93 protein-coding genes, 3 tRNA genes and 1 pseudogene (2 of these 97 cut by a window edge) are annotated in these 115343 nt (G+C 70.3%); 53 read left to right on the top strand and 44 right to left on the bottom strand.

Features of this window, described 5'->3' with window-relative positions; translation table 11 throughout:
- Both acnD and FHP08_RS06480 read right to left on the bottom strand, forming a co-directional pair.
- On the bottom strand, positions 1–2372 hold the 5' portion of the coding sequence (gene acnD, locus FHP08_RS06485; protein ID WP_222707826.1) for a Fe/S-dependent 2-methylisocitrate dehydratase AcnD. It extends 223 nt beyond the left edge of the window; the window shows 2372 of its 2595 coding nt (coding positions 1–2372); it begins with the start codon at positions 2370–2372; its stop codon lies off the left edge, out of view.
- A gap of 70 nt (positions 2373–2442) precedes the next feature.
- Entirely contained in the window at positions 2443–3078 is a 636-nt protein-coding gene (locus FHP08_RS06480; protein ID WP_147703498.1) for an arylesterase, read from the bottom strand.
- Positions 3079–3142: 64 nt separating this feature from the next.
- On the opposite strand from FHP08_RS06480, the pseudogene FHP08_RS06475 reads away from it, so the two are divergent.
- Positions 3143–3817: pseudogene (locus FHP08_RS06475) on the top strand (ABC transporter ATP-binding protein); the annotation flags it as partial.
- A 10-nt stretch (positions 3818–3827) separates the two neighbouring features.
- On the opposite strand, the gene pgi reads toward FHP08_RS06475, so the two are convergent.
- Together pgi and FHP08_RS06465 are read right to left on the bottom strand one after the other, a co-directional pair.
- Positions 3828–5648, bottom strand: a complete 1821-nt coding sequence (gene pgi / locus FHP08_RS06470; RefSeq protein WP_225879051.1) for a glucose-6-phosphate isomerase — start codon at positions 5646–5648, stop codon at positions 3828–3830.
- A 13-nt stretch (positions 5649–5661) separates the two neighbouring features.
- Positions 5662–7197 (bottom strand): NAD(P)H-hydrate dehydratase, encoded by a 1536-nt coding sequence (locus FHP08_RS06465; RefSeq protein ID WP_147703495.1) that lies wholly within the window; start codon positions 7195–7197, stop codon positions 5662–5664.
- Between the two features lie 256 nt (positions 7198–7453).
- On the opposite strand from FHP08_RS06465, the gene FHP08_RS06460 reads away from it, so the two are divergent.
- The 3 genes from FHP08_RS06460 (at position 7454) to FHP08_RS06450 (ending at position 12312) form a co-directional block, all read left to right on the top strand.
- Complete coding sequence (locus FHP08_RS06460; protein WP_225879050.1) at positions 7454–7999, top strand: winged helix DNA-binding protein; 546 nt, start codon at positions 7454–7456, stop codon at positions 7997–7999.
- Between the two features lie 84 nt (positions 8000–8083).
- A complete protein-coding gene (locus FHP08_RS06455) occupies positions 8084–11803 on the top strand; it encodes a hydantoinase B/oxoprolinase family protein (RefSeq protein ID WP_147703494.1) in 3720 nt (1239 codons plus the stop codon).
- An 89-nt stretch (positions 11804–11892) separates the two neighbouring features.
- Positions 11893–12312, top strand: coding sequence for a VOC family protein (locus FHP08_RS06450; protein ID WP_147703493.1), 420 nt, complete (start codon positions 11893–11895; stop codon positions 12310–12312).
- A gap of 63 nt (positions 12313–12375) precedes the next feature.
- Here the strand turns inward: FHP08_RS06450 and FHP08_RS06445 are convergent, their stop codons facing one another.
- The 6 genes from FHP08_RS06445 to FHP08_RS06420 all read right to left on the bottom strand — a co-directional run bounded on the left by FHP08_RS06445 (position 12376) and on the right by FHP08_RS06420 (position 21411).
- Positions 12376–14667, bottom strand: a complete 2292-nt coding sequence (locus tag FHP08_RS06445) for a sensor domain-containing phosphodiesterase (RefSeq protein WP_147703492.1) — start codon at positions 14665–14667, stop codon at positions 12376–12378.
- Between the two features lie 175 nt (positions 14668–14842).
- The gene (gene acnA / locus FHP08_RS06440) at positions 14843–17545 is read right to left on the bottom strand and encodes an aconitate hydratase AcnA (protein WP_147703491.1); all 2703 of its coding nucleotides are present in this window, start codon (positions 17543–17545) and stop codon (positions 14843–14845) included.
- A gap of 34 nt (positions 17546–17579) precedes the next feature.
- Entirely contained in the window at positions 17580–18176 is a 597-nt protein-coding gene (locus FHP08_RS06435) for a DUF3617 domain-containing protein (protein WP_147703490.1), read from the bottom strand.
- Between the two features lie 43 nt (positions 18177–18219).
- Positions 18220–19377, bottom strand: coding sequence for a bifunctional 2-methylcitrate synthase/citrate synthase (gene prpC, locus FHP08_RS06430; protein ID WP_147703489.1), 1158 nt, complete (start codon positions 19375–19377; stop codon positions 18220–18222).
- 73 nt (positions 19378–19450) lie between these two features.
- Positions 19451–20332 (bottom strand): methylisocitrate lyase, encoded by an 882-nt coding sequence (gene prpB, locus FHP08_RS06425; RefSeq protein ID WP_147703488.1) that lies wholly within the window; start codon positions 20330–20332, stop codon positions 19451–19453.
- Between the two features lie 95 nt (positions 20333–20427).
- The gene (locus FHP08_RS06420; protein WP_147703487.1) at positions 20428–21411 is read right to left on the bottom strand and encodes a malate dehydrogenase; all 984 of its coding nucleotides are present in this window, start codon (positions 21409–21411) and stop codon (positions 20428–20430) included.
- Positions 21412–21622: 211 nt separating this feature from the next.
- On the opposite strand from FHP08_RS06420, the gene FHP08_RS06415 reads away from it, so the two are divergent.
- The 7 genes from FHP08_RS06415 (at position 21623) to gltA (ending at position 27589) form a co-directional block, all read left to right on the top strand.
- Entirely contained in the window at positions 21623–22465 is an 843-nt protein-coding gene (locus tag FHP08_RS06415; protein WP_147703486.1) for a GntR family transcriptional regulator, read from the top strand.
- Positions 22466–22577: 112 nt separating this feature from the next.
- Complete coding sequence (gene sdhC / locus FHP08_RS06410) at positions 22578–23003, top strand: succinate dehydrogenase, cytochrome b556 subunit (protein ID WP_147703485.1); 426 nt, start codon at positions 22578–22580, stop codon at positions 23001–23003.
- Positions 23004–23006: 3 nt separating this feature from the next.
- The gene (sdhD, locus tag FHP08_RS06405) at positions 23007–23357 is read left to right on the top strand and encodes a succinate dehydrogenase, hydrophobic membrane anchor protein (protein WP_147703484.1); all 351 of its coding nucleotides are present in this window, start codon (positions 23007–23009) and stop codon (positions 23355–23357) included.
- A gap of 1 nt (position 23358) precedes the next feature.
- Positions 23359–25149, top strand: a complete 1791-nt coding sequence (gene sdhA / locus FHP08_RS06400) for a succinate dehydrogenase flavoprotein subunit (RefSeq protein WP_147703483.1) — start codon at positions 23359–23361, stop codon at positions 25147–25149.
- 55 nt (positions 25150–25204) lie between these two features.
- The gene (locus tag FHP08_RS06395) at positions 25205–25966 is read left to right on the top strand and encodes a succinate dehydrogenase iron-sulfur subunit (protein ID WP_147703482.1); all 762 of its coding nucleotides are present in this window, start codon (positions 25205–25207) and stop codon (positions 25964–25966) included.
- A complete protein-coding gene (locus FHP08_RS06390) occupies positions 25963–26232 on the top strand; it encodes a succinate dehydrogenase assembly factor 2 (protein ID WP_147703797.1) in 270 nt (89 codons plus the stop codon). Before FHP08_RS06395 ends, FHP08_RS06390 begins: the two co-directional genes overlap by 4 nt.
- Before the next feature lie 49 nt (positions 26233–26281).
- A complete protein-coding gene (gene gltA, locus FHP08_RS06385) occupies positions 26282–27589 on the top strand; it encodes a citrate synthase (RefSeq protein WP_147703481.1) in 1308 nt (435 codons plus the stop codon).
- An 84-nt stretch (positions 27590–27673) separates the two neighbouring features.
- Here gltA and FHP08_RS06380 read toward each other — a convergent pair whose 3' ends face one another.
- From FHP08_RS06380 to FHP08_RS06365, 4 genes are all read right to left on the bottom strand, one after another.
- Complete coding sequence (locus FHP08_RS06380) at positions 27674–28000, bottom strand: NIPSNAP family protein (RefSeq protein ID WP_147703480.1); 327 nt, start codon at positions 27998–28000, stop codon at positions 27674–27676.
- A gap of 71 nt (positions 28001–28071) precedes the next feature.
- On the bottom strand, positions 28072–29127 hold the full coding sequence (locus FHP08_RS06375) for a 2-oxoacid:ferredoxin oxidoreductase subunit beta (protein WP_147703479.1): 1056 nt from the start codon (positions 29125–29127) through the stop codon (positions 28072–28074).
- Between the two features lie 2 nt (positions 29128–29129).
- Positions 29130–30971 (bottom strand): 2-oxoacid:acceptor oxidoreductase subunit alpha, encoded by a 1842-nt coding sequence (locus FHP08_RS06370; RefSeq protein WP_147703478.1) that lies wholly within the window; start codon positions 30969–30971, stop codon positions 29130–29132.
- On the bottom strand, positions 30971–32791 hold the full coding sequence (locus FHP08_RS06365) for an FAD-dependent oxidoreductase (protein ID WP_147703477.1): 1821 nt from the start codon (positions 32789–32791) through the stop codon (positions 30971–30973). Before FHP08_RS06365 ends, FHP08_RS06370 begins: the two co-directional genes overlap by 1 nt.
- Before the next feature lie 234 nt (positions 32792–33025).
- On the opposite strand from FHP08_RS06365, the gene FHP08_RS06360 reads away from it, so the two are divergent.
- The 6 genes from FHP08_RS06360 (at position 33026) to zapE (ending at position 41360) form a co-directional block, all read left to right on the top strand.
- Positions 33026–33418 (top strand): PA2779 family protein, encoded by a 393-nt coding sequence (locus tag FHP08_RS06360; protein ID WP_147703476.1) that lies wholly within the window; start codon positions 33026–33028, stop codon positions 33416–33418.
- On the top strand, positions 33415–34377 hold the full coding sequence (locus FHP08_RS06355; RefSeq protein ID WP_147703475.1) for a PA2778 family cysteine peptidase: 963 nt from the start codon (positions 33415–33417) through the stop codon (positions 34375–34377). The genes FHP08_RS06360 and FHP08_RS06355 overlap by 4 nt, the downstream gene beginning before the upstream one ends.
- 236 nt (positions 34378–34613) lie before the next feature.
- Positions 34614–37472 carry a 2-oxoglutarate dehydrogenase E1 component gene (locus tag FHP08_RS06350; protein ID WP_147703796.1) on the top strand — a complete coding sequence of 953 codons (2859 nt, stop codon included), beginning with the start codon at positions 34614–34616 and terminating at the stop codon, positions 37470–37472.
- A gap of 58 nt (positions 37473–37530) precedes the next feature.
- Positions 37531–38802, top strand: a complete 1272-nt coding sequence (gene odhB / locus FHP08_RS06345; RefSeq protein WP_147703474.1) for a 2-oxoglutarate dehydrogenase complex dihydrolipoyllysine-residue succinyltransferase — start codon at positions 37531–37533, stop codon at positions 38800–38802.
- Positions 38803–38814: 12 nt separating this feature from the next.
- Complete coding sequence (lpdA, locus tag FHP08_RS06340) at positions 38815–40251, top strand: dihydrolipoyl dehydrogenase (protein ID WP_147703473.1); 1437 nt, start codon at positions 38815–38817, stop codon at positions 40249–40251.
- Between the two features lie 2 nt (positions 40252–40253).
- Entirely contained in the window at positions 40254–41360 is a 1107-nt protein-coding gene (gene zapE / locus FHP08_RS06335; protein WP_147703472.1) for a cell division protein ZapE, read from the top strand.
- On the opposite strand, the gene FHP08_RS06330 is transcribed toward zapE, so the two are convergent.
- Entirely contained in the window at positions 41343–42146 is an 804-nt protein-coding gene (locus FHP08_RS06330) for a PP2C family protein-serine/threonine phosphatase (protein ID WP_147703471.1), read from the bottom strand. The two genes, zapE and FHP08_RS06330, sit on opposite strands and share 18 nt — an antisense overlap.
- A gap of 23 nt (positions 42147–42169) precedes the next feature.
- On the opposite strand from FHP08_RS06330, the gene FHP08_RS06325 reads away from it, so the two are divergent.
- Both FHP08_RS06325 and FHP08_RS06320 read left to right on the top strand, forming a co-directional pair.
- Positions 42170–42379, top strand: coding sequence for a YdcH family protein (locus FHP08_RS06325; protein WP_147703470.1), 210 nt, complete (start codon positions 42170–42172; stop codon positions 42377–42379).
- 61 nt (positions 42380–42440) lie between these two features.
- Positions 42441–44459 (top strand): ATP-dependent DNA helicase, encoded by a 2019-nt coding sequence (locus FHP08_RS06320; protein WP_147703469.1) that lies wholly within the window; start codon positions 42441–42443, stop codon positions 44457–44459.
- A gap of 35 nt (positions 44460–44494) precedes the next feature.
- On the opposite strand, the gene FHP08_RS06315 is transcribed toward FHP08_RS06320, so the two are convergent.
- Positions 44495–45301, bottom strand: a complete 807-nt coding sequence (locus FHP08_RS06315; protein WP_147703468.1) for an outer membrane protein assembly factor BamD — start codon at positions 45299–45301, stop codon at positions 44495–44497.
- Between FHP08_RS06315 and FHP08_RS06310 the strand changes: the two genes are divergently transcribed.
- The 8 genes from FHP08_RS06310 to FHP08_RS06270 all read left to right on the top strand — a co-directional run bounded on the left by FHP08_RS06310 (position 45300) and on the right by FHP08_RS06270 (position 54401).
- The gene (locus FHP08_RS06310) at positions 45300–46391 is read left to right on the top strand and encodes an RluA family pseudouridine synthase (protein ID WP_147703467.1); all 1092 of its coding nucleotides are present in this window, start codon (positions 45300–45302) and stop codon (positions 46389–46391) included. The genes FHP08_RS06315 and FHP08_RS06310 overlap by 2 nt on opposite strands.
- Before the next feature lie 2 nt (positions 46392–46393).
- Positions 46394–47200, top strand: a complete 807-nt coding sequence (gene pgeF, locus FHP08_RS06305; protein ID WP_147703466.1) for a peptidoglycan editing factor PgeF — start codon at positions 46394–46396, stop codon at positions 47198–47200.
- A gap of 343 nt (positions 47201–47543) precedes the next feature.
- A complete protein-coding gene (phaC, locus tag FHP08_RS06295; RefSeq protein ID WP_147703465.1) occupies positions 47544–49304 on the top strand; it encodes a class I poly(R)-hydroxyalkanoic acid synthase in 1761 nt (586 codons plus the stop codon).
- A 91-nt stretch (positions 49305–49395) separates the two neighbouring features.
- The gene (gene phbB / locus FHP08_RS06290; RefSeq protein WP_147703464.1) at positions 49396–50133 is read left to right on the top strand and encodes an acetoacetyl-CoA reductase; all 738 of its coding nucleotides are present in this window, start codon (positions 49396–49398) and stop codon (positions 50131–50133) included.
- Between the two features lie 4 nt (positions 50134–50137).
- Positions 50138–50695: a polyhydroxyalkanoate synthesis repressor PhaR gene (phaR, locus tag FHP08_RS06285; RefSeq protein ID WP_147703463.1), complete on the top strand. Its 558-nt coding sequence runs from the start codon at positions 50138–50140 to the stop codon at positions 50693–50695.
- 93 nt (positions 50696–50788) lie between these two features.
- Positions 50789–52183: a 30S ribosomal protein S12 methylthiotransferase RimO gene (gene rimO / locus FHP08_RS06280; protein ID WP_147703462.1), complete on the top strand. Its 1395-nt coding sequence runs from the start codon at positions 50789–50791 to the stop codon at positions 52181–52183.
- A 146-nt stretch (positions 52184–52329) separates the two neighbouring features.
- Entirely contained in the window at positions 52330–52932 is a 603-nt protein-coding gene (locus FHP08_RS06275; RefSeq protein ID WP_222707825.1) for a lectin-like protein, read from the top strand.
- A gap of 197 nt (positions 52933–53129) precedes the next feature.
- Positions 53130–54401: an O-acetylhomoserine aminocarboxypropyltransferase/cysteine synthase family protein gene (locus FHP08_RS06270; RefSeq protein ID WP_147703460.1), complete on the top strand. Its 1272-nt coding sequence runs from the start codon at positions 53130–53132 to the stop codon at positions 54399–54401.
- 290 nt (positions 54402–54691) lie between these two features.
- On the opposite strand, the gene FHP08_RS06265 is transcribed toward FHP08_RS06270, so the two are convergent.
- Genes FHP08_RS06265 through mfd form a run of 4 tightly spaced genes read right to left on the bottom strand, consistent with a single transcriptional unit; the run spans position 54692 to position 60666 of the window.
- Positions 54692–55891, bottom strand: a complete 1200-nt coding sequence (locus FHP08_RS06265; protein WP_187272186.1) for a YbfB/YjiJ family MFS transporter — start codon at positions 55889–55891, stop codon at positions 54692–54694.
- A 25-nt stretch (positions 55892–55916) separates the two neighbouring features.
- A complete protein-coding gene (locus FHP08_RS06260; RefSeq protein ID WP_147703458.1) occupies positions 55917–56294 on the bottom strand; it encodes an MAPEG family protein in 378 nt (125 codons plus the stop codon).
- A 4-nt stretch (positions 56295–56298) separates the two neighbouring features.
- Positions 56299–57144, bottom strand: coding sequence for a phosphoserine phosphatase SerB (gene serB, locus FHP08_RS06255; protein ID WP_147703457.1), 846 nt, complete (start codon positions 57142–57144; stop codon positions 56299–56301).
- A gap of 39 nt (positions 57145–57183) precedes the next feature.
- Positions 57184–60666 carry a transcription-repair coupling factor gene (mfd, locus tag FHP08_RS06250; protein ID WP_407703997.1) on the bottom strand — a complete coding sequence of 1161 codons (3483 nt, stop codon included), beginning with the start codon at positions 60664–60666 and terminating at the stop codon, positions 57184–57186.
- Between the two features lie 211 nt (positions 60667–60877).
- On the opposite strand from mfd, the gene FHP08_RS06245 reads away from it, so the two are divergent.
- The 6 genes from FHP08_RS06245 to FHP08_RS06220 all read left to right on the top strand — a co-directional run bounded on the left by FHP08_RS06245 (position 60878) and on the right by FHP08_RS06220 (position 65744).
- The gene (locus tag FHP08_RS06245) at positions 60878–61681 is read left to right on the top strand and encodes a 2-C-methyl-D-erythritol 4-phosphate cytidylyltransferase (RefSeq protein WP_147703456.1); all 804 of its coding nucleotides are present in this window, start codon (positions 60878–60880) and stop codon (positions 61679–61681) included.
- Positions 61678–62208, top strand: coding sequence for a 2-C-methyl-D-erythritol 2,4-cyclodiphosphate synthase (gene ispF / locus FHP08_RS06240; protein ID WP_147703455.1), 531 nt, complete (start codon positions 61678–61680; stop codon positions 62206–62208). The genes FHP08_RS06245 and ispF overlap by 4 nt, the downstream gene beginning before the upstream one ends.
- 34 nt (positions 62209–62242) lie before the next feature.
- Entirely contained in the window at positions 62243–63328 is a 1086-nt protein-coding gene (locus FHP08_RS06235) for a hypothetical protein (protein WP_147703454.1), read from the top strand.
- Positions 63329–63390: 62 nt separating this feature from the next.
- Positions 63391–64761 (top strand): TrpB-like pyridoxal phosphate-dependent enzyme, encoded by a 1371-nt coding sequence (locus FHP08_RS06230; RefSeq protein ID WP_147703453.1) that lies wholly within the window; start codon positions 63391–63393, stop codon positions 64759–64761.
- Positions 64761–65042 carry a GNAT family N-acetyltransferase gene (locus FHP08_RS06225; protein ID WP_147703452.1) on the top strand — a complete coding sequence of 94 codons (282 nt, stop codon included), beginning with the start codon at positions 64761–64763 and terminating at the stop codon, positions 65040–65042. Before FHP08_RS06230 ends, FHP08_RS06225 begins: the two co-directional genes overlap by 1 nt.
- Before the next feature lie 18 nt (positions 65043–65060).
- A complete protein-coding gene (locus tag FHP08_RS06220) occupies positions 65061–65744 on the top strand; it encodes a lipoate--protein ligase family protein (RefSeq protein ID WP_147703451.1) in 684 nt (227 codons plus the stop codon).
- A 37-nt stretch (positions 65745–65781) separates the two neighbouring features.
- Here the strand turns inward: FHP08_RS06220 and FHP08_RS06215 are convergent, their stop codons facing one another.
- From FHP08_RS06215 to ompR, 5 genes are all read right to left on the bottom strand, one after another.
- Positions 65782–66366, bottom strand: a complete 585-nt coding sequence (locus FHP08_RS06215) for a DUF3501 family protein (protein WP_147703450.1) — start codon at positions 66364–66366, stop codon at positions 65782–65784.
- 106 nt (positions 66367–66472) lie between these two features.
- Complete coding sequence (locus FHP08_RS06210) at positions 66473–67831, bottom strand: heterodisulfide reductase-related iron-sulfur binding cluster (protein WP_147703449.1); 1359 nt, start codon at positions 67829–67831, stop codon at positions 66473–66475.
- A 172-nt stretch (positions 67832–68003) separates the two neighbouring features.
- On the bottom strand, positions 68004–68423 hold the full coding sequence (locus FHP08_RS06205; protein WP_147703448.1) for a rubrerythrin family protein: 420 nt from the start codon (positions 68421–68423) through the stop codon (positions 68004–68006).
- Positions 68424–68557: 134 nt separating this feature from the next.
- Positions 68558–69913, bottom strand: coding sequence for an ATP-binding protein (locus FHP08_RS06200; protein ID WP_147703447.1), 1356 nt, complete (start codon positions 69911–69913; stop codon positions 68558–68560).
- 11 nt (positions 69914–69924) lie between these two features.
- A complete protein-coding gene (gene ompR / locus FHP08_RS06195) occupies positions 69925–70653 on the bottom strand; it encodes an osmolarity response regulator transcription factor OmpR (RefSeq protein ID WP_147703446.1) in 729 nt (242 codons plus the stop codon).
- 133 nt (positions 70654–70786) lie between these two features.
- Between ompR and FHP08_RS06190 the strand changes: the two genes are divergently transcribed.
- From FHP08_RS06190 to FHP08_RS06175, 4 genes are read left to right on the top strand one after another with little or no spacing between them, the layout of a single operon-like run.
- On the top strand, positions 70787–71146 hold the full coding sequence (locus FHP08_RS06190; RefSeq protein WP_147703445.1) for a hypothetical protein: 360 nt from the start codon (positions 70787–70789) through the stop codon (positions 71144–71146).
- 36 nt (positions 71147–71182) lie between these two features.
- Entirely contained in the window at positions 71183–72034 is an 852-nt protein-coding gene (gene tsaB, locus FHP08_RS06185) for a tRNA (adenosine(37)-N6)-threonylcarbamoyltransferase complex dimerization subunit type 1 TsaB (RefSeq protein WP_147703444.1), read from the top strand.
- Positions 72031–72642 (top strand): ribosomal protein S18-alanine N-acetyltransferase, encoded by a 612-nt coding sequence (rimI, locus tag FHP08_RS06180; protein WP_225879048.1) that lies wholly within the window; start codon positions 72031–72033, stop codon positions 72640–72642. The genes tsaB and rimI overlap by 4 nt, the downstream gene beginning before the upstream one ends.
- Entirely contained in the window at positions 72639–73388 is a 750-nt protein-coding gene (locus FHP08_RS06175) for a uracil-DNA glycosylase (protein WP_147703443.1), read from the top strand. Before rimI ends, FHP08_RS06175 begins: the two co-directional genes overlap by 4 nt.
- On the opposite strand, the gene lplT is transcribed toward FHP08_RS06175, so the two are convergent.
- Entirely contained in the window at positions 73366–74628 is a 1263-nt protein-coding gene (gene lplT, locus FHP08_RS06170) for a lysophospholipid transporter LplT (RefSeq protein WP_147703442.1), read from the bottom strand. The genes FHP08_RS06175 and lplT overlap by 23 nt on opposite strands.
- An 84-nt stretch (positions 74629–74712) precedes the next feature.
- On the opposite strand from lplT, the gene alr reads away from it, so the two are divergent.
- Positions 74713–75795, top strand: a complete 1083-nt coding sequence (alr, locus tag FHP08_RS06165) for an alanine racemase (protein WP_147703441.1) — start codon at positions 74713–74715, stop codon at positions 75793–75795.
- A gap of 3 nt (positions 75796–75798) precedes the next feature.
- On the top strand, positions 75799–77160 hold the full coding sequence (gene radA, locus FHP08_RS06160; protein ID WP_147703440.1) for a DNA repair protein RadA: 1362 nt from the start codon (positions 75799–75801) through the stop codon (positions 77158–77160).
- Positions 77161–77191: 31 nt separating this feature from the next.
- On the opposite strand, the gene FHP08_RS06155 is transcribed toward radA, so the two are convergent.
- From FHP08_RS06155 to hpnC, 4 genes are all read right to left on the bottom strand, one after another.
- Positions 77192–78829, bottom strand: a complete 1638-nt coding sequence (locus tag FHP08_RS06155) for a Na/Pi cotransporter family protein (protein WP_225879047.1) — start codon at positions 78827–78829, stop codon at positions 77192–77194.
- Positions 78830–78913: 84 nt separating this feature from the next.
- On the bottom strand, positions 78914–80377 hold the full coding sequence (hpnE, locus tag FHP08_RS06150) for a hydroxysqualene dehydroxylase HpnE (RefSeq protein ID WP_187272185.1): 1464 nt from the start codon (positions 80375–80377) through the stop codon (positions 78914–78916).
- Entirely contained in the window at positions 80374–81222 is an 849-nt protein-coding gene (gene hpnD, locus FHP08_RS18410; protein ID WP_187272184.1) for a presqualene diphosphate synthase HpnD, read from the bottom strand. The genes hpnE and hpnD overlap by 4 nt, the downstream gene beginning before the upstream one ends.
- Entirely contained in the window at positions 81219–82073 is an 855-nt protein-coding gene (gene hpnC, locus FHP08_RS06145) for a squalene synthase HpnC (RefSeq protein ID WP_147703438.1), read from the bottom strand. The genes hpnD and hpnC overlap by 4 nt, the downstream gene beginning before the upstream one ends.
- Before the next feature lie 226 nt (positions 82074–82299).
- Here hpnC and FHP08_RS06140 point away from each other — a divergent pair, with 226 nt between their 5' ends.
- The 11 genes from FHP08_RS06140 (at position 82300) to FHP08_RS06090 (ending at position 96027) form a co-directional block, all read left to right on the top strand.
- Positions 82300–83370 carry an efflux RND transporter periplasmic adaptor subunit gene (locus FHP08_RS06140; protein ID WP_187272183.1) on the top strand — a complete coding sequence of 357 codons (1071 nt, stop codon included), beginning with the start codon at positions 82300–82302 and terminating at the stop codon, positions 83368–83370.
- Complete coding sequence (locus FHP08_RS06135; protein ID WP_147703436.1) at positions 83367–86429, top strand: efflux RND transporter permease subunit; 3063 nt, start codon at positions 83367–83369, stop codon at positions 86427–86429. The genes FHP08_RS06140 and FHP08_RS06135 overlap by 4 nt, the downstream gene beginning before the upstream one ends.
- Positions 86430–87106: 677 nt before the next feature.
- Positions 87107–87191, top strand: a tRNA-Leu gene (locus tag FHP08_RS06130).
- Positions 87192–87248: 57 nt separating this feature from the next.
- Positions 87249–88559 carry a trigger factor gene (tig, locus tag FHP08_RS06125; protein WP_147703435.1) on the top strand — a complete coding sequence of 437 codons (1311 nt, stop codon included), beginning with the start codon at positions 87249–87251 and terminating at the stop codon, positions 88557–88559.
- 47 nt (positions 88560–88606) lie between these two features.
- A complete protein-coding gene (gene clpP / locus FHP08_RS06120; protein ID WP_407703986.1) occupies positions 88607–89269 on the top strand; it encodes an ATP-dependent Clp endopeptidase proteolytic subunit ClpP in 663 nt (220 codons plus the stop codon).
- 20 nt (positions 89270–89289) lie between these two features.
- Positions 89290–90555 (top strand): ATP-dependent Clp protease ATP-binding subunit ClpX, encoded by a 1266-nt coding sequence (clpX, locus tag FHP08_RS06115; protein ID WP_147703434.1) that lies wholly within the window; start codon positions 89290–89292, stop codon positions 90553–90555.
- A gap of 271 nt (positions 90556–90826) precedes the next feature.
- Positions 90827–93247 carry an endopeptidase La gene (gene lon, locus FHP08_RS06110; protein WP_147703433.1) on the top strand — a complete coding sequence of 807 codons (2421 nt, stop codon included), beginning with the start codon at positions 90827–90829 and terminating at the stop codon, positions 93245–93247.
- Positions 93248–93446: 199 nt separating this feature from the next.
- Positions 93447–93719, top strand: a complete 273-nt coding sequence (locus FHP08_RS06105; RefSeq protein WP_147703432.1) for an HU family DNA-binding protein — start codon at positions 93447–93449, stop codon at positions 93717–93719.
- Between the two features lie 114 nt (positions 93720–93833).
- Positions 93834–93909: transfer RNA gene (locus tag FHP08_RS06100), tRNA-Val, on the top strand.
- Between the two features lie 21 nt (positions 93910–93930).
- Positions 93931–94007: transfer RNA gene (locus tag FHP08_RS06095), tRNA-Asp, on the top strand.
- Between the two features lie 97 nt (positions 94008–94104).
- Positions 94105–96027 carry a SurA N-terminal domain-containing protein gene (locus FHP08_RS06090; protein ID WP_147703431.1) on the top strand — a complete coding sequence of 641 codons (1923 nt, stop codon included), beginning with the start codon at positions 94105–94107 and terminating at the stop codon, positions 96025–96027.
- A 21-nt stretch (positions 96028–96048) separates the two neighbouring features.
- Here FHP08_RS06090 and mnmH read toward each other — a convergent pair whose 3' ends face one another.
- Entirely contained in the window at positions 96049–97197 is a 1149-nt protein-coding gene (gene mnmH, locus FHP08_RS06085) for a tRNA 2-selenouridine(34) synthase MnmH (protein ID WP_147703430.1), read from the bottom strand.
- Between the two features lie 89 nt (positions 97198–97286).
- On the opposite strand from mnmH, the gene FHP08_RS06080 reads away from it, so the two are divergent.
- Complete coding sequence (locus FHP08_RS06080) at positions 97287–97763, top strand: DUF1178 family protein (protein ID WP_147703429.1); 477 nt, start codon at positions 97287–97289, stop codon at positions 97761–97763.
- 58 nt (positions 97764–97821) lie between these two features.
- On the opposite strand, the gene FHP08_RS06075 is transcribed toward FHP08_RS06080, so the two are convergent.
- From FHP08_RS06075 to FHP08_RS06055, 5 genes are all read right to left on the bottom strand, one after another.
- The gene (locus tag FHP08_RS06075; protein ID WP_147703428.1) at positions 97822–98517 is read right to left on the bottom strand and encodes a glutathione S-transferase N-terminal domain-containing protein; all 696 of its coding nucleotides are present in this window, start codon (positions 98515–98517) and stop codon (positions 97822–97824) included.
- A gap of 269 nt (positions 98518–98786) precedes the next feature.
- The gene (locus tag FHP08_RS06070; protein ID WP_147703427.1) at positions 98787–100052 is read right to left on the bottom strand and encodes an acyl-CoA dehydrogenase family protein; all 1266 of its coding nucleotides are present in this window, start codon (positions 100050–100052) and stop codon (positions 98787–98789) included.
- Positions 100053–100129: 77 nt separating this feature from the next.
- A complete protein-coding gene (locus FHP08_RS06065) occupies positions 100130–101242 on the bottom strand; it encodes a phosphotransferase family protein (protein ID WP_147703426.1) in 1113 nt (370 codons plus the stop codon).
- A 43-nt stretch (positions 101243–101285) separates the two neighbouring features.
- Positions 101286–102080 (bottom strand): oxepin-CoA hydrolase, alternative type, encoded by a 795-nt coding sequence (locus FHP08_RS06060; RefSeq protein ID WP_147703425.1) that lies wholly within the window; start codon positions 102078–102080, stop codon positions 101286–101288.
- A 3-nt stretch (positions 102081–102083) separates the two neighbouring features.
- Positions 102084–103628, bottom strand: coding sequence for a 3-hydroxyacyl-CoA dehydrogenase (locus tag FHP08_RS06055; protein WP_147703424.1), 1545 nt, complete (start codon positions 103626–103628; stop codon positions 102084–102086).
- Between the two features lie 94 nt (positions 103629–103722).
- Here FHP08_RS06055 and FHP08_RS06050 point away from each other — a divergent pair, with 94 nt between their 5' ends.
- Complete coding sequence (locus tag FHP08_RS06050) at positions 103723–104379, top strand: glutathione S-transferase family protein (protein WP_147703423.1); 657 nt, start codon at positions 103723–103725, stop codon at positions 104377–104379.
- An 11-nt stretch (positions 104380–104390) separates the two neighbouring features.
- Here the strand turns inward: FHP08_RS06050 and FHP08_RS06045 are convergent, their stop codons facing one another.
- The 8 genes from FHP08_RS06045 to queF all read right to left on the bottom strand — a co-directional run bounded on the left by FHP08_RS06045 (position 104391) and on the right by queF (position 112708).
- On the bottom strand, positions 104391–106343 hold the full coding sequence (locus FHP08_RS06045; protein ID WP_147703422.1) for an ABC-F family ATP-binding cassette domain-containing protein: 1953 nt from the start codon (positions 106341–106343) through the stop codon (positions 104391–104393).
- On the bottom strand, positions 106340–107356 hold the full coding sequence (gene prmB / locus FHP08_RS06040; RefSeq protein WP_147703421.1) for a 50S ribosomal protein L3 N(5)-glutamine methyltransferase: 1017 nt from the start codon (positions 107354–107356) through the stop codon (positions 106340–106342). The genes FHP08_RS06045 and prmB overlap by 4 nt, the downstream gene beginning before the upstream one ends.
- Positions 107353–108489, bottom strand: a complete 1137-nt coding sequence (dapE, locus tag FHP08_RS06035; RefSeq protein WP_147703420.1) for a succinyl-diaminopimelate desuccinylase — start codon at positions 108487–108489, stop codon at positions 107353–107355. The genes prmB and dapE overlap by 4 nt, the downstream gene beginning before the upstream one ends.
- 24 nt (positions 108490–108513) lie before the next feature.
- Positions 108514–108888 carry an ArsC family reductase gene (locus FHP08_RS06030; RefSeq protein ID WP_147703419.1) on the bottom strand — a complete coding sequence of 125 codons (375 nt, stop codon included), beginning with the start codon at positions 108886–108888 and terminating at the stop codon, positions 108514–108516.
- A 10-nt stretch (positions 108889–108898) separates the two neighbouring features.
- The gene (locus FHP08_RS06025; protein ID WP_147703418.1) at positions 108899–110110 is read right to left on the bottom strand and encodes a PilT/PilU family type 4a pilus ATPase; all 1212 of its coding nucleotides are present in this window, start codon (positions 110108–110110) and stop codon (positions 108899–108901) included.
- Between the two features lie 56 nt (positions 110111–110166).
- Positions 110167–110988 carry a 2,3,4,5-tetrahydropyridine-2,6-dicarboxylate N-succinyltransferase gene (dapD, locus tag FHP08_RS06020; RefSeq protein WP_147703417.1) on the bottom strand — a complete coding sequence of 274 codons (822 nt, stop codon included), beginning with the start codon at positions 110986–110988 and terminating at the stop codon, positions 110167–110169.
- 36 nt (positions 110989–111024) lie between these two features.
- A complete protein-coding gene (gene dapC, locus FHP08_RS06015; RefSeq protein WP_147703416.1) occupies positions 111025–112215 on the bottom strand; it encodes a succinyldiaminopimelate transaminase in 1191 nt (396 codons plus the stop codon).
- Between the two features lie 73 nt (positions 112216–112288).
- The gene (queF, locus tag FHP08_RS06010; protein ID WP_147703415.1) at positions 112289–112708 is read right to left on the bottom strand and encodes a preQ(1) synthase; all 420 of its coding nucleotides are present in this window, start codon (positions 112706–112708) and stop codon (positions 112289–112291) included.
- A 206-nt stretch (positions 112709–112914) separates the two neighbouring features.
- Here queF and smc point away from each other — a divergent pair, with 206 nt between their 5' ends.
- Positions 112915–115343: the 5' portion of a chromosome segregation protein SMC gene (gene smc, locus FHP08_RS06005; RefSeq protein WP_147703414.1), read on the top strand. The gene runs 1096 nt beyond the window's last position; the window shows 2429 of its 3525 coding nt (coding positions 1–2429); it begins with the start codon at positions 112915–112917; its stop codon lies beyond the right edge, outside the window.

The raw sequence follows: 115343 nt of genomic DNA, 5'->3' as shown, positions 1-115343 counted from the left end.
CGGGTAGTACCCGGCTGGAACTCCAGCGGCAGCACGCCCATGCCGATCAGGTTGGTGCGGTGGATGCGCTCGAAGCCCTCGGCCACGATCGCCTCGACGCCGGCCAGCCGGACGCCCTTGGCCGCCCAGTCGCGCGAGGAGCCCTGGCCGTAGTCGGCGCCGGCCACGATGATCAGCGGCTGTCGCCGGTTCATGTAGGTCTCGATCGCCTCCCACATCCGCATGACCTGGCCCTCGGGCTCGACCCGGGCGAGCGATCCCTGCTCGATCTTGCCGTTCACCACAGCCATCTCGTTGATCAGCTTGGGGTTGGCGAAGGTGGCGCGTTGCGCGGTGAGATGGTCGCCGCGGTGGGTCGCGTAGGAATTGAAGTCTTCCTCGGGCAGGCCCATCTTCGCCAGGTACTCGCCGGCGGCGCTGTCGAGCATGATCGCGTTCGACGGCGACAGGTGGTCGGTGGTGATGTTGTCGCCCAGCACCGCCAGCGGCCGCATGCCCTTCAGCGTGCGCTCGCCGGCCAGCGCGCCTTCCCAGTACGGCGGCCGGCGGATGTAGGTGCTCTGCGGACGCCAGTCGTAGAGAGGGCTGACCTTCTCTCCGCTGTCCTTCTTCAGCGCGAACATCGGCGTGTAGACATTGCGGAACTGCTCGGGCTTCACGGAGGCCCGGACCACCGCGTCGATCTCCTCGTCGCTCGGCCAGAGATCCGTCAGGCGGATCTCCTTGCCGCCGACGACCGCGAGCACGTCCTTCTCGATGTCGAAACGGACCGTGCCGGCGATCGCGTAGGCGACCACCAGCGGCGGCGAGGCAAGGAAGGCCTGCTTGGCATAGGGATGGATGCGGCCGTCGAAGTTGCGATTGCCCGACAGCACCGCCACCGCGTACAGGTCGCGGTCGACGATCTCCTGCTGGATCTTCGGGTCGAGCGCGCCCGACATGCCATTGCAGGTGGTGCAGGCGAAGGCCACGATGCCGAAGCCGAGCCGCTCCAGGTCGTCGGTCAGGCCGGCTTCCTTCAGGTACTCGGCCACCACGCGCGAGCCGGGGGCCAGCGAGGTCTTGACCCACGGCTTGCGGGCCAGGCCGAGCCTGACTGCGTTGCGCGCCAGCAGGCCGGCGGCGATCACGTTGCGCGGATTGCTGGTGTTGGTGCAGCTGGTGATCGCGGCGATGATGACCGCGCCGTCGGGCATCTGGCCAGGGACTTCCTCCCACTTGCCGGCGATGCCCTTGGCGGCCAGGTCGGCCGTGGCTACCCGCGCGTGCGGATTCGACGGGCCGGCCATGTTGCGCACCACGCTGGACAGGTCGAAATGCAGCGTGCGCTCGTATTCGGCATTCGCCAGCGCGTCCGCCCACAATCCGGTGTGCTTCGCGTAGCGCTCGACCAGCTTCACCTGTCCGTCGTCGCGGCCCGTGAGCTTCAGGTAGTCGATCGTCTGGCGATCGATGAAGAACATCGCCGCGGTCGCGCCATACTCCGGCGCCATGTTCGAGATGGTCGCGCGGTCGCCCAGCGTGAGCGCCGCCGCGCCTTCGCCGCGGAACTCCAGGTAGGCGCCGACCACCTTCTGCTTGCGCAGGAACTCGGTCAGCGCCAGCACCACGTCGGTGGCGGTGATGCCGGGGCCCGGCTTGCCGGTGAGCTCCACGCCGACGATGTCGGGCAGGCGCATCCACGACGCGCGGCCCAGCATGACGTTCTCGGCCTCGAGGCCGCCGACGCCGATCGCGATCACGCCCAGCGCGTCGACATGCGGCGTGTGGCTGTCGGTGCCCACGCAGGTGTCGGGGAAGGCCACGCCGTCGAGCACCTGGATCACCGGCGACATCTTCTCCAGGTTGATCTGGTGCATGATGCCGTTGCCCGGCGGGATCACGTCGACGTTCTCGAAGGCCTTCTTCGTCCAGTCGATGAAGTGGAAGCGATCCTCGTTGCGGCGGTCCTCGATCGCGCGGTTCTTCGCGAAGGCATCGGGGTCGTAGCCGCCGCATTCCACCGCCAGCGAGTGATCGACGATCAGCTGGACCGGCACCACCGGGTTCACCTGCGCCGGGTCGCCGCCCTGGTCGGCGATGGCGTCGCGCAGGCCGGCGAGATCCACCAGCGCGGTCTGGCCGAGGATGTCGTGGCAGACCACGCGGGCGGGGAACCATGGAAAGTCCAGTTCACGCCTGCGCTCGATCAGCTGTCTCAGCGAATCGGTCAGCGCGGCCGGATCGCAGCGGCGGACCAGGTTCTCGGCCAGCACACGCGAGGTGTAGGGGAGCTTCTCCCAGGCGCCGGGCTGGATGGCGTCGACTGCCGTGCGGGCGTCGAAGTAATCGAGGTCGGTGCCGGGCAGGCGGGTGCGGTAGGCGGTATTCATCATGCCGTCGATTTTACTCCGGCGGGCCCGCGCCTCTACCGAAGCGGGTGCCGGAAGTCCTCCCCGAGGGTCAGCCCTTGCCGATCAGCTTGCGCAGTGCCGGCCAGACGTTCTCGAGCATCCGTGGCTGGGCCTGGGCGTTCGGGTGGATCCGGTCGGACTGGAACAGCGACATGTCCTCGGCCACGCCGTCAAGGAAGAAGGGCACCAGCGGCGCCTGGTGGGCCTTCGCGACATCCTGGAACACCTGCGCGAACGCGTCGGTGTAGGCCTTGCCGTAGTTCGGCGGCACCTGCATGCCGAGCAACAGCACCTTGGCGCCGGCCTCGCGCGACGCGCCCACGATCCGGTCCAGGTTGCCGCGCGTGGCGTTCAGGTCGAGGCCGCGCAGCGCGTCGTTGCCGCCCAGTTCGACCACGACCGCCGCAGGGCGGTGCCGGTCGAGCAGGCCTGCGATGCGCGTGGCGCCGCCCGAGGTGGTCTCGCCGCTGATGCTGGCGTTGACCACGGTCCAGCCCGGGTGCCGCTCGGCGAGTCGCTGCTCGAGCAGCGCCACCCAGCCCGCGCCGCGGGCCAGGCCATATTCGGCCGACAGGCTGTCGCCGAGCACCAGCAGCGTGCGGGCGGCAGCGGCTGCGGCCTGGGGTCCGCTCGCGGCGCCGTCGCGGCCGGTCGTCGCGAGCGCCGGCGCGGCGATCGTCGCCATCGTAAGTAAACTGGCGGCTGCGCTGACCCACCGCCTTCGTGCCTGATCAAGGACCTTGTCGTTCATGCCTGCTGCAATCGTCGTCGAACACCTGACCCGCCGCGTGCGCGATGCCGACGGCTGGCTCACGATTCTCGACGACCTGAGTTTCGAGGTCGAGGCCGGCGCCACCGTCGCGATCGTCGGCGCCTCGGGCTCGGGCAAGTCTACGCTGCTCGGTCTGCTGGCCGGGCTGGACCTTGCGACCAGCGGCAGCGTGACCGTCTTTGGCGAGAAGATCCTGGCGCTCGACGAAGATGCCCGCGCGGCCTGGCGGGCCCGCAACCTGGGCTTCGTGTTCCAGTCCTTCCAGCTGCTGCCGCAGATGACCGCACTGGAGAACGTGATGTTGCCGCTGGAGCTGGCCGGCGACCGGCACGCGGGCGACCGCGCGCGCGAGCTCCTGGAGCGCGTGGGCCTGGGTGACCGGCTGGGGCACTACCCGCGCACCTTGTCGGGCGGCGAGCAGCAGCGGGTGGCGATCGCCCGCGCCTTCGCGCCGCGGCCGCGGCTGCTCTTCGCGGATGAACCCACCGGCAGCCTCGATGCGGCCACCGGGGAGCGGGTCATCGAGCTGCTGTTCGAGCTCAACCGCGAGGCCGGGGCCACGCTGGTGCTGGTGACCCACGACGCGCAGCTGGCCGATCGCTGCTCGATGCGGCTCATGCTGGCCGGCGGGCAATTGCACGGCGCGCATCGCCAGGCGCCGGTCAGCCCTGGCGGCGTCGCGCGCGAATCGCCCGGATCCGGGCGAGCAGCGCCAGTGAAGGCGGGCTGAGCGCCGCCACGCCGGACGCGCCCTCCGACGCGGCGTCGGGCGCGCCATCGTCAGCCAGCAGCGGCTCGATCCGGGCCGCCAGGGTCTTGCCCAGTTCCACGCCCCACTGGTCGAAGGAATCGATCCGCCAGAGCCATCCCAGGGTCACGGTCTTGTGCTCGTAGAGTGCCAGCAGGGCGCCCAGGCTGGCCGGCGTCAGCGCGTCGAGCAGGATCGTGTTCGACGGGCGGTTGCCGGGGCATTCGCGATGCGGGCCCAGCGGGTCGCCGGGCGCCGGCTCGCGGCCGCGCATCAGCGCTTCCGCCTGGGCGATCGCGTTGGCCAGCAGGGTGGCGGCCCGGGACGGGGCGCCCGAATCGGCGAGCGGCGCGCCGCCCTCGGGCCGCTCGCTTGCCGCCTTGCCGAGTCCGGCGTCCGGCACCGGCACGACGAAGTCGATCGGGTGGATCCGCGTGCCCTGGTGCAGCGCCTGGAAGAAGGAATGCTGTGCGCCGGTGCCGGGTTCGCCCCAGCAGGCCGGCGCGGTGTCGTAGGCCACGGGATTGCCGTGCCGGTCGACCCGCTTGCCGTTGCTCTCCATCTGCAGCTGCTGCAGCCAGGCGGGCAGGCGGGCGAGCGCATCGCTGTACGGGGCGATGACCTCGGTGCAGCCCGGGTGGACCAGCCCGTTCCACAGCGAGACCAGCGCCAGGAGGATCGGTGCGTTGCGGGCCGGCGGCGCGTCGGCGAAATGGCGATCCATCGCGTGCGCCCCCGCCAGCAACGCATCGAAGGCCCCGGAGCCGATCTGCAGCATGACCGGCAGGCCGATCGCGGACCACAGCGAATAGCGCCCGCCCACCCAGTCGCCGAAGGGGAAGATCGTGTCGTCGGACAATCCGAATGCACGGGCGCCCGCCACGTTGGCCGTCACGCCCACGAAGTGCCTGTGCAATCCGTCCTCGGGCACGCCGCCGGCCAGCAGCCATTCGCGCACCGCCAGCGCGTTCATCGCGGTTTCCTGGGTGCGCCAGCTCTTGGAGGCCACGATCGCGAGCGTGGACGCCGGATCGAGCTCGCGCGCCAGGCGCTGCCAGGCGTCGGGGTCCACGTTGGACAGGAAGTGCGTCCGCAGCCGCGGGTGGCCCAGGCTGGCCAGTGCGCCGCAGGCCAGTTCAGGCCCCAGGTGCGAGCCCCCGATGCCGACGTTGACGATGTCGGTGATCGGGCGGCCGGTGGCGCCGCGCCAGGCGCCGTCGCGCACTGCCTCGGCAAAGGCGCGCATCCGGTCCAGCGTGTTCCGGACGACGGCGCGGATGTCCTCGTCCCCGACCTTCAGCGGGGCGGTCAGCGGATCCGGTCGCGGCTGCGTGCCCGCATCGACGGCCGGTCCCGCGACATCCCGATGCCGGCCGTGAGGGCAGCGCAGCGCCACGTGCAGCGCGGGCCGGCCTTCGGTGCCGTTGATCGCGTGTCCGGCGAACATCGCGTCGCGCCAGGCGGGCACGCCGGCCGCATCGACCAGCGCCAGCAGCGCGTCGAGGCCGCTCTCGGGCAGCCGGTTGCGGCTCAGGTCCAGCCACAGTCCGGCCGCTTCGACGCAGAACCGGTCGAGCCGTTCCGGCTCGGAATCGAACAGCCCGTCGATCCGCAGCGCGCGACAGGCCGCGGCCTGCCTCTCGACCGCAGTCCACGCCGCCTGCCAGGCGCCGTCGGGATCCGGCGATCTTGGCTGCCCGGGATTGCCTGGCTCGGTTTCTTGCCGACGCTTCAAGGTTCGCTCACTCTCACTCGTTGCGGGCGAAGTGTAGCGACGCGAGCGCGCCGCGCGCCAGTTCGGGCAGCTCCGCGGCCGACAGTCCCGCTGCGTGCCCGCAGTGCGCAGCCCAGCGGTCGGCCGCATGGCCGTGCGCCCAGCAGCCGAGCAGCGCGGCTTCCCAGGCGGACAAGCCCTGCGCGCGCAGGCCCCCGATCAGCCCGGCCAGCACGTCGCCGGTGCCGGCCGTGGCCAGTGCCGGCCCGCCGCTGTCCACGATCGCCCAGTAACCGTCCGGATGCGCAACCACCGTGCCGGCCCCCTTGAGCACCACCACCGCGCGCCTCGTTTCGGCGATCGTGCAAGCGGCGCCGATCCGGTCCGCCTGGATCTCGCCGACTTCGCTGCCTGACAGCCGCGCCGCCTCGAGCGGGTGCGGGGTCAGCACCGGTAGCGTGCCGTGGCCCGCCGGCGAGCACAGGGCGAGCAGGTTCAGCGCGTCGGCGTCGAGCACCATGGGCAGGCCGCTGTCGAGGATTCGCGCCAGCAGGGCCTCGGCGCGCGAATCGGCACCCAGCCCGCAACCTGCGACGATCGTGGCGCGACGCTCGAAGGGAGCGTTCACGCTGCGGGTCATCAGTTGCGGCTGGCCCGGGTCGAAGACCGGTCCGTCGGGCGAGGCGATCCATATCTTGCCGGCGCCGCTGCACTGGGCCGCGCGCCCGGCGAGCAGGGCCGCGCCGGCCATTCCGGCCGCGCCGCCGATGACCAGAACCGACCCGAAGCTTCCCTTGCTGCTGTCGCGCGGGCGGCCCGGCAGCAGCGTCGCGGCGTCGGCCCGCGTGAACAGGATGCCGTCGCTGCGCGCGCCGGTCACGCCGAGCGGTTCGATCCTGAGTTCGCCGACGTGATCGAGCGCAGCGCCGGTGCGCAGTCCGGGCTTGTCGGCAATCATGGTGACGGTCAGGGTCGCGCGGACGGCCGCGGCCCCGGGACCGCCCACGATTGCGCCGGTGTCGGCGTCGATGCCGCTCGGGACGTCGACCGCCACCAGGGGCGGGCGCAGTTCGTCGACCAGGCGGCAGAAGGCCTCGGCGAGTCCGGACAGCGGTCGGGCCAGGCCGATGCCGAACAGACCGTCGAGCACCAGGGGGGCAGGGGCCGGGGGGGCGGGGTCCAGGAGCTCGCGCAGCCCGGCCAGCGACTCGATGCGCGCCGGGGTCATGCCGCTCCGGCGGGCCTGCTCGCGCACCCGGGCCGCGTCGGCCGGGGAATTCGAGCCGGCGCAAGCCTCGGCGAGCTCGAAGGCGCGTGCGTCGAAGCCGCGTTCGCGCAGCATCATGGCGGCAAGCAGCGCGTCGCCACCGTTGTTGCCGGGGCCGCAGAAGGCGCGCACCGGTGTGCCTGCCGGCAGGCTCCGGGCGAGCCGCTCGGCCGCATCGGCGACGGCGGCCGCAGCGCGGTCCATCAGCGCGCCGGGGCCGGTGACGGCGAGCGCCGCATGCTCGAGCGCCCGGACGGACGCGGTTCGAAGCAGCGGATGCGGGGGACGGTGATCTCGGCGCATGCGAAGGGCTCGAGGAGCGGGGGCGTAGTGATGGAGCGCGAAGCGGCGTCATGTGCGCGGCCATGGGCAGGCCCATGGACACGCCAAGCATAGACCAAGGGCCGGCTTCAACGCGGCCTGCACCGGCAGAGCTTGTGTTTTGTTCTTTATGACTATAAATTATCCATAAATCGTATTTGAAGCCCATGGGCCCGCTGCCGGCGGTCCCGCCGCAGCCCGCTCTCATCAGGGGCCCCGAGCTCCGGAGACCCAGCCCGTGCCCGCGAGAAATCCCGTTTCCGACACGCCGATCCTGTCTTCCGCGCACCTTGCCGATGGCGACTGGGCGGGCCTGTCCGAGATGGAGTTCGGCCTGATCGTGGCGCGCCACGCCTTCGACCGCTGGATCGTCCGCTGCATGGCGGCGGCGGGTGTTCCCGACCTGGCGGTCACCGACGTCCTGGTGCTGCACCACGTGCATCACCGCGGTCGGCCCAAGAAGCTCGCCGACATCTGCTTCACGCTCAACTACGAGGACGCCCACGTGGTGTCCTACGCGCTGCGCAAGCTGGCCGGCCTGGCCCTGGTGCGCAGCGAGAAGGTCGGCAAGGAAGCCTTCTGGTCCACGACGAAGGCCGGGCGCGATACCGTTGAGCGCTACCGCAAGGTGCGCGACCGTTGCCTGCTCGGCGGCGCCGCGGACGGTCTCGGCGCGCCGGCCGATCCGGCCTCCGCCCGGGCGAACCTCACCGAGCTGGCCGGGACGCTCAGGGCGCTGTCGGGCCTGTACGACCAGGCAGCCCGGGCGGCCGCCTCGCTCTGAGCGCCCGCCTCGCCCGCCTTTCGATTCGCCTCCCTTTCGACCCGCCCGCATTCCACCGTTCCACCCGTTTCAGGAATCGACACGATGACGACCGCATCCACCGACGCACGCTGGCAGTTCTGGATCGACCGCGGCGGCACGTTCACCGACATCGTGGCGCGCCGCCCCGACGGCTCGCTGCAGACCGCCAAGCTGCTGTCGGAGAACCCCGAGCTCTACGCCGACGCGGCGGTCGAGGGCATCCGCCGCCTGCTGGGCCTGAAGGCGGGCGAGCCGGTCTCGCCTGCCCAGGTCGAGGCGGTGAAGATGGGCACCACGGTGGCCACGAACGCGCTGCTCGAGCGCAAGGGCGAGCCCTTGCTCCTGGTGGTCACGCGTGGCTTCCGCGATGCCTTGCGCATCGCCTTCCAGAACCGGCCCAAGCTCTTCGAGCGCCACATCGTGCTGCCCGAGCTGCTGTATCGCGACGTGCTCGAGGTGGACGAGCGCATGTCCGCGAGCGGAGACGTGGTGGTGCCGCTCGACGAGGCGGCTGCCCGCGAGTCCTTGCGCCAGGCGCATGCCTCCGGCCTGCGCGCGATCGCGATCGTGCTGATGCACGGCTATCGCTTCAGCGAGCACGAGCGCCGGCTCGCCAGGATCGCGCGCGAGATCGGGTTCACCCAGGTGTCGGTCTCGCACGAGGTCTCGCCGCTGATCCGCTTCGTGCCGCGCGGCGACACCACGGTGGTCGACGCCTATCTGTCGCCGGTGCTGCGCCGCTACGTCGAGCAGGTGGCGGGGGCGATGGAGGGGGTCAAGCTCCAGTTCATGCAGTCCAACGGCGGCCTGACCGACGCGCGAACCTTCCAGGGCAAGGACTCGATCCTGTCCGGTCCGGCCGGCGGCATCGTCGGCATGGCGCGGGTCAGCAGCGCGGCCGGCTTCGACCGGATCATCGGGTTCGACATGGGCGGCACTTCGACCGACGTGTCGCACTACGCCGGCGAGTTCGAGCGCGAGCTCGACACGCAGGTGGCCGGCGTGCGAATGCGCGCGCCGATGATGAGCATCCACACGGTGGCCGCCGGCGGCGGTTCGATCCTGTTCTTCGACGGCGCCCGGATGCGGGTCGGCCCCGACTCGGCGGGCGCCAACCCCGGTCCGGCCTGTTACCGGCGCGGCGGTCCGCTCACCGTGACCGATGCGAACGTGATGCTCGGCAAGATCCAGCCCTCGTTCTTTCCGGCAGTGTTCGGCCCGAACGGCGACCAGCCGCTCGATGCCGACGTCGTCCGCGAGAAGTTCACCGCGCTGGCTGCCGAGATCGCGTCGGCCACCGGCCGGAAGATGAGCCCCGAGGAGGTCGCCCAGGGCTTCATCGACATCGCGGTCGCCAACATGGCCAATGCGATCAAGAAGATCTCGGTGCAGCGCGGCTACGACGTCACGAAGTACACGTTGACCACCTTCGGCGGCGCAGGCGGCCAGCATGCCTGCCTGGTGGCCGACGCGCTGGCGATGCCCACCGTCCTGGCGCATCCGCTGGCCGGCGTGCTGTCGGCTTACGGCATGGGCCTGGCCGAGCAGGTGGCGATGCGCGAGCGTTCGGTCGAGAAAGTGCTCGATGCGGCGGGCCATGCCGAGGCCGCGACGGTGCTCGACGAGCTCGAGGCCGCCGCGCGCGGGGAGTTGCTCGCGCAGGGCGAGCCGGCCGCGCAGCTGCGCGCGGTGCGCCGGGCGATGGTCCGCTACCAGGGCACCGACACGGCGCTGGCCGTGCCCTGGGGCACGATCGCCGAGTTGCGCGAGGCCTTCGAGCGCGGCTACCGGCAGCGCTTCGCCTTCCTGCTGCCCGGTCGCGCGCTGATCGTCGAATCGGCGGTCGCCGAGGTGCTGGGCGCTTCGCCCGAGGATGCGCTCGACGCGGCCGCGGGCGCGGTCGCCGGGGGGGAGGCCGGCACGGCGGGCGCCCGGTCGGGCGCATCCGGCAAGGGCGCGGCACCCGCGCCGGAAGCCTCCGTGCGGATGTTCTCCGGCGGCGCCTGGCACGACACGCCGATGTACCGGCGCGAGGCGATTCCCGCCGGCGCCCGGGTCGACGGCCCCGCCATCGTCGTCGAGGCGACGGCCACGACCATCGTCGAGCCGGGCTGGCGCGCAGAGATGAGCGCGCGCGGCGACCTGGTGCTCGCGCGCCACCAGCCGCGACCGAAGCGCGTCGCCGTCGGCACCGATGCCGATCCGGTGATGCTCGAGATCTTCAACAACCTGTTCATGTCGATCGCCGAGCAGATGGGCTATCGGCTGCAGAACACCGCGCACTCGGTCAACATCAAGGAGCGGCTCGACTTCTCCTGCGCGGTCTTCGACGCGCACGGCAACCTGGTGGCCAACGCGCCGCACATGCCGGTGCACCTGGGGTCGATGGGCGCGAGCGTGCAGGCGGTGATTCGCGAGCACGTCGGGCAAGACGGCGCCGCGCCGCCCAAGGCGCCGCTCCAGCCTGGCGATGTCTACGTGCTCAACGATCCCTACGCCGGCGGCACGCACCTGCCGGACGTGACCGTGATCACGCCGGTCTTCGACGAGGCGGGCGAGAAGATCCTCTTTTACGTCGGCTCGCGCGGCCACCATGCCGACATCGGCGGTATCACGCCGGGCTCGATGCCGCCCGACAGCCGCACCATCGACGAGGAGGGCGTGCTCCTGACCGACTTCCACCTGGTGGCGGGCGGCGAGTTCCGCGAGCGGGCGCTGCGCGACGCGCTGTCGTCGGCGAAGCACCCGGCCCGCAACCCCGACCAGAACATCGCCGACCTGCGCGCGCAGATCGCGGCGAACGAGAAGGGCCGGGAGGAACTGCTGAAGATGGTGCGCCACTTCGGGCTCGACGTGGTCATGGCCTACATGAGCCATGTGCAGGACAACGCCGAGGAGTCGGTGCGCCGCGTCATCGGCGCGCTGAAGGACGGCGCCTTCGAGTTGCCGCTCGACAACGGCGCCGTCATCCGCGCGAAGATCACCGTGGATCACGCGAGCCGCAGCGCCACCATCGACTTCAGCGGAACCTCGGCCCAGTTGCCGAACAACTTCAACGCGCCGCTCGCCGTGACAATGGCCGCGGTGCTCTACGTGTTCCGCACGCTGGTCGACGACGAGATCCCGATGAACGCCGGCTGCCTGAAGCCGATCACCGTCATCGTTCCCGAAGGCACGATGCTCAATCCGCGCCACCCGGCGGCGGTGGTGGCCGGCAACGTCGAGACCTCGATGTGCATCACCAACTGCCTGTACGGCGCGCTGGGCGTGATGGCCTCGGGCACGCCGACGATGAACAACTTCACCTTCGGCAACGCGCGCTACCAGTACTACGAGACCATCTCCGGCGGCTCGGGCGCCGGCGGGGTGTTCGATGCGCGGGGCGGGCTGGTGGGCGGCTTCGACGGCACGGCGGTCGTGCAGACCCACATGACGAACTCGCGCCTGACCGACCCCGAGGTGCTCGAGTCGCGCTTCCCGGTGCGGCTGGAGAGTTACGAGATCCGCAAGGGTTCCGGCGGCGCGGGGCGCTGGCGCGGCGGCGACGGCGGCGTGCGCCGGGTCCGCTTCCTGGAGCCGATGACCGCGTCGATCCTGTCCAATGGCCGCATCCATCCGGCCTTCGGCGCGGCAGGCGGCCAGGCCGGCGCGCCGGGGCGCAACTGCGTGGTGAGGGCCGATGGCCGGGTCGAGGCGCTCGGGCACGCCGACAAGGCGGAGCTGGCGGCGGGCGACATGTTCGTGATCGAGACGCCGGGCGGCGGTGGTTTCGGGCAAGGCTGAATCCCGGCGGCGCCGCTCTGCGATAATCCCGGCTCTCGCCGGGTCTGCCCCGGTTCCGATCTTCTCCGGTCTCCTCGAACCCGCTTGCCATGGCCGTTCATCCTTTCCATCTCGCCTTTCCCGTCCACGATCTCGCCGCCGCCCGCGCCTTCTACGGCGGGCTGCTCGGCTGCCCCGAGGGCCGCAGTTCCGAGGACTGGATCGACTTCGACCTGTACGGCCATCAGGTCGTCGCTCACCTCGCGCCCGACGAGGCCCGGCAGGCGGCGACCAACGCGGTCGACGGCGACCAGGTGCCGGTGCGTCACTTCGGCGTCGTGCTGTCGATGGAGGACTGGCAGGCGCTTGCCGACCGCCTGAAGGCGGCCGGCGTTTCGTTCGTGATCGAGCCGCACGTCCGCTTCAAGGGCCAGGTCGGCGAGCAGGCCACGATGTTCTTCCTCGATCCCTCGGGCAACGCGCTCGAGTTCAAGGCCTTCCGCGACATCGCGTCGCTGTTCGCGAAGTGAACCCCCGGCGTCCTGACGGGCGCCGGTTACGATCGACGGCCGAGGCGCCCGGCCGCGGGCGGCTCAGGACGTGGCCCGGAGATCCCTGGGCGCCTTGAACGGCGACTGGGACGAGGCGGTGCGGAAGAGCTCGGCGAGCGGACAGGCGCTGCCGATCAGGTTGCCCTGCAGGTGGCCGATGCCGAGCTCGGTGACGCGGTCGAGCACCTCGCGGCTGTGGACATGCTCGGCCACCGTCCGCACGTTGAGGCGCTGCGCGACCCGTACCGTCGAGAGGACGATCTCCTCGTCGATCGGGCTGGTGGTCAGGTTGCGGATGAAGGAACCGTCGATCTTCAGGTAGTCCAGCGGGAAGCGCTTCAGGTACTCGAAGGTGGCCAGCCCGGTGCCGAAGTCGTCGAGCGCGATGCCGAAGCCCTCGGCCTTGAGGTCGTCGACCAGGCGCGACGCGGCCGCCGGATTGCGGATGGCCTCGCTCTCGGTGATCTCGAACACGATCAGCTCGGCGGGAATGCCGTGCAGCGCGCGCTGCTCGCGGATGAAGCCCGCGATCGTGCCGTCGCTCATCGTGAGGCCCGACAGGTTGATCGAGCACTTCCAGGTGCGCGCGAGCGCCTCGGGGTGCGCAGCCAGCCACGAGAACACCGCGCGGATCACGCCACGATCCATGGCTGGCGTCATCTGCGCCTGGCCCACCAGGGTCAGGAACTCGGGCGGCCTGATCAGGCTGCCGTCGCGGTCCAGCAATCTGAGCAGCACCTCGTAGGAGAGCTTGTCGGGCGGCGCTTCGGGGTCGATCATCGGCTGGGCGTGCAGCGCGAAGCGCTGGTCGCGGATCGCCTCGCGGATCTGCTCGATCCGGGCCTGGTGGGAGCGCCGGGCATCGATCATGGTCTGCGAGAGCGGCTCCACGAAGAGCTGCGGGTCGCGAACGCTCGCCGCGATCGCCAGCGCGTCGGACAGCGAGACGATGCAGTCCTCGCTGTCGATCTGCGCGTTGCGGTCGACCAGCAGGCCGCCGACGCACATCTGCAGGCGCACGCTTCCGTGCTCGGTCCGGAACAGCTGGCCGTTGAACTGGGAATAGATCTCGCGCGCCACGCTCCGCACGCGGGCCACCGAGTCGGCCTCGACCAGCAGCGCGAATCGCCCGGCCGACAGCCGGGCGGCCGCGCGCAACCCCGGCTGCCGCCGAAGCATCGCGGCGAGGTCCTGCTCGAGCTGCATGGCCTGCAGCGCGCCGCAGAGGTCGTTCAGCGTGTCGAAGTTGGCCACGTGCAGGCCGATCAGTCCGTAGTCCGGCCGGCCCGGCGTGGCCAGGCGCTCGCCGACCTCGGTGATCAGGCCGCGGTCGTTGAGCAATCTGGTGGACATGTCCTCGCGCGCCTGGCGGGCCATGCGGGCCAGGGCGAAGCGGCGATCGGCGGCGGTGGCCTGGAGCATCAGGGCCACGATGACCGCGCAGAAGAGCAGGACCGCCACATCGAGCGACTCGTGGCCCCGCGCGCCCGCCAGGTCGGCCTGCCAGGCGCGCAGCGCGAGCAGCGGCAGGCCGGTGATCAGCAGCGTGAGCGCGGTGGCCCGCTCGTCGCAGCGGATGGCGGTCCAGGCCACGACCGGGAAGTAGAGGAACAGCAGGGCGTGCGCAAAGCCGGGATGCCCGAGCACCGTGAGCGCGGCACTGAGCCCCGCGACGACGGCGGTGGCGACCAGGGCCGCCGAATCGGGGGCGGCGATGCGCGAGCCCGCGGGCTGGGAAGCGCCCCCCGGCGGCTCGGCGGCGGCGGGTCCGCGATCGCCGCTGCCGAACCAGGCCAGCAGCGCGGGCGCGACCAGCAGCATGCCCAGGGCGTCGATCAGCCACCAGACCGCGAAGCGCTGGATGGGGTTCGACTCGGCGCCGCCGATCGATGCCGGCAGGCCGAGCGCGGCGAACAGCGCGTCGAGCGGCGCCGCCACCAGGATGACCAGCATCGCGAACCGGACCGAGGCGTCGAGCCGATAGTCGGCCGGCTTCCAGTCGCCGAGCTGCCGCATCAGACGAACGGCCAGGGCAGGCCCGGCAGCGCTTGCGGCGAAGGCGGCTGCCGTGGCGCCCGGCAGTCGGGTGTCGACCCAGGCCCAGAGGGCCGCGCCGGCCGCCGCCGGCAGGACCCATCGCAGGCTGTCGCGCCAGGCGAAGGCGAGCGCGACGCCGGCGGCGGGCCACACGAGCAGCACCCCGGGGGCGGGGGGCGAGATCAGCCGCGCGACCAGGCAGGCGAAGAAGGCGATCGCGAAGACCGCAAGCGCCAGGGCAAGCCCGCCGCCCGCCTGTTGGGGGCCGGCGGTGGCATCGCCTCCGGCGTCCGGCAAGGGACCGGTGTCCTGCGGCGGGGCGGGGTCGGAGCGAAACAAGGGTCCTGGATCCAGGGCGGTGCGATCACCCGAGTGTAAGGGCGGGGAGGGGAATCGGGGAAGGGGGAGAGAGAAGGTGGATGAGGGTGGGAGAGGGAGCGGGGGCGGTCGGCGCCCCCGCTCCGTTGCGCCATCACGCCGCGAGAAGCTCGCGCAGCACGTAGGGCAGGATGCCGCCGTGCCGGTAGTAGTCCACTTCGATCGGGGTGTCGATCCGCGACAGCAGCGCGACGTCCTTCGTCGATCCGTCCTTGCGGGTGATCGTCATCCGGATGTCCTGCTGCGGCTTCAGGTCGGCCGGCACGTGGATGTCGAACTGCTCGTCACCGACGATGCCCAGCGACTCCCAGGAGTCCTTGCCCTTGAACTGCAGAGGGAGCACACCCATGCCGACCAGGTTCGAGCGGTGGATGCGCTCGAAGCTGCGGGCCACGACCGCCTTGACGCCGAGCAGCTGGGTGCCCTTGGCCGCCCAGTCGCGCGACGAGCCGGTGCCGTACTCCTCGCCGCCGAAGATCACGGTGGCCGTGCCTTCCTCGATGTAGCGCATCGCGGCGTCGTAGATGAACATCTTCTCGCCGGTGGGCTGGTGCAGCGTGACGCCGCCCTCCTCGCGGCTGCCGTCGGGGCCGGCCGGGATCATCAGGTTCTTGATCCGCACGTTGGCGAAGGTGCCGCGCATCATCACCTCGTGGTTGCCGCGCCGGGCGCCGTAGGAGTTGAAGTCGGCCTTGCTCACGCCGTTGGCGATCAGGTACTTGCCGGCGGGCGAGTTCTCCTTGATCGAGCCGGCCGGCGAGATGTGGTCGGTGGTGATCGAGTCGCCGAACAGGCCCAGGGCGCGGGCGCCGCGGATCGACGAGTCGAAGTTGCCCGGCTGCAGCGCGAACCCGCCGAAGAAGGGCGGCTCGGCGATGTAGGTGGACTTCGGCCAGTCGTAGACCTGGCCCGACGCCGACGGCACCTTGTTCCACAGCACGTGGTCCTTCGTCAGGTCGGAGTACAGGCGCTTGAAGGTCCTCGGGTCCATCGCGTACTTCATCAGCCCGTGGATCTCGTCGGTGGTCGGCCAGATGTCGCCGATGAACACGTCCCGGCCCTTCCTGTCCTTGCCGATCGGCTCGGTCATCAGGTCGACGTTCACGTTGCCGGCGATCGCGTAGGCCACGACCAGCGGCGGCGAGGCCAGGAAGTTCGCGCGCAGGTTCGGGTGGATCCGCGCCTCGAAGTTCCGGTTGCCCGACAGCACCGCCGCGCAGACCATGTCGTTGGCGGTGATCGCCTCGTTGATGTCCGGGGTCAGGTCGCCGGCGTTGCCGATGCAGGTCGTGCAGCCGTAGGCCGCGACGCTGAAGCCGAGCTCGGCCAGGTAGGGCAGCAGCTTGGCGCGCTCGAGGTAATCGGTGACCACGCGCGAGCCGGGAGCCAGCGAGGTCTTGATGTGCGGCTTGACCGTCAGCCCGAGCTTGACCGCCTTCTTGGCCAGCAGGCCGGCGGCCAGCAGGACGCCCGGGTTCGAGGTGTTGGTGCAGGAGGTGATCGCGGCGATCAGCACGTCGCCGTTGTGCAGTTCGGTCCCGGCGCTGGTCTTGTAGGTCTTGCCGAGGTCCTCGGCGCTCTTGTTGAAGCCGTTCTCGGCCACCGGCTTCGAGAACAGGTCCGCGAAGGTGCCCTTGACCTTGCCGATCTCGATCCGGTCCTGCGGACGCTTCGGGCCGGCCAGCGACGGGGTGACCGTCGACAGGTCGAGCTCGAGCACCTTGGAATAGTCGACCTGGCCGGCCTTGGGCACGCCGAACAGGCCCTGGGCCTTGAAGTAGCTCTCGAGCGCGTCGATCTCGTCCTTCGTGCGGCCGGTTCCTTCGAAGTAGTCGATGGTCTTCTCGTCGACGGGGAAGAAACCCATCGTGGCGCCGTATTCGGGGGCCATGTTGGCGATGGTCGCGCGGTCGGGCACGGCCAGCGAGCGGGTGCCCTCGCCGAAGAACTCGACGAACTTGCCGACGACCTTCTCGCGGCGCAGCATCTCGGTGATGGTCAGCACCAGGTCGGTGGCGGTGCAGCCCTCGCGCAGCTTGCCCTTCAGGTGCACGCCGACCACGTCGGGCGTCAGGAAGTAGACCGGCTGGCCCAGCATCCCGGCCTCGGCCTCGATGCCGCCCACGCCCCAGCCGACCACGCCGATGCCGTTGATCATCGTGGTGTGGCTGTCGGTGCCGACCAGCGAGTCGGGGTAATGGACACCCGCCTTGTTCTTGTGCACGCCGCGTGCCAGGTACTCCAGGTTGACCTGGTGGACGATGCCGATGCCCGGGGGCACGACCTTGAAGGTGTCGAAGGCCTGCATGCCCCACTTCATGAACTGGTAGCGCTCGGCGTTGCGCTGGAACTCCAGCTTCATGTTCAGGTCGAGCGCGTTCGGCGTGCGGAAGTGGTCGATCATGACCGAGTGGTCCACCACCAGGTCGACCGGCACCAGCGGCTCGATCGTCTTCGGGTCGCGCTTCATCTGCGCGGCCACGCCGCGCATCGCGGCGAGGTCGGCCAGCAGCGGCACGCCGGTGAAGTCCTGCAGCACCACGCGCGCGACCACGAAGGGGATCTCGTCGACCCGCTTGTCGTTGGGCTTCCAGTTCGCCAGCTGCTCGATGTGGGCCTGGGTGACCTTCTTGCCGTCGCAGTTGCGCAGGACCGACTCGAGGACGATCCGGATCGAGATCGGCAGGCGCTTGACGTTGGGGAACTTGCGCGCCAGGGCCGGCAGCGAATGGAACTTGCCCGTCTTGCCGGACTTCAGCTTGAAGTCCTTCAGCGTGTTGAACGCGTTGGTGGACATTGGATGACCTCGTCGAAGAAGAAGGTTCGTGTGACTACGGACGGGGGCCGCGGCGAGGCTCGCCGATGCCCATGTTCAGGGTGCCCATTCCGGGAACGACGACGTCGCCTGGCGCCTGCCCCGGGAGGCAGGGGCCCAGGCGGCGCGCCTCGAGCGCGTCCCGGTCTTCGCGCTTCGTGCCGGCGAGCGGCGGATCGTAGCGCACCAGCGTGTCGATCCGGTAGGTCGACTCCAGGTCGCCGGTGACGACGGCGCGGGTGCTCACCAGGGTGCGCCCCTGGCGGCATTCGGACTCGGCGAGCCAGGCCGCGCCGGCGCGCCGGAAGGGGCCGAATTCGCAGGCGCCCCGCCGCCCGGGGCTGCGGTCCAGGTGGTGGGCGGCCGTGTCGGTCCCGGCGCCCACGCACTGCCGCACCGGCGGGAGCCCGGCCGCCTGCGCGCCCACCGAGCGCACCTCCCAGAGGCCGGCGGTGCGGCGCGGATAGTCGGTCGACCCGGCATCCGGGCCGCTGGCCGCAGGCAGGGCGGGGGCGGACTGGGCCAGGGCCGCACCCGCGGGCGACAGCGCGATGCTCGCCGCAGCCGACGCCGCGAACGCGCGCAGGGCGCTGGCGGCGGGGATGCGGGTCATGGCTGTCACGAAGCGCCCCGGTCGGCGAAGGGTGGGCGGGCGACTACTTGCGCTTGTCGATCGGCACGAACTTCCGGTTCTCGGGGCCGGTGTAGTTCGCGCTCGGGCGGATGATCTTGTTGTCGATCCGCTGCTCGATCACGTGCGCCGCCCAGCCCGAAGTGCGGGCGATCACGAAGAGCGGCGTGAACATCGCGGTGGGCACGCCCATCATGTGGTAGCTGACCGCGCTGAACCAGTCGAGGTTGGGGAACATCTTCTTGATGTCCCACATGACCGTCTCGAGCCGCTCGGCGATGCTGAACATCTTCATGTCGCCGGCGCTCTTGGAGAGCTTGCGCGCGACGTCCTTGATGATCTTGTTGCGCGGGTCGGCGATCGTGTAGACCGGGTGGCCGAAGCCGATGATGACTTCCTTGTTCTCGACGCGGCGGCGGATGTCGGCCTCGGCCTCGTCCGGCGTGTCGTAGCGCTTCTGGACCTCGAAGGCGACCTCGTTGGCGCCGCCGTGCTTGGGGCCGCGCAGCGCGCCGATGCCGCCGGTGATCGCCGAGTACATGTCGGAGCCGGTGCCCGCGATCACGCGGCAGGTGAAGGTGGACGCGTTGAACTCGTGCTCGGCGTAGAGGTTCAGCGAAGTGTGCATGGCGCGCACCCACTCGGCCGAGGGCTCGCGGCCGTGCAGCAGGTGCAGGAAGTGGCCGCCGATCGAGTCGTCGTCGGTCTCGACGTCGATCTGCCTGCCGTTGTGGCTGTAGTGGTACCAGTACAGCAGCATCGAGCCCAGCGAGGCCATCAGCCGGTCGGCGATGTCGCGCGCCCCCGGCATGTTGTGGTCGTCCTTCTCGGGCAGCTGGCAGCCCAGGGCCGACACGCCGGTGCGCATGACGTCCATCGGGTGCGACGAGGCCGGCAGGCTCTCGAGCGCGTCCATCACGTTGGCGGGCAGGCCGCGCATCGCGCGCAGCTTCGTCTTGTAGCCCGCGAGCTCGGCGCGGTTGGGCAGCTTGCCGTGCACCAGAAGGTAGGCGATCTCCTCGAACTCGGCGACGTCGGCAATGTCGAGGATGTCGTAGCCGCGATAGTGCAGGTCGTTGCCGCTGCGGCCCACGGTGCACAGCGCGGTGTTGCCCGCGGTCACGCCCGACAGGGCGACCGACTTCTTGGGCTTGAATCCGGCGGCGGGAGTCTCTTTGCTCATCAGTTCTTCCTCGGGTCTATCCGGTGTCTCGGGGCGCCGCGCGCGTCGGCGCGACTGGGGCGGCGCGTCATGTTCAGCGCGACTTGGCGAACAGTTCGTCGAGCTTGCGCTCGTAATCCCAGTAGCCGATCGCGTCGTAGAGCTCCTTGCGGGTCTGCATCGTGTCGAGGACCGCCTTCTGCGTGCCGTCGCGGCGCAGCGCCTCGTAGACGTTCTGCGCGGCCTTGTTCGCCGCGCGGAAGCCCGACAGCGGGTACAGGACCATCGCCGCGCCGGTCGAGGCGAGCTCATCGACGGTGAACAGCGGCGTCTGCCCGAACTCGGTGATGTTGGCCAGCACCGGGGCCTTCACCGCGTCGACGAAGCTGCGGTACATCGACAGATCGGTCAGCGCCTCGGCGAAGATGCCGTCGGCACCGGCCTCCATGCAGGCGATCGAGCGCTCGATCGCCGACTCGATGCCCTCGACGGCCAGCGCGTCGGTGCGCGCCATGATGAAGAAGGAGTCGTCGGTGCGCGCGTCGGCCGCGGCCTTGATCCGGTCGACCATCTCCTGCTGCGAGACGATCTCCTTGCCGGGGCGATGGCCGCAGCGCTTGGCGCCGACCTGGTCCTCGATGTGCATCGCGGCCGCGCCGAACTTGATCAGCGACTTCGTGGTGCGGGCCACGTTGAAGGCCGAGGCGCCGAAGCCGGTGTCCACGTCGACCAGCAGCGGCAGGTCGCAGACGTCGGTGATGCGGCGCACGTCGGTCAGCACGTCGTCGAGGCCCGAGATGCCCAGGTCGGGCAGGCCCAGCGAGCCCGCGGCCACGCCGCCGCCCGACAGGTAGACGGCGCGGAAGCCGGCGTTGCGCACCAGCAGCGCGTGGTTCGCGTTGATCGCGCCCGGGATCTGCAGGGGTTTCTCGTCGGCGAGGGCCTGCCTGAACTTCTGGCCAGGGGTCTGTGTCATCTCGGTCTCGTTACGGGTTCGCTTGCGAGCGCGGCCGCCGCCCCGATGCGCGGGAGCAGGGCGGGCGTGCGGAGGAGGGGGCGCGGTGCGTGGCCTCAGCCGAGCAGGTGGGCGACGCCGTCGCGCTCTTCGAAGAGCTCCTTGAGCGTCGCGTCCATCTTCGAGCGGCTGAATTCGTCGATCTCCAGGCCCTTGATCATCGTGTACTCGCCGCCGGCGCAGGTGACCGGGAAGCCGTACATGATGTCCTCGGGGATGCCGTAGGAGCCGTCGGACGGGATGCCCATCGTGACCCAGCGGCCGTTCGTGCCCAGCGTCCAGTCGCGCATGTGGTCGATCGCCGCGTTGGCGGCCGAGGCCGCCGAGGACAGGCCGCGCGCCTCGATGATCGCCGCGCCGCGCTTGCCCACCGTGGGGATGAAGGCGTCGCGGTTCCAGGCGTCGTCGTTGATCATGGCCTTGACCGACTGTCCGCCGATCGTGGCGAAGCGATAGTCCGGGTACATGGTCGGGCTGTGGTTGCCCCAGACCGCGAGCTTCTCGATCTGGCCGACCGGCTTGCCGGTCCGGGCCGCAAGCTGCGACAGCGCCCGGTTGTGGTCCAGGCGCAGCATGGCGGTGAAGTTCTTCTTCGGCAGGCTCGGAGCCGATTTCATCGCGATGTAGGCGTTGGTGTTGGCAGGGTTGCCGACCACCAGCACGCGCACGTCCCGGCTGGCCGCTTCGTCGAGCGCGCGGCCCTGCACCGTGAAGATCGCGCCGTTGGCCTCGAGCAGGTCCTTGCGCTCCATGCCCTTGCTGCGGGGGCGGGCGCCGACCAGCAGCGCATAGTCCGCATCCTTGAACGCCACCTTCGGATCGTCGGTGACCACGACGCCGGCCAGCAGCGGGAAGGCGCAGTCCTCGAGCTCCATCACCACGCCGCGCACCGCGGGCAGCGCCGGGGTGATGTCGAGCAGCTGGAGGATGACCGGCTGGTCCTTGCCGAGCATGTCGCCGTTGGCGATGCGAAAGAGCAGGCTGTAACCGATCTGGCCGGCGGCGCCGGTGACCGCGACGCGCTTTGCGGGTTTGGACATTGTCTGACCTTTGCGATGAGAGGGATCGGATGGGCGCGGCCGGGGCGCGGGCGGCGCTCGCAGGCGGCCGCGCGAACGGGCCGGGCCCGGATGGCGGCGAGTTTAGGTCGGCCGCATGATGATGTCAACTTGGCTTTATATCTTATATAAGACATAAGAAACTGGACTTCAGTGCCCGGTCCGTGGTTCAATCCGGGTCATGAACGATGCCATGAACCATCCGTCCGGAGACCCCGGGGGCGCTCCCCGCCCCGCCGGCCGGGGCGCGTCCAGGCCCGCTTCCCGGCACGGGACGAAGACGGCGGCGCCGGCCCACGGCGCGCCGACCTTCGCGCCGCTCTACCGCCAGATCCAGGCCTTGCTGATGCGCAGCCTGCAGGAAGGGGAGTGGAAGCCTGGCGAAGCCATCCCGAGCGAGACCGAACTGGCGGCGCGCTTCCGGGTGAGCCAGGGCACGGTGCGCAAGGCGATCGACGAGCTGGCGGCCGGGCATATGCTGGTCAGGCGCCAGGGGCGAGGCACCTTCGTGGCCTCGCACCACGAGGTGCGCACCCAGTTCCGGTTCCTGCGGATCCGGCCCGACGAGCCCGCCGGCGGCGGCGCGTACGCGGCGATGCCGATGACCAGCCACATCCTCGACTGTCGAAGGCTGCGCGCGCCGGTGGAGATCGCGCGGCTGCTCCAGCTTCGCACCGGCGAGACGGTGATCCAGATCCGGCGCATGCTCGAGGCCGATGGTCGCCCCGAGGTGCTCGACGAGATCTGGCTGCCGGGCGCGCGCTTTCGCGGCCTGTCCGCGGAGCGCCTGGCCGCCTACAGCGGCCCCCTGTACGGGCTGTTCGAAGCGGAATTCGGCACGCGGATGATCCGCGCCACCGAAAGGCTGAAGGCGATCGCGGCCGACGCGGCGCTCGCGCGCGAGCTCGACGTGGCGCCGGGCTCGCCGCTCCTGCTCGTCGAGCGGCTCACCTATACCTACGAAGACCGGCCGGTGGAGCTGCGGCGCGGGTATTCGGTCACCACGAACCACCACTACTACAACGAGCTGATCTGAGCCACTCCCGGGGCGCGAGGGGGTCCGGAAATACCCTGCAAGCGGTCCGACGCATTGGTGCGATGCGCCAATTTGCGTCAAAATGTAAAGGTTTTGCATCCAAGAGGACGTCATGGCCGACGCGGCAGAAAAATCAGCGGGCAGACCCCGCCCGGAATTCAGGAACATCCACGTCACCCAGATCGTCGGTTACCGACTGCCTCTCGCGGGCATCGTGTCGATCCTCCATCGGGTGAGCGGCGCGCTGATGTTCCTGGTGGGCCTGCCCTTCGTCTTGTATCTCTTCCAGCAAAGCCTGGTCTCGGAGATCAGTTTCGAGAGCTACCGCGCGATCGTCTCGCACTGGTTCGCCAAGCTGGTGCTGCTCGCGCTGGCCTGGGCCTACCTGCACCACCTGTGCGCGGGCATCCGCTACCTGTTCCTCGACATGCACGTGGGCGTCGAGAAGGCGGCCTCGCGCAGCTCGGCGGCGGCGGTCCTGGCGGTCAGCCTCACGCTGACCCTGCTGGTGGCGCTGAAGATCTTCGGAGTGTTCTGAACCATGACGACCAAACGACTGATCGTCGGCGCGCACTACGGCCTGCGCGACTGGCTCGCGCAACGGATCACCGCGGTGATCCTCGTCCTGTACACGCTGGTGCTGCTGGGCTGGCTGTTCGCGCTGCCCGAGCTCAGCTACGGCAGCTGGGCCGGCATGTTCGCATCCACCTGGATGAAGGTGCTCACGCTGCTCGCGCTGGTGTCGCTGGTCTGGCACGCCTGGGTCGGCGTGCGGGACATCTTCATGGACTACATCAAGCCCACGGGCCTTCGCCTGTCCCTGCTGATCGCCACGATCGTTGCGCTGGTCGGCTACGCCATTTGGGCGATCATGATTCTCTGGAGCGTCTGAGATGGCCGACGTGCTGAACCATCTGTCGAACAACCTTCCGCGGCGCAAGTTCGACGCGGTGATCGTCGGCGCCGGCGGCGCCGGCATGCGCTGCTCGCTGCAGCTGGCCGAGGCCGGCTACAGCGTGGCGGTGCTGTCCAAGGTCTTCCCGACCCGCTCGCACACGGTGGCCGCCCAGGGCGGCATCGGCGCGTCGCTGGGCAACATGAGCGAGGACAACTGGTACTGGCACATGTTCGACACCGTGAAGGGGTCGGACTACCTGGGCGACCAGGACGCCATCGAGTTCATGTGCCGCGAGGCGCCCAAGGTCGTCTACGAGCTCGAGCATTTCGGCATGCCGTTCGACCGCAACCCGGACGGCACCATCTACCAGCGCCCCTTCGGCGGCCACACCGCGAACTTCGGCGAGAAGCCGGTGCAGCGCGCCTGCGCCGCCGCCGACCGCACCGGCCACGCGCTGCTTCATACGCTCTACCAGCGCAACGTGCGCGCCCGCACCCAGTTCTTCGTGGAGTGGATGGCGCTCGACCTGATCCGCGACAGCGAGGGCGACTGCGTCGGCGTGATCGCCCTCGAGATGGAAACCGGGCAGGTGATGATCCTCGAGGCCAAGGTCACGGTGCTCGCCACCGGCGGCGCGGGCCGCATCTGGCAGGCTTCGACCAATGCCTTCATCAATACCGGCGATGGCATGGGCATGGCCGCGCGCGCGGGCATCCCGCTCGAGGACATGGAGTTCTGGCAGTTCCACCCGACCGGCGTGGCCGGCGCGGGCGTGCTGATCACCGAGGGCGTGCGCGGCGAGGGCGGCATCCTGCTGAACAAGCACGGCGAGCGCTTCATGGAGCGCTACGCGCCCACCCTGAAGGACCTGGCGCCGCGCGACTTCGTGTCGCGCTCGATGGACCAGGAGATCAAGGAAGGCCGAGGCGCGGGCCCCGACGGCGATCACGTGCTGCTCAAGCTCGATCACCTGGGCGCCGAGACCATCATGAAGCGGCTGCCCTCGATCCGCGAGATCGCGATCAAGTTCGCCAACGTCGACCCGATCAAGGACCCGATCCCGGTCGTGCCCACCATCCACTACCAGATGGGCGGCATCCCGACCAACTACCACGGGCAGGTGGTGGTCCCGAAGGATGGCAATCCCAACGCGGTGCTCGGTGGGCTGTACGCGATCGGCGAGTGCGCCTGCGTGTCGGTCCACGGCGCCAATCGCCTGGGCACCAACTCGCTGCTCGACCTGCTGGTGTTCGGCCGGGCGGCCGGCAACCACATCGTGGCCTCGAAGCTCAAGGACGGCGCGCAGAAGCCGCTGCCGCGCGACGCCGGCGACAACGCGCTGGCCCGGCTGGCGCGCATCGACGGCTCGAAGTCCGGCGAGAACGCGCAGGACGTGGCCAACGACATCCGCCGCACGATGCAGGCCCACTGCGGCGTGTTCCGCACCAGCGAGCTGCTCGAGCAGGGCGTGCAGAAGATCCTCGAGATCGAGGCGCGCGGCAACGACATCCACGTGAAGGACAAGTCGCAGGTGTTCAACACCGCGCGCGTCGAGGCGCTGGAAGTCGCGAACCTGATCGAGACCGCCAAGGCCACGATCGTGTCGGCCGAGGCCCGCAAGGAGAGCCGCGGCGCCCACGCGCACCGCGACTATCCCGAGCGCGACGACGCCAGCTGGATCAAGCACACGCTGTGGTTCTCGGAAGGCAACCGCCTCGACTACAAGCCGGTGACCTTGAAGCCGCTCACGGTCGAGACCTTCCAGCCCAAGGCGCGCACGTTCTGATGCGCGCCTTCCCGAGCACAGCCCACAGACACACCGAACGAGCGCAGGAGCAGCGATGAGCGCAGTGGTCGAATCCCCGGTCAGCGTGACCCCGTCGGGCGCGCAGGCCAAACGCGTCGTGAAGTTCTCGATCTATCGCTACGATCCCGACAAGGACGCCAAGCCCTACATGCAGGACCTCGAGGTCGAGCTCCTGCCCACCGACAAGATGCTGCTCGACGCGCTGATGCGCATCAAGCAGGCGACCGACGACTCGATCGCGTTCCGCCGCTCCTGCCGCGAAGGCGTGTGCGGGTCCGACGCGATGAACATCAACGGCAAGAACGGCCTGGCCTGCATCACCAACCTTCGCGACCTGAAGGAGCCGATCGTCCTCAAGCCGCTGCCCGGACTGCCGGTCATCCGCGACCTGATCGTGGACATGACGCAGTTCTTCAAGCAGTACCACTCGATCCGCCCCTACCTGATCAACGACACGCCGCCGCCCGAGAAGGAGCGCCTGCAGTCGCCGGAGGAGCGCGAGGAACTCGACGGCCTGTACGAGTGCATCCTGTGCGCCTGCTGCAGCACCTCGTGCCCGTCGTTCTGGTGGAATCCGGACAAGTTCGTCGGCCCGGCGGGCCTGCTGCAGGCCTACCGCTTCATCGCCGACAGCCGCGACCAGGCCACCAGCCAGCGTCTCGACGACCTCGAGGATCCGTATCGGCTGTTCCGTTGCCACTCGATCATGAATTGCGTCGACGTGTGCCCGAAGGGGCTCAACCCGACCAAGGCGATCGGCAAGATCAAGGAACTGATGGTCAGGCGAACCGTCTGATGGCCTCGAGCCACCAGGCCGACGAGACCAGGCGCCGGCGACTGCGCTGGCGCGCCAGGCGGGGCCTGCTCGAGAACGACCTGATCTTCGGGCGCTTCTTCGACCGGTACGAGGAATCGCTCTCGGATGACGATGTCGCGGGCCTGGACCAGCTCCTGGATCTGGCCGACAACGAACTGCTGGACCTGATCCTCGCCCGGACCGAGCCGGATCAGGGTGTCTCGCCGGAGGCGAGGCGGGTGCTCGGGTTGCTCCGCTCGGTCTGAGCGCGGCGCCTCGGGGCACGCAACGATCAACATTGAGAGGAAGAGTCCGATGACCTCGCAGCAAAAAGCCACGCTCTCGTTCACCGACGGCACGCCCTCGGTCGAGTTCCCGGTCTACAAGGGCACGATGGGGCCCGATGTCGTCGACATTCGCAAGCTCTACGGGCAGACGGGCAAGTTCACCTTCGACCCGGGCTTCATGTCGACCGCGGCCTGCGAGTCGAAGATCACCTACATCGACGGCGACAAGGGCGAGCTGCTCTACCGCGGCTACCCGATCGAGCAGCTGGCGCAGCACTGCGACTACCTCGAGATCTGCTACCTGCTGCTGAACGGCGAGCTGCCCAACGAGGAGCAGCGCCGCGACTTCGACTACCGGGTCACGCACCACACGATGGTGCACGAGCAGATGACCCGCTTCTTCCAGGGCTTCCGCCGCGACGCGCACCCGATGGCGGTGCTGGTCGGCTGCGTGGGCGCGCTCTCGGCCTTCTATCACGACTCGCTGGACATCAACGATCCCGAGCACCGCTTCGTGTCGGCGATCAGGCTGATCGCCAAGATGCCGACCCTGACCGCGATGGCCTACAAGTACAACACCGGCCAGCCGTTCATGTACCCGCGCAACGACCTGTCTTACTCGGCGAACTTCCTTCGCATGATGTTCGGCACGCCCTGCGACGAGTACAAGCCGAACGACGTGCTCGTGCGCGCGCTCGACCGGATCCTGATCCTGCACGCCGACCACGAGCAGAATGCGTCGACCTCCACCGTCCGCCTGGCGGGGTCCTCGGGCGCGAACCCGTTCGCCTGCATCGCGGCCGGCATCGCCACGCTGTGGGGCCCGGCGCACGGCGGTGCGAACGAGGCCTGCCTGATCATGCTCGACGACATCCAGAAGCAGGGCGGGGTCGAGAAGATCGGCGAGTTCATCGACAAGGTCAAGGACAAGAACTCGGGCGTCAAGCTGATGGGCTTCGGCCACCGGGTCTACAAGAACTACGACCCGCGCGCCAAGCTGATGCGCGAGACCTGCCACGAGGTGCTGGGCGAGCTGGGCCTGCACGACGATCCGCTCTTCGCGCTGGCCATGAAGCTCGAGCAGATCGCGCTCGAGGACGACTACTTCGTGCAGCGCAAGCTCTACCCGAACGTCGACTTCTACTCGGGCATCGTCCAGAAGGCGATGGGCATCCCGACCAGCATGTTCACCTGCATCTTCGCGCTGGCTCGCACCGTGGGCTGGATCGCGCAGTGGGGCGAGATGATCGCCGATCCCGACCAGAAGATCGGCCGGCCGCGCCAGCTGTTCACCGGCAAGACCCCGCGCGAGGTGCAGACGATCGACAAGCGCTGACCCGCGGGTCGGGCGCGATCGCGCAAACGAAAGGGCGGCCCGAGGGCCGCCCTTCTTCTTCCTGGCGCGAGCGATGGCCCCGGGTCAGCGCACGCTCGAGTAAGCCGTGGGCTGCAGGAACATGTTCTCGACCACGCTGACGATCGGTCCGTTGGCCTCGGTCTCGGCCTTCGCCTTCAGCCACTCGGGGTCGGCGGCGAACGCATTCCACTTCAGCTCGCGCTCGGCCATGCTCTCCCACTCGAGCAGGTAGTACAGGTCGTTGGCGTTCGGGCCGACCAGCGTGGTCCAGAAGCCGGCCTGGCGGATGCCGTGCTTCTCCCAGAGCTTCAGGGTGACGGTGGCGAAGCGCTTGTTCAGGTCGGGCAGGCGGCCCGGCATGCAGTGGTAGATGCGGAGTTCGTGGATCATTTCGCGGAAAGGTTGAGGGAAGGGAGAACGGAGAAGGGAGAGGGCCGGGCCTTCTCCCGCCGGTTGGCCGTTCAGCGCAGCGACGCGTTGATTCGCTCGAGCATCGCCGAGCCGGGGCACAGGGCCTTCTCGTCGAGGCGGTTCATCGGCGTGGCGGGGGTGCCCAGGCGCTGGTGCAGGTCGCCGGCCTCGGGGTCGACGAACAGCAGGCCGGTGACGATCTCGCCGCGGGCCTGATGCTGCATCACATGCTCGATGGCGCCGATCCGGTCGCGCGGGTCGAAGTCCTCGGCGAGCTTGCGCAGGCGCAGGATCGAGCCGTCGTGCTGCGGCACGTCGACGACCGTGCCGGCCGCATAGTCGGCGGTGATCTCGCTGCGCCGGGGCATGAAGTCGATCCGGTTGACCGCCTCGTTGTGCTCGCGCACGTAGTCGTAGCTGCGGGTGCTGCCGGCGTGGTTGTTGAAGGCCACGCAGGGGCTGATCACGTCGATGAAGGCCGCGCCCGGGTGGGCCAGCGCACCCTTGATCAGGGGCACCAGCTGCGCCTTGTCGCCGGAAAAGGCGCGCGCGACGTAGGTGGCGCCGAGCTGCAGCGCGAGCGGCACCAGATCGATGGGCGAGTCCAGGTTCACCGCGCCGCGTTTGGACTTCGAGCCCTGGTCGGCGGTGGCCGAGAACTGGCCCTTGGTCAGGCCGTAGACCCCGTTGTTCTCGACGATGTAGGTCATGTTGACGCCGCGGCGCATCAGGTGGGCGAACTGCCCGAGCCCGATCGACGCGGAGTCGCCGTCGCCCGACACGCCGAGGTAGACAAGCTCGCGGTTGGCGAGCGCCGCGCCGGTGAGCACCGAGGGCATGCGGCCGTGGACCGTGTTGAAGCCGTGCGAGTTGCCCAGGAAGTAGTCGGGGGTCTTCGACGAGCAGCCGATGCCCGAGAGCTTGGCCACCCGGTGGGGCTCCACGTCGAGCTCCCAGCAGGCCTGGATGATCGCCGCCGAGATCGAATCGTGGCCGCAGCCGGCGCACAGCGTGGAGATCTTGCCTTCGTAGTCGCGCCGCGTGTAGCCGAGCCGGTTGGTCGGCAGCGTGGGGTGGTGCAGGGCAGGTTTCGCGAGATAGGTCATGGTCAGGCCACCTTGCCGCGCTTGATCGGTTCGACGTTGGCGCCGCTCATCCGCTCGGCGATCGCCTCGGTGATGAAGCGGGCGGTGATCGGCGTGCCGTCGTAGTGGAGGATGGGCACCAGCTTGGCGGGGTCGGTGCCGAGTTCGTTGACCAGCATCGTGCGCATCTGCGCATCGCGGTTCTGCTCGATGACGAACACCGTCTGGTGCGCGGCGACGAACTTGCCGACCTCGTCGCCGAAGGGGAAGGCGCGCAGCCGAAGGGTGTCCAGCTGCAGGTCGCGGGCGGCGAGGGCCTCGTGGGCCTCGGCCATGGCCGGGGCGGTGGAGCCGAAGTGGATCACGCCGAAGCGGGTGGGACGGTCGGCCTGCTTCTCGATGGCGGCGGGAACCAGCTTCTTCGCGGTGTCGTGCTTCTTCAGCAGGCGCTGGACGTTGTAGACGTAGTCGGGCCCGGCCTCGGAATAGCGGGCGTAGGCGTCCTTGGTGGTGCCACGGGTGAAGTAGCCGCCCTTGGTGGGGTGCGTGCCGGGCAGCGTGCGGAAGGGGATGCCGTCGCCGTCGACGTCGAGGTAGCGGCCGAAGTCGCGGCCGGCGTCGAGCATGTCGGCAGTCATCAGCTTGCCGCGGTCGTACCTGCGGGCGTCGTCCCACTTGAGCGGCGCGCACAGCCGCTGGTTCATGCCGATGTCGAGGTCGGTCATCAGGAAGACCGGCGTCTGCAGGCGGTCCGCCAGGTCGAGCGCCTGGGCCGCGAATTCGAAGCACTCGTGCGGGTCCTCGGGGATCAGCAGCACGTGCCGGGTGTCGCCGTGCGAGGCGTAGGCGCAGGCGATCAGGTCGGCCTGCTGGGTGCGCGTGGGCATGCCGGTGGAAGGCCCGCCGCGCTGCACGTCGATGATGACCGCCGGGATCTCGGCGAAGTAGGCCAGGCCGATGAACTCGGTCATCAGCGAAATGCCCGGGCCGGAGGTGGCGGTGAAGGCGCGCGCGCCGTTCCAGCCCGCGCCCACGACCATGCCGATCGAGGCGAGCTCGTCCTCGGCCTGGACGATCGCGAAGCGGTTCTCGCCGCTCTCCTTCTCGACCCGGAGCTTGCCGCAGAACTTCTGGAAGGCCTCGGCCACCGACGAGGAGGGCGTGATCGGATACCAGGCGCAGACCGTGGCGCCGCCATACACGCAGCCCAGCGCCGCCGCGGCGTTGCCCTCCATGAAGATCCGGTCGCCGACGTTGGCCGCGCGCCGGACCCGCAGGCCGATCGCGTCGTCGAGGTGCTCGGTGGCGTAGTGGAAGCCTTTGCGGAAGGCGTCGAGGTTGGGCGTGAGCAGCTTCTCCTTGCCCTTGTACTGCTCGCCGACCAGCTGTGCGATCGCCTCCGGCTCGATGCCCAGCAGCGCCGCGAGCACGCCCACGTACATGATGTTCTTGAGAAGCTGGCGCTCGCGCGGATCGGAGTAGGCCGCGTTGCACATCTGCGTGAGCGGCACGCCGATCGGGTGGATGTCGGGCCGGAACCTGCCGGGCGGCAGCGGCTTGGTGCTGTCGTAGAGCAGGTAGCCGCCAGGGTCCACCTCGGCCACGTCGCGGTCCCAGGTCTGCGGGTTCATCGCGACCATCAGGTCCACGCCGCCGCGGCGGCCCAGCCAGCCCTTCTCGGTGACGCGCACCTCGTACCAGGTGGGCAGGCCCTGGATGTTGGACGGGAAGATGTTGCGCGGGCTCACCGGCACGCCCATGCGCAGGAAGCTGCGGGCGAACAGCTCGTTGGCCGAGGCGGACCCCGAGCCGTTGACGTTCGCGAACTTGACGACGAAGTCGTTGACGGCCTCGATCCGCTTCATCAGGCTGCCTTCCTATGGGGGGGCCGGCAGGCGGGGCCGGCGTGGGTCATCGAGATCAGGGTTTTCTGCATGTCCCAGGCGCCGGTCGGGCAGCGCTCGGCGCACAGGCCGCAGTGCAGGCAGACGTCCTCGTCCTTGACCATGACGCGACCGGTCTTCAGTCCGTCCTGTACGTAGAGCGCCTGCTCGGCGTTCAGCGCGGGCGCCCGCAGGCGCTGGCGAAGCTCCGATTCCTCGCCGTCGGCGGTGAAGGTGATGCAGTCCATCGGGCAGATGTCGACGCAGGCGTCGCACTCGATGCACTGCGGCGGATTGAAGACCGTCTGCACGTCGCAGTTCAGGCAGCGATGGGCCTCGTGGATCGCGGTCTTCGCGTCGAAGCCCAGCTCGACCTCGACCCGGATGTCGCGCAGGGCCTGGTTGACGTCGCGCCAGGGCACCCGGTGACGCGCCTCGAGCGACACGTCGTTGTCGTAGCTCCACTCGTGGATGCCCATCTTCTGGGACATGGTCTCGACCGCGGGCAGCGGACGATCCTCGACCGGCTCGCCGTTGAGCATGCGGTCGATCGACACCGCGGCCTCGTGGCCGTGGGCGACCGCCCAGATGATGTTCTTGGGCCCGAGCGCCGCGTCGCCGCCGAAGAACACCCTGGGCAGCGTGGAGCGAAGGGTGACCGGGTGGAGCCTGGGCATGCCGGAGTCGTCGAACTCGATGCCGATGTCGCGCTCGATCCAGGGGAAGGCGTTCTCCTGGCCCACCGCCACAAGGACCTCGTCGCATTCGAGGTGGACGTCGGGCTCGCCCGCCGGCACCAGCTTGCGGCGTCCGCGCGCGTCGTACTCGGCGCGGACCTTCTCGAAGACCATGCCGGTCAGCTTGCCTTCGTCGTGCACGAAGGCCTTGGGCACCAGCCAGTTCAGGATGGGAATGCCCTCGTGCATCGCGTCTTCCTTCTCCCAGGGAGACGCCTTCATCTCGTCGAAGCCCGAGCGCACCACCACCTTGACGTCCTCGCCGCCGAGGCGGCGGGCGGTGCGGCAGCAGTCCATCGCGGTGTTGCCGCCGCCCAGCACGAGCACCCGCTTGCCGACCGAGCTGACGTGGCCGAAGGAGACCGAAGCCAGCCACTCGATGCCGATGTGGATCGCCGAATCGGCCTCGGCGCGGCCCGGGATGTCGAGGTCCCGGCCGCGCGGGGCGCCGCAGCCGACGAACACCGCGTCGAAGTCCTGCGCGAGCAGCTCGCGCATGGAATCGATGCGCGTGCCCGAGCGGTAGTCCACGCCGAGGCCGAGGATGTAGCCGGTTTCCTCGTCGATGACTTCCTCGGGCAGTCGGAAGCGGGGGATCTGCGTGCGGATCATCCCGCCGGCAGCCCGGCCTTCGTCGAACACGGTGACGCGATAGCCGATGGCGGCCAGGTCGCGCGCCACGGTGAGCGAGGCGGGCCCGCCGCCGATGCATGCCACGCGCGGCGCGTCGGGTCGGGCTGGCGGGCGGGGCAGACGGTGCCGGATGTCGTCCTTCAGGTCGGCGGCGACGCGCTTGAGCCGGCAGATGGCGACCGGTTCGGGTCGCTCGGCCTGGCGCTCCTCGACCCGGCCGCGCCGGCAGGCGGGCTCGCAGGGCCGGTCGCAGGTGCGGCCGAGAATGCCGGGGAAGACGTTGGATCGCCAGTTCACCATGTAGGCGTCGCTGTGACGCCCCGCGGCGATCAGCCGGATGTATTCGGGAACGGGGGTGTGGGCCGGGCAGGCCCACTGACAGTCGACCACCTTGTGGAAGTAGTCGGGATGCGAGATGTCGGTCGCCTGCAACGGGTCTCCTCCTGCATCGCCCGATGCTGCGGAGCCGCGCGCGGTTGCGGCGCTCGTGCGCATCGGTTTGCGGTCTTGTCCGCGGCAGTCTACTCCCGGGTTTGCGGGCGGCAAAGCGAGCATGTGTCGTTTGCGCGGCTTTTCGCCGGCGGGCGTGACTTTGTGCGCTGCGGTTTGCGGCATCCGGACTTCGCGGTGCAAACTTGCCGCCACCCCAACCCCTCGGAGCTCCCCATGTTCAAGAGCCTGTCGCGTTTCCTCTCCGCTGCACTCGTGGTGTCGATGCTCGGCGCCACGATGCCGGCGCCCGTGTCGGCACGGATGATCGGTTCCGAAGAAACCCTCACTGCCGCCCAGGTCGACGCGGATCGCGCAACGATCAATGCCTGGCTGGCCCGCGCGGAGGTCCGCGACGAGTTGGTGGCGATGGGCGTGAGCCCCGCCGAGGTCGAGGCGCGGGTCGCCGCGCTGGGTGACGACGAGGTCCGCAACCTGGCCGGCAAGGTCGGGACCGCCCCGGCGGGCGCCGGCATCGTCGGCGCGCTCGTGTTCGTCTTCGTCGTGTTGCTGGTCACCGACATCCTGGGCCTGACCAAGGTCTTCCCCTTCACTCGATCGGTCCGTTGACCCGGCGGGCGCTGCTCGCGGCGCTCGCCGTCGCGCCGCTGGCGCTCGCGGGCTGCGCGGCGCCGCAGGCGAACCGGCTCAGGTCGGCGATCGAGTCGGGCGCGGACCGGCCGCGCGGACTGCCGGCACGCGCCTCGATCGCCGGGGTTCCCTTCTTCGCGCAGCGCGAGTACGAGTGCGGACCGGCGGCGCTGGCCATGGCCATGCAGCCGGCCGGCGTCCGGGTGTCGCCCGATGCGCTGGTGCCCGAGGTCTGGGTGCCGGCGCGCCAGGGCAGCCTGCAGCCCGAAATGCTCGCCGCGCCCCGGCGGCGCGGCCTGCTCAGCGTGCGTCTGGGCGGCTCCCTCGAGGATCCGCTGCGGGCGCTGGCCGGCGGCCTGCCGGTGGTGGTGTTCCAGAACCTGGGTCTCGATGCCGCACCGTTCTGGCATTACGCGGTCCTGATCGGCTACGACCTGCAGCGCGGCACCGTCGTGCTGCACACCGGGGTCGAGGAGGCCTCGGAGCAGTCTATCCATCCGTTCGAGCGCACGTGGGTCCGCGGCGGCTCCTGGGCGATGACCGTGTCGCGCCCCGATCGGCTGCCCGATGGCGCCGGCGAGGAGGCGGCCGCGCGCGGCGTGGCCGGCCTGGAGCGGATCGATCCGGCCGCCGCCAGGCAAGGCTGGACGGCCGTGCTCGCGCGCTGGCCCGGCAACCGCACCGCGGCGCTGGGCCTGGGCAACGCGGCCTGGGCCGCCGGCGACAAGGCCGGGGCGCGCGCCGCCTGGCAGGCCGCGGTGCGCCGGCACCCCGACTTCGCGGATGCCTGGAACAACCTGGCCCACGCGCTGGCCGACGCGGGCGACCGGCGGGCGGCGATCGAGGCCGCGCGAAGGGCCGTGTTCCTGGGCGGGCCCCGCGTGCAGGCGTATCGCGAGACGCTCGATGGGCTGTCGGTGAAGGGGCTGCCGGACTGATTCGGGCAAAGCGCTGAAACTGTCGCTTCAGCGGCACGGTCATTCGGGCGTCGCCAGCCCCGGGTGATACCATTTCATGATTCGCCAAAGCTGCCTTATGTCCTGATCCCCACCCGTCAGCTCCGATTTGTCTCGAATCCCGTCACCGGAATCCGGTGAGGATTCGCCGGCGTCGTCCTTTCGCGACGGCCGGGCATCTTTGACGAGAAACTCGTTCAACAAGGTGAAGCACCATGATGAAAGCCTTCCGGTCGAACTCCTATCTGTTCGGCGGCAATGCTCCTTATGTCGAAGAGCTCTACGAGAGCTACCTGAACAACCCGGGCTCGGTGCCCGACGCCTGGCGTGCCTGGTTCGACAGCATGCAGATGGTGCCGGCGGCCGATGGAAAGCCCGAGACGCGTGACGTCGCGCACGCCCCCATCGTCCAGTCCTTCGCCGAGCGCGCCCGGGAGGGCACGCTGCAGCCCCGCGTCATGGGGGGCGACGCCGCCACCGCGCGCAAGCAGGTCTTCGTCCAGCAGCTGGTGGCCGCCTATCGCAACGTGGGCTCGCGCTGGGCCGACCTCGACCCGCTCAAGCGCCAGGAGCGCCCGGCGATCCCCGAGCTGGAGCCGGCGTTCTACGACTTCAGCGAAGGCGACCACGCCAACATCTATTCGGCGGCCAACACCTACTTCGGCTTCGACAACGCGCCGCTGCGCGACATCGTGCAGGCGCTGCGCGACACCTACTGCGGCTCGATCGGCGCCGAGTTCATGTACATCAGCGACCAGGCCCAGAAGCGCTGGTGGCAGGAGCGTCTGGAGTCGACCCGCGCCCGCCCGAACTACTCGCCCGAGAAGAAGAAGCGCATCCTGGAGCGGCTGACCGCCGCCGAGGGCCTGGAGCGCTACCTGCACACCAAGTTCGTCGGCCAGAAGCGCTTCTCGCTCGAGGGCGGCGAAAGCTTCATCCCGGCCATGGACGAGCTGATCCAGCGCGCCGGCCAGGTGGGCATCCAGGAGATCGTCATCGGCATGGCCCACCGCGGTCGCCTGAACGTGCTGGTTAACACGCTGGGCAAGATGCCCAAGGACCTGTTCGCCGAGTTCGAGGGGCGCCACGCCGACGACCTCCCCAGCGGCGACGTCAAGTACCACAAGGGCTTCTCGAGCGACGTCTCCACCCCGGGCGGTCCGGTCCACCTGTCGCTGGCCTTCAACCCCTCGCACCTGGAGATCGTGAACCCGGTGGTCGAGGGCTCGGCCAAGGCGCGCATGGTGCGGCGCGGCGATCGCAACGGCGATCAGGTCCTGCCGGTCCTGGTGCACGGCGACGCCGCCTTCGCGGGGCAGGGCGTGGTCATGGAGACGCTCAACCTGGCGCAGACCCGCGGCTACGGCACGCGCGGCACAGTGCACATCGTCATCAACAACCAGATCGGTTTCACCACCTCCGATCCGCGCGACACCCGCTCCACGATCTACTGCACCGACGTGGTCAAGATGATCGAGGCCCCGGTGCTGCACGTGAACGGCGACGACCCGGAGGCGGTCGTCCATGCCACGCAGCTGGCGCTCGACTACCGGCAGGAGTTCCGCAAGGACGTGGTCGTCGACATCGTCTGCTTCCGCAAGCTGGGCCACAACGAGCAGGACACCCCGGCGGTCACCCAGCCGATGATGTACAAGAAGGTCGCCCAGCATCCGGGCACCCGCAAGCTCTACGCCGACCGCCTGGCCACGCAGGGCGTGATCGCGGCCGACGAGGGCGATCGCTTCGTTGCCGAGTACCGCAAGGCGATGGACGAGGGCAAGCACACGGTCGACCCGGTCATCACCAACTTCAAGAGCAAGTACGCGGTCGACTGGCTGCCCTTCCTCAACCGCAAGTGGACCGATTCGGCCGACACCGCGGTGCCCTTGCCCGAGCTGCAGCGCCTGGGCGAGCGCATCACGACGCTGCCGGCCGACCTGAAGCTGCATCCGCTGGTCGAGAAGGTGGTCAACGACCGCCGGGCCATGGCCCGCGGCGAGCAGCCCCTCGACTGGGGCATGGGCGAGCACCTCGCCTTTGCCACGCTCTGCGCGGCCGGTTACGGCGTGCGACTGTCGGGCCAGGACTCCGGCCGCGGCACCTTCACCCACAGGCACGCGGTGCTGCACGACCAGAACCGCGAGAAGTGGGACGCCGGCGCCTACATCCCGCTGCAGTTCGTGGCCGACAACCAGGGCCAGTTCATCGTCATCGACTCGGTGCTGTCCGAGGAGGCGGTGCTCGCCTTCGAATACGGATATGCCTCGTCGGACCCCAACACCCTGGTGATCTGGGAAGCGCAGTTCGGCGACTTCGTGAACGGCGCGCAGGTGGTGATCGACCAGTTCATCTCGTCGGGCGAGACCAAGTGGGGCCGCGCCAATGGCCTGGTCATGATGCTGCCGCACGGCTACGAAGGGCAGGGCCCCGAACACTCGTCGGCCCGCCCGGAGCGCTTCCTGCAGCTGTGCGCCGAGCACAACATGCAGGTCTGCCAGCCGACCACGCCCGCGCAGATCTTCCACCTGCTGCGCCGGCAGATGATCCGGATGTTCCGCAAGCCGCTGGTCATCCTCACGCCGAAGTCGCTGCTGCGCAACAAGGAGGCGGTCTCGTCGCTCGACGATCTCGCCAAGGGCGAATTCCGCACGGTGCTCGGCGAGCCCGACCAGGCGATCGACCCGAAGAAGGTGCGCCGCGTGATCATCAGCACCGGGCGGGTCCACTACGACCTGCTGGTCGGGCGGCGCGAGCGCGAGCGCGACGACGTGGCGCTGCTGCGCATCGAGCAGCTCTATCCTTTCCCGCACAAGGCGCTCGAGGCCGAGCTCAGGAAGTACCCGAACGCCACGCAGGTGGTGTGGTGCCAGGACGAACCCCAGAACCAGGGCGCCTGGTTCTACCTGCAGCACCACATCGGCGAGGCGCTGAAGGACGGCCAGAAGCTCGCCTACGCAGGCCGCGCACCCTCGGCCTCGCCCGCGGTCGGTTACTACGACAAGCACTACGCGCAGCAGAAGGAGCTGATCGCCGCCGCGTTCGGCGATTCGAAGTCCCGCGCGCGCAAGACCGCCTGATCGTTCGCCCCGACTCCTCCTCCCCGATACCCGAATTCTCCGCTGGAGATCCAGAAAAATGGCCCTCATCGAAGTCAAGGTCCCGCAGCTCTCCGAATCGGTCGCCGAGGCGACCCTGCTGCAGTGGCACAAGAAAGTCGGCGAAGCGGTGGCTCGCGACGAGAACCTGATCGACATCGAGACCGACAAGGTCGTGCTCGAATTGCCCGCGCCGGACGCCGGCGTCATCACGCAGATCGTCAAGGGCGATGGCAGCACCGTCGTGGCGGGCGAGGTGATCGCGATCCTCGACACCGAGGCGAAGGCCGGCGCGGTTGCGGCGCCCGCCGCGGCGGCTGCGCCGGCGCAGGCTGTGCCGGCCGCAGCCGCGCCCGCGGCGGCCCCGGCTGCGGCCGGCGGCGCCAAGGCCGGCGTGGCGATGCCCGCGGCCGCCAAGCTGATGGCCGAAACCGGTCTCGCGCCTGCCCAGGTCGCGGGCACCGGCCGCGACGGCCGGATCACCAAGGGCGACGTGCTGGCCGCGGTCGGCGCGGCGGCGGCCGCCCCGACGCCCGCGATTCCCACCGGGGCGCCCACCAGCAGCCTGCCGGAGGTCAAGCCACCGGTCGACCTGGCGAGCATGCTCGAAGGCCGTCCTGAGCAGCGTGTGCCGATGTCGCGGCTGCGCCAGCGCGTGGCCGAGCGCCTGCTGCAGTCGCAGGCCACCAACGCGATCCTGACCACCTTCAACGAAGTCAACATGCAGCCGGTCATGGAGCTTCGCAAGAAGTACCAGGATCGCTTCGAGAAGGAGCACGGCACGCGCCTGGGTTTCATGTCCTTCTTCGTCAAGGCCGCGGTGCACGGGCTGAAGAAGTTCCCGGTTGTCAACGCCTCGGTGGACGGCACCGACATCGTCTATCACGGCTACTTCGACATCGGCGTGGCCGTGGGCTCGCCGCGCGGCCTGGTCGTGCCGGTGGTGCGCAACGCCGACCAGCTGACCTTCGGCCAGATCGAGAAGCAGATCGGCGAGTACGGCAAGCGCGCCCAGGACGGCAAGCTGGGCCTGGAAGACCTCACCGGCGGCACCTTCTCGATCAGCAACGGCGGCGTGTTCGGCTCGATGCTTTCGACCCCGATCATCAACCCGCCGCAGTCCGCGATCCTGGGCATCCATGCCACGAAGGAGCGGCCGGTGGTCGAGAACGGCCAGATCGTGATCCGGCCGATCAACTATCTGGCGCTGTCCTACGACCACCGGATCATCGACGGCCGCGAGGCGGTGCTGTTCCTGGTGGCCATCAAGGAAGCGCTCGAGGACCCGGCGCGCCTGCTGCTCGACCTGTAAGGAGATCGCGACATGTCCCTCAACTTCGACGTCGTCGTGATCGGCGCGGGCTCCAGCGGCTACATCGCCGCGGTCCGCGCGGCCCAGCTCGGCTTCCGGGTGGCCTGCGTCGAGAAGTGGCGCAATCCGAACGGCGACTACGCGCTGGGCGGCACCTGCCTGAACGTCGGCTGCATCCCCTCCAAGGCCTTGCTGGCCTCCAGCGAGGAGTTCGAGAAGGCGAGCGGTCACCTGGCCGAACACGGCATCTCGGCCAGCGGCGTGAAGATCGACGTGCCGCGGATGATCGCGCGCAAGGATGCGATCGTCTCCAAGATGACCAAGGGCATCGAGTTCCTGTTCCGCAAGAACAAGATCGCCTGGCTCAAGGGCCATGCCCGCTTCGTGTCCAACGAGGGCGAGTCGATCCGGCTCGAGATCACCGACGAAGGCGAGGAGGTCCAGCTGGTCGAGGCGGCCAACGTGATCATCGCCACCGGCTCCAGGCCGCGTCACCTGCCCGGCATCCCGGTCGACAACAAGATCGTCTGCGACAACGAAGGCGCGCTGGCGCTCACCGAGGTGCCCAGGCGCCTGGGTGTGATCGGCGCCGGCGTGATCGGACTCGAGCTGGGCTCGGTCTGGCGCCGGCTGGGCGCGGACGTGACCATCCTCGAGGCGCTGCCGGGCTTGCTCGCCGCCACCGACGTCGCGGTGCAGAAGGAGGCCGCCAAGCTGTTCGCCAAGCAGGGGTTGAAGATCAACCTCGGCGTGAACATCGGCGCGGTCGAGGTGGGAAAGAAAGGGGTCAGGGTCACCTGGACCGACAGCAAGGGCGAGGCGCAGCTGCTCGAATGCGACCGGCTGATCGTGTCGGTGGGCCGGGTGCCGCACACCGAGGGGCTCAATCTCGAGGCGATCGGGCTGTCGGTCGACGAGCGCGGCTTCGTTCCGGTCGATGGCCAGTGCCGCACCACGCTGCCCAATGTCTACGCAATCGGTGACGTGGTGCGTGGCCCGATGCTCGCGCACAAGGGCGAGGACGAGGGCGTGATGGTCGCCGAGCTCATCGCCGGCCAGAAGCCCCACATCGATTACAACACGATCCCCTGGGTCATCTACACCTCGCCCGAGATCGCCTGGGTCGGCAAGACCGAGCAGCAGCTCGAGGAAGAGGGCCGCGAGATCAAGACCGGCCAGTTCCCGTTCGCGGCCAACGGTCGCGCGCTGGGGATCGGCGCGCCCGAGGGCTTCGTGAAGGTGATCGCCGACGCCGCCACCGACGAGGTCCTGGGCGTGCACATCGTGGCGTCGTCGGCCTCGGACCTGATCGCCGAGGCCACGATGGCCATGGAATTCAAGGCTTCGGCCGAGGACATCGGCCGGATCTGCCACGCCCATCCGTCGCTGGCCGAGGTGATGCGCGAGGCGGCCCTGGCGGCTTCCGACAAGCGCGCGCTGAACATGTGACGATGAACGTCGTCGAGACCTGGCGCGCCGAGCTGGCGCGGCGCGGCTACCAGCCCGACGCCGCCCAGCTCGCGGCGATCGAGCGCCTGCAGCGGATGCACGACGAGCTGGTCGTGTTCAAGGCCAAGCGCGCCACCCGGCTCAAGCGGCTCATCAACCGGCCCCAGGTGCCGCGCGGCGTCTGGATGTACGGCGGCGTGGGCCGCGGCAAGAGCTTCCTGATGGACTGCTTTTACGAGGCGGTCCCGGTCGTGCGCAAGACGCGGCTGCATTTCCACGAGTTCATGCGAGGGGTGCACCGTGAGCTCGAGGAGCTCAAGGGCACGGCCGACCCGCTCGACGCGGTGGCCGAGCGGGTGGCGCGGCGCTACCGGCTGATCTGCTTCGACGAGTTCCACGTGTCGGACATCGCCGACGCGATGATCCTCGAACGGCTGATGCGCGGCCTGTTCGCGCACGGGGTCACCTTCGTGATGACCTCGAACTACCACCCGGACGCGCTGTATCCGGACGGCCTGCACCGCGACCGGATCCTGCCGGCGATCGCGCTGATCCGCCAGCACGTCGACGTGATGAACGTCGATGCCGGCATCGACTACCGGCGCCGCACGATGGCCCAGGTCAAGGCCTACCACTGCCCGGACGACGACGCGGCGCGCGCGGCGCTCGAGCAGGCCTTCGTGGCGGTGGCCGAGGCGCACGACGAGAATCCCCAGATGCTGATCGAGAACCGCGAGCTGCGCGCGCTGCGGCGCGCGGGCGGCGCGGTCTGGTTCGACTTCGGCACGCTGTGCGGCGGTCCGCGCTCGCAGAACGACTACCTCGAGATCGCGAGCCTCTTCCACACGTTGGTGCTGTCGGGCGTTCCGAAGATGGGCGCCAACATGGCCTCGGAAGCGCGCCGCTTCGTGTGGCTGGTCGACGTGCTCTACGACCGGCGGATCAAGCTGATCGTGTCCGCCGCCTGCCCGCCGGAGCAGCTCTACACCGAGGGGCCGATGGCCAACGAGTTCCACCGAACCGTGAGCCGGCTGGTCGAGATGCAGTCGCGCGAGTACCTCGAGGCGCCGCGCCGCGAGGAGGCCTCCGCGCTAGGCGAGGCGGGGTGAAGCAGACGGGCCTGCCGCGCCCGCGGCGAGCTTCATCAGCACCAGCGAGCAGTTGTCGCCTCGGCCGCGGGCCCGCTCCCGCGCCAGGTCGATCAGCAGCGCCGCCGCCTCGCGGCAGGCGCGCGACACGATGATCTGCGCGAGTTCCTCGGGATCGAAGTAGGCCCACAGGCCGTCGGAGCACAGCAAGAAGCTGTCGTCGGGGCGAGGATCGGCGATGCCGCCGATCTCGGCCCAGGGCTTGCGCTGTCCACCGATCGAGTTGACCAGCATCTGGGCCTGCGGGTGGAGCAGCGCGCGTTCCGCCGTGGCCCGCCCTTCGGTGACCAGCTGCCAGGCGTAGGTGTGGTCGCTGGTGCAGTGCTGCAGCTCGGTGCCGCGGAAGTGATAGATCCGGCTGTCGCCGACATGGCACCAGTCGACCCGGTCGGGCTGCACCAGGACCGACGCGAAGGTGCTGTGGGGCTCCTTGTCAGTGGCGAGCGCGGTGAGCTTGAGGACGGCGTGGACTTCATCGACCAGGTTGCCGAAGAAGTGCGCCGGCGACTCGACGCTGGGCGCGAACCGGTCGAAGCAGTTCTGCGCGGTGAGGATCACGTTCTCGGCGGCCAGAGCGCCGCCGCTGCGGCCGCCCAGGCCGTCGGCCAGCACGCCGAGGGCGCAGCGCTGGGCCTGGCGACCCTGGAGGATGGCGACCCGGTCCTGTTGCTCGCTCCTGTCGCCGCGGTGCTGGCCGGTACAGGCGGCGATCTGCAGGCCGGTCAGGCTGGATTCGGTCACGCGCATGGTGCAGAATGATATTCGATACCATGTCCGACGACCGAAGCCCCGAATCGATCCAGCGCCGCATCGCCGAGTTGCAGCTCGAGCATCGTGGCCTCGACGCCATGATCGACGCACTCGGTCGCGAGCCCCGTTTCGACGAGCTGCAGCTGCGCAGGCTGAAGAAGCGCAAGTTGCAGATCAAGGACACGATCATGCTGCTGCAGATGCAGCTGGTGCCCGACGTCCCGGCCTGAACGCCCGTTTCGGTCCTTTTCAACGGCCCGCCCTGCCGGATCGCCGCCACCGCCCCCTGCCTTGTCCGTTCCAGATCACGATTTCGCCGGCCGTGTCGCCTCGGCATTCGAGCCCGACGGCCAGCTCGCCCGCGCACACCCCGGCTTCGTCGCGCGCGAAGGGCAGCGCCGGATGGCCGTCGCGGTGGCCGAAGCCATCGAGCAGGGCGAGGCGCTGGTCGCCGAAGCGGGGACCGGCACCGGGAAGACCTTCGCCTACCTGGTGCCCGCCCTGGTGTCGGGCGGGCGAGTGCTGATCAGCACCGGCACGCGGACCCTGCAGGACCAGCTGTTCCGGCGGGACCTGCCGGCGGTGCGCGACGCGCTGGGGCTGGGCCTGCGGATCGCCCTGCTCAAGGGCCGGTCCAACTACGTCTGCCATCACCACCTGCGTCGCAACCTCGAGGACGGCCGCTTCGAGCGCCGCGAGGACGCAGCCGTGCTGCGCCGGATCGAGCGCTTCGCGGCGATAAGCAGCACCGGCGATCGCGCCGATGCGCCGGGCATTGCCGAGGACTCGCCGGTCTGGGCGCGGGCGGTGTCGACCCGCGAGAACTGCCTGGGCCAGGACTGCCCGGACTTCGACCGCTGTTTCGTGTTCAAGGCCCGTCAGGCGGCGCAGCAGGCCGACGTGGTGGTCGTCAACCACCACCTCTTCTGCGCCGATCTGGCGCTCCGGGACGAGGGCGTCTCGGAGCTGTTGCCGAGCGCGGCCGCGGTGATCTTCGACGAGGCCCACCAGCTGCCCGAGACCGCGGTGCAGTTCTTCGGCCGAAGCCTGTCGACGCGCCAGCTCGGCGACTTCGCCCGCGACCTACTGCGGATCGGCCTGGCCGACGCGCGCGACACCGCCGACTGGACGCCGGCCTCGGGCGAGATCGAGCAGGCGCTGCGCGTCTGGCGGCTCGCCGCAGGACGGCCCGGCCGGCGCGACGCGCCGCAGCTGCGCGGCGACCGCGAGCAGCGGCAGGCCCTGGACGCGCTGCTCGCCTTGCTCGACCGGATCGATGCGCTGCTGATGGGCGCGGCCCAGCGCAGCCGGGACCTGGCCCGGCTCGCCCTGCGGGGCGCCGAGCTGCACCGGCGGCTCGCGCAATGGCTGGCGATGCTTGACGGGACGGCGATCCGGCCGGGTGCCGAACCGCACGAGAAGGGCGAGACGGACGGGCCCGCCGACGAGCTCGACGAGGCGGTGTTGTGGAGCGAGGTTCACCAGAGCGGGGTCACGCTGCACGCGACGCCGCTGTCGGTGGCGCCGGCCATGAGACGCCATCGGGAGCAGACGCTGCGCAGCTGGATTTTCGTGTCGGCCACGCTGTCGGTGGCCGGCGACTTCGCCCACTTCACCGAGGCGATCGGGATGCCCGACGCCCGCACGCTGCAGCTGGGCAGCCCCTTCGACTACGAGAGGAACGCGCGGCTGCTGGTGCCCAGGGACTGCGGCGATCCTGGCAGCCCGGAGTTCGCCGATCGCCTGGTCGAGACCTGCTGGCCGCTGATCGAGGCCAACGGCGGCCGGGCCTTCGTGCTGTGCACCAGCCTGCGGATGGTGGATCGCGTGTCGGCGCTGCTGCGCGAGCGCGCGGGCCGCCAGGAGGCGCCGATCGAGCTGCTGGTGCAGGGCAGTGCGCCGCGCGCCGCGCTGCTGGAACGATTCCGCGTCGCCGATCGCCCGGTGCTTGTGGGCAGCGCGAGCTTCTGGGAAGGGGTGGACGTGGCCGGCCGGCAGCTGTCGCTGGTCATCATCGACAAGCTGCCCTTCGCGCCGCCCGACGACCCGGTGCTGCGCGCGCGCATCGACGCCTTGCGCCGGCGAGGCGGCGATCCGTTCAGGGAAATCCAGCTGCCCGCGGCCGCCATGGCGCTCAAGCAGGGCGCGGGCCGCCTGATCCGCTCGGAGACCGATCGCGGGCTGCTGGTGGTCTGCGACGACCGGCTGGTGACGCGCGGCTACGGACGCAGCCTGGTGCGCAGCATGCCGCCGTTCACGATCCTGCGGGATGCCGGCGAGGCGCTCGCGTGGCTGAGGGACGAAGCCTAGTGTGAACAGGCCCTGGAAGGGCGGGAGCGCCGGGCTCAGCGCCAGACCTGCCACCAGCGACGGTCGTCGTTGGCGGTCACGCGGGCCATCGCCTCGCTGTTCGGGAAGTTGCGGTCGAGGACGCGCTGCGCGTCGTCGCGAAGCTCGGTCATGCCGAGCTTGTCGTAGGAGTGGACCAGGATCGCGAGCGCGTCTTCGACCGCCGGCGCGCGGTCGTACTTGCGGACGACCTCCTGGGCGCGGTTGGCCGCCGCGACATAGGCGCCGCGCTGGAAGTAGTAGCGCGCGATCAGCATCTCGCCGCGCGCCATCGATGCGACCAGGTAGGTCATCCGCGCCTCGGCGTCGGGCGCGTACTTGCTCTCGGGGAAGCGGGTGACCAGCTGCTTGAAGGTGTCGAAGGACTCGCGCGCAGCCTGCAGATCGCGCTCGGCGAGGTCCTGCCTGCCCAGCCAGGCGATCAGGCCCTGTTGCTCGTTGAAGTTGATCAGGCCCTTCAGGTAGAGGGCATAGTCGAGCGCCGGATGTTCGGGATGCAGGCGCAGGAAACGGTCGATCGCGCTGAGCGCCAGCGCGCGCTCGCCGTCCTTGTAGTGCGCCCAGGCGATCTCGATCTGCGCCTGCTGGGCCCAGCGGCCGAAGGGATAGCGGGATTCGAGCTTGCCCAGGAGCTCGACCGCCTTCGGGTAGTTCGCCGCGGACATTTCGTCCTTGGCCTCTGCATATAATCGGTCGGGCGACCAGCCGATCGTCGGGTCGGGCGGATCGCTGACACTGCACGCGGCCAGCGCCACGACGATCGCGGCGAGCGCCGCGCCAAGCCGGAAGGCGTTCGATTTCATGACGACGATTATAGCCAAGGCGGGGGACTTGCCCTGCCCGGCGGCCGACGATTTCGAGGCCGAGGCGGACCCTGTCGCGACGGAACTCGGGCAGGTCGTGCTCGAGGCCTCGGGCGGCCGCGGCGAGCGCCTCGACCGCTTCCTCGCCGCGGCGCTCCCGGCGCGGTTGCCTGCCGAGCAGGCCGGGCTGTCGCGCACCCGTATCCAGCGCTGGATCGCGCTGGGCGCGGTGCGCTGCGACGGGCGGGTCCTGCCGGCCAGCGCACGGCTGGGGGGCTTCGAGACCCTCGTCGTCGAGCCGCAGCCGCGCGAGGCCGATACCGCCTTCGTCGCGGAGCCGGTGCCGCTGGCGATCGCATGGCGCGACGCGACGCTGCTGGTCGTCGACAAGCTGGCCGGCCTGGTCGTTCATCCGGCGGCGGGCAACTGGCGCGGCACGATGCTCAATGGCCTGCTTCACCTCGATCCGGCCCTCGCCGCCTTGCCCAGGGCAGGGATCGTGCATCGGCTCGACAAGGACACCAGCGGCCTGCTGGTGGTGGCCCGCACCGAGGCGGCGATGGCCGCGCTGGCTTCCCAGCTCGCCGACCGGAGCATGGGCCGGCGTTACCTCGCGGTGGTTCTCGGGGCGCCGCCGGCGTCGGGCACCGTCGATGCGCCCATCGGGCGCGACGCGCGCGCGCGGGTGCGGATGGCCGTGGTGCCGCCCGTGCGCGGCCGGCCGGCCCGGACCCACTTCAGGACGCTGGCCCGCGGCAACCTCGACGGTCGCCCGGTGGCGCTGCTCGAGTGCCGGCTGGAGACCGGCAGGACGCACCAGATCCGGGTGCATCTGGCGCATGCGGCCTTTCCCTTGGTGGGCGACACGCTGTACGGGGGGCCGGCGCTGGGGGGATTCGCCCGACAGGCATTGCACGCATGGCGGCTGTCGCTCGAGCATCCGGTCGAGCGCCGGCGCCGAGCCTGGGCGTCGCCGCTGCCGGCCGATCTGGCCGAGTTGCTCGCCCGTTCGGGCATCCCGGCCTCGGCCCTTCCGCCGGCCGCACGCGCCGGCGAGGCCGGCCCCGACGACACTTCGGACGACACGTGACGATGAACCGAGCCCGAGAATCCGAGCCGACCGCCGCCTGGCATGACCTGGCGGCCCTGGTGCCCGACTGGCCCGCGCCGCCCGGGGTGCTCGGCTTCGTGACCGGACGCGCCGGCGGCGTGAGCCACGGGCCCTGGGGCATGGACGGCGACCGGTCCGGGGGGCTCAACCTGGGCGCGCGTTGCGGCGACGATCCGGTGGCGGTTCGCGAGAACCGCCGGCGACTCGCCGCCGCCTTGCCGTCGGAGCCGGTGTGGTTGCGGCAGGTCCACGGTGTCGCCATCCACGTCGCTCGCGGGCCGCTCGAGGATGAGCCGGTCGCCGACGCGGTGGTCACCGATCGGCCGGGCCTGGTCCTGTCGGTCCTCACCGCCGATTGCCTGCCGGTGATGTTCGCCGACGACCGGGGCAGGGCAGTCGGCGTTGCCCACGCCGGCTGGCGCGGCCTGTCCGCCGGGGTGCTCGAGCGAACGGTGGAAGCGATGCGCGCCCTGCTGCCGTCCGGCGCCGCGCTGCAGGCCTGGATGGGGCCGGCGATCGGGCAGTCGGCGTTCGAGGTTGGCGACGAGGTGCGCGAGGCCTTCGTTTCGCGGGACCGTGGGGCCGGGGAGGCGTTCGCGCCGGGCGTTCGGCCCGGCAAGTGGCAGGCCGATCTATACCTGCTGGCCCGGCGCAGACTCAGGGCGGCAGGCGTCGCCCGGATCGACGGCGGCGGCTTCTGCACCTTCACCGACCGCGGACGATTCTGGTCCTACCGGCGGCGTGCCGACAGCGGACGGATGGCTTCGCTGATCTGGATCGCGGCCTGAAGCCTGATCGCCGGTGGGGGGCTTGGTGGCGGCGGAGGCCTCGGCCTCAGCAGCCGCACGGCGTTGCCGGCGCCTGCGCTCCGGCGTGCCGAGCAGCCATAGCAGGATCGCCAGCGGGAAGAGGCCATAGAAGAAGAACGTGGCCGCGCCCGCGACGAACGAGGTCTCGGTCAGGGCCATCAGCAGCGTGACGTAGATCCACGCGATCGCGACGATGTACATCCGAGTGTCCCGACGATGACGTCTGGCGAGCCCGCGCGCGCTGCCGGTACTCGCGTTGACAAATGCCTTGCGCAGTGCAGAATGGCCAAAGATACCTGTTGACACGGAAGAGGGGACCTCGATGCCGAGCAAGCCGCGGGGCGAAGACCGAGCCGCGACTGAGCCGATTGCGCGCAAGCGCAGCGCATCCGCGAAAGCCGCTGCCGGCACGGGCAAGCGGCCCGGAGCCGGCAGCAAGCGCGGCGCCTCGAAGTCCGGCGCCGCCGCTGCAAAGGGCAAGAAGACGGCGACCGGCCCTGCGGCCGCGACGGGCGTCCACGCTGCCCCCCATGTCCATCCCGATCGCCTGGCGGAGCTTCAGGCCGAGTACCTGACTCGCCTTCGCGAGATGATGTCCGGCGAACAGGCCGGCGCGCCGGCAGACCGGCGCTTCTCCGGCGAGGCCTGGCAGGCCGGGCCCTTCGGCTGGGCGGCGAACCTGTACCTGCTCAACGCCGAGTTCATGCGCAAGCTGGCGGAGTCGGTCGACGCCGATCCGAAGACCCAGGAGCGCATCCGCTTCGCCACGCAGCAGTGGGTCGACGCCATGTCGCCGGCCAACTACCTGGCCACCAATCCCGAGGCCCAGCGCAAGCTTCTCGAGAGCCGCGGCGAGAGCCTGATGCACGGCGTGCGGCACATGCTCGAGGACCTGCAGAAGGGCCGGATCTCGCACACCGACGAAACCGTCTTCGAGGTCGGCAAGAACATGGCGACCACGCCGGGCAGCGTGGTGTTCCGCAACGAACTCTTCGAGCTGATCCAGTACGCGCCCAGCACCGCGCAGGTCGGCAGGCGGCCGCTGCTGATGGTGCCGCCCTGCATCAACAAGTACTACATCCTCGATCTCCAGCCGTCCAATTCGCTGGTGGCCTGGGCGGTGTCGCAGGGTCACACCGTGTTCATGCTCTCCTGGCGCAACGTCGACGCCGCGCAGGGCGAGCTGGGCTGGGACGACTACATCGAGCAGGGCGTCGTCGAGGCGATCCGGCGCACGCGGGAAATCGCCGACGCCGACCGGATCAACGCGCTGGGCTTCTGTGTGGGCGGCACCCTGCTCGGCACGGCCGCGGCGGTGCTGGCCGGCCGCGGCGAGCGTCTGATCGAGTCGATGACGCTGCTCACCACCTTTCTCGACTTTTCACGTCCGGGCACGATCGGCGTGTTCATCGACGAGAACTTCGTCGCCTTCCGCGAGCGCACGATCGGCCACGGCGGAATCATGCCGGGCCGCGAACTGGCCACCACCTTCAATTTCCTGCGCCCGAACGACCTGGTCTGGAACTACGTGGTCAGCAAGTACCTGAAGGGCGAGGATCCGCCGCCCTTCGACCTGCTCTACTGGAACGCCGACAGCACCAACCTGCCGGGCCCGATGTTCTGCTGGTACCTGCGCCACACCTACCTTCAGAACGAGTTGCGCATCCCGGGCCGCCTGAAGGTCTGCGGGGTGCCGGTGGATCTCGGCGCGATCGGCCTGCCCACCTACATCTACGGCTCGCGCGAGGACCACATCGTGCCCTGGCACGGCGCCTACGAATCCACGCGACTGCTTTCCGGGCAGAACCGCTTCGTGCTGGGCGCCAGCGGCCACATCGCGGGCGTGATCAACCCGCCGGCGCCCAACAAGCGCAGCCACTGGACCAGCGACGCGCTGCCCGAGCAGGCCGACGACTGGCTGGCCGGCGCGACCGAGCATCGCGGCAGCTGGTGGCCCGACTGGGGCCGGTGGCTGGCGCAATTCAGCGGCGGCCCGAGGCCCGCGCCCGCGGCACCGGGCAATGCGAAACACCGGCCGATCGAGGCCGCGCCGGGCAGCTACGTGAAGAAAAGGGCCGAATGAGGGCGCGTCGGCCCGGGGGCAACCCCGCATGGAGGCGCGAGATCGCCGCGCTCCAGGCGCCAGAAGACGAATCGACGAGAGGATGACCCCTATGAGCAAGAAGATCGCCTACGTGACGGGCGGGATGGGCGGGATCGGCACTGCGATCTGCCGGAAGTTCCACGACCTGGGCTACACGGTCGTGGCCGGTTGCGGGCCCACGCGCGACCACGCCAAGTGGATCGCGGAGCAGAAGGCCGACGGCTACACCTTCCACACCTCGGTCGGCAACGTCGCCGACTGGGATTCCACGAAGGCCGCATTCGACAAGATCAAGGCCGAGCTGGGCACGATCGACATCCTCGTCAACAACGCCGGCATCACCCGCGACGGCGTGTTCCGCAAGATGTCCCTCGACGACTGGCGCGCGGTCATCGACACGAACCTGAACTCGCTCTTCAACGTGACCAAGCAGGTGATCGACGGCATGCTCGACCAGGGCTGGGGCCGGATCATCAACATCTCGTCGGTCAATGGCGAAAAGGGCCAGTTCGGACAGACGAACTACTCGGCCGCCAAGGCCGGCATGCACGGCTTCACGATGGCCCTTGCCCAGGAGGTCGCCAGCAAGGGCGTCACGGTCAACACGGTGTCGCCAGGCTACATCGCGACCGACATGGTGATGGCGGTGCGCGAGGACGTGCGCGAGAAGATCATCCAGACCATCCCGGTCCGCCGGCTGGGCAAGGCCGAGGAGATCGGCTCGGTCTGCGGCTGGCTGGCTTCCGACGACGCAGGGTTCACCACCGGGGCCGACTTCTCGTGCAACGGCGGCCTGCACATGGGATAAGGAGATGGCAAACGCCATGCGACTGATCAAGAAGTACCCGAATCGCCGGCTCTACGACACGCAGACCAGCGCCTACATCACGCTGGCCGACGTCAAGCAACTGGTGCTGGCGACCGAGGACTTCAAGGTCGTCGACGCGAAGAGCACGGAGGACCTGACCCGCAGCATCCTGCTGCAGATCATCCTCGAGGAGGAGGCAGGCGGGACGCCGCTCTTCTCCTCGCCGATGCTCGCGCAGATCATCCGTTTCTACGGTCACGCGATGCAGGGGATGATGGGCACCTACCTGGAGAAGACGATGCAGGCCTTCGTCGAGATCCAGAACAAGATGCAGGAGCAGTCCAAGGGCTTCTACGATCCCAAGGGCATGCCCAACCCCGAACTCTGGGCGCAGTTCATGTCGATGCAAGCGCCGATGGTGCAGGCGATGATGGGCAACTACATCGAGCAGAGCAAGAACCTGTTCGTGCAGATGCAGGAGCAGATGCACGCCCAGACCCGCAACATGTTCCAGAACTTCCCGTTCCCCGGCCAGCCGGGCGAGCCGCCGGAGCGGAAATAGGCGCGCGCGCCGGCCGCGATACAATTCTCTCTCGTCCGTACGCCGCCCCATCGGGCGGCGTTTTTCTTTGCGACCGCCCCACCCGAGGCTCACATGACCGAACCCGCCCGTTCGACCCGCCGCCGTCCGCCGAAGGCGCCGAAGGTCGGCTTCGTCTCGCTCGGCTGTCCCAAGGCACTGGTGGATTCCGAGCGGATCATCACCCAGCTGCGCGCGGAGGGCTACGAGATCGCCGGCGACTACACCGGCTCCGACCTGGTGGTGGTCAACACCTGCGGCTTCATCGACGAGGCGGTTCAGGAGTCGCTCGACGCGATCGGCGAGGCGCTGGCCGAGAACGGCAAGGTGATCGTGACCGGCTGCCTGGGCGCGCGCCCGGGGCATGCCGGCGGCAAGCTGGTCGAGGAAGTCCATCCTCGGGTGCTGGCGGTCACCGGTCCGCACGCGGCCGACGAGGTGATGTCGCATGTCCACGCGCACCTGCCGCGGCCCCACGACCCCTTTACCGACCTGGTTCCCGAGGCGGGGGTGAAGCTCACGCCGAAGCACTACGCCTACCTGAAGATTTCCGAAGGTTGCAACCACCGCTGCAGCTTCTGCATCATCCCGTCGATGCGCGGCGACTTGGTCAGCCGCCCGATCGGCGAGGTGGTGCGCGAGGCCGAGGCGCTGGTGCGCGGCGGCGTCAAGGAACTGCTGGTGATCTCGCAGGACACCAGCGCCTACGGGGTGGACGTCAAGTACCGGACCGGTTTCGTGAACGGGCGGCCGGTGCGCACTCGCATGACCGAGCTGGTGAAGGAGCTGGCGCAGCTCGGCGCGTGGGTCAGGCTGCACTACGTGTACCCGTACCCGCATGTCGACGAAGTCCTGCCGCTGATGGCCGAGGGCAAGGTGCTGCCCTACCTGGACGTGCCTTTCCAGCACGCGCATCCCCGCATCCTCAAGCTGATGAAGCGGCCGGCCTCGGGCGAGCGGAACATCGAGCGGATCCGCGCCTGGCGGGCGATCTGCCCGGACCTGACGATCCGCAGCACCTTCATCGCCGGATTCCCCGGCGAGACCGAGGCGGAGTTCGAGCACCTGCTCGACTTCCTGCGCGAGGCCGAGCTCGACCGGGTGGGCTGCTTCGCCTACTCGCCGGTCGAGGGCGCCTCCGCCAACGAACTGCCCGGCGCGCTGCCCGACGAGGTTCGCCACGAGCGCCAGGCGCGCTTCATGGACGTGCAGCAGACGATCAGCGAGCGGCGGCTGCGCCGCTGGGTGGGCCGCGAGGCCGAGGTGCTGGTCGACGCGATCGAGCACGACCGCAAGGCGAAGGCCTGGCGCGCGGTGGCCCGCTCGCAGGGCGATGCGCCCGAGATCGACGGCGTGGTCTACGTGGACCTGGCCGACGAGAAGCGGGCGATGGCGACCCCGCCCGGCAGCCTGCTGCGGGTGCGGATCGACGAGGCGGACGAGCACGATCTCTACGCCTCGGCGCTCTGAGTGTTCCGATTAGTGAGAAATTGCGCGTCGGGAATCTTTACGTCATTTCTCGATCGGGTGTCGTTGCTTCAATAAAATCAATAATTTGCAGAACAGGCATCTTTTTTGCATCTCTTTGGGTGGCAGCAGTCTCCCGGAGAAGACGAATGAAAAGAGTCTGGAAGCAAATGGTGGCGGGCCTGGCGCTCGGTGTGGCGGCGCAGGTGGGCCATGCAGCCGTTCTCTGGAACGGACACGAATACGACCGGGTGGACAGCGAGGGCATCACCTGGAGCGATGCGAACGCCGCAGCGCAAACCATGGGCGGCGGCTGGTACCTGGCGACGATCACCTCGCTTGCCGAGAACGATTTCGTCGTGGCATCGGTCCTGCCGCCGAGCACCGGCGATCGTTCCCACTACTGGATCGGCGCCAACGACGCGGCCAACGAAGGCAGTTTCGTCTGGGGCACCGGGGAGGCTTTCGGGTACTCGAACTGGTGGGGCGGCGAACCGAACAACGCGGGCGGCGTCGAGGACTATCTGGCCTATGACGCGCGATCGGAAACCGATCAGGCGGGCAGCATCCGGATGAGCTGGCGCTGGAACGACGCGCCGGACAACCTCGGGCAGGTCTTTTCGGGTTACGCGAACGGCTACCTCATCGAACGGGCAGTCGGCAACTCGGTTCCGGCTCCCGGCGGGTTGGCGCTGCTGGGCCTCGGCCTCGGGCTGCTCGCCGCGAGCATCAGGCGCCGCACACGCGGCTGACGACAGTCGGCGCGACTCGCCGCACAAGCGGTCTGGCAGGCTTGGGCGGCTTCGCGGGCACACATCGCAAGCCGCTGCAAAGACGAGAGGGGGAGGGGGAGACACGGATCGTGCATGAGCTCATGCACGATCCGTCTTTCCTTTGAATCCCGCGCCGCACGCGGGCACACTCGCGGGTTCACCTCACGGAGAGTCCGATGAAGCCCGAAACCCTTGCCGTTCACGCCGGCTATTCGCCCGAGCCGACCACCAAGTCGGTGGCGGTGCCGATCTACCAGACCACCTCGTATGCCTTCGATTCGGCGCAGCACGGGGCCGACCTGTTCGACCTGAAGGTTGCGGGCAACATCTACACCCGCATCATGAACCCGACGACCGACGTGCTCGAGAAGCGCGTCGCGGCGCTCGAGGGCGGCATCGCGGGCCTGGCGCTGGCCTCGGGCATGAGCGCGATCACCTACGCGATCCAGACGATCGCCGAGGCCGGCGACAACATCGTGTCGGCCACGCGGCTGTACGGCGGCACCTACAACCTGTTCGCCCACACGCTGCCGCAATTCGGCATCGAGACCCGCTTCGCCGACGGCGAGGATCCGGCCTCGTTCGAAAAGCTCATCGACGACCGGACGAAGGCGATCTTCATCGAGACCGTGGGCAACCCCTCGGGCAGCGTGGCCGACGTCGAGGCCTTCGCGAAGATCGCGCATGCCCATGGCGTACCGCTGATCGCCGACAACACGGTGCCTTCGCCCTTCCTGCTGCGGCCGATCGAACACGGCGCCGACATCGTCGTGCATGCGCTGACCAAGTACATCGGCGGGCACGGCAACTCGATCGGCGGCATCATCGTCGACTCGGGCAAGTTCCCCTGGGCCGAACACAAGGCGCGCTTTCGCCGGCTCAACGAGCCCGATCCCTCGTACCACGGCGTGGTCTACACCGAGGCGCTGGGACCGGCCGCCTATATCGGGCGCGCGCGGGTGGTGCCGCTGCGCAACACCGGCGCGGCGTTGTCGCCCTTCAACGCCTTCCTGATCCTGCAGGGGCTCGAGACGCTGCCGCTGCGGATGGAGCGGATCTCCGAGAACGCCTTGAAGATCGCTCGCCACCTGGCGGCGCATCCGAAGGTCGAGTGGGTCCGCTATCCGGGCCTGGAAGGCTCGCCCGACCACGAGAAGGCGAAGCGCTACCTTCCGAAGGGCGCCTCGGGCATCCTGTCCTTCGGCCTGAAGGGCGGCCGCGAAGCCGGCGAGCGCTTCCTCGACGCGCTGCAGCTCGTGCTGCGGCTGGTCAACATCGGCGACGTGCGCACGCTGGCCACTCACCCGGCCAGCACCACGCACCGGCAGCTGTCGGCGGCGGAAATGGCCACGGCGGGCGTGTCGCCCGAACTCGTGCGCTTGTCGATCGGCATCGAGCACGTCGACGACCTGATCGCGGATCTCGACCAGGCGATCGCGGCGGCGTAGCCGGCTCTGGTGCGCGGCGACGCGGATGCGGGTTCCGCGCCGGCGCGCGTTGGCAGCGCCGAGTCGCGCAGGACGCGTGGCCCGCGCGCGCAGCGCGCGTCGTCCCTCTGACTTGCCGCCGCCTGTTCGAGCGCAGCGAACGGAGTGAGCGAAGCGAGTTCGGCGGCAGGCCACGCGTCCGAGCAACGAGGGCAGTCCGGCCGCAAGGCCGGACCGCTGCCGTCGAGCGCCGGCGCGGAACCCGCATCCGCGTCGCCGGAGACCTCGAGAGCGCCGCGTGACCGGGCGACTCAACCCGGCGATGCCTTGACCGAGCCGGTCGCGCTCAAGGCTCGCCCGGCCGACGCGGTCAGCGCGGCGCCGACCAGCAGTGTGGCCACGGCGAGCCACGAGGCGGACACGAAGCTGCCGCTGCGTTCGGCCAGCCAGCCGCCGAGGGCGGGGCCGGCGATCTGGCCCAGGCTGAAGGCGACCGTCATCCGCGCGATCGTCTGGTCGGGCTTGTCGGCGACGAGGGTGCGGGCGGCCGACAGGCCCAGCGCGGTGATCGCGAGGAAGGTGCCGCCCAGCAGCGCCGCGCCGGCCAGGATCGCGATCGGGCCGCTGCCCAGCGCCGCCAGCGCCACGCCGATCGCCTCGAGCAGGAAGGCGGCGACGATCGCGCGGTAGGGGCCGATGCGCCCGGCCAGCCTGGCCCAGAGCCAGTTCGACGGGGCACCCGCGAGGCCGACCGTCATCCAGGCCCAGAACTCCCAGGCCGGCGCGTTTGGCAGGCGCCTGACCATCACGACGATGAAGGTCGCGGTGATCACGTAGCCGAATCCCAGGCAGGCGTAGGCGACGATCAGGCGCCGCAGGGCGGTGGCCGCGCCAGGGGGCGGGGCGGCGGCGCTGCCGTCGCCGCCGTGCCGTCCCGGGGCTGCCAGCGTCAGGCTTCGCCACGGGGCCAGCGCCAGCGCGGCGGCGATCGCGCCCATCGCGAGCCAGAGCGACGGCGCGTCGAGCCCGGCACCGCGCCCGGCGAAGACCACCAGCGCGGTCAGCGCGATGCCGACGCCGACGCCCGAGTACACGAGACTGCCCAGCATCGGCCGGGCGTGGCGGGCGGCCACCTCGAAGATCATCCCGGAGGTGTAGACCAGCACGAAGGCGCTCGCCGCGCCGGCGACGAAGCGCAGCGCGGCCCAGCCGGCGGTGCCCGCCTCGAGCGCCATCGCCGCGGTGCTCGCGACGCTCAGCACGATGCCGGCGCGCAGCCAGAGGACGCGGTCCGCGGCGAAGAAAGTCCGGGTTGCAAGCAGGGCGCCGGCCAGGTAGCCGGCGAAGTTGGACGATGCGACGATGCCCGCACCGGCCAGCGTGAGCCCCCCGCTTTCGAGCATCGGGGGCAGCATCGGCGTGTAGGCGAAGCGGCCGATCGCCATCGCAAGCGCCAGCGCGCAGGCACCGGCCAGCGCCAGGCGAAGCGGATCGCCGTCGCTGCGGCTCATCGTCGCACCGGGCATGCCGGTCCGCTCACCACAGTGCCGCGAAGTACAGCGTCAGCGACGCGAGGAAGCCGAAGGTCCAGACGATCGAGCGCGCCGTCGCGCGGTCGCTCACGTAGAGCCAGATGTAGGCGATCCGGCTGGCGACGAAGAAGCCGGACAGCAGGTCGACCGCCAGTGGCGATGCGCCGGCCTGCATCGCCACCAGCAATCCGGCGGCGAACACCGGGAAGGCCTCCCAGGAGTTCGCCTGCGCGGCCACTGCGCGGGCCCGGTGGCCGCTCTGAGCCGCGAGCCAGGCGCGCGGGTTGCGGTTGTCGTAGTCGCGCAGCCCCCACTTGGCGATGGCGGCGCAGGCGATCGGCAGGATCGCGGCGATGATCAGGCAGACGATCGAGAAGCTCATCCGGTCATCCCTGCGGGGGCAGCCAGCCCAGCAGGGCGTCGAGGCCGTTGTGGTTGATCGCGAAGGTGGTGCGGGCGCGCACCACCGGCTTGGCGCGGTAGGCCACCGACACGCCGGCCACGCCCATCATCTCCAGGTCGTTGGCGCCGTCGCCCACCGCGATCGCCCGGGCCGGTGCGCAGCCCAGCTCGGCGCAGGCCGACTCCAGGGCCTGCCGCTTGCCGCTGGCATTCACGATCGTGCCGACCAGCCGGCCGGTCAGCCTGCCATTCGCGACCTCGAGCACGTTCGAGCGGGTGAAGTCGATGCCCAGCCGCGCCTTGAGCCGGTCGGTGAAGAAGGTGAAGCCGCCCGACACCAGCAGGATCTTCAGGCCCGACGCCTTCAGCCCGGCGAACAGGCGCTCCACGCCGGGAGTGAGGGCGACGCGCTCGTCCCACACGCGCTGCAGCGTGCGCTCCTCGAGCCCTTCGAGCAGGGCCACTCGCTGACGCAGGCTCTCGTCGTAGTCGGCGATCTCGCCGCGCATCGCCGCCTCGGTGATCGCGGCGACCTCGGCCTTGCGGCCCACGTAGTCGGCGATCTCGTCCACGCACTCGATCGTGATCAGCGTGGAGTCCATGTCGAAGGCGGCCAGCCGGTAGTCGGCCAGGCGGGCGCCCTGCGGCACCAGCGCGGCGTCGACCTGCTGCGCTTCGGCCAGCCGGTCGACGCCCGCGCGGTCCATGACCGCGCCACGCCAGGCGGCCAGCGCCGCTTCGCGGCGATCGGGGGCGCGGCCGAGGGCGCCGGCGAAGGCCGCCACCGCGTCGTCGGCGAGCTCGGGGTGCTGGATGATCAGGTCGGTCATCGATGGGTCGTCAGTCGTCGGTCGGTGATCGGTCGCGCTTCAGTCGGCTAGCGCCTTGAGGATCTCGCGAATCCGCTGCACGCGCTGGGCGAGGTCCGGCGTGGCGAGCGTGAAGCGCAGGCGATCCTGCCCGGAGAGCTTCACGTTCTTGCGGCTCTGGATCAGCGCGATGATCCGGGCCGGGTCGATCGGCGGGTTCGGCCGGAACTGCAGCACGATGGTGTCGGAGGACGCGTCGATCTTGGCCACGCCCAGCGGCCTGGACAGGATGCGCAGCCGGTGGGTCTCGATCAGGGCGCGCGCCGCGTCGGGCAGCTTGCCGAAGCGGTCGACCAGTTCCTCGCGCAGGCCGTCGAGCGCGTCGAGGTCCTCGCAGTTGGCCATCCGCTTGTACAGCGTGAGCCGCTCGTGCACGTCGGCGCAGTAATCGGCCGGAAGCAGCGCGGGCACGCGCAGGTTGATCTCGGTGGTCGCCGACAGCGGCGCGCTCAGGTCGGGCTCGCGCCCGGCCTTCAGCGCGCGCACCGCCTCGTTGAGCATCTCGGTGTACAGCGCGAAGCCCACTTCCTTCATGTCGCCCGACTGACTCTCGCCGAGCACCTCGCCGGCGCCGCGGATCTCCAGATCGTGCATGGCCAGGTAGAAGCCCGAGCCGAGCTCTTCCATCATCTGGATGGCCTCGAGCCGCTTGGCCGCGTCCTTGGTGATCGCCGACTCGTCCGGGATCATCAGGTAGGCGTAGGCCTGGTGGTGCGAGCGGCCCACGCGGCCGCGCAGCTGGTGCAGCTGGGCCAGGCCGAAGCGGTCGGCGCGGTGCATGACGATCGTGTTGGCGGTCGGAACGTCGATGCCGGTCTCGATGATCGTGGTGCACAACAGCACGTTGAAGCGCTGCTGGTGGAAGTCGCGCATCACCCGCTCGAGCTCGCGCTCCGGCATCTGTCCGTGGGCGACGGCAATGCGCGCCTCGGGCACCAGCTCGGCCAGCCGCTGGCGCCGGTTCTCGATCGTCTCGACCTCGTTGTGCAGGAAATAGACCTGCCCGCCGCGCTTGAGCTCGCGAAGCAGCGCCTCTCGGATCGTGCCCTCGGACTCGCGCCGCACGAAGGTCCGGATCGCCAGTCGCTTCTGCGGCGCGGTGGCGATGACCGAGAAATCGCGGATGCCTTCCAGGCTCATCGACAGCGTGCGCGGGATCGGGGTGGCGGTGAGCGTAAGCACGTCGACCTCGGCGCGCAGGGCCTTCAGCGCCTCCTTCTGGCGCACGCCGAAGCGGTGTTCCTCGTCGATGATGACCAGGCCCAGGCGCGGGAACTTCGTCTCGGGCGACAGCAGCTTGTGCGTGCCGATCACGATGTCGATCTCGCCCTTGGCGATGCCCGCCAGCGCGGCCTTGGTCACCTTGCCGGACCGGAAGCGCGACAGCTCGGCGAGCTTCACCGGCCAGTTCGCGAAGCGGTCCGAGAAGGTCTGGAAGTGTTGCTCTGCGAGCAGCGTGGTGGGCGTGAGGATCGCCACCTGCTTGCCGTCGGCCACCGCGACGAAGGCGGCGCGCAGCGCGACCTCGGTCTTGCCGAAGCCGACGTCGCCGCAGACCAGCCGGTCCATCGGCCTGCCCGAGACCATGTCCTGCACGACCGCGTGGATCGCGGCGAGCTGGTCGGGCGTTTCCTCGAAGCCGAAGCCGTCGGCGAAGGCCTCGTAGTCGTTCATGTCGACCCTGAAGGCGTGGCCGGTGCGCGCGGCGCGGCGTGCGTACAGGTTCAGCAGCTCGGCGGCGGCGTCGCGCGCCTGCTGGGCGGCCTTGCGGCGGGCCTTCTCCCATTGGCCTGAGCCGAGCTGGTGCAGCGGGGCCTCGTCGGGGTTGGCGCCGCTGTAGCGGCCGATCACGTGAAGCTGCGAGACCGGCACGTAGAGCGTGGCCCGCCCGGCGTAGCTCAGGTGCAGGAACTCGGTCGGGCCGTCCCCGAGATCCATGGTCACCAGGCCTTGGTAGCGGCCGATGCCGTGCTGCACGTGGACCACCGGATCGCCGACCTTGAGCTCGGAGAGGTCGCGGATGATCGAGTCGACGTCGGTCTGGGTCTCGCGCAATCCACGCCGCGTGCGGCGCACCGTGCCGCTGAAGAGCTCGGCCTCGGTCACGATGGCCAGGCCGTCCCCGGCCAGCTCGAAGCCGTCGTGCAGCGGGCCGACCGCCAGCGCCGCTTCCTCGCTGCTGGCGGCGAAGGCGCTCCAGTCGTCGATGGCGGGCAGCGTGATGCCGTGATCGAGCAGCAGCTGCGTGAGCGTTTCGCGCCGCCCCGGCGACTCGGCCACGATCAGCTTGCGGCCCGGGTGCCCGACCAGGAAGCGCTCGACCCGCTCGACCGGGTTCTCGGCGCGGCGGTTCACCGAGACGTCGGGCAGGGCGAGCGCGAAACGCGGGCCGTCGGCGCCGCCGGCGCTCGCGGCTTGCGCCGAACCGTCGCGGGCCATCGCCCAGCGCCCGAAGCGTCTGGCGTCGGTGAAGAAGCGCTCGGCGTCGATGAAGACCTCGGCTGGCGAGAGCAGCGGCCGTTCGGGGTCGTGCGCCAGGAACCGGTGGCGCTGCCCGATGTCCTCGGCGAAGGCGCGGGCGGCCGCCTCGATGTCGCCGTGCGAGACCACGATGGTCTGCGCCGGCAGGTAGTCGAACAGCGTCGCGGTCTCGTCGAAGAAGAGCGGCAGCCAGTACTCGATGCCGGCCGGCGCGATGCCGTTGCCCACGTCGCGGTACAGCGGGCTCCTGGAGGGGTCGCCCTCGAAGCGCTCGCGCCAGCGCCCGCGGAAGGCGGTGCGGGCGGCCTCGTCCATCGGGAACTCGCGGCCGGGAAGCAGCCGGACCTTCTCGATCGGGTACAAGCTGCGCTGCGTGTCCGGATCGAAGGTGCGGATCGATTCGATCTCGTCGCCGAACAGGTCGAGCCGGAAGGGCAGCGTCGAGCCCATCGGGTACAGGTCGATCAGGCCGCCGCGCACGCAGTACTCGCCCGGGTGCACCACCTGCGAGACGTGGTCGTAGCCGGCCAGCGTGAGTTGCTCGCGCAGCTGTCGCTCGTCGACCGACTGGCCCTTGTGGAAGTGGAAGGTGTGCGAGGCCAGGAACGCGGGCGGGGCCAGCCTGTAGAGCGCGGTGGTGGCGGGCACCAGCAGCACGTCCACGTCGTTGCGATGCAGGGCGTGCAGCGTCGAGAGCCGCTCGGAGATCAGGTCCTCGTGCGGCGAGAACGCATCCCAGGGGAGGGTCTCCCAGTCGGGCAGCAGCCGGGTTCGCAGGGCGGGCGCGAACCAGCCGATCTCGGTCGCGAGCCGCTGCGCGTCGACCACGGCCGCGCAGACGATCGCCAGCGTGCGGCCTTCGCGCGTCTCGCGGGTGGCCAGGGCGGCCAGCAGCAGCGCGTCGGACGACCCGTGGCCGGCGGGCAGGGTGCGGACCTTGCCGGGCGCGGGGGCCGGAATCGCGGCGAGCGCGGGCAGAGCCGCGAGCGCGGCGGCGGCCAGGGAGAGGGTCCGGGCGCGCGCGTCGGCCGCTTCGGCGCTGCCGGCGGGCGGCGATGCGGCGGCGGGCTCGCCCGGCGAGGGCTGGCCGCGCGCGGGCTGCAGGGCGGTGGGGGTCAAGGCTGGATCCGGTCGGGCGCGGCGCGGGCCTGCGGGCAGGCGCAGCGAAAGCTTAGAATTCTAGCTTTTCCGACTCCTGCGCCTCGATTCCCCGATGACGACCCCTGCCGGTGCGCCGCGCTGCCTGGCCGTGATGCCCGCCGGCGGCACCGGCTCGAGGCTCGGCGCCACATTGCCCAAGCAGTACCTGGAGCTGGCCGGCGAGCCGATGATCGCGCGCGCCGCGCGCGCGCTGCTGGCCGCGCCCTGGATCGAACAGCTGGTCGTGGTCGTGGCGGCCGACGACGCCCGCGCAGCCGGCGTGCTGGCCGGGCTGCCGCGCACCACGGTGCTGGGCGAGGGCGGGGCGACGCGCCGCGACACGGTGCTGGCCGGCCTGCGCTGGCTGGCGGGCGCGCGCGAGGCGAGCCCGGACGACTGGGTGCTGGTGCACGACGCGGCGCGCCCCGGGCTCGATCGTCCCTCGCTCGAGCGCTTGCGCGAGTCGCTCGCGGCCGACCCGGTGGGCGGGCTTCTCGCGCTGCCAGTCAGCGACACGGTCAAGCGAGGCGCGCCGCACGACCCTGCACGCCCCGGGGACGCCAGGCAGGGCGGGCAGGCCGGGCAGGGCGGGCACGCCGAGGCATCGGCGGCCCGGGTTGCGCAGACGGTCCCGCGCGAGGCTCTCTGGCTTGCCCAGACGCCGCAGATGTTCCGACTCGGGCGGCTGCTCGGCGCGCTGGAGCGCTTCCCCGATGTCACCGACGAATCGGCGGCCATCGAGCTTACCGGCCTCGCGCCGAAGCTGGTGACGGGTTCGCGAGCGAACTTCAAGGTCACCACCGCCGAGGATCTCGACCTGATGCGGCGCCTGCTCGCCGCCGAATCCGTGCCGCCAGGCGAAGCGAGGACCCGATGAGCGATCGACCGACCAGGAACGCCGGACACCGCGCCGGCCTGCCGTTCCGGATCGGCCAGGGCTGGGACGTGCACGCGCTGGTGCCGGGCCGGCCGCTGGTGGTCGGCGGCGTGACGATTCCGCACGGGGATGGGCTGTTGGGGCACTCCGACGCCGACGTGCTGCTGCACGCGGTCACCGATGCCCTGCTCGGCGCCGCCGGGCTCGGCGACATCGGCCGCCACTTCCCGGACACCGATCCGGCCTTCGCGGGCGCCGACAGCGCGACGCTGCTCGCCGAGGCCGCCCGGCGCGTGCGCGCTGCGGGATACCGGATCGGCAACGTGGACGCCACGATCGTCGCGCAGGCGCCGAAGATGGCGCCGCACATCCCGGCAATGGTCGCGCGGATCGCGGATACGCTCGCGATCGACGCGGCTTGCGTGAACGTCAAGGCGAAGACCAGCGAGCGCCTGGGCTATCTCGGGCGAGGCGAGGCGATCGCCGCCGAGGCGGTCGCGTTGATCGCGGTGGCTGCCGGGGACTGACGCCGCGGCCTGGCGGCGGCGCGAGGAGGAGAGGATGCGGAGATTCCTGATCGTGCTCGCGGCGGCGGCCACCCTCGCCGCGCTGCTCGCGGCCAGCTGGCGGCCGGTTCCGGTCGAGGAGCGGCGGGTCCGGATCGAGGCGCAGCGCGCCTTTCCCGAGCTGGCGGCCAGAGCGGACCTGGCGGCCCGCGTGCCGGTCGAGGTGCAGGCGCAGCTCCTCGACTATGCCGACGACCGAGTGCTTCTGCTCAAGGCAAGAGCTGCCGTGCTCGCCCGTCCCGACATGGCGGCCAGGATCCTGCCCTTGTACGGCGCGACGCCGGAGTTCCGGTCGATCCTGCGCGCGCACGGCGAGGCAGTCCTGCCGCCGATCGCCCACTTCCTCGACAACGAGGTCGTGACGCTCACCCTGGCCGACGCCGCCGCGCGCGCGGTGGACAAGGTGAAGGGCGGGGCGGGGTCGGAACGGCTCGCGCTGACGCCCGAGGACCGGGGCTGGCACGCGGTGCGATTCATCCAGGCCGAAGGGCACGATTTTCTCGGCCAGTTCGAGGTCGCACCCGACGGCGGCACACAGTGGATCCGCACCGAGCGGTTGCTCGAAGGGCTCGGCTCGCTGTTCGCGGGCGGCGTCCGGGACCTCGAGCGCAAGTACCGGAGCGGCCGCGAGGTGACCGCGGGCGACCTCGGCTGGGCGGCCGTCGACGCCGTCGCGGTGCTCGGCGCGGTGCAGGTCCTTCGCGCGGGCAAGGCCGCGGCCGCGGCGGTCCGTACCGGCGAGGCGGGCGCGCGCGCATCGGCCACGGCCGCGCGGCTGGCGCGTGCGGGGAAGATCGGACTGGCCGGGGCGAGCCGCGCGAAGTGGCCGGCGGCCCTCGTGGCGACCTGGATCGCGGTGCGGCATCCCGGTGTCGTGAGCGAGTTCTTCGCCGGCCTGGCCGCCATGGCAGGCGTGCCCGCCTGGCTCGCCGTCTTCGGCGGCTGGACCCTCTTGCTGCTGCCCATCGTGTTTCTGGCACTGCCGGTCCTGCGGCTCGCCACCGACCTGCTGCTCGCGCTGCTAGGATTGCTGCGAGGCGCGCTGGCCCGCATCGAGCGCGGGCCGTCCCGGCGGACGTAACCACGGACCTGCCGACAGATACCCCGAACCTGCAACGCGACGGACATTCCAGGAGACCCACGATGGGCGATCAGATCAAGTACCTGCTCGACGAAAGCAGGATCCCGAAGCACTGGTACAACATCCAGGCCGACCTGCCCAAGCCCATGCCGCCGGTGCTGCATCCCGGCACGATGAAGCCGGTCGGGCCCGACGATCTCGCGCCGCTGTTCCCGATGGCGCTGATCATGCAGGAGGTCACCACCGAGCGCGAGATCGAGATCCCCGAGCCGGTGCGCGACATCTATCGCGTCTGGCGGCCGGCGCCGCTGTTCCGCGCGCGGCGTCTCGAGCAGGTGCTGGGCACGCCGGCCAGGATCTTCTACAAGTACGAGGGCGTCAGCCCGGCGGGCAGCCACAAGCCGAACACCGCGGTCGCGCAGGCCTTCTACAACAAGGTGGCCGGTGTCACGCGCCTGACCACCGAGACGGGGGCGGGCCAGTGGGGCTCGTCGCTCGCCTTCGCCGGCGCGCTGTTCGGCATCGACGTGACCGTGTTCCAGGTGCGCGTGTCCTACGACCAGAAGCCCTACCGTCGCGCGCTGATGGAGTCCTACGGCGCGCGCTGCATCCCGTCGCCGTCGACCGAGACCGAATACGGCCGGGCGGTGCTCGCCAAGCGGCCCGATCACCCGGGCAGCCTGGGCATCGCGATCTCCGAGGCGGTCGAGATCGCCGCGCAGCGCGAGGACACCAAGTACGCGCTCGGCTCGGTGCTGAACCACGTGCTGCTGCACCAGACCGTGGTCGGCATCGAGGCGATGGAGCAGATGCAGATGGCCGACGCGTATCCCGACGTGATCGTCGGCTGCACCGGCGGCGGCTCCAACTTCGCCGGGATCGCGTTTCCGTTCATCGGGGCGGGTCTGCGCGGGGGCGCCAAGCCGCGCATCGTGGCGGTCGAGCCGGCGGCCTGCCCGTCGCTGACCCGCGGCAAGTACGCCTACGATTTCGGCGACACCGCGCACATGACGCCGCTCACCAAGATGCACACGCTGGGCTCGACCTTCACGCCGCCGGGTTTCCACGCCGGCGGCCTGCGCTACCACGGCATGGCGCCGCTGGTCTCGCACCTGAAGGAGCTCGACCTGATCGAGGCGGTGGCCTACCACCAGACAGAGTGCTTCGCGGCCGGCATCCAGTTCGCGCGCGCCGAGGGCATCCTGCCGGCGCCCGAGGCCAACCATGCGGTGAAGGGCGCGATCGAGGAGGCGCTGCGCTGCAAGCGCGAGGGTCGCTCCGAGACCATCCTGTTCAACCTGTGCGGCCACGGCCACTTCGACATGCAGGCCTACATGGACTACACGGCCGGCAAGCTGACCGACCAGCAGTACGACGAGCAGGAGCTGGCGATGGCGCTGTCAGGCCTGCCCAGCGTGCCCGAACCCGCCTGATGCGGGTCGAGGTCCGGCACAACGAGGCGGCGTCGCGCTTCGAGACCACGGTCGAAGGCCTGCTCTGCCGGGCCGACTACCGTCTCGACGGCAACACGATGCGCGTCTTCCACACCGAAGTGCCGCGCGCGCTGGAAGGCCGCGGCATCGCGGCCGAGCTGGTGCGGGCGGCCTTCGAGCACGCGGCGCAGCACGGGCTGAAGGTCGACCCGGCGTGCTCCTACGTCCGGGTCTGGGCGCGGCGTCATCCGGAAGTGGAGAGGCTGCTCGCGCGGGCCTGACCCGGCGGCGCCATCGAGATGCCGGTCATTGTCGACGCGGCCGGCGAGCAGGCCTGGAACGCTGCGTCCATGGCCCAGCGGCCGGTCTCGGTCGCCTGGCGCGTCTGGCGGTGGCCGCGCCCGGGCATCGTGCTGGGCTGCGCGCAGCGCGGCCTGTTCGACGCGGTGAGAAGCCGTGCCGACGCCGGCGTCGAGGTGCTGGTGCGCGAGGCGGGCGGCGGCGCAGTGCTGGTCGGGCCCTGGATGATCGGCGTCTCGCTGGTGCTGCCCGTGGACGATCCGCGGGCCGGGCGCTCGCCGACCGAGGGTTACCGCTGGCTGTCGCTCAGGCTCGCCGACTCGCTGCGCGAGTCGGGTTGCGATGCACGGGCCCTGTCGCCGGAGGCGGTGAAGGCGAGCCGCGGCCCCGCCGGCGATCCGGCGAGCGTGCCCTGGGCCTGCTTCGGTTCGCTGTCGGCCTGGGAGATCGTCGACGCCCGGGGTCGCAAGCTGGTGGGGCTGGCGCAGCGACGCACCCGCGACGCCGTCCTGCTGGTGGCCGGCGTCCTGGCGACCGAGCCCGACTGGGCGCTGCTGTGCGAGGCGATGGGCGCGCCCGCAGACGCTGAGCGGCTGCAGGCGCTGACCGCTTCCTGCCTGCCCGCCGGCGGCCGGATCGAGGCGCTTGCAGCGCGGATCGGATCGGCGATCGGGCAGGGCTGAGATCGGCCGGCGCGGCGCGCGGCTGCGAGTGCGCGCCTCAGGCCAGGTCGGCGACCAGGGCTGCGCGGATCTCGGCGGGCACCGGTTCCTGCGCGGCCTTGTAGTTCGGGTGATCCACGCCGATCGACAGCGGCACGCCGTACTTGAGCGCGGCGGCCATGTCCTCGGTGAGCTCGAAGCGCATGAAGTGCACCGACGAGGTCTTCTCGTCGTTCTCGCGCTCGAGGTCCTCGTCGGCGATCGCGTAGACCTTCGGCGAACCCTCGACCTGCACCCAGACCTTGTCCTCGATGCCGATCAGTTTCGCGAGCTCGCGCTTGCGCACGTCGGCGTCCTCGTACTCGATCAGCATCGTGGCCTTGAAGTTGCGGCCGTCCGGGATCAGCGGGTTGTAGGCCTCGAGCTCGTGCTGGATGCCTTCTTCCTCGAAGATCTTCTCGATCCGCAGCATCTCCTGGATCTGGTAGCGGATGGTGAGCTCGTCCTCGAACAGCAGCGTGAGGTGCGGGCCCAGGCGGACCGCGCGGTGCTTCTTGTGCGCGATGACCTTCTTGCGGAACTCGGGCCGGGCCTTGGCGTAGGCCTCGAGCGTCATCAGCGAGTCTCTGGTTACCTTCGGCATTGGTGAATCCTGTGCAGGCCGGGGGCTGGGGCCCCGCCCGAGTCGCTCCCCGATACTCGCTTGGTCGGGCGGGGCCCCAGCCCCCGGCCCGGCCAAGCTGGTTTCGTCAAGCCAGGCCGTAGGCCATTCTGAGCAAGGTGATGGGGTGGGCCAGCTTGCCGTCGACAGTGCGGCCGGCCTCGGTCATCCCCTGCTCGATATGGTGGCCGGCGAGCTGGCAGTCCGACGCGATCCAGTCGGGCTCGCCGCCGCCGGGATGCTCGCCCATCTGCCGGAACACCGGCCGGCCGATCTTCATCGCGACCTCGTGGAACTCCTTCTTCACCCCCCAGGTGCCGGCGTGGCCCGAGCAGCGTTCGATGGTGTTGACGTTCGTGTCCGGCACCATCTGCAGCATCTCGCGGGTCTTCTGGCCCACGTTCTGCACCCTCAGGTGGCAGGCGATGTGGTACGAGACCTTGCCCAGCGCGGTCTTGAAGTCGGTCTTCAGCAGGCCGTCCTTCGCGCGGGCCACGAAGTACTCGAAAGGGTCGTACATCGCTTCCCGGACTGCCTGAACGTCCGCGTCGTCCGGGAACATCAGCGGCAGCTCCTGCTTGAACATCAGCGCGCAGGAGGGAATGGGCGCGAGGATCGCGTAGCCCTCGCGGGCCAGCTTCGCCAGCGCCGGAATGTTCTTTTCCTTGAGCGCCGCGACCGAATCGAGGTCGCCGAGCTCGAGCTTGGGCATGCCGCAGCAGGCCTCCTTCTCGGCCAGCACGTGCGGGATCTCGTTGTGGTCGAGCACCTTGATCAGGTCGTGGCCGATGCCGGGATCGTTGTAGTTGATGTAGCAGGTCGCATAGATCGCGACCTTGCCAGGGGTGCGCTCGCCGTCGCGCACCGGGTAGCCCTTGGACGGCGCGGCGTAGGCGCGGAATTTCTCGCTGGTGAACTCCGGCAGCCAGGCCTTGTGGTGAACGCCGAGCTGCTTCTCGACCACGTTGCGCACGGTCTTGTTCTTCGCCAGCGCGTTGACCGCCTTGACCACCACCGGGATGCCGGCCAGCGTGCCGTTGCGGTCGGTCGAGGAGAGCTGCGTGTCGCGGAACCGGGTGGGCGTGCCTTGCCGGAACTGGATCGCCTTGGCGCGCAGCATCAGGTGGGGGAAGTCCAGGTTCCACGGGTGCGGCGGCACGTACGGGCACTTGGTCATGTAGCAGACGTCGCACAGGTAGCACTGGTCGACCACCTTCCAGTAGTCCTGGCGATCGACGCCGTCGACCTCCATGGTGGACGACTCGTCGACCAGGTCGAACAGCGTGGGGAACGCGTTGCACAGGCTGACGCAGCGCCGGCATCCGTGGCAGATGTCGAACACGCGCTCCATCTCGTCGAGCGCGGACTTCTCGTCGTAGAACTCGGGGTTCTTCCAGTCGAGAGGATGGCGGATGGGGGCTTCGAGCGATCCTTCGCGTACGGTCATCGTCGTTCCCTGCAGAGGTCTTGGTGTTCGATGGGGCCGGTGCCGCCGGCGGGAGCCTGCGCCCGGACCGCGTGTCCGGAACGAAAAGGGGAGCGCGCGCGCTCCCCCGTCCGCTGGCCGGAGAGCGCCGTGCGGCAGTCGATGGCCGCGCGACGCACCCCCGGACGGGCGATCAGGCCAGGCCTTCGAGGGCCTTGGCGAACTTGTTCGCGTGCGAACGCTCGGCCTTGGCCAGCGTCTCGAACCAGTCGGCGATCTCGTCGAAGCCTTCGTCGCGCGCGGTCTTGGCCATGCCCGGGTACATGTCGGTGTACTCGTGGGTCTCGCCGGCGACGGCGGCCTTCAGGTTGGCTTCCGAGGAGCCGATCGGCAGGTCGGTGGCCGGGTCGCCCACTTCGGCCAGATAGTCCAGGTGGCCGTGCGCGTGGCCGGTCTCGCCCTCGGCGGTCGAGCGGAAGAGCGTGGCGACTTCCGGATGGCCTTCGACGTCGGCCTTGTTTGCGAAGTACAGGTAACGGCGGTTGGCCTGGCTCTCGCCGGCGAACGCATCCTTCAGGTTTTGATGGGTCTTCGTTCCCTTCAGGCTCGGCATTGAAGTCTCCTTGATTGACGGTGGGTCGGAGGATCGCCGGACCGTGCTCGACGGTCGTCGGCGGGCGTCAAAAGGTTAGCAAACTCCGATTGCGCGGGCCAATTGACGAAAGATATCCGATTGATTGCGTCAGGCTATCGCAGGACCGTCGCAGGCACGCGCGGGGCCGGCGCGAGACCCGGGAGCTCGAGGCGGGCGCGCAGCCCGCTTCCGGGCGTCGACGCGAGCCTGAGGCTGCCGCCATAGCGCCGGGCGATCCGGTCGACGATCGCCAGCCCGAGTCCCGCGCCGCCGCTGTCGCTGCGCTCGGCGTCCATTCGCTCGAAGGGGCGAAGCAGCCGGTCGAGCTGCTCGGCGGGCACGCCCGGCCCGGCGTCGGCCACTTCGACGGTGATTCCAGCCGGGGTGGCCGACGCTCGCAGCGCGATCCGCGCCACGCCGTCCGCGCTGCGGCCGTAGCGCAGCGCGTTGTCGATCAGGTTGCCGATCGCGCGAATCAGGTCGGTGGGATCGCCTTTCCAGCTGCGCGTGTCGCCGGTGTCGATCGACAGCTCCAGCGCGTCGGAGGCGACGAGCGGGCGATAGCTCGACGCGGTCGCTTCGATCACCGTGGGCACGTCGACCGCTTCGCCGCGCGGCGGCTGCGCGATCCGCGCGTAGTGCACGAACTGCCCGACGATGCGATCGATCCGGTCGATGTCGCCGGCCATGGCCTCGCGCTGCGCCTCGTCCAGCCGCGCCAGCTCGATCTCCATGCGCAGGCGCGCGAGCGGACTGCGGATGTCGTGGGAGATGCCGGCCAGCGCGATCGTTCGGTCGCGCTCGAGCGCCGCCAGGTCGGCGGCCATCCGGTTGAAGCGCCGGTTGAGCTCGGCGATCTCGATGGGGCCGCGCACCGGCAGCGGCGGCGGCGCCTCGCCGCGGCTGACCGCGCCGAAGGCGCGCGCCAGCAGGGCCAGCGGCCGGTTGACCAGGCGCGAAAGCACCAGCGCGCCGACCAGCGACAGAACCAGCGCGATCGCGCCCAGCAACCGGACGCTCGGGCCGAACTGCCGCTCGACGCGCTCGCGCGGCAGGATCAGCCAGTAGGCGTCGCCTTCGATGCCGAAGCTGATCCAGACCCCGTCGATTCCGTTGACCCGCCCGGCGACCTGGGTCGGCTCGCCGAGCAGTTGCCGCAGCCGCGGCTCGATCGCCCGCAGGCGCGGGCCGGCGGCCGTGGCGTCGATCCGGTCGCCCGGTTCGAGCGGGATCACGCGCACGCCTTCGTCGCGGGCCAGCGCGTCGAGCAGCAGCAGCCGCCGTTCGGCGTCGGCGCTGACCAGCGCCGACCGGGTGAGGTTGAGCACGGTGGCGAGCTCCCAGGCCAGCCGCTGCTCGGGTGGGGCCGGATCGAGCAGGCGAATCGAGCCCAGCGTGGCGGCGAGGCTCGCCACGATCAGCGCGGCGAGCATCAGGAAGGTTCGCCAGAACAGGCTGATCCGCGGCATCGCGAGCCGGCTCACTGGCCGTCGGGCACGAACACGTATCCGACGCCCCACACTGTCTGGATGAAGCGGGGCTGCTGCGGGTCGGCCTCGATCAGCTTGCGAAGCCGCGAAACCTGCACGTCGAGGCTGCGATCGTAGGCGCCGTATTCGCGCCCGCGGGCCAGCGCCATCAGCTTCTCGCGCGACAGCGGCTGGCGGGGGTGGCGCACCAGCGTCTTGAGCACCGAGAACTCGCCCGAGGTGAGCGGCACCGGCTCGCCCCCGCGGGTCAGGGCGCGGGTGGCCAGGTTGAGCACGAAGGGACCGAAGGCCGCTTCCTCCGGCTCGGTCGACGGCGCCCCGGGCAGCTCGGGCGGCGGCTGGCGGCGCAGCACCGCGTGGATGCGGGCCAGCAGCTCGCGCGGATTGAAGGGCTTGGGCAGGTAGTCGTCGGCGCCGACCTCGAGGCCGATGATCCGGTCGACGTCGTCGCCGCGCGCGGTGAGCATCACCACCGGCGTGCGCTCGCCGGCGCCGCGCAGCCGTCGCACGATCGACAGGCCGTCTTCGCCGGGCAGCATCAGGTCGAGCACGATCAGGTCGAAGGGCTCGCGAAGCAGCAGGCGGTTCATCGCCGGGCCGTCGGCGGCGAGGCTCACCTCGAAGCCGTTCTCGGTCAGGTAGCGCCGGAGCAGGTCGCGCATCCTGGGATCGTCGTCGACGACCAGGAGCTTCCGGGCGGCGGGAGCGGTCGTGTTCATGGCGGCGATGATAGCCTCGGGTGTCCGATTTCGGGTCGCACCGCATGGGCCGGCGGCTCGCGGTTTACCAGTTGTTACAGCGCTTACCGGTGAAGCGGTATCGATGCGACGCGTGCGCCGATAGAATTCGGGCATGAATCGGGCAGACGCGCGCCATCCAGCATCGACCGGTCGCCGGGGCTTCCTCAGGCGGCTGGTTGTCGGCGCGCTGGGCGTCGCCGGCGGCGCGGCCGTGCTTGCGCCGGCCGATGCCCTCGCGCAGCCGCGGCGCTCCGAGCGTGGCCGAGGGCTCGATCCCGACGAGCGGGACCGCCTGCGCCGCGATCTTCGCGAGCGCGGCTTCGACGGCTGGCAGCGTCGGGAGGCAGCCCCCGATCCCCGCCAGGATCCGCGGCGTCGGGAGCCGTCCTACGGGACGCCGGGCCGGCTGTCCGACGACGAGCGTCAGCAGCTTCGCCGGCAGCTTCGCGAGGCCGGTCGGCGCCGGAACTAGGGGCAGTCCCCGAAGGGCCCTAGAATCGCGTTCTCCATGCAACGCGATCCGCTTTCCCCATCTGCCGCTTCGGCGCCGCCCCCGCATGCGGGCGAGGAGGCATGCCTGCTCGCCCTCGCGAGCTCGGGCGCCTGGACCTCGGTCGCCCTGCTGCGGGCCGATGCCGCCGGTGTCGAGTGCGACAGCCTCGCCGAGCCGGCGGGGTCCGACCAGTCGGCGCGCCTGCTGGCGATGATCGGCGAGGTGCTGGGGGGACGCGATGCCGGTTCCCTGAACGCGATCGCCTTCGATGCCGGCCCCGGCGCGTTCACCGGACTCAGGATCGGCTGCTCGGTGGCGCAGGGCCTGGGATTCGCCCGGGGCCTGCCCTTGATCGAAGTCGGCAGCCTCGAATCCGCGGCCTGGCGCAGCCTCAGGCTGGCCGGCCGGCCGCCGGCGCTGGCGCTGGTGGCCAACGATGCGCGGATGGGCGAGATCTACGCCGCGCTGTGCCTGGTGCGCGCGCCGGACGCGGGCGCCGACGCTCCGCTGATCGAAGTGGTGGCCGGGCCGATGGTGTGCCGCCCCGACGCGCCGCCCGCGCCGATGACGCGCGCCGCGCTCGCGGCGACCCGGCCGGACCTGGCCGGCCTCGCGTGGTTCGCGGCCGGCGACGCCTGGCACGGGATCGGGCTGGGCGCGGGCTGGCACGAGGCCTTGGCCGGCCGCGACCCGACGGGTGCCGTCGCCGGTGACGCGCACGCGCTTGCCGAGCTCGCGCTCGGGCTCTGGCGGGCCGGGCAGTGGGTGCCGGCCGAGGCGGCGTCGCCTCGCTATGTGCGCGACAAGGTCGCCCTCGACGTCGACGAGCAGCGCCGCCTGCGCGCGCAGCGGTCGGTCGCGCCATGAGCGCCGGCGTGGGCCAGGGGCCGGGACAAGGACCGGGCGGCAATCCCGGCGGCGCAGGGGTCTGCGATGCGCGCGGCGGGCGGCCCGGCCCGATGCCCGGCGTCCGCGCGCGCCACATGGCGCGGCACGACCTGCCCCGGGTGATCGCGATCGAGAACGAGATCTACTCCTTCCCCTGGAGCCCGGGCAATTTCTCGGATTCGCTCGAGGCCGGCTACGACTGCTGGGCCTTCGACGACGGTTCGGGCGCGCTGGTCGCGTATGCGGTCGTGATGTGGATCCCTGACGAAGTGCACCTGCTGAACCTCAGCGTGGCGGCCCCGCGCCAGCGCCGGGGGCTGGGCCGCGCGATCCTCGAATGGGTGTCGGCCGACGCCGCGCGTCGCGGCGCCCGGGGCATGCTGCTGGAGGTCCGGCCGTCGAACCTGCCGGCATTGCGCCTCTACGAGCGCAGCGGCTTCGAGCGGATCGGCGTCAGGCGGCGGTATTACCCGGCGCCCGACCAGCAGCGCGAGGACGCCTGGGTGCTGTTCAGGCGGTTCGGCGCGCAGGCCGGGCAGGGCGAACAGGGCGGACACGACAGCCCGGAAGTCGGAGGCATGCGGTGAGCGAGTCGCGGCGGCGCGCCTGGGAGGCGCTCGACATCGGTCCCGCCTGGCGGCTGCGCGAGCAGCCCGGCGGCGTCGTGGCGCCCGGCCGGGAGGGCGACGAACCCGTGGGGGCCGTGGAGGTCGCGCGGGCGCTCGAGGGGGGTGGCCCCCAGGGCGCGGGGCCCTCGGCCAGCCTCGACTGGGCCGGCCTGCGCGAGGCGGTCGCCGGTTGCCGTCTGTGCGCGCTCTGCGAGACTCGCCGCAACGCCGTGTTCGGTGTGGGCGACGAGCGGGCTGCCTGGATGGTCGTGGGCGAGGCGCCGGGTGCGGAGGAGGACAAGGTCGGCGAGCCCTTCGTCGGCCGGGCGGGGCACTTGCTCGATGCGATGCTCGCGGCGGCGGGCCGCTCGCGCCGGGAAGGCGTCTTCATCGCGAACGTGCTGAAGTGCCGCCCGCCGGAGAACCGCAATCCGCTGCCCGAGGAGGCCGTGAAATGCGCGCCCTATCTTCTTCGCCAGATCGAGCTGGTCGCGCCGGAGCTGATCCTGGTCGTGGGCAAGATCGCCGCCCAGGCGCTGCTGGACACGGAGGCTTCGATCGCCAGCCTGCGCGGCCGCGTCCATCGCTTGCACGCGGGCGGGTCGGACATTCCGGTGGTGGTGACCTACCACCCCGCCTATCTGCTGCGCACGCCGCTGGACAAGGCCAAGGCCTGGGCGGACCTGAGGCTGGCCTGCAGCCTCAGTGCTTCTGCTCGCCGATGAGCGCGCCCGAGTCGAACCTGCGCTGGTTGGCGCGATGCAGCGCGATCACCGCCACCATCATCGCGGCCACGAAACTCCCGAACATCACGATCACGACGTTGACCTCGAACTCCATGCGCAGCAGCAGCGAGTACAGCCCGAGCATCAGCAGGATGTTCAGGTTCTCGTTGAAGTTCTGCACCGCGATCGAGTGGCCGGCGCTCATCAGCACGTGACCGCGGTGCTGCAGCAGCGCGTTCATCGGCACCACGAAGAAGCCCGCCAGCCCGCCGATCAGCACCAGCAGCGGCCAGGCCGCCCACTGCGCGGTGACCAGCGTCATCATCGGCACGAGCAGGCCCATGGCCACGCCCACCGGCAGCACGCGCAGCGAGTCGCGCAGCCTCACCATCCGGGCCGCCGAGACCGCGCCGATCGCGATGCCCAGCGCGACGACACCCTGGAGCACCGCCGCCTTGTCGAGCGGCATGCCGAGATGGACCCGGGCCCAGTCGAGCACGATGAACTGCAGCGTGGCGCCGGCGCCCCAGAACAGCGTGGTGACCGCCAGCGAGATCTGCCCGAGCTTGTCCTTCCAGAGGATCACGCAGCAGTGGCCGAACTCGACGACCAGCTTCGCCGGATTGCGGTGCTGGGCCGGATAGCGCGCCCCCGTATCGGGAATCCGCAGATTGAACCAGGCCGCCAGCGCATAGCACAGCGCGATGACGAGCACCGCGACCTCGGCCGGCGTCCGAACGCCGGTGTCGACCAGCGGCACGTCGATCGCGAGCAGCGCGCCCGACACGGCAGGGCTGATCAGGGCCCCGCCCAGCACCGTTCCCAGGATGATCGAACCGACCGTGGTGCCCTCGATCCAGCCATTGGCCGCGACCAGTTTCTCGGGGGGCAGCAGTTCGGTGAGGATTCCGTACTTGGCCGGCGAATAGGCGGCGGCCCCGAAGCCGACGATCGCGTAGGCAAGCAGGGGGTGCACCGCGAAGAACATCAGCGCGCAGCCGACGATCTTTACCGCGTTGGTCACCAGCATGACCTTGCCCTTGGGCATCGAATCGGCGAAGGCGCCCACGAAGGGCGCCAGCATCACGTAGGAGACGGTGAAGAAGAGCTTGAGCAGCGGCTTCATCCAGTCCGGCGCGTGCATCTCGATGAGCAGCGCGATCGCGGCGATGAGCAGCGCATTGTCGGCCAGCGACGAGAAGAACTGCGCCGCCATGATCGTGTAGAACCCGCGTTTCATCGGGATACCAAGGTCTCCGTTCCCGCGCGGGTACCAGCCTTCGGGGCGACAGTCGAACGCGCGGCAGCGTTATACCATGCCGCCATGAGCCGACCGATTTCTGCAACTGTCTCCGTCGCCGCGATGCGGCACAACCTGGCCCGGGTGCGCGCGCTGGCGCCTGGCGCGCGCGTCTGGGCGGTCGTCAAGGCCAATGCCTACGGGCACGGACTCGAGGCCGCGCTCGAAGGCTTTCGCGAGGCGGACGGGCTGGCGCTGGTCGAGTTCGACAAGGCCCGCGCGCTGCGTGAAGCCGGCTGGCAGCGGCCCATCCTGATGCTCGAGGGCGCCTTCGACGAGGCCGACGTCGCGCAGGCGGCACGCGACCGGCTCTCGCTGGTGGTCCACGAGCCGCGCCAGGTCGACTGGGTCGAGGCGGCGCGGCCGGCCGAGCCGATCGACCTGCACCTGAAGTTCAACAGCGGGATGAACCGGCTCGGTTTCGACGAGGCCGGCTTGCGCCAGGCGCACGCTCGACTGTCGGGCTTGCCGGGCGCCGGGGCCATCGCGCTGGTCACCCACTTCGCCAACTCCGACCTGCCCGGCGGCGCGAACGCGGCGATCGCGAGCTTCGAACGAGCGACGGCCGGCCTGGCCGGCGAGCGCTCGCTGGCCAACTCCGCGGCGGTGATCGCCGTGCAGCCGGCGCATCGCGACTGGGTGAGGCCGGGCATCATGCTCTATGGCGCGTCGCCCTTCGCCGATCGCAGCGCGGCCGATTGCGGCCTGAAGCCAGCGATGAAGCTCGTCTCCCGGCTGATCTCGGTGCGAACGCTCGCCGCCGGCGAGTCGGTGGGCTACGGCTCGACCTTCACCGCCGATCGGCCGATGCGCGTGGGCGTGGTGGCCTGCGGCTACGCCGACGGCTATCCGCGCCATGCGCCGACCGGCACGCCGATCGCGGTCGCCGGCCGGCGCACCCGCACGCTGGGCCGCGTGTCGATGGACATGCTGGTGGCCGACCTGGGGCCCGTGCCGCAGGCGCGCGCGGGCGCCGAGGTCGAGCTCTGGGGCGGCGGCGTGGTGGACATCGACGAGGTCGCGGCCTCGGCCGGCACGATCGGCTACGAGCTGATGTGCGCGCTGGCGCCGCGGGTGACGCTGCGCGTCGATCGGGCGGAGCCCTGAAGCGTGGCCCGCGCGAAGACTCGTCACGTCTGCAGCGAGTGTGGCGGCGAGGCCCCCAAATGGCAGGGCCAGTGCCCGCACTGCGGCGCCTGGAACACGCTGCTCGAGACGCTGGCCGAACCCGCGGCCAAGGGGCCGCATCGCTACCAGTCGCTTGCGCCGACCCAGTCGGTGGTCACGCTCGACGCGGTGCCTGCCGAAACGGTCCAGCGCCTCGGCACCGGCAGCGAGGAGTTCGACCGCGTGCTGGGGGGCGGGCTGGTCGAGGGCTCGGTGGTGCTGATCGGCGGCGACCCGGGCATCGGCAAATCCACGCTGCTGCTGCAGGCGCTCGCGCACCTGTCGGCGAGCCGCGACGTGCTCTACGCGTCGGGCGAGGAATCGGCGGCGCAGATCGCGCTGCGGGCTCGCAGGCTGGGGCTCGACGGCGCGCGGCTGCCGTTGCTGGCCGAGATCGAGCTCGAGCGGATCGTCGGCGCGGTCGAGGAGCGGCGGCCGGCGGTGGTGGTGGTCGATTCGATCCAGACGCTGTACTCCTCGCAGTTGCAGTCGGCGCCCGGCTCGGTGGCGCAGGTGCGCGAATGCGCAGCCCAGCTCACGCGGCTGTCCAAGCAGCTCGGCGTGGCGGTGGTCATGATCGGCCACGTGACCAAGGAGGGCACGCTCGCCGGGCCGCGCGTGCTCGAGCACATCGTCGACACGGTGCTCTATTTCGAGGGCGACACCCACTCGTCGCACCGGCTGGTGCGGGCCTTCAAGAACCGGTTCGGCGCGGTCAACGAGCTGGGCGTGTTCGCGATGACCGATCGGGGGCTGCGCGGCGTGTCCAATCCGTCGGCGCTGTTCCTGTCGCAGCACGACCGGCAGGTGCCCGGCTCCTGCGTGCTGGTCACCCAGGAAGGCACCCGGCCGCTGCTGGTCGAGGTGCAGGCGCTGGTCGACACCTCGCACGTGGCCAATCCACGGCGGCTGGCGGTGGGCCTGGAGCAGAGCCGGCTGGCGATGCTGCTGGCCGTGCTGCACCGGCATGCCGGCGTGGCCTGCTTCGACCAGGACGTCTTCATCAACGCGGTGGGCGGCGTGCGGATCGGCGAGCCGGCCGCCGACCTGGCGGTGATGCTGGCCATCGTGTCCTCGCTCGAGAGCAAGCCCTTGCCGCGCGGCCTGGCGGTGTTCGGCGAAGTCGGCCTGGCGGGCGAGATCCGGCCGGCGCCGCGTGGCCAGGAGCGGCTGCGCGAGGCGGTCAAGCTCGGTTTCTCCCGGGTGCTGATCCCGAAGGCCAACGCGCCCAAGAAGCCGATCGAGGGACTGACCGCGGTGGCGCTCGACCGGGTCGACGAGGCGATCGCGGCGGCCTGGGGCTAGGGGTCTGGGCGGCAGAGTGCCGCCCAGGCTCCTAGGCAGGACTCGGCGGCGGACGCCGGCGAGTTGCCGCGCGCTGCTTCGCGCCGCGTCCCTCGGACAGGTAGTGGCAGATCCGCGAGACGTGGCCGCCGATGCGTTCCAGCCAGCGGAAGGCATCGGTGCGGGTCAGGGCCTGCGCCGGGCTCTGGGCGCCCGGCAGCGCGCCGGCCAGGGCCCCGTGCCGCATCCGGTGCGACAGCGCTTCGAGCGCCTGGGCCTCGCGCGCGATCTGCGGCACCTGCTGCCCGAGATCCGCGAGGGCCAGTCCCTGTCGCGCCAGATCGAGGATCAGGCGCGTGTTCGGCATGGCCCATTCGTATGCGGGCTCGGACAGGTCGACACGCGCCCGCGCCAGTTCGTCGAGTCGGGTGCGCAGCCGCAGCAGATGGTCGATCGCGTGCAGCTGCGCGACGCGTTGCGCGGAGCCGGCCTCGTCGCCGGCGGCGAGCTCGATGCGGCTGACGAAGTCGTAGACCGCGTCGAGCACCTGGCCGGCCTGCGCGAGGCGCCTGCCGGTGTCATCGACATCGGCGCCCGACAGCATGCCGTCGTACAGCGCGAGCAAATGCGCGGCGATCGCCTCGAGCGACCGCTGCGACGCTTCGAGCGCCACTGCGGGGATCGCCAGCATCGAGTGGTCCAGCCGCTCGGTGAGCACCTCGCCGCGCGCCGGCAGCAGGCGCTCGACCAGGCGGGCGAAGGGATGCGCGAAGGGCAGGAGCAGCACGACGCCGACGGCGATGAACAAGGTGTGGAAGGCGGCCAGGCTCATGGCGCCCGCCTCGAGCCGGACATGGACTTCGAGCCATTCGATCGCGGCGAGGAAGACCGGCAGCAGGGCGATCGCGACCAGGCCGGCGATCAGGTTGAACAGGACGTAGGCCAGCGCGGTGCGCTTGGCGTGGACGGTGCCGGCGATCGCCACCAGCGCGCCGGTCAGGGTGGTGCCGATGGCCGCGCCGACAACCAGCGCCGCGGCCTGGTCGAAGTTGATGGCTTGCGCATGCAGGGCGGTCAGCGTGGCGGCGATCGCAGCGGTCGACGACTGCAGCAGCGCGGTCAGCACGAGCCCGATCGTCATCGTGGCCAGCCTCTCGCGCACGCCGCCTACCGGCAGGCTGGCCAGGTCGAAGATCGAGGCGAGGCCGCGCATGCCCTCCTGCAGGGCGGCCAGACCGGCGAACATCACGCCGAAGCCTGCCAGCGCCAGGCCCAGCCCGGCCCAGCGGCCGCGCGCCAGCAGCTTCATCAGCGCGCCGAGCCCGATCATCGGCATCGTGTAGAAACCCAGGTTCACCTTCAGCCCCAGCCCCGCGACGATCCAGCCGGTGGCGGTGTTGCCCAGGCTTGCGCCGAGCAGCACGCCGATTGCCTGCGGGAAGCTGACCAGGCCGGCACTGACGAAGCCGATCAGCGTGACCGTGGTGGCGGTCGAGGACTGGGCCACTGCGGTGGCCAGGGTGCCCGACGCGAAGGCCTTGGCCGGCGTCCCGGTGAAGCGGGCCAGCGCCTGCTTGATCGTATGCCCGCCGAAGCTCATCAGGCCATCCGTCAGCAGCATCATTCCGATCAGGAACATGCCGAGCCCCCCGAGGAAGGGGAAGAGGATTGCCAGGCTTGAACTATCCAAGTGGGAACTGCCGAAGGGGTCGTCCGTCGAAGAAGTCCGGCACCGGCGAGACCGCCGGGGCGCGGCGAAACGCAGGCTTCGATCCTATACGACGGTGCCTGGCGCCGTGCGGGCGTCCAGGATTCGCAGTGCGGTATCGGTGCCGCTGCGCACCGCGGCCTCCAGCGTCGCCGGGTAGTCCGGCCAAAGCCAATCCCCGGCCAGCCAGAGGCCGGGGGCCTGCCGGCGCAGTTGGTCGGCGCCGAGGCGCGGTCGATCGGGCGTGCAGCGGAAGGTCGCCCTGCGTTCGGTCACCAGTTTCACCGCGGCCGGAGGTGGTCCGCCGAAGGCTTCGGCGAGCTGCGCCGACACGCCCGCGACGACCGCCTCCGGGGTCAGCGCGTCGAGCCGGCTCGCCACGCTGATCACGATCCCGGCCAGGCGTGCCGGGCCGGGGCGCGCGCCGGCCGGGGCCGGCCCCGGCTCGAGGGGCGAGAGGGTTTCGGGAAGCGGGAGGGTTTCGAGCGGCGACACGGTTCCGCGGTCGAAGAGCCACTGGCCGTGCCGGCAACGGCCCTCGTCCTCGTCCAGCAGGCTCCACCGCGGCAGGGCCGGCGCGGCGTTTGCCGGCCAGAGCGCCCAGGCGGTCGCGATCGGCTCGGGCGCGAAGTCGCCGATCGGGCCGGGCGGGATGTCGGAGGCCTCGAGCAGCCTTGCAGCCGACCAGGGCGCCATCGCGAGCACGGCCTGGTCGAATTCGCCGTCGTCGATGCGCCACCGAGCGCGGCCGGTCGCGGGGTCGGCGCGCGCCTCGAGCCGGCGCACCGGGGTGCGGAAGCGTATCGACGCGCCGAGCGCCCGCAGGCGCTCGACCGCCGGTTCGGGCAGCAGCCGCCCGAGCGGCGCGTGGGGGGTCACGAAGTCCGAGGCCCGGCGATCGGCGCCCAGCGTGTCGCGCAGCACCGCGGCGAAGCTCGCCGCGCAGGCCTCGCCGGGCAGGGTGTTCAGCGCGCCGATGCAAAGCGGCGCCCAGAGACGCGCCACCAGCGCCGGCGGTTGCCGATGGCGTGCCAGCAGCGCAGTCACGGTTTCGCCGGCGACGCCCCGCCAGTTGGCGCGGCGCAGCTGCAGCATGAGTCGCAGCGTCGCGCGGCGCGCGCCCGGGCCGAGCCCTCGCGCGGTCGCAAGCGCCCACGCCAGGTGCAGCGGCGCCGGCAGCCGCGCGGCGCGCATCCGCAGGCCCGCCGGCGAGCCGAGCGAAAGCGGCGCGCGACCGAGCAAGGCGCCGGCGCCCAGGCGCTCGATCAGCGCGAGGGTCTCGCGGTAGGCGCCCACGATCAGGTGCTGGCCGTTGTCGATCTCGAAGCGGCCCAGCGGCGTCGCCAGCTCGACGGTGCGGGCGCGACCGCCCGAAGTCGGGGCGGCGTCGAACAGCGCGACCCGCCGGCCGGCCTCGGCGAGCCGGAGCGCCGCGGACAGGCCGGCCCAGCCGGCGCCGACGACCGCGATCCGGTGCCCCGCGGCGGGCTCGCCGCCGACGCTCGCCGGGCTGTCGGTGTCCCGGCTCACACCCGTGGCGGGCGACCGCCCACGAAGGTGCGCCAGGCGAGCCAGAGCTTGCGGATCGGCGTGAGCGAGGTGCGCCGGTCGAGCACCAGGAATCCGTCGTGCTCGATCTCGGCCAGCAGCGTGGCGTAGATTGCCGCCATCATCAGTCCGGGACGCTGGGCCCGGCGGTCGGCCTCGGGCAGCGCCGCGAAGGCGCGCCGGTAGTGCTCGCGCGCGCGCGCCGCCTCGAAGCGCATCAGCGCGGCGAAGCGCTCGCTGTGCTTCGCTGCCAGGATCTCGTGCGCCGGCACCTCGAAGCGCTGCAGGTCCTCGATCGGCAGGTAGATGCGGCCCTTGCGGGCGTCCTCGCCGACGTCGCGGATGATGTTGGTCAGCTGGAAAGCGAGGCCCAGTTCGTGGGCGTAGTCGCGCGTGCCCGGCTCGGTCGCGCCGAAGATGTTCGCGGCCAGCTCGCCGACCACGCCGGCCACGCGGTGGCAGTACAGCCGCAGGCCTTCGAAATCGAGGTAGCGGTTCTGCTCGAGGTCCATCTGCATGCCGTCGACGATCTCGAGCAGCTGCCGCCGGCCGATCGAGAAGGCCTCGAGGTGCGGCGCGAGCGCGCGGCTGACCGGATGCTGCGGGTCGTTCGCGAACAGGCGCTCGACCTCGGCCCGCCACCAGTCGAGCCTGGTGCGGGCGACCTGGGGATCGGCGGTCTCGTCGACCGCGTCGTCGACCTCGCGGCAGAAGGCATACAGCGCCGTGATCGCTCGGCGCCGCTGGGCCGGCAGGAACAGGAAGCTGTAGTAGAAGCTCGACCCGCTTCGGGCGGCCTTGTCCTGGCAGTATTGATCGGGGGTCATCGGTCGGTTCGCCACCAGAGCCGGACCAGCGCCGGCGCGTCGCGCCAGCCCAGGGCAGGGCGCGCGGCGAAGGGGTCGTGGCCGTCCGCCGCCAGCCTGTCGAGAATGCGCAGGCCGCCGGCGATGATCGCCCGAAGCTCCCAGCCGAGTCGCCTGGGCACCCTGGGCACCAGCGAGGCGCCGGATTCTAGCAGCCGGCGCGCGCGCAGCGTCTGGTCCCCCAGGAAGGCACGCAGCGCGGGCGACGCCTGCCCGTCGGCCGAGGCCGCAGCGATGTCCGCCTCGCCCAGGCCGGCCGCCGCCAGCTCGTCGAGCGGCAGGTAGAGCCGGCCACGCTGCCAGTCGATCGCGGTGTCCTGCAGGAAGTTGACCAGTTGCAGCGCGGTGCAGATCTGAGAGGAGGGCGCCCGGGTGTCGTCGCGCCACGCGTCGAACAGGCGCAGCACCAGTTCGCCCACCGGGTCGGCCGAGCGCCGGCAGTAATCCTGGAGCGACGCGAAGTCCGGATAGCGGATGGTGCTCACGTCCTGGCGGAAGGCCGACAGCAGGGCCTCGAAGGGCTCGGCCGGCAATCGGTGCGCGAGCTGGTGGGGGCGCAGCGCAGCCACCACCGGGATGGCCGGCGCGGGGCTGCGAAGCGCGGCCGCGAGCGCGTCGAGTTCGGCGATCCGCTGCGCCGGCGGCGCGTCGCCCTCGTCGGCGACATCGTCGGCATGCCGCGCGAAGCGGTAGATCGCGGCAATGGCCGGTCGCAGTCGCGCAGGCACCAGCAGCGAGGCGACCGGGAAATTCTCGTAGTGGTCGACCGAACTGATCGGACTGGCGGGGGCGTCGGCGGCGGGGGATGGCATGGGCGCCATTCTAGGTCCCGTCGGGCTGGTGCTCGCGCGGGCCGGGCAGGGCGCGTGCCGGGCACGGCGCGTTGACGGCGCCCTGCCGGCGCGGCGATAATTAATGACTCTTGCGTCATTTAATTGACGGGCCATCCGGCGGTAGGCTCCGCGCCCTCCGCAGGCGCCCGTCTTCTCCCCTCGATCGGCCCGCCTGTCCGGTGCTCAGACCATGCTTCGAACCCTGTTGCTCCTCCTGACGGTCGCCGCGACGACCCTGGCCGGCTGCGACCGGCAGGTGCCGGTCCGGGAAGAGCGCGCGCGCCCGGTGCGCACCGTCGTCGTCGAAGCTTCGCGCACTTCGATCACGCTGGAACTGCCCGGCGAGGTGCGTCCGCGGGTCGAGACCCGCTACGGCTTTCGGGTGGGCGGCAAGATCGCCGAACGCCTCGTATCGGTCGGCGACCGGGTGCAGCCCGGCCAGCGGCTGGCCCGGCTCGATCCGCAGGACGTCGCGCCCGCCGTCGCCGCGGCGCGCGCGCAACGCGAGGCTGCGCTCACCGACCTGAAGCTGGCCAGGATCGAGCTCGCGCGGCTGAAGGAGTTGCGCGGCCTGAACTACGTGAGCCAGGCGCAGGTCGACCGCCAGCAGGCGCAGACCGATTCGGCCGAGTCGCGGCTGCGCAGCGCCGAGGCCCAGCTGGCCCAGGCCGCCAACTCGGCTGCCTTCCAGTCGCTGGTCGCCGACGACGCGGGCGTGGTGACCGCGATCGAGGCCGAGGCAGGGCAGGTGGTCGCGGCCGGGCAGCCGGTGGTGAGGGTGGCGCGCACCGGCGAGATGGAGATGCTGGTCTACGTGCCCGAGGCCGACCTGGCCAACGCGAAGGGCGCCCGCGAGTGGCAGGTGGCCATCGCTGCGCTGGGCGACCGGCTGATCCCCGCCACGGTGCGCGAGCTCTCGCCGGTCGCCGAACCGGCCTCGCGCACCTACCCGATGCGCCTGAGCCTGGGCGGCGACCTGTCCTCGGTGGCGCTGGGCATGACCGCGACCGCGCGCGCGGTGCGCGAATCCGGCGAGGCGATCGTGCTGCCGATGTCGGCGCTCCACGCCACCGGCGAGACGCCGAAGGTCTGGGTGGTCCGCGAGGACCTGACGGTGCGATCGGTCGAGGTCGGCACCGGCGGGCTGCTCGACGATACGGTGCGCATCGTGTCCGGCCTGAAGCCGGGCGATCGGGTGGTGACCGCCGGCGCGAACCTGCTGCGCGAGGGCCAGCAGGTCAGGCTGGCCGACGACCAGTCCGGAGCTGTCCGGTGAGCGCGGGTCACTCGGGCGAGCATCGCTTCAACCTGTCGGCCGCGGCGCTGCGTTTCCCGCAGCTGACCCTGTTCTTCCTGCTGGTTGTGGCGATCGCCGGCACGCTCGCCTACCTGCGGCTGGGCCAGAGCGAGGATCCCGACTTCACCTTCCGGGCCATGGTGATCCGCACCATCTGGCCCGGCGCCACCACCGAGCAGGTCGACGAACTGATCACCGACCGGCTCGAGCGCAAGCTGCAGGAGACGCCGCACTTCAAGTGGACGAAGAGCTACTCGCGGCCCGGCGAGTCGCTGATCGTGCTCGAGCTGCAGGACATCGCCCCGGCGAAGGAAGTGCCGCAGATCTGGTACCAGGTGCGAAAGAAGGTCGGCGACATCCGCGCGACGCTGCCGCAGGAAGTCGTCGGACCCTTCTTCAACGACGAGTTCGGCGACGTCTTCGGCACGATCTACGCCTTCACCGGCGACGGCTTCAATCACGAGGAACTGCGCCGCGCGGTCGAGGACGTGCGCCAGGAGCTGCTGCGCATCCGCGACGTGCAGAAGATCGAGCTGTTCGGCGTGCAGGACCAGCGGGTCTTCATCGAGATCTCGCCGCGCACGCTGGCCACGCTGGGCATCGATCCGCAGCGCATCGCCTCGGAGCTGCAGGCGCAGAACCTGGTCGCGCCGGCCGGCACGGTGCAGGGCGAGAGCAGGGCGGTGCCGATGCGGGTCACCGGGCAGTTCGACACGGTGCGCGAGATCGAGTCGTTGCGGCTCGCGATAGACGGCCGCCAGATCCGGCTGGGCGACGTGGCGCGCGTCTTCCGCGGCTACGTCGATCCGCCCGTCTACACGATGCGCTTCGGCGGCCGTCAGGCGATCGGCCTGGGCGTGTCGATGGCGCCGCGCGGCGACGTGATCGCGCTGGGCCGCGCGCTCGAGGACACGATGGAGCGGCTGAAGGGCGACCTGCCTGTGGGCATCGAGTTCGCCAAGGTGTCGGACCAGCCGAAGATCGTGCGCAGCGCGGTGGGCCTCTTCATGACGGTGCTGGCCGAGGCGGTGGCGATCGTGCTCGCGGTCAGCTTCCTGAGCCTGGGCCTGCGCGCCGGCAGCGTGGTCGCGCTGACCATCCCGCTGGTGCTGGCCGGCACCTTCGTGGCGATGGCCTGGTTCGGCATCGACCTGCACCGGGTGTCGACCGGCGCGCTGGTCATCGCGCTCGGCCTGCTGGTCGACGACGCGATGATCGCGATCGAGATGATGTCGCGCAAGATCGAGGAGGGGCTGGACCGTTTCTCGGCGGCCACCTTCGCCTACACCAGCACCGCCTTCCCGATGCTCACCGGCACGCTGGTGACCGCGGCCGGCTTCCTGCCGATCGCGACGGCCAAGTCGATGACCGGCGAGTACACCTTCAGCATCTTCGCGGTGGTCACGATCGCGCTGCTGATCTCCTGGGTGGCGGCGGTCACGGTCACGCCCTTTCTCGGCAACTGGCTGCTGAAGGAACGCGGCGGCCATCACGAAGTGTTCGACACCCGCTTCTACCGGCGGCTGCGCGCGTTGATCGACTGGTGCATGCGGCACCGGTGGACGACGATCGCGGCCACCGTGCTGGCCTTCGCGCTGGGCGTCGTCGGCATGGGCCTGACCGAGAAGCAGTTCTTCCCGACCTCGAACCGCACCGAGATCCTGGTCGAGATGTGGCTGCCCGAGGGCGCGAGCTACCGCGCCACCGAGGCCGAGGCGAAGCGCCTCGAGGCGCTGCTCGCCGAAGACCCGGACATCGCGACCTACGTGGCCTATGTGGGCAACGGCTCGCCGCGCTACTACCTGTCGCTGGACCAGCAGCTGTTCCGGCCCAACTTCGCGCAGTTCGTGATCCTGACCCACGACGTGGAAGGCCGCGACCGGGCGCTGCCGCGCATCCGCGAGGCGCTCGACGAGCGCTTCCCCGGCGTGCGCGCCCGCGCGTTCCGCACGCCGCTCGGCCCGCCGGTCGCGTATCCGGTGCAGTTCCGGGTGCTGGGCGACGATCCCGCCCGGCTGAAGGCGATCGCCGCGCGCGTCGCGGAAGTGGTGCGTTCGGATCCGCAGACGATCGACTCGCATGCCGACTGGGGCGAGCGCTCGCCGGCGGTGCGCATCGCGGTGGACCAGGACAAGGCGCGGGCGATCGGGCTCAACTCGGCCCAGGTCGTGCGCTCGCTGGGCGCCTCGCTGTCCGGTGCCACGATCGGCCAGTATCGGGAAGACGACCAGCTGATCGACGTGGTGCTGCGCGCCCCGCCCGGCGAGCGCGCCTCGCTGGCCGGTCTCGCCAACCTGCAGGTGCAGACGGCCTTCGGCCGCTCGGTGCCGCTTTCGCAGGTCGCGACGATCGCCGAGGTCATGGAGGAGCCGATCATCTGGCGGCGCAGCCGCACGCCGGTGATCACGGTCAGGGCCGACATCGTGGAAGGCGTCCAGGCCCCCGACGTGGCCGCCCGGATCGATCCCTTGCTGGCCCCGATCCGCGCCGAACTGCCTCCCGGGTACCGGATCGAGCTCGGCGGACCGGGCGAGGACAACGCGCTCGCGCAGGCCGCGATCGCCGCCGGCGTGCCGATGATGCTGGCGGTGATGATGGGCCTGCTGATGATCCAGCTGCGCAGCTTCTCGCTGGCCTTCATGGTGCTGGTCACCGCGCCGCTGGGCGTGATCGGCATCGCCGCCGCGCTGCTCGTCTTCGATCGTCCCTTCGGCTTCGTTGCCACACTGGGCGCGATCGCGCTGGCCGGCATGATCATGCGCAACACGGTGATCCTGGTCGACCAGATCCGCCAGGACATCGAGGCCGACATCGCGCCCTGGGAAGCGGTGCGCGAATCCACCGTGCGGCGCTTCCGTCCGATCAGCCTGACCGCCGCCGCCGCGGTGCTGGCCATGATCCCGCTGTCGCGCGACGTGCTGTGGGGCCCGATGGCCTTCTCGATCATGGGCGGGCTGATCTTCGCGACGGTGCTGACGATCCTGTTCGTGCCGGCGCTGTACGTGACCTGGTTCCGCATCAAGGCCGCTGCCGCCTGATTCGGCCTGGGGCCCGGCTGCTTGGGCGCGCGAGGCGGTAGGGTGCCCCGGCATCGGGTGGGACGACGCGGCGCGCTTCGCGCGCTTCCCTCCCCTCCTTCGGAAGCGGCCGCGTCCCACGCGGCCCTTCCTCGTCGGGTCGGCGCGTCGTAAGCACCCGACCTCCGGGACACCCGACACCGCCTCGTGGCCACCTTGCTGCGTGCGCCCAGGCGGGACAGGCTCTCGCGGAACGGGGTTCGCTGGCGACGGTGCGGTGGGTGGTCACCGGCATTGTGTGCGAGAACATGAAGCCGCCATTCCGAGACGCGATGAGGGCATCAGGCGAAAGGGCCATGGGGCCATGGGGCGATTGGTACATGGGGTCGCCGTTCGCGCCGAGTTTCCGCAGGTGTTTCCTCCAGCCGTCAGTGAAGGGCAATCTTGCCTGCCCGCGACCGTGACGACGGTGCCCGGCGGCGAAGGGTGGTGCGGTTTCCGGGAACTTAGGACGCGCCGACCCGACGAGGAAGGGCCACCGGGGCGGCGGCCGCTGCCGAAGGAGGGGCGGGCAGCGCACGAAGTGCGCCGCGTCGTCGTTCCCGGAAACCGCACCGCCCCTCGCCGCCGCCCTCCCCGAAGAGCGGGCAGGCAAAAAGGCCCGCAGCGCCCTTTCGTTTAGAATGTCGCGCTTCGCCGCGGCCGTGGCGGAATTGGTAGACGCACCAGGTTTAGGTCCTGGCGCTGCAAGGCGTGTAGGTTCGAGTCCTATCGGCCGCACCAGCGCAGACGGCGCCGCCGCCGCGCCGCCCACCCCCAGATGCTTTGGAATCCTCTCTGATGGCAACTCAAATCGAATCGACCGGTCAGCTCGAGCGCAAGCTTCAGATGGACGTGCCCTTGGCCGACGTCAATCGCGAGGTCGGTGAGCGGCTTCGCAAGCTGGCCCGCACGCTGAAGATGCCGGGCTTTCGCCCCGGCAAGGTCCCGATGAAGATGGTCGAGCAGTCCTACGGCCCGCAGGTGCACGCCGAGGTGCTCGGCGACGCCGTCAGCAAGGCCTTCGGTGCAGCCGTCGAGGAGCATGGCCTGCGCGTGGCCGGCCAGCCGCGCATCGAGGGCCGCGAGGGCGCCGGCGAGGACGTGCTGGGCTTCACTGCGCACTTCGAGGTCTATCCCGAGGTGCAGATCGGCGATGCCGCCACGCTCGAGATCGAGCGGGTGCGCTGCGCGATCGGCGATGCCGAGATCGACAAGACGATCGACATCCTGCGCAAGCAGCGGGTGACCTGGGAGCCTGCCGAGCGCGCCGCGCAGGACGGCGACCGCGTCACGATCGACTTCGTGGGCAAGCTCGACGACGTCGCCTTCGAAGGCGGCACCGCCAGCGACTTTCCCTTCGTGCTCGGCGAGGGCCGGATGCTCGCCGACTTCGAGACCGGCGTGCGCGGCATGATCCCCGGCGCTTCGAAGACCTTCCCGGTGGCCTTCCCCGAGGACTACGGCTCGAAGGATCTGGCCGGCAAGACCGCGCAGTTCGAGGTCACGCTCAAGCAGGTCGAGGCGCCGAAGTTGCCAGAAGTGAACACCGAGTTCGCGACCCAGCTGGGCGTGCCCGGCGGCGACCTCGAGAAGATGCGCACCGACATCCGGGCCAACCTCGAGCGCGAGGTCGGCCAGCGGGTCAGCGCCCGCACCAAGGCCAATGTGATGGAGGCCCTGCCGAAGCTGGCCCGGTTCGAGCTGCCCACCGCGCTGGTGCAGGCCGAGAGCGCCCAGCTGCTCGAGCGCGCCAGGGCCGACCTGCAGTCACGCGGCATGGACCTCAAGCAGTTGCCCGACATCCCGGCCGACACCTTCAAGGAGCAGGCCGAGCGCCGCGTGCGCCTGGGCCTGTTGGTGGCCGAGATCGTCCGCGAGAACGGCCTGGTCGCCAAGCCCGACCAGATCCGCAAGCAGATCGAGGAGTTCGCGCAGGCCTACGAGAATCCGGCCGAGGTCGTTCGCTACTACTTCAGCGACCGCGAGCGCCTGGCCGAGGTCGAGGCGCTGGTCGTCGAGCAGAACGTCGTCGACTGGGCGCTGGGCAAGGCCAAGGTGACCGACAAGGACATCGCTTTCGACGAGCTGATGGCCCAGCAGCAGGGCTGATCCCGGCCAGGGCCCGAACCCGGCGCAACCCGACCACGGAGCGATCCATGACCTTCAACAGCATCGTCGAAGACCTCGTCAACGCGCACCTGTCCACGCGCCAGGAGCCCATGGGCCTCGGCATGGTGCCGATCGTCATCGAGCAGAGCGGGCGCGGCGAACGCGCCTACGACATCTATTCGCGGCTGCTGCGCGAGCGGGTGATCTTCCTGGTCGGGCCGGTCATGGACCAGACCGCCAACCTGGTGGTGGCCCAGCTGCTCTACCTCGAGTCCGAGAACCCGGACAAGGACGTCGCCTTCTACATCAACTCGCCCGGCGGGTCGGTGTCGGCGGGCCTCGCGATCTACGACACGATGCAGTTCATCAAGCCGCAGGTCAGCACGCTGTGCATGGGCATCGCGGCGAGCATGGGCGCCTTCCTGCTGGCGGCCGGCGAGAAGGGCAAGCGCTTCGCGCTGCCCAACTCGCGGATCATGATCCACCAGCCTTCGGGCGGGGCGCAGGGCCAGGCCTCGGACATCGAGATCCAGGCGCGCGAGATCCTTTATCTGCGCGAGCGGCTGAACAAGATCCTCGCCGACAAGACCGGGCAGCCGGTCGAGCGCATCGCGCGCGACACCGACCGCGACAACTTCCTGTCCGCGGAAGATGCGGTAAGCTACGGACTCATCGACAAGGTACTGGTCAATCGGGGCGAAGCCGCCTGAGGCCGGTACGGAACGAGCGCATGTCGGAAAAGAAAGGATCGAGCGAAAAGCTTCTCTATTGCTCCTTTTGCGGCAAGAGCCAGCACGAGGTACGCAAACTCATTGCCGGTCCGTCGGTGTTCATCTGCGATGAATGCATCGACCTGTGCAACGACATCGTTCGCGACGAAGCCCAGGCGGATTCCTCCGCGGGCAGCCAGAAGGGCGGCCTGCCCACGCCGGCCGAGATCTGCGCGATCCTCGACCAGTACGTGATCGGCCAGGAGCGCGCCAAGAGGATCCTTTCGGTCGCGGTCTACAACCACTACAAGCGCCTGCGGCACAAGGCCCGCAAGGACGAGGTGGAGCTCTCCAAGAGCAACATCCTGCTGGTGGGGCCCACCGGCTCGGGCAAGACGCTGCTCGCGCAGACGCTGGCCCGGCTGCTCAACGTGCCCTTCGTGATCGCCGATGCCACCACGCTGACCGAGGCCGGCTACGTGGGCGAGGACGTCGAGAACATCATCCAGAAGCTGCTGCAGAACTGCAACTACGAGGTCGACAAGGCGCAGAGCGGCATCGTCTACATCGACGAGATCGACAAGATCTCGCGCAAGTCCGACAACCCGTCGATCACGCGCGACGTGTCCGGCGAGGGCGTGCAGCAGGCGCTGCTCAAGCTGATAGAGGGCACCGTCGCCTCGGTGCCTCCGCAGGGCGGCCGCAAGCACCCGAACCAGGACTTCGTGCAGATCGACACCACGAACATCCTGTTCATCTGCGGCGGCGCCTTCGACGGCCTCGAGAAGGTCATCCGCAACCGCTCGGAGCGCTCCGGCATCGGCTTCTCGGCCGCGGTCCGCAGCGAGAACGATCGCTCGGTCGGCGAGGTGCTGCGCGAGGTGGAGCCCGAGGACCTGATCAAGTTCGGCCTGATTCCCGAACTGGTCGGCCGGTTGCCGGTGGTGGCCACGCTCGACGAACTGAACGAGGTCGCCCTGATCGAGATCCTCATCGAACCCAAGAATGCGCTGGTCAAGCAATACAGCCAGCTGTTCGCCATGGAGGGCGTCGAGCTCGAGATCCGGCCCGAGGCGCTCAAGTCCATCGCCCGCAAGGCGCTGCGCCGCAAGACCGGCGCGCGCGGCCTGCGCTCCATCCTTGAACAGGCGCTGCTCGACACGATGTACGAGCTGCCCTCCATCCAGAACGTGCGCAAGGTCGTGCTCGACGAGAACACGATCGAAGGCGACGGCAAGCCGCTGGTCATTTACGCCGACGCGCCCAAGGTCTCGGGCTCGAACTGAGCCCCGTGCCGGGGCCGCTCGACGAAAGGCGGGCGACCCGGCCGCGACCGATTCGCAGAAGGGCTTTCGCTTCCTGCGGGTCTCACCGCCCTCGAGAGCCTTCAGGGGCCTTTGCCGGCCTTTCCGGTCCTCCAGGGCGCGTGTTGGGCTCCTCCCCAAAGGCCCCTCGGCCCGCGTGGAGGGTGCCGGGAATGGGCGTATCCTCGTTGCGAACACTTGAAATCCCGCGGGGTGCCGCAACATCCCCGGGACAGTCCGATTGGAGAATTCGATGTCCGAAGAACAGACCCGCGCGTTCGATTCGCCCTTGCCGCTGCTGCCGCTGCGCGATGTCGTGGTCTTCCCCCATATGGTGATCCCGCTGTTCGTCGGCAGGCCCAAGTCGATCAAGGCGCTCGAGTCCGCCATGGAAGGCGGCAAGAGCATCATGCTCGTGGCGCAGAAGAACGCGTCCAAGGACGAGCCCTCCGAGACGGACATCCACCGCATCGGCTGCGTCTCGAACATCCTTCAGATGCTCAAGCTGCCTGACGGCACGGTCAAGGTGCTGGTCGAGGGCGTGCGCCGCGCGCGCATCGTCGACGTCGACGATTCCGGCGCCCACTTCACCTGCACGATCGAGCCGGTCGCGGCGGATGCCGAGGCCAACCCCGAGTCCGAGGCCCTGCGCCGCGCGATCCTGGCGCAGTTCGACCAGTACGTGAAGCTCAACAAGAAGATCCCGCCCGAGATCCTCGCGTCGCTCAACGGCATCGACGATCCGGGCCGCCTGGCCGACACGATCGCCGCCCACCTGCCGATCCGCATCGAGCAGAAGCAGGAGATCCTCGAGACCAACTCGGTGTCCGAGCGGCTCGAGCGGCTGCTTGCGCAGATCGAGACCGAGCTCGACATCCTCCAGGTGGAAAAGCGCATCCGCGGCCGCGTCAAGCGCCAGATGGAGAAGAGCCAGCGCGAGTACTACCTCAACGAGCAGGTCAAGGCGATCCAGAAGGAGCTCGGCGAGGGCGAGGAGGGCGCCGACCTCGAGGAGCTCGAGAAGAAGATCAAGGCCGCCCGGATGCCCAAGGAGGCCCTGAAGAAGGCCGAGGCCGAGCTGCGCAAGCTCAAGCTGATGTCGCCCATGTCGGCCGAGGCCACCGTGGTGCGCAACTACATCGACGTGCTGGTCGGCCTGCCCTGGAAGAAGAAGAGCAAGATCAACAACGATCTTGCGAATGCGCAGAAGGTGCTCGACGACGACCACTTCGGCCTCGACAAGGTCAAGGAGCGCATCCTCGAGTACCTCGCGGTGCAGCAGCGTGTCGACAAGCTCAAGTCGCCCATCCTGTGCCTGGTCGGGCCCCCGGGGGTCGGCAAGACTTCGCTGGGCCAGTCGATCGCCCGCGCGACGAACCGCAAGTTCGTGCGCATGGCGCTCGGCGGCGTGCGCGACGAGGCCGAGATCCGCGGTCACCGCCGCACCTACATCGGGTCCATGCCGGGCAAGATCCTGCAGAACCTGAGCAAGGTGGGCGTGCGCAATCCGCTCTTCCTGCTCGACGAGGTCGACAAGATGGGCCAGGACTTCCGCGGCGACCCGTCCAGCGCGCTGCTCGAGGTGCTCGACCCCGAGCAGAACGCCACCTTCGTCGACCACTACGTCGAGGTCGAGTACGACCTGTCCGACGTGATGTTCGTGGCCACGGCCAACACGCTGAACATCCCGCCGCCGCTGCTCGACCGGATGGAGGTGATCCGGCTGTCGGGCTACACCGAGGACGAGAAGCTCGGCATCGCCCAGCGCTACCTGCTGCCCAAGCAGATGAAGAACACCGGGCTGGGGGCCGAGGAGATCTCCGTGTCCGAGGCCGCGATCCGCGACATCGTGCGCTACTACACGCGCGAGGCCGGCGTTCGTTCGCTCGAGCGCGAGATCAGCAAGATCTGCCGCAAGGTGGTCAAGATGCTCCTGCTCACCAAGCAGGAGAAGAAGGTCAGCGTCACGCCCAAGAACCTCGACAAGTTCCTCGGCGTGCGCCGCTACACCTTCGGCATCGCGGAGAAGGAGAACCAGATCGGGCAGGTCACCGGCCTGGCCTGGACCGAGGTCGGCGGCGAATTGCTCACGATCGAGGCGGTGGCGGTGCCTGGCAAGGGCAAGACGACCTTCACCGGCAAGCTCGGCGACGTGATGCAGGAATCGATCAAGGCGGCGATGACCGTGGTGCGCCGGCGCGGGCAGCGCCTGGGCATCAGGCCCGACTTCCACGAGAAGCAGGACATCCACATCCACGTGCCTGAGGGCGCCACGCCCAAGGACGGTCCGAGCGCGGGCATCGCGATGACCACCGCGCTGGTGTCGGTGCTCACCGGCATCCCGGTGCGTGCAGACGTCGCGATGACCGGCGAGATCACGTTGCGCGGCGAGGTGCTCGCGATCGGCGGCCTGAAGGAGAAGTTGCTGGCCGCGCACCGCGGCGGCATCAAGACGGTGCTGATCCCCGAGGAGAACGTGAAGGACCTCGCGGAGATCCCGGACAACGTCAAGAACCGCCTCGACATCGTGCCGGTGAAGTGGATCGACCGCGTGCTCGAGGTCGCGCTCGAGCGCGCGCCGCAGGCGCTTCCCGACGAGGATGCCGGTGTTTCCACTAGCGCGGTGCCGGCGTCGCCTGCATCGGCTGCCGGAGGCGACGTGGTCACGCACTGACCGGAGGATGCACGCGGCCGACGAACTGCGTCTCCAGAGGGAAAGTCGCCCGGTTCCTGGCTTGACACTGCTTGATCCGGGCGATTAAATACGCGCTCCGCTTCGCCCGGCTCGCTCCTGGCGTCGATACATAGAAAGCCATCGCGCATCGCTCTTCATGCGCTCATTCCATCAAAGTTTCTGAGGTGAGGGGGTTCTAGTGAACAAGTCCGAATTGATCGACCACATCGCGAAGCAGGCTGACCTCTCGAAAGCCGCTGCCGGCCGTTCGCTCGATGCGATGATCGGCGCCATTCGCACCACGCTGAAGAAAGGCGGTTCGGTCACGCTGGTCGGCTTCGGCACCTTCTCGGTCGGCAAGCGCGCCGCCCGCACCGGCCGCAATCCGCGCACCGGCGCAACGATCAAGATCAAGGCGGCCAAGCTGCCCAAGTTCCGTCCGGGCAAGGGCCTGAAAGACGCGCTCAACTGAGAGCGTTTTTTCGAAACCCGCTTTCTTGCGGTGCTCGAAAATCGTATATAATCGCGGTCTTTACGGTTGACGCAGTCAATTCTTGACTCGCTCAATCAGGGCGAAAGCAGCAAAGGGTGCTTAGCTCAGTTGGTAGAGCGGCGCCCTTACAAGGCGTAGGTCGGGAGTTCGAGCCTCTCAGCACCCACCAGCGCAGCGCCCAGAGAATCTTGGAGTGGTAGTTCAGTTGGTTAGAATACCGGCCTGTCACGCCGGGGGTCGCGGGTTCGAGTCCCGTCCACTCCGCCAACACTCGAAGGGCGAACGGAAGTTCGCCCTTTTTTTTTCATCCGTCGCCAGGGGCCGCACCGGTGGCGGCAACCGAACGCACGATGAGCCGTTTCGCATGTTCGATTCGATCCGAAAGCACCAGCGCCTCCTGCAGTTCGTCCTGCTGATCCTGATCTTTCCTGCGTTCGCCTTCTTCGGCATCCAGGGTTACGACCGCTTCTTGTCCGACGGCGATGGGGTGGCCAGGGTCGGCGACTCCGACATCACGCGCCAGGAGTTCGATCAGGCGCGCCAGCGCCAGCTCGAGCAGATGCGGCAGATGCTGGGCGGACAGGTCGATCCCGCCATGCTCGACAACGCCGGCATTCGCGCGGAAATCCTCGAGGGCCTGGTCACGCAGCGCGCGCTGCAGCTCGAGGCGGGGGACCAGCGCATCGTCGTGTCCGACGACTCGCTGCGCCGCGCGATCCTCGCGATCCCCGACCTGGTGAAACCCGATGGCAGCTTCGACATGGAGCGCTATCGCGCGCTGCTGGCCGCCCAGGGCCGCAACGAGGCGATGTTCGAGGCGGAGTTGCGCCAGGACCTGGCGATGCAGGCGTTGCCCGGCGCGATCTCGCAAACGCCGATCGTGCCCGATGCGCTGGTCGAGCGCGTGGCGCGGCTGGGCGAGCAGACCCGCGAGGTGAGACGGCGCGTCCTGGCGCCGGCCGATTTCGCGTCGTCGGTCGACACCTCGGAGGAGGCACTCAAGCGCTACCACGAGCAGAATGCGGCCGCCTTCGAGACGCCCGAGCAGGCCAGGGTCGAGTACCTGGTGCTGGACCCTGCCGCGATCGAGAGCACGATACAGCTCAACCCCGACGAGGTCCGGGCCTACTACGAGCAGAACAAGGCGCGCTACGCCACGGCCGAGCAGCGCCGCGCGAGCCACATCCTGATCACCGTCGACGAGGGCGCGAGCGACGCCGACAGGAAGGCGGCGCGCGACAAGGCGCAGGCCCTGCGCGACAAGATCGCCGGCGGCGCCGATTTCGCCGAGCTGGCGAAGACCGAGTCGCAGGATCCCGGCTCGGCGCCTTCGGGCGGCGATCTGGGCTACTTCAGCGCGTCGATGATGGTGAAGCCCTTCGCGGATGCCGCCTTCGCGTTGAAGGAAGGCGAGGTCAGCCAGGTGGTCGAGACCGAATTCGGCTACCACGTCATCAAGCTCACCGGCATCCGCCCTGGCGTCGAGCGGCCGTTCCAGACGGTGCGCGCCGAGATCGAGGCCGAGATCCGCAAGCAGCAGTCGGCCGGGCGCTTCGCCGAGGCCGCCGAGAGCTTCAGCAACCTGGTCTACGAGCAGGCGGACACGCTGCAGCCCGCGGCCGAGCGCTTCGGGCTGAAGCCGCAGACGGCCGAGAAGGTCCGTCGCGACGGGGCCGAAGGCCTGCCGCCCGACCATCCGCTCAATCAGCCCAGGCTGCTCGAGGCCCTGTTCTCGGCCGACAGCCTCGCCAATCGCAGGAACACGCAAGCGGTCGACGTCGGCGGCGGGCGGCTGGTGTCGGCCCGCATCCTCGAGCATTCGCCCGCGCGTCGGCAACCCTTCGATGAAGTCCGCGAAGAGGTGCGCAAGCAGCTCGTGGCCAGCGAGTCGGCGCAGGCGGCGCGCAAGGCCGGCGAAGCCCTGCTCGCCGACCTGCGTTCGGGCAAGACCAGCCCCGAAGGCTTCGACAAGGCGCGCACGCTCGGTCGCGCGCCCAGCGATTCGGTGCCGGCCCAGGCGATCGAGGCGATCTTCCGGGTCGACTCGCAGAAGTTGCCAGGCTATGCCGGCGCGCCCATGCCCGACGGCGGCTACGCCGTGTTCGAGGTCTCCAGGGTCATCGAGGCCGACGACAAGGTGCTCGCCGAGCGCAAGCCGCTCTACAAGCGGCAGCTCGAACAGGCCTACAGCCAGGCAGCGCTCGGCGCCTACGTCGAAGCGGTGAAGGCGCGCCGCAAGATCGTGCGCCACGAGCAGGCGATCGCGCCGACGCCGGTCGAACGCTGAAGGCCGGGGCGACCGGGCGCGTCAGGTCTCGTCCGGCGCGGCCGGTCCGGCGCTTCGCCCCGATGCATCCGCGCCTCGCGCGAAGCTTTCCGCGTCTCGACCGGAGATGCCCGCATTCCGGGCCAGCGCGCGGGCGCCGGCCTCCAGCGCGTCGTCATCGCCGCTGGCCAGGCGCAGCGGCTCCGCCGACACGATTCCCTCGTAGTTCTGCGCCATCGAGCGGTCGTAGGCGGGGTCGTAGTGGGCCTGCAGCAGCATGGTGACGAATTCGTCCCAACGCCCGCTCTCGGCCAGCGCGCGCCATTCGTCCACGGTGCGGCGCCCGTGCAGCGGCACGAGCCGCTCGAGCCGCTCGAACAGGGCAGCGCGGTCCTCGACGAAGTGACGGTACTCGCGCAGCAGCAGGCTCGCCCGATGCGCGACCGGCATCTCGACGCGCACGCAGGGCGCGGCGCGCATCCGGGCGATCAGGGCGTCGGGCAGGTGGCACTGGCCCACGCGGCGACTTTCGGACTCCACGAAGATCGGCCGGGCCGGGTCGAAGCGGCGCAGCGCGTCCCACAGCAGCGACTCGAAGCGTTTCTGCGAGGGCTGGACCGTGTCGGGCATCAGGCCGAGCACCGAGCCTCGGTGACTGGCCAGCGACTCGAGGTCGAGGACCTGGACGCCCAGGCCAGCCAGCCGCTGCAGGATCAGGCTCTTGCCGCTTCCGGTGCGACCGGCCACGACGCGCAAGCGCAGGGTGTCCGGCAGGACCGCCAGGTCGGCGAGCACGCGGCGGCGGAAGGCTCGATAGCCGCCGTCGAGCACCGCCGTGCGCCAGCCCACGCGGGCCATGACCGTGGCGAGCGAACCCGAGCGGTTTCCGCCGCGCCAGCAATACACCAGCGGGCGCCAATCGCGAGGGCGGTCGGCGAGTTGGGATTCCAGGAGTCCGGCGATGTTGCGGGAAACCAGCGCGGCGCCGATGCGCTTGGCCTCGAACGAGGACTGCTGCTTGTAGATCGTGCCCACGCGGGCGCGCTGCGCGTCGTCCAGCACGGGGGTGGAGATCGCTCCGGGCAGGCGGTCTTCGGCGTACTCGGAGGGGCTGCGCGCGTCGAGGATCGCGTCGTAGCTGTCGAGCGACGCGAGCGCCTCGTCGATGCCGACGACGATCGGGTCCTTCATCGGGGGCGATCCAGGGGGCAGGGGACGGGGATTCTATCAGCGCGATGTCCCCGAGGCCGTACAATCGGGAGTCAAGGAACACGGAATCGATGAAAGTATTCAATCTTGCCTGCGGCCACGACCATCGCTTCGAAGGCTGGTTCGCCTCGGCCGAGGACTTCGACGGCCAGCTCGAACGCGGGCTGATCGAGTGTCCGGTCTGCGGCGACCGGGCCATCCGCAAGCTCCCCAGCGCGCCCCGCCTGAACCTCTCCGGCGCCACCGAGCCGGCCGCCATGCGTGCGCCCGGCAAGCCCGAGACGGCCGTGCCCGCGCCGGCCGGTGCCGCGCCCACGCCGCAGCAGCTGCAGGCGATGTGGATGAAGCTCGCGCGCCACCTGGTCGCGAACACCGAGGACGTCGGCGAGAACTTCGCCGAGGAAGCGCGGCGCATCCACTACCAGGAGTCGCCCGAGCGCGGCATCCGCGGCGTGGCAACCGCCGAGGAACGGGCCGAGCTGGCCGACGAGGGCATCGAAGTCTTCGCCTTCCCGTTGCCTCGCTCGTTGAAGGACCCGATCCAGTAGTGGCCGGTGCGAGCGCCGCGGTGGCGCGCTGCTGCCCGGCGTTTCCCGGCGGTCGCGCTCAGCGCTTCGGGTACTGCGTGCCGCCGAACAGCGCCTCGCGCGCTTTCGGGTCCACGAGCGGCTTCCGCCTGTCGGCCAGGATGGTCAGCGCGCGCTGCACCGCGGGGCGCGCGGCAATGACGTCGTGCCAGCGCCTGACCTGCGGGAAACCCGCCAGGTCGATGCCCTGGTTCTCGTGCGAGCGCGTCCAGGTCCAGCAGGCGATGTCCGCGATCGTGTACTCGCGACCTGCCACGTAGGCCCCCGTGCGCTCGAGCTGGCGCTCCAGCACGCCATACAGGCGCCTGGCCTCGTTCGTGTAGCGCTCGATCGCGTAGTCGATCTTGTGCGGCGCGTAGATCCGGAAGTGGTGCGCCTGGCCCAGCATCGGCCCGAGGCCGCCCATCTGGAACATCAGCCACTGCAGCGCCTCGTAGCGGCCGCGCGTGGTCTTGGGCAGGAACTTTCCGGTCTTGCCGGCCAGGTAGACGAGGATGGCCCCCGACTCGAACAACGACATCGGCTTGCCGTCCGGGCCCTCGGAGTCGACGATCGCCGGGATCTTGTTGTTCGGGCTGATCTTCAGGAACTGCGGGTCGAACTGCTCGCCGGCGCCGATGTCCACCGCATGCACCGCATACGGCAGGCCGCACTCCTCGAGCATGATGTGCACCTTGTGGCCGTTCGGCGTGGGCCAGGTGTACAAGTCGATCATGGTGTCTCCTCGGTGTTGGTGGCGAGAGAAGCATACGGCCGGGCCCGCTGCGCGGTGCGGCGCCGATCGGGCGACTTTGGCCGAGCCGCGAGCGACCGAAAGGATTTCCGCGGGCGCCCGCTCGCCGGGGGGCGAAGCCTCCTGCGAGGCGGGCGCGGAAATCCGAGATCGGAGAGGGCGGGCGAAGCCCGATCCCCGCGCAGCGGGGACCGGGCTTGCCGCCCGATCGGCGCCGCACCGCGCAGCGGGCGGCCCATCCAGCGGAAGCCTCAGCTGCCGCGCGTGACCGGCATTGCCTCGTGGCTGGAGGTGGGGATCGCCGCGTGCCGACCGAGCTCGAGCTTGGCGACTGCGTTGCGATGCACCTCGTCGGGGCCGTCGGCCAGGCGCAGCGTGCGCTGGTGGGCGTACATGTAGGCGAGCGGGAAGTCGTCGCACACGCCACCGCCGCCGTGGGCCTGGATCGCCCAGTCGATGATCCTGGTGGACACGTTCGGGGCCACGACCTTGATCATCGCGATCTCGGCCTTGGCGATCTTGTTGCCCACGGTGTCCATCATGTAGGCGGCCTTGAGCGTGAGCAGGCGGGCCTGCTCGATCATGATCCGCGATTCGGCGATTCGCTCGTGCCAGACGCTTTGCTGCGAGATCGGCTTGCCGAAGGCCACGCGCGAGGACAGGCGCTTGCACATGAACTCGAGCGCGCGCTCGGCCGCGCCGATCGAGCGCATGCAATGGTGGATGCGGCCCGGCCCGAGGCGGCCCTGCGCGATCTCGAAACCCCGGCCTTCACCCAGCAGGATGTTGTCGACCGGCACGCGCACGTTCTCGAACAGCACCTCGCAGTGGCCGTGCGGGGCGTCGTCGTAGCCGAACACGCTCAGCGGGCGGATGACCGTGATTCCCGGGGTGTCGGCGGGCACGACGATCATCGACTGCTGCTGGTGGCGCGGCGCGTCGGGATTGGTCTTGCCCATGAAGATGTAGACCTTGCAGCGCGGGTCGCCGGCGCCCGAGGTCCACCACTTGCGGCCGTTGATCACGTAGTGGTCGCCGTCGCGCTCGATGCGCGACTGGATGTTGGTCGCGTCGGACGAGGCCACCGCCGGCTCGGTCATCGCGAAGGCCGAGCGGATCTCCCCGCGCAGCAGCGGGTCGAGCCAGGCGCGCTTGATCGGCTCGCTGCCATAGCGCTCCAGCGTCTCCATGTTGCCGGTGTCGGGCGCCGAGCAGTTGAAGACCTCGGGCGCGAAGTGAACGCGGCCCATGATCTCGCACAGCGAAGCGTAGTCGAGGTTCGAAAGGCCTTCGGGCACGCGCGGGGACTTCGGCAGGAACAGGTTCCACAGCCCGGCCGCGCGAGCCTTGGGCTTCAGCTCCTCGACGATCTTCGTGGGCACCCAGGCGTTGCCGGCGCGCCGGTTGGCTTCGACCTCTTCGTGGAAGCGGTGCTCGTTCGGGTAGATATGCCGGTCCATGAAGTCCAGCAGCCGCTGCTGCATGTCCTTGCAGGTCGGCGAAAAGTCGAAATCCATGTCTTCTCTCTCCTTTGAAAGTCTTGGGCCGTCCCCGAGGCGCGGTGCGCTTGGTGGGGCGGCCCTGGTGGTTCGGTTCAGCGCACGCGCTGCGCGATCTCCCAGCCCATCTCGGCCAGCGGCCTGGCGCGGCGCCCCTGCTCCAGCGCGCGGGCGCTCGAGGCGGTGCCATCGACCGCGCGCTTCATGATCCCTTGCAGGATCGCGGCGAGACGGAACATGTTGTAGGCGATGTAGAAGTCCCAGTTGGCCATCACCGCGTCGGGATCGCGATGCGTGCGCCGGCAATAGGCCTCCACGTATTCGCGCTCGGTCGGGATGCCCAGCGCCTTGTGGTCGAGGCCGCCGATGCCGCGGAACTGGCCCGGCTCGATGTGCCAGCTCATGCAGTGATACGAGAAGTCGGCGAGCGGGTGGCCCAGGGTGGACAGCTCCCAGTCGAGGATCGCGCGGACCTTCGGCTCGGTGCGGTCGAACATCAGGTTGTCGAGGCGGAAGTCGCCGTGCACGATCGAGGTCTCGTCGCTGTCCGGGATGTGATGCGGCAGCCACTCGATCAGGCGGTCCATCGCCTCGATCTTCTCGGTCTCCGAGGCCTGGTACTGCTTGCTCCAGCGGCCGATCTGCCGCGCGAAGTAGTTGCCCGGCTTGCCGTAGTCGGCCAGGCCGATCGCCTTGTAGTCCACCGTGTGAAGGGCGGCGATCACGCGGTTCATCTCGTCGTAGATCGCGCCGCGTTCGGACGGGCTCATGCCGGGCAGGCTCTGCTCCCAGAGCACGCGGCCCTCGACGAACTCCATCACGTAGAAGGCCCGTCCGATCACCGACTCGTCTTCGCAGAGCAGGTAGACCCTGGCCACCGGCATGCCGGCGCGGCCCAGCGCCTCGAGCACCCGGTACTCGCGCTCGATCGCGTGGGCCGAGGGCAGCAGCCGGGCCACCGGCCCGGGCTTGGCGCGCATCACCCAGCTGCGGCCCGGGGTGATCAGCTTGTAGGTGGGGTTGGACTGGCCGCCCTTGAACATCTCGACCGTGAGCGGGCCGTGGAAGCCGTCGATGCGCTCGCGAAGGTGGCGTTCGAGCGTGCCGAGGTCGATGCGGTGGCGCTCGGGCACCTCGGTGGTGCCGCTGTTCGCCTGCTGGGCGCTGTCCGCGGAAGCCTGGCCGCTGGGGGAGACGGGCTCGGTCACTGTGTCGCGTTCCTATATTCTTGCTTGGGACGGTGGCGGGCGCTCAGCGCGGTCCGCCGCGGTGGTAGCGGGGCACGCGCTTTTCGAGGAAGGCGGCGATGCCCTCGCCGGCGTCGTCGGAGTGCAGGGCGGCCACGAAGTTCTCGCGCTCGCGCACCAGCTGGTGCGACAGGGCCTCGCGCTCGCCGGCCGACAGCAGCGACTTGACCCGGCCCAGCGCGAAGGCTGGCCCGTCGGCCAGCTCGTTGGCGCGGGCCAGCGCGGCGCGCAGGGCGTCGCCCGGCTCGGTGAGCTCGCTGACGATGCCCAGCGCGTGCAGCCGGGGCGCGCCCACGGGGTGGCCGCAGGCGAGGATCTCGTAGGCGAGCTGGTAGGGCAGTCGGGTGGCCAGCCAGTGGCTGGCGCCGCCGTCAGGCGTGAGGCCGACCCGGATGTAGGACATCACGAAGCGCGCGTTCTGCGCCGCGACGATCAGGTCGCAGGCCAGCGTCAGCGAGAAGCCGGCGCCGGCTGCTGCGCCCTCGACCGCCGCGACCACCGGCTTCGGACAGTCGCGGATGGCGGCGATCCATTCGTGCAGCGTATCGATCGATTCCGCCTGGACCTCGGGCGGTCGCGAGCGGTTCTCGCGCAGCCGGTTCAGGTTGCCGCCGGCGCAGAAGTGCTCGCCTTCGCCGGCGATCACGATCGCGCGCACCGCGGGGTCGCCCGCCGCGCGTTTCAGCGCGGCGATGCCCTCGACGTAGATGTCCGGGTGCAGCGCGTTGCGCGCCTCCGGATTGGCGATGGTCAATTGCAGGACCGCGTCCTGCATCGTGGATAGCAGGCGCGCGGCCATGGGTCAGTCGTCCTGGAGCAGCGAGAGGCCGAGCTGCGCGCGGCGGCGCAGCCAGGCTCCCGGGCGATAGCGCGGGTCGCCGGTCAGCCGGTGCATGTTGGCGAGGATCTCGAGGATGGCCGAGGCGCCGATCATGTCGCCCATGGTGAGCGGCCCGCGCGGATAGCCCAGGCCGATCCGCACCGCGGTGTCGATGTCGGCCGGCGAGGCGATCCGCTGCTGCGCGATCTCGGTGGCCACCGAAACGATCATGGCGACCACGCGCTGCGCGATGAAGCCGGGGCTGTCGCGCAGCACCGAGACCCGGGCGCCGTCGGCCGCGAACAGCGCCTGCGCGGCATCGCGCCACTCGGGTCGGGTGGCCGGCGTGGTCATCAGCACGCGTCGCTGGCAGGCGCCGGTGGCGATGGGGAACAGCGTGTCGATGGCCACGACCCGCTCCGCCGGCAGCCCGCCCGCGGCGGCGGTGGCGTCCAGGCCCAGCGGCGCGACCAGCACCAGCGCAGCGGCCGACGGCTCCTCCCCGGTCTCGATGGTGGCGCCCAGGCCGGCGGCGGTCTCGGCGACCAGCGCCTGGCGCGGCCCCGGCGCCACCCAGACCGGGGGCAGCACCGGGACCGAGGGCACCGGCGGCTCGGCAGGGCTCTCCTGCTTGCCGTCCGCGTAGCGGTAGAAACCTTCGCCGGTCTTGCGGCCCAGCAGCCCGGCGGCGACCCGCTGGGCGGTGATCACGCTGGGCCGGAAGCGGGCCTCGTCGTAGAACTGGCGGTAGATCGACTCCATGACCGGGTGCGAGACGTCGAGCCCGGTCAGGTCCATCAGCTCGAAGGGACCGAGCCGGAAGCCGCTGCCGTCGAAGCCGACCTGCTCGCGCAGGATGCGGTCGATGGTCGGGATGTCGGCCACGCCCTCGGACAAGGCCTTCAGCGACTCGGTGCCGTAGGCGCGGCCCGCGTGGTTGACGATGAAGCCGGGCGTGTCCTGGGCGACCACCGGCAGGTGGCCGGTGGCGCGGCTCAGCGCGACCATGTCGTCGACGATGCCCCGCTCGGTGCGCGCGCCGTTCACGACTTCGACGACCTTCATCAGCGGCACCGGATTGAAGAAGTGCCAACCCACCACCCGCTGCGGTCGCGCGCAGCCGGCCGCGATCGCGGTCACCGACAGCGACGAGGTGTTCGAGGCCAGCACGCAGCCCGCGTCGACGATGCCCTCGAGTTCGGCGAACAGGGCGCGCTTGGCCTCGAGCCGTTCGACGATGGCCTCGACCACCAGGTCGCAGCCGGCCAGCGCCTGCGGCGAGGCGGCCGGCTGCAGGCGGGCCGAGGCCGCCTTCGCGGCGGCGGGATCCATCCGGCCCTTTTCCGCCAGGCGGGCGAAGGTGTCGCCGATCTGGGCGATGGCCGCCGCGACGGCCTCGGGGTTGCTGTCGAACAGCCGGACGGTAACGCCGGACTGCGCGAGCAGCTGGGCGATGCCGCGCCCCATGGCGCCGGTGCCGACGATGCCGGCCTGCTTGTACGGATGGGGGGGGGCGAGATCGGTCATGAGCCCGATTCTACTGGAGCGGCCGGTACACTGGCCGCCCCGGGATTCCGTTCGCGCGCGGTGTCCTGCCACCAGAAAACCACGGAGATGGCCAATGCTCACGCTCGCCGGCTTTTCGGTCAGCAACTATCACAACAAGGTCAAGCTGGCGCTCTACGAGAAGGGCGTCGCCTTCGACGAGCAGCTGAACTGGGCCTCGAAGGACGAGGAGACCCTGTGCTGCAGCCCCCTCGGCAAGGTGCCCTTCCTGAAGACCGACCGGGGGGCGCTGTGCGAGTCGCAGGTCATCCTCGAGTACCTGGAAGACGCATTCCCCGAGAACCCGCTCCTGCCGGCCGACCCCTGGCAGCGCGCCAAGGTGCGGGAGCTCATCGCGTTCATGGAACTGCACCTGGAACTGGTCGCCCGGCGGCTCTACCCGCAGGCCTTCTTCGGCGGCAAGGTCTCGGAATCGCTGATCGAGCGCACCCGTTCCGAGCTCGAGCGCAACGTGGCCGCCTTCGCGCGGCTGGCGAGGTTCTCGCCCTTCGTGGCCGGCGAACGGTTCACGCTGGCGGATTGCGCCGCCTACGTGCACTTGCCGCTGCTCTCGATGACCTCCAGGGCGATCTGGGGCGAGGACCTCATGGCCGGCCTGCCGGTGCGCGACTACCTGAAGCGGATGCGCGAACGCCCGGCGGCGCAGCGCGTCGACGCCGAGCGCAAGGCCAATGCGGAGCTGATGGCGCGCGAGCGGCCGCTTGCGCGCTGACTGCCGTCGGCTCAGGCTTCGCGCGGGCCGTCGCGCTCGGTCTCGGCCAGGCGGTCCCGTTCGGCGGCCGCCTCCAGCCAGTCGTGCTCGCACTCGTCGCGCTGCTTGGCCAGCCGGCCGCGCTCGCGGGTGAACTCGGCCGCGCGGCCGCCGTCCTCGTAGACGACGGGGTCGGCGAGCACGCGATCGAGCTCCGCGAGCCGCGCCTCGGCGTCGGCCAGCTTCCTCTCCAGCGCCTGCATGCGTCGTTCGACCGGCCCCAGCAGCGCCGCGAGCCGCGCGCGCCGTTCGGCCGCCAGCCGGCGCGCTTCGCGACGGTCGGCGACGGGCTCGGCGCGGTCTTCCGCGCGCAAGGCGCCGCCAGCCTGGCCGTTGGCCGGCGGCTCGCCGGCGCCGGGCCGCGACTTCAGCAGCCACTCGGCATAGTCGTCGAGGTCGCCGTCGAACTCCTGCAGGCCGCCGTCGCGCACGACCAGCAGCGTGTCGACGGTCGCGCGCAGCAGGTAACGGTCGTGCGAGACCAGCAGCACCGCGCCGTCGAAGTCGGCCAGCGCGTCGGCCAGCGCGTCGCGGGTCTGCGCGTCGAGGTGGTTGGTGGGTTCGTCGAGCACCAGCAGCTGGGGCTCGTGGTGCAGCATCAGCGCGAGCGACAGCCTGGCCTTCTCGCCGCCGGACATCGGGCCGACCGGGCGTGTGGCGTCCTCGCCCGAGAAGCCGAAGCTGCCGAGCCGGTCGCGCAGGACCTGCTCGCGCGCCTGCGGGTCGATGTGCTGCAGGTGCCAGAGTGGCGACTCGGCGGGTCGCAGCCGGTCGATGCCTTGCTGGGCGAAGTAGCCGATGCGGATCGCGCGCGAGGGCCGCACGCTGCCCGACAGCGGCGGCAGCTCGCCCACCAGCGTGCGGATCAGCGTGCTCTTGCCCGCCCCGTTGCGGCCCAGCACGCCGATCCGGGCGCCGCGGCGAACGGTCAGGTTCACGCCGCGCAGGATGGCGGTGTCGCCGTAACCGGCGTCCAGCTCCTCGGCCACCAGCAGCGGGTCGGGGCAATCGCCGACCTCGTGAAGCGCGAAGCTCACGCCGCGCAGCGCGCGGATTGGCGCGGCGATCGCGATCTTCTCGAGCGCCTTGATCCGGCTCTGCGCCTGCCGGGCCTTGGTCGCCTTGGCGCGGAAGCGCTCGATGAAGCTCTGCAGGTGGGCGATCCTCGCCGCATCGGACGCCCGCTTGCGCTCCGCCTGCTGGGCGTGCAGCGCGCGCAGGCGCTCGAACTCGCTGTAGCCGCCCGCGTAGCGGACCAGTCGCCCGTCGTCGATGTGCAGCGACGCGGTGGCGACCTTGTCGAGGAAGTCGCGGTCGTGCGACACGATCAGCGCCGTCCCGGCGTAGCGCAGCAGCCAGCGTTCCAGCCAGAGCACCGCGTCGAGGTCGAGGTGATTGGTCGGCTCGTCGAGCAGCAGCAGCTCGCTGGGGCCGAACAGCGCGCGGGCCAGGTTCAGGCGCATCCGCCAGCCACCCGACAGCGCGTCGACCGGCTGCTCGGCGTCGGCGCCGGAAAAGCCCAGGCCCGCCAGCAGGGCGCGGCAGCGGGCTTCGGCGCTGTGCCCGTCGAGCTCGTTCCAGTGGTCGTGGGCGTGTGCCAGGGCCAGCCCGTCGTGCGACTGCTCGGCGGCGGCCAGCTCCGCGCGCGCCGCGACCAGCTCGGGATCGCTGTCGAGCACGAAGCGCCAGGCCGGCAGCGGGCTGGACGGCAGGGACTGCTCCAGCCGGATGACCTTGCGCCAGGGCTGGTCGATGTCGCCGCGGTCGGGCGCCAGGTCGCCGGCCAGCGCCGAGAGCAGCGTCGTCTTGCCCGAGCCGTTGGCGCCGATCAGCGCGATCCGCTCGCCCGGCGAGATCGAGACGGTGGCGTCGGCGATCAGCGCGCGTCCGCCGCGCGACAGCGAGACGCCGCGCAGCCGGATCATCGGCGCGCGGCGCGCGCGTCCAGCGCCCGGCGGGTCGCCGCCACGATCATCCGCTCGCCCGCCGTGACCGGCAGCCAGGCGAACTCCAGGTCGGGGAAGGCGGCTTCGAAGTGTTCGGCCTCGTGGCCGATCTCGAGCACCAGCAGCCCGCGCGGGTTCAGGCGCGCCGGCGCCTCGTCGAGCAGCCGGCGCACGAAGCCCATGCCGTCGGTGCCGCCGGCCAGCGCGATCTGCGGCTCGGCGAGGAACTCGGGGGGCAGGGCCGCCATCGAGGCCGCATTCACATAGGGCGGATTGCAGAGGATCAGGTCGAAGCGCTCGCCGGCGGCCAGCCCGCCGAAAAGGTCGCCCTGCGCCAGGCGGACCCGGTCCTCGAGCTGGTGCAGCGAGAGATTCTCGGCCGCGAGCGACAGGGCGTCGGCGCTCAGGTCGCTGCCGACCACCTCGGCATCGGGAAACCGCAGCGCAGCGAGGATCGCCAGGCTGCCGCCTCCGGTGCACAGGTCGAGCACGCGCTCGGGCCAGCCTTCCGGCCCTTCCTGCGGGCCTGCCTCGGCATCGAGCCACTCGGGCATGTCCTCGGCCAGCCAGTCGGCCAGCGACTCCTCGAGCGCCTCGGCGATCAGCGAGCGCGGCACCAGCGCGCGCCAGTCGGAACGGAAACGCACCCCGCGCAGCCAGGCTTCGCCGGTCAGCCAGGCCGCCGGGACGCGTTCGTCGCAGCGGCGCTCGATCAGTGCGAGCGCGGCGTCGATCTCGGTGCCGGCGAGCCGGCAGTCGAGCCACATGTCGAGTTCGTCCGGCGGCAGGCGCAGCGACCAGAGCAGCAGCCAGGCGGCCTCGTCGCGAGCATTGTCGGTGCCCTGGCCATAGGCCAGCCCGGCCGCCTCGAAACGGCTGATGGCGAAGCGCAGCAGGTCGCGCAGCGTGCGCAGCGTCGCGCGGGCGTCGGCCGAGCTCGGGGCGGCGCGCTCGAAGGCGCCGCGCCGTGCCGGCGGGCGGGCGCCGCTCATGTCAGCAGCGCCTCCAGCGTGCGCCGGTAGATATTCTTGAGCGGGTCGATGAAGCGGACTTCGATGTGCTCGTCGATCTTGTGGATGCTCGCATTGGGCGGGCCGAACTCGATCACCTGCGGGCAGATCGCGGCGATGAAGCGGCCGTCGGAGGTGCCGCCGGTGGTCGACAGCTCGGTCTCGACGCCGGTCTCGGCGCGGATCGCATCGGCCAGCGCAGCGGAGAGCTCGCCGCGCGGCGTGAGGAAGGGCATGCCGGACAGCGACCAGGCGATCTGCCAGTCCAGCCCCGCCTCGGCGAGCATGCCCTCGACGCGCGACTTCAGGGACTCGACCGTGCTCGCGGTGGAGAAGCGGAAGTTGAAGTCGACGACGGCCTCGCCCGGGATCACATTGGTGGCGCCGGTGCCGGCGTGGATGTTCGACACCTGCCAGGTGGTGGGCGGGAAGTACTCGTTGCCGGCATCCCATTCCGTGGCCGCGAACCGGGCCAGCACCGGCGCGAGCTGATGGACCGGGTTGCGGGCGAGGTGGGGGTAGGCGACGTGCCCCTGCACGCCGCGCACCGTGAGCCGGCCCGACAGCGAGCCGCGTCGCCCGTTCTTGACCATGTCGCCCAGCTCGCTCACCGAGGTCGGCTCGCCGACGATGCAGTAGTCGAGCGTCTCGCCGCGCGCGCGCAGCGCGTCGACCACCTTGATCGTGCCGTCGGTCGCCGGACCCTCCTCGTCGGAGGTGATCAGCAGCCCGATCCGGCCCTTCCAGGCCTGGCCGCCAGCGACGAACTCCTCGGCCGCCACCACGAAGGCGGCGATCGAGGTCTTCATGTCCGCCGCGCCGCGGCCGTAGAGCCTTCCTTCGCGCTCGGTCGGCGCGAAGGGGTCGGATCGCCACTGCTCGAGCGGGCCGGTGGGCACCACGTCGGTGTGGCCGGCGAAGACCAGCGTCGGGCCCGGCCGCCCGCTGTCGCAGAGCGCCCAGAGGTTGGTGGTGTCGCCCGATGCGACGGTCTCGCAGCGAAAGCCGAGCGGCGCCAGACGGCGCTGGAGCTGGGCCTGGCAGCCGGCATCGTCGGGCGTGACGGAACGACGGGAGATCAGCGCTTCGGCGAGCGCGCGCGTGGCAGAACTCATGGGAGGGCGCGAAAGAGGAGGGGTTCAGGTCGGGGCGCCGGGCGCGGCGCCGAACAGAGAATCGTAGACCGTCTCGGAGAATCCCACCACGATGCCATCGGCGTGCTCGAGCACCGGGCGCTTGACCAGCGTGGGGTCGGCCAGCATCAGCTCGGCGGCGCTGGCGGCGTCGGTGACCTCGGCGCGGCGCGCCGGATCGAGCTTGCGCCAGGCGAGCCCGCGGCGGTTGAGCAGGGAGTCCCAGGGCACCCGGCCGAGCCAGCCGGCCAGCCGATCGGCGTCGAGCCCGTCGCGACGGAATTCGTGGAAGCGGTGCGCGCAGCCGTGGGCACGCAGCCAGGCACGGGCCTTGCGGACCTGGTCGCAGTTCTCGATACCGTAGACGACGACTTCGGGCATCCGGGCGGCGTCAGATGTTCAGCAGGAACTCGGAGAAGGACGGGCCGTCGGCATCGGCCGGCTCGGCCGGGCCGCGCTGCGCGCCGGCGCCGGTCCGGCCCGCGGGGGCGCCGCCCGCCTGGGGCGCGGCCGCGGGCTTGCCGCGATCGCGCGCGCCGTCGTCGGCGTCGTTCTCGAGCATCCAGAGCAGGTTGGTCGGGGAGTCGGCGTTGGCGAGCGCGTCTTCGCGGCCGATCAGGCCCTCGCGGACCATCCGGGCGAGCTCCTGGTCGAAGGTGCGCGAGCCGGCGGCCATGCTCTTCTCGATCGCTTCCTTGACCTCGGTGAGCCGTCCCTGTTCGATCAGCTCCGCCACGTGGCGGGTGTTCAGCAGCACCTCGACGACCGGGATCCGGCCCTCGCCCTTCGAGCGGATCAGCCGCTGCGAGATCACCGCCTTGAGCGTGGCCGACAGGTCGGAGAGCAGCACGCGCCGGTTCTCCGGCGTGTAGAAGCTGACGATCCGGTTCAGTGCGTGGTTGGCGTTGTTCGCGTGCAGGGTGGCCAGCACCAGGTGGCCGGACTGCGCGTAGGCCATGGCCGCCGACATCGTGGCGGTGTCGCGGATCTCGCCGATCAGGATGCAGTCGGGCGCCTGGCGCATCGCGTTGCGCAGCGCGATCTCGAGCGATTCGGTGTCGCTGCCGATCTGGCGCTGGTTCACGATGGATCGCTTGCTGCGGAACGCGAACTCGATCGGGTCCTCGAGCGTGAGGATGTGGCCCGACTTGTGCTCGTTGCGGTGGTCGAGCATCGAAGCCAGCGTGGTGGACTTGCCCGATCCGGTGGCGCCCACGACCAGGATCAGCCCGCGCTTCTCCATGATCAGCTCGCCGAGCATGGAGGGCAGGCCCAGCGTGTCGAGCTTGGGGATCTCGCCCGGGATGTAACGGATCACGCTGGCCGGCGTGCCGCGCTGGCGGAACACGTTGATCCGGAAGCTGCCGACGCCGTCGAGCCCGTAGCCGACGTTCAGCTCGTTGTGGTTCTCGAAGGCCTCCCAGTGGCGCGGCTCGACGATCTCGCGCATCAGCGAGGCCACCATCTGGGCGTCCAGGCGCTGGGCGTTCACCTGGGTGGTGGCGCCGTCGATCTTGAGCTGGATGGGAGAGCCCGGCGACAGGAACAGGTCCGAGGCCTTCTTCTCGGCCATCAGCCTCAGCAGTCGCTCCATCATCGCCATGGTTCGCTCTCCGGGGAAGGGCGGGCGCCGCTGGCGGCGGCGCAGCGCCCCTGCGCTCAGTCGCCGCGCAGCAGTTCGTTGATTCCGGTCTTGGCGCGCGTCTGCGCGTCGACCCGCTTGACGATCACCGCGCAGTACAGGTTCACCTTGCCGTCGGCCGAGGGCAGGGTGCCGGGCACCACCACCGAACCCGAAGGCACGCGGCCGTAGAGGATCTCGCCGGTCTGGCGGTTGTAGATCTTGGTGCTCTGGCCGATGAACACGCCCATCGACAGCACCGAGTTCTCCTCGACGATCACGCCCTCGACCACCTCGGACCGGGCGCCGATGAAGCAGTTGTCCTCGATGATCGTCGGGTTGGCCTGCAGCGGCTCCAGCACGCCGCCGATGCCCACGCCGCCCGACAGGTGGACGTTCTTGCCGATCTGCGCGCAGGAACCCACCGTGGCCCAGGTATCCACCATCGTGCCCTCGTCGACGTAAGCCCCGATGTTCACGTAGGAAGGCATCAGCACCACGTTGCGGGCGATGTACGACCCGCGCCGGGCGACGGCCGGCGGCACCACGCGGAAACCGCCGGCGGCGAAGTCCGCGGCGGACCAGCCTTCGAACTTGGTGGGCACCTTGTCGTAGAACTGCAGCGAGCCGGCCGGCATCGGCACGTTGTCCTCGAGCCGGAAGGACAGCAGCACCGCCTTCTTGATCCACTGGTGCACGGTCCAGTCGCGGCCCGATTTCTCGGCCACGCGCAGCCGGCCCGCGTTCAGTTCGGCGATCACGTGCGCGACGGCGTCGCGGACCTCGGCCGGGGCGGCTTTCGGGGAGATGTTCGCGCGGTCGTCCCACGCCTTGTCGATGATGGTCTGGATCTGGCTCATTGCGATCGGTCGGAGGGCGCCGCGAGGCGCCATCGGTCAGGAGGAAAGGAAGCTGCGGATGCGGCCGGCCGCCTCGACGCAGCGCTCGAGCGGCTCGACCAGCGCCAGCCGGACGAAACCCGCTCCGGGATTGCGGCCTTCGTGCTCGCGGGCCAGGAAGGAGCCCGGCAAGGTCAGCACATTATATTGGCGCAGCAGCTCGCGGCAGAAAGCCTGGTCGTCGCCGCCCGGCACCCGCGCCCAGAGATAGAAGCCCGCCTCGGGGCGGGCCGTGCCGAGCACCGACGCCACGACCGGGGTCACCGCATCGAACTTGGCCCGGTACTGCGCGCGATTCTCGCGAACGTGGTCCTCGTCGTTCCACGCCGCGATCGACGCGGCCGCGAAGGTCGGGCTCATCGCGCTGCCGTGGTAGGTCCGGTAGAGCAGGAAGCGTTTCAGGATGGCGGCGTCGCCGGCCACGAAGCCCGAGCGCATGCCCGGGGCATTGGAGCGCTTGGACAGGCTGGAGAACACCACCAGCCGCTCGTAGCCGGTGCGGCCCAGCGCCTGTGCGGCCTGCAGCGCGCCGGTGGGCGGGGCGGATTCGTCGAGGTAGATCTCCGAATAGCACTCGTCGGCCGCGATCACGAAGCCGTAGCGGTCGGACAGCTCGAATACCCTGCGCCACTCGTCGACCGACATCACCGCGCCGGTGGGGTTGCCCGGCGAGCAGACGTAGAGCAGCCGGGTGCGCGACCAGACTGCCTGCGGCACCGAGTCCCAGTTGCAGCGGAAGTCGTTCTCGGGCACCTGCTCGACGAACCAGGGCTGGGCGCCGGCCAGCAGCGCCGCCCCTTCGTAGATCTGGTAGAAGGGATTGGGGCTGACCACCCAGCCGCCGTCGCGCGGATCGATCACGGTCTGCGCGAAGGCGAACAGGGCCTCGCGCGAGCCGAGCACCGGCAGGACCTGGGTCTTCGGGTCGATGGACGCCAGTCCGTAGCGGCGCTTCAGCCAGCCGGCGATCGCCTCGCGCAGCGCGTCGCTGCCGGCGGTGGGCGGGTAGCCCGACAAGCCGTCGAGGCCGGCGGTGATCGCGTCGCGGATCACCGCCGGCGTGGGGTGCTTGGGCTCGCCGATCGACAGGTTCAGCGGGGCATGCGTCCTCGAGGCTTCGACGCCGGCCAGCAGGCCGCGCAGGCGTTCGAAGGGATAGGGATGCAAACGATCGAGAATCGAGTTCAAGAAGCCTCGCTAACTCAATGAATTTATTTTGTATTTTTTTGTAATTTAAGAAAACGCGCGAAGTTCGCTTGCGCTAGCCTCGGGTACTGCGTTCGGAGGGAAAATGCTCCAGTTCCACCCGCGGCGCCGGTTTCCAGCCGCGCTTGCGGTGCTCGGCGACCACGGTCGTGAAGATGCCGCCGCGCACGTACCACTTCGCGGTCACCCGCATGAAGCGCGGGGCGGTGGCCTTCGCGAAGGCGTCGAGCAGCCGGTTGGTCACGTCCTCGTGGAACGCGCCCTGGTCGCGGAAGGACCACATGTAGAGCTTCAGGGCCTTCAGCTCGAGGTTGCGCTTGTCGGGGATGTAGTCGAGCACGATCGTCGCGAAATCCGGCTGGCCGGTCAGCGGGCACAGGCAGGTGAACTCGGGGATCTCGATATGGACGACGTAGTCGCGCCGAGGCGCCGGATTGGGAAAGGTCTCGAGCTGGGTGGCGGGCTTGGAGGGCATCTTGCGCGGGGGGGCTGGCGCGCCGCTCGGAGGGCCGGGCGCGCGGGGGGCGGGTGGTATTATACGGAGCGCCAGAAAGCCGCCGCGAGCGGCTTTCGCGCTTTCGAGTATTGCCCTTTGGTTTGCCTTTTAGTGCGACCCGGCCGAGCCGGCGCGGCGGCACCGATCGTCCGGCGGGTCCTCACCGTTCGACGCAGGATCCTCCCGTGCGCCTGAAACAGATCAAACTCGCCGGATTCAAGTCCTTCGTGGATCCGACCGCCTTCGACGTGCCGAGCCAGCTGGTCGGCGTGGTCGGGCCCAATGGTTGCGGCAAGTCCAACATCATGGACGCGGTGCGCTGGGTCCTCGGGGAGTCCAAGGCCTCCGAGCTGCGCGGCGAATCCATGCAGGACGTCATCTTCAACGGAGCGTCCGAGCGCAAGCCGGCGGTCCGGGCCTCGGTCGAGCTGGTCTTCGACAATTCCCTGGGGCGCATCGGCGGCAGCTGGGGCCAGTACGCCGAGCTGTCGGTCAAGCGCGTGCTCTCTCGCGACGGCCAGTCCAACTACTTCATCAACAACCAGTCGGTGCGCCGGCGCGACGTCCACGACATGTTCCTGGGCACCGGCCTGGGGCCGCGCGCCTACGCGATCATCGGCCAGGGGATGATCTCGCGGATCATCGAGGCGCGGCCCGAGGAAGTCCGCGTCTTCCTCGAAGAGGCTGCCGGGGTCTCCAAGTACAAGGAGCGGCGGCGCGAGACCGGCAACCGGCTGGCCGACACCCGCGAGAACCTGACCCGGGTCGAGGACATCCTGCGCGAACTGAACGGGCAGATCGAGCGGCTCGAGCGCCAGGCCGAGGTGGCGCGCCAGTATCGCGAGCTCGAGGCCGAACGCGATCGCAAGCAGAAGCTGCTCTGGATGCTGAGGCGCGACGACGCCGAGGCCGAGCGCCAGCGGCTGGCCGCGCAGACTGCCGAGGCGCAGGCACGGCTCGAGGCGCGCGTCGCCGACCAGCGCTCGGTCGAGGCCGAGATCGAGGCGGTGCGCGAGAGCCACTACGCGGCCGGCGACGCGGTGCACGCGGCGCAAGGCACGTTCTACGACGCCAATGCCGAGGTCAGCCGCATCGAGGCCGAGATCCGGCTCGTGTCGCAGACCCAGGGCCAGTTGCGCGAGCGGCTCGACAGCGTCGAGACCCAGGCCCACCGGGCCCAGCTCCAGCAGGACCAGGCGCGCGCCGATCTCGAATCCACCCGGATGCAGCTCGACGGCGCCCGGGCCCGCTCCGAGGAACTGGCCGAGATCGTCGCCACCGCGGCCGACGACTACCCGCAGATCGAGTCCCGGGTGCGCGAGGCCCGTGCCCGGGTCGACGAGGCGCGGGCGCTGGTCGGGCAGACCCGGCAGTCGATCGAGCTGTCCTCGGTGCACACGCGACGGGCGGGCGAATCCCTCGACGCCGCGCGCCGCCGCCGCGACCGGCTGCAGGACGAGGCCGGGGCGCTGCAGGCCTTCGACCCCGCCGAGCTCGAGGCCGCGATCGAGGCGCTGGCCGCGGCCGAGCACGCCGACCGCCTGACGGCCGACCAGCTCGCCGAAACCGAGCAGGCCTGGAGCGCGCTCGACGTGCAGCGCGCCCCGGCGCGCGAGGCCCAGCGCGAGGCCGAGGCCAAGCTGGCCCGGATCGAGGCGCGGATCGCGGCGCTGCGCCAGCTTCAGGAGCGGGTCGAGAGCCAGGCCAAGGTCCAGCCCTGGCTGGCCCGGCACGGGCTCGAAGGCCTGGGCCGGCTCTGGCAGAAGCTGCGGATCGACGCCGGCTGGGAGAGCGCGATCGAGTCGGTGCTGCGCGAGCGGGTCAACGCGCTCGAAGTGGGCCGGCTCGAGACGGTCGCCCAGCTGGTCGCCGACGCGCCGCCCTCCAAGGTGGGTTTCTTCACCGGTTCGGGCGCGGTCGTGCCGCCGGCCGCGCCGGCCGGGCTGCGGCCGCTGGTCTCGGTCGTGCACAGCGGCGACGCCGGCGTGCAGGCCCTGCTGGCCGACTGGCTGGTGGGCCATTTCGCCGCCGACTCGCTGGAAGACGCGATCGCGCGGCGCGACACGCTGCCGGCCGGCGCGCGCTTCGTGGTGCAGGCCGGCCACGTGGTCGGCCGCCAGTCGCTCGCGCTCTACGCGGCCGATTCCGAGCAGGAGGGCATGCTGGCCCGCCGGCAGGAGCTGGAGAACCTCGTTCGCGAACTGCGCGCCCAGCAACTGCTGGTCGACGACGCCCGCACCCACGCGATGCGCACCGAGACCGAGGCTTCGGCGCGCCTGGCCGCGCTGATGGCACTGCGCGACCAGCACAATCGCCAGCTCAAGCAGGTGGCCGGGCTGCGGCTCGACCTGCAGCGTCTCGAGCAGGAGCGCGACCGCGTTGCGCAGAGCCGCGAGCGGATCGACGGCGAGCTCGAGGAGCTGCTCGCCCAGATCGACGGCTTCGAGGCGGAGATCGCGGCGGAGAACGAGAGCTTCGAGCGGCTCGACCTGGAGCTTGCCGAGCGGCAGCAGCGCGCCGAAGACCTGCTGCGCGAGCTCGAGGAAGCCGAGAGCGAGCTGAACCGGCGCCGCGAGGCGCTTCGTCAGCAGGAGCGCGACGCCCAGGAAGCCGC

The sequence above is a fragment of the Zeimonas arvi genome (genome assembly GCF_008039575.1).
Taxonomy (GTDB): Bacteria; Pseudomonadota; Gammaproteobacteria; order Burkholderiales; family Burkholderiaceae_E; genus Zeimonas; species Zeimonas arvi.
This window is presented reverse-complemented; position numbering and strand designations above follow the sequence as displayed.

What these genes read in the sequence shown, in the direction of transcription:
- FHP08_RS06480 (WP_147703498.1), bottom strand. Translation starts at nt 3,078, where the DNA reads ATGGCGACGATCGCCGCGCCGGCGCTCGCGACGACCGGCCGCGACGGC.
- FHP08_RS06465 (WP_147703495.1), bottom strand. Translation starts at nt 7,197, where the DNA reads ATGCGCCGAGATCACCGTCCCCCGCATCCGCTGCTTCGAACCGCGTCC.
- FHP08_RS06455 (WP_147703494.1), top strand. Translation starts at nt 8,084, where the DNA reads ATGACGACCGCATCCACCGACGCACGCTGGCAGTTCTGGATCGACCGC.
- FHP08_RS06450 (WP_147703493.1), top strand. Translation starts at nt 11,893, where the DNA reads ATGGCCGTTCATCCTTTCCATCTCGCCTTTCCCGTCCACGATCTCGCC.
- acnA (WP_147703491.1), bottom strand. Translation starts at nt 17,545, where the DNA reads ATGTCCACCAACGCGTTCAACACGCTGAAGGACTTCAAGCTGAAGTCC.
- FHP08_RS06435 (WP_147703490.1), bottom strand. Translation starts at nt 18,176, where the DNA reads ATGACCCGCATCCCCGCCGCCAGCGCCCTGCGCGCGTTCGCGGCGTCG.
- prpC (WP_147703489.1), bottom strand. Translation starts at nt 19,377, where the DNA reads ATGAGCAAAGAGACTCCCGCCGCCGGATTCAAGCCCAAGAAGTCGGTC.
- prpB (WP_147703488.1), bottom strand. Translation starts at nt 20,332, where the DNA reads ATGACACAGACCCCTGGCCAGAAGTTCAGGCAGGCCCTCGCCGACGAG.
- FHP08_RS06420 (WP_147703487.1), bottom strand. Translation starts at nt 21,411, where the DNA reads ATGTCCAAACCCGCAAAGCGCGTCGCGGTCACCGGCGCCGCCGGCCAG.
- FHP08_RS06415 (WP_147703486.1), top strand. Translation starts at nt 21,623, where the DNA reads ATGAACCATCCGTCCGGAGACCCCGGGGGCGCTCCCCGCCCCGCCGGC.
- sdhC (WP_147703485.1), top strand. Translation starts at nt 22,578, where the DNA reads ATGGCCGACGCGGCAGAAAAATCAGCGGGCAGACCCCGCCCGGAATTC.
- sdhD (WP_147703484.1), top strand. Translation starts at nt 23,007, where the DNA reads ATGACGACCAAACGACTGATCGTCGGCGCGCACTACGGCCTGCGCGAC.
- sdhA (WP_147703483.1), top strand. Translation starts at nt 23,359, where the DNA reads ATGGCCGACGTGCTGAACCATCTGTCGAACAACCTTCCGCGGCGCAAG.
- FHP08_RS06395 (WP_147703482.1), top strand. Translation starts at nt 25,205, where the DNA reads ATGAGCGCAGTGGTCGAATCCCCGGTCAGCGTGACCCCGTCGGGCGCG.
- gltA (WP_147703481.1), top strand. Translation starts at nt 26,282, where the DNA reads ATGACCTCGCAGCAAAAAGCCACGCTCTCGTTCACCGACGGCACGCCC.
- FHP08_RS06380 (WP_147703480.1), bottom strand. Translation starts at nt 28,000, where the DNA reads ATGATCCACGAACTCCGCATCTACCACTGCATGCCGGGCCGCCTGCCC.
- FHP08_RS06375 (WP_147703479.1), bottom strand. Translation starts at nt 29,127, where the DNA reads ATGACCTATCTCGCGAAACCTGCCCTGCACCACCCCACGCTGCCGACC.
- FHP08_RS06370 (WP_147703478.1), bottom strand. Translation starts at nt 30,971, where the DNA reads ATGAAGCGGATCGAGGCCGTCAACGACTTCGTCGTCAAGTTCGCGAAC.
- FHP08_RS06360 (WP_147703476.1), top strand. Translation starts at nt 33,026, where the DNA reads ATGTTCAAGAGCCTGTCGCGTTTCCTCTCCGCTGCACTCGTGGTGTCG.
- FHP08_RS06350 (WP_147703796.1), top strand. Translation starts at nt 34,614, where the DNA reads ATGAAAGCCTTCCGGTCGAACTCCTATCTGTTCGGCGGCAATGCTCCT.
- odhB (WP_147703474.1), top strand. Translation starts at nt 37,531, where the DNA reads ATGGCCCTCATCGAAGTCAAGGTCCCGCAGCTCTCCGAATCGGTCGCC.
- lpdA (WP_147703473.1), top strand. Translation starts at nt 38,815, where the DNA reads ATGTCCCTCAACTTCGACGTCGTCGTGATCGGCGCGGGCTCCAGCGGC.
- zapE (WP_147703472.1), top strand. Translation starts at nt 40,254, where the DNA reads ATGAACGTCGTCGAGACCTGGCGCGCCGAGCTGGCGCGGCGCGGCTAC.
- FHP08_RS06330 (WP_147703471.1), bottom strand. Translation starts at nt 42,146, where the DNA reads ATGCGCGTGACCGAATCCAGCCTGACCGGCCTGCAGATCGCCGCCTGT.
- FHP08_RS06325 (WP_147703470.1), top strand. Translation starts at nt 42,170, where the DNA reads ATGTCCGACGACCGAAGCCCCGAATCGATCCAGCGCCGCATCGCCGAG.
- FHP08_RS06310 (WP_147703467.1), top strand. Translation starts at nt 45,300, where the DNA reads ATGACGACGATTATAGCCAAGGCGGGGGACTTGCCCTGCCCGGCGGCC.
- FHP08_RS06315 (WP_147703468.1), bottom strand. Translation starts at nt 45,301, where the DNA reads ATGAAATCGAACGCCTTCCGGCTTGGCGCGGCGCTCGCCGCGATCGTC.
- pgeF (WP_147703466.1), top strand. Translation starts at nt 46,394, where the DNA reads ATGAACCGAGCCCGAGAATCCGAGCCGACCGCCGCCTGGCATGACCTG.
- phaC (WP_147703465.1), top strand. Translation starts at nt 47,544, where the DNA reads ATGCCGAGCAAGCCGCGGGGCGAAGACCGAGCCGCGACTGAGCCGATT.
- phbB (WP_147703464.1), top strand. Translation starts at nt 49,396, where the DNA reads ATGAGCAAGAAGATCGCCTACGTGACGGGCGGGATGGGCGGGATCGGC.
- phaR (WP_147703463.1), top strand. Translation starts at nt 50,138, where the DNA reads ATGGCAAACGCCATGCGACTGATCAAGAAGTACCCGAATCGCCGGCTC.
- rimO (WP_147703462.1), top strand. Translation starts at nt 50,789, where the DNA reads ATGACCGAACCCGCCCGTTCGACCCGCCGCCGTCCGCCGAAGGCGCCG.
- FHP08_RS06275 (WP_222707825.1), top strand. Translation starts at nt 52,330, where the DNA reads ATGAAAAGAGTCTGGAAGCAAATGGTGGCGGGCCTGGCGCTCGGTGTG.
- FHP08_RS06270 (WP_147703460.1), top strand. Translation starts at nt 53,130, where the DNA reads ATGAAGCCCGAAACCCTTGCCGTTCACGCCGGCTATTCGCCCGAGCCG.
- FHP08_RS06265 (WP_187272186.1), bottom strand. Translation starts at nt 55,891, where the DNA reads ATGAGCCGCAGCGACGGCGATCCGCTTCGCCTGGCGCTGGCCGGTGCC.
- FHP08_RS06260 (WP_147703458.1), bottom strand. Translation starts at nt 56,294, where the DNA reads ATGAGCTTCTCGATCGTCTGCCTGATCATCGCCGCGATCCTGCCGATC.
- serB (WP_147703457.1), bottom strand. Translation starts at nt 57,144, where the DNA reads ATGACCGACCTGATCATCCAGCACCCCGAGCTCGCCGACGACGCGGTG.
- FHP08_RS06245 (WP_147703456.1), top strand. Translation starts at nt 60,878, where the DNA reads ATGACGACCCCTGCCGGTGCGCCGCGCTGCCTGGCCGTGATGCCCGCC.
- ispF (WP_147703455.1), top strand. Translation starts at nt 61,678, where the DNA reads ATGAGCGATCGACCGACCAGGAACGCCGGACACCGCGCCGGCCTGCCG.
- FHP08_RS06235 (WP_147703454.1), top strand. Translation starts at nt 62,243, where the DNA reads ATGCGGAGATTCCTGATCGTGCTCGCGGCGGCGGCCACCCTCGCCGCG.
- FHP08_RS06230 (WP_147703453.1), top strand. Translation starts at nt 63,391, where the DNA reads ATGGGCGATCAGATCAAGTACCTGCTCGACGAAAGCAGGATCCCGAAG.
- FHP08_RS06225 (WP_147703452.1), top strand. Translation starts at nt 64,761, where the DNA reads ATGCGGGTCGAGGTCCGGCACAACGAGGCGGCGTCGCGCTTCGAGACC.
- FHP08_RS06220 (WP_147703451.1), top strand. Translation starts at nt 65,061, where the DNA reads ATGCCGGTCATTGTCGACGCGGCCGGCGAGCAGGCCTGGAACGCTGCG.
- FHP08_RS06215 (WP_147703450.1), bottom strand. Translation starts at nt 66,366, where the DNA reads ATGCCGAAGGTAACCAGAGACTCGCTGATGACGCTCGAGGCCTACGCC.
- FHP08_RS06210 (WP_147703449.1), bottom strand. Translation starts at nt 67,831, where the DNA reads ATGACCGTACGCGAAGGATCGCTCGAAGCCCCCATCCGCCATCCTCTC.
- FHP08_RS06205 (WP_147703448.1), bottom strand. Translation starts at nt 68,423, where the DNA reads ATGCCGAGCCTGAAGGGAACGAAGACCCATCAAAACCTGAAGGATGCG.
- FHP08_RS06200 (WP_147703447.1), bottom strand. Translation starts at nt 69,913, where the DNA reads ATGCCGCGGATCAGCCTGTTCTGGCGAACCTTCCTGATGCTCGCCGCG.
- ompR (WP_147703446.1), bottom strand. Translation starts at nt 70,653, where the DNA reads ATGAACACGACCGCTCCCGCCGCCCGGAAGCTCCTGGTCGTCGACGAC.
- FHP08_RS06190 (WP_147703445.1), top strand. Translation starts at nt 70,787, where the DNA reads ATGAATCGGGCAGACGCGCGCCATCCAGCATCGACCGGTCGCCGGGGC.
- tsaB (WP_147703444.1), top strand. Translation starts at nt 71,183, where the DNA reads ATGCAACGCGATCCGCTTTCCCCATCTGCCGCTTCGGCGCCGCCCCCG.
- rimI (WP_225879048.1), top strand. Translation starts at nt 72,031, where the DNA reads ATGAGCGCCGGCGTGGGCCAGGGGCCGGGACAAGGACCGGGCGGCAAT.
- lplT (WP_147703442.1), bottom strand. Translation starts at nt 74,628, where the DNA reads ATGAAACGCGGGTTCTACACGATCATGGCGGCGCAGTTCTTCTCGTCG.
- alr (WP_147703441.1), top strand. Translation starts at nt 74,713, where the DNA reads ATGAGCCGACCGATTTCTGCAACTGTCTCCGTCGCCGCGATGCGGCAC.
- hpnD (WP_187272184.1), bottom strand. Translation starts at nt 81,222, where the DNA reads ATGACCCCCGATCAATACTGCCAGGACAAGGCCGCCCGAAGCGGGTCG.
- hpnC (WP_147703438.1), bottom strand. Translation starts at nt 82,073, where the DNA reads ATGCCATCCCCCGCCGCCGACGCCCCCGCCAGTCCGATCAGTTCGGTC.
- tig (WP_147703435.1), top strand. Translation starts at nt 87,249, where the DNA reads ATGGCAACTCAAATCGAATCGACCGGTCAGCTCGAGCGCAAGCTTCAG.
- clpP (WP_407703986.1), top strand. Translation starts at nt 88,607, where the DNA reads ATGACCTTCAACAGCATCGTCGAAGACCTCGTCAACGCGCACCTGTCC.
- clpX (WP_147703434.1), top strand. Translation starts at nt 89,290, where the DNA reads ATGTCGGAAAAGAAAGGATCGAGCGAAAAGCTTCTCTATTGCTCCTTT.
- lon (WP_147703433.1), top strand. Translation starts at nt 90,827, where the DNA reads ATGTCCGAAGAACAGACCCGCGCGTTCGATTCGCCCTTGCCGCTGCTG.
- FHP08_RS06090 (WP_147703431.1), top strand. Translation starts at nt 94,105, where the DNA reads ATGTTCGATTCGATCCGAAAGCACCAGCGCCTCCTGCAGTTCGTCCTG.
- mnmH (WP_147703430.1), bottom strand. Translation starts at nt 97,197, where the DNA reads ATGAAGGACCCGATCGTCGTCGGCATCGACGAGGCGCTCGCGTCGCTC.
- FHP08_RS06080 (WP_147703429.1), top strand. Translation starts at nt 97,287, where the DNA reads ATGAAAGTATTCAATCTTGCCTGCGGCCACGACCATCGCTTCGAAGGC.
- FHP08_RS06075 (WP_147703428.1), bottom strand. Translation starts at nt 98,517, where the DNA reads ATGATCGACTTGTACACCTGGCCCACGCCGAACGGCCACAAGGTGCAC.
- FHP08_RS06070 (WP_147703427.1), bottom strand. Translation starts at nt 100,052, where the DNA reads ATGGATTTCGACTTTTCGCCGACCTGCAAGGACATGCAGCAGCGGCTG.
- FHP08_RS06060 (WP_147703425.1), bottom strand. Translation starts at nt 102,080, where the DNA reads ATGGCCGCGCGCCTGCTATCCACGATGCAGGACGCGGTCCTGCAATTG.
- FHP08_RS06055 (WP_147703424.1), bottom strand. Translation starts at nt 103,628, where the DNA reads ATGACCGATCTCGCCCCCCCCCATCCGTACAAGCAGGCCGGCATCGTC.
- FHP08_RS06050 (WP_147703423.1), top strand. Translation starts at nt 103,723, where the DNA reads ATGCTCACGCTCGCCGGCTTTTCGGTCAGCAACTATCACAACAAGGTC.
- FHP08_RS06045 (WP_147703422.1), bottom strand. Translation starts at nt 106,343, where the DNA reads ATGATCCGGCTGCGCGGCGTCTCGCTGTCGCGCGGCGGACGCGCGCTG.
- prmB (WP_147703421.1), bottom strand. Translation starts at nt 107,356, where the DNA reads ATGAGCGGCGCCCGCCCGCCGGCACGGCGCGGCGCCTTCGAGCGCGCC.
- dapE (WP_147703420.1), bottom strand. Translation starts at nt 108,489, where the DNA reads ATGAGTTCTGCCACGCGCGCGCTCGCCGAAGCGCTGATCTCCCGTCGT.
- FHP08_RS06030 (WP_147703419.1), bottom strand. Translation starts at nt 108,888, where the DNA reads ATGCCCGAAGTCGTCGTCTACGGTATCGAGAACTGCGACCAGGTCCGC.
- FHP08_RS06025 (WP_147703418.1), bottom strand. Translation starts at nt 110,110, where the DNA reads ATGGCGATGATGGAGCGACTGCTGAGGCTGATGGCCGAGAAGAAGGCC.
- dapD (WP_147703417.1), bottom strand. Translation starts at nt 110,988, where the DNA reads ATGAGCCAGATCCAGACCATCATCGACAAGGCGTGGGACGACCGCGCG.
- queF (WP_147703415.1), bottom strand. Translation starts at nt 112,708, where the DNA reads ATGCCCTCCAAGCCCGCCACCCAGCTCGAGACCTTTCCCAATCCGGCG.